Annotated in this window: 105 protein-coding genes (1 of these 105 running past the window's edge); 57 read left to right on the top strand and 48 right to left on the bottom strand. The window is 39.5% G+C overall.

The genetic code is table 11. The annotated features are described in order from the left end of the window. The 3 genes in view from CQA58_RS04195 to CQA58_RS04185 are tightly spaced (at most 9 nt apart) and all read left to right on the top strand, a layout consistent with a single transcriptional unit that may run on beyond the window. Nucleotides 1-265: the 3' portion of an FxsA family protein gene (locus CQA58_RS04195; RefSeq protein WP_115569476.1), read on the top strand. Its footprint begins 182 nt before the window's first position; the window shows 265 of its 447 coding nt (coding positions 183-447); the start codon falls outside the window, past its left edge; the stop codon is at nucleotides 263-265. Then, nucleotides 240-1,169, top strand: a complete 930-nt coding sequence (gene hemC, locus CQA58_RS04190; protein ID WP_115569475.1) for a hydroxymethylbilane synthase — start codon at nucleotides 240-242, stop codon at nucleotides 1,167-1,169. The genes CQA58_RS04195 and hemC overlap by 26 nt, the downstream gene beginning before the upstream one ends. A gap of 9 nt (nucleotides 1,170-1,178) precedes the next feature. Further along, nucleotides 1,179-1,469 carry a thiamine-binding protein gene (locus tag CQA58_RS04185; RefSeq protein ID WP_115569474.1) on the top strand — a complete coding sequence of 97 codons (291 nt, stop codon included), beginning with the start codon at nucleotides 1,179-1,181 and terminating at the stop codon, nucleotides 1,467-1,469. A gap of 10 nt (nucleotides 1,470-1,479) precedes the next feature. On the opposite strand, the gene CQA58_RS04180 is transcribed toward CQA58_RS04185, so the two are convergent. From CQA58_RS04180 to secA, 3 genes are all read right to left on the bottom strand, one after another. Beyond that, nucleotides 1,480-8,400: an autotransporter outer membrane beta-barrel domain-containing protein gene (locus tag CQA58_RS04180; RefSeq protein WP_115569473.1), complete on the bottom strand. Its 6,921-nt coding sequence runs from the start codon at nucleotides 8,398-8,400 to the stop codon at nucleotides 1,480-1,482. A gap of 149 nt (nucleotides 8,401-8,549) precedes the next feature. Beyond that, nucleotides 8,550-9,761: an ABC transporter permease gene (locus CQA58_RS04175; protein WP_115569472.1), complete on the bottom strand. Its 1,212-nt coding sequence runs from the start codon at nucleotides 9,759-9,761 to the stop codon at nucleotides 8,550-8,552. Next, on the bottom strand, nucleotides 9,758-12,292 hold the full coding sequence (gene secA, locus CQA58_RS04170; protein ID WP_115569471.1) for a preprotein translocase subunit SecA: 2,535 nt from the start codon (nucleotides 12,290-12,292) through the stop codon (nucleotides 9,758-9,760). The genes CQA58_RS04175 and secA overlap by 4 nt, the downstream gene beginning before the upstream one ends. Nucleotides 12,293-12,384: 92 nt before the next feature. On the opposite strand from secA, the gene lolA reads away from it, so the two are divergent. The 12 genes from lolA (at nucleotide 12,385) to hcp (ending at nucleotide 22,827) form a co-directional block, all read left to right on the top strand. Continuing rightward, on the top strand, nucleotides 12,385-12,891 hold the full coding sequence (lolA, locus tag CQA58_RS04165; RefSeq protein ID WP_115569470.1) for a LolA-like outer membrane lipoprotein chaperone: 507 nt from the start codon (nucleotides 12,385-12,387) through the stop codon (nucleotides 12,889-12,891). Between the two features lie 61 nt (nucleotides 12,892-12,952). Beyond that, nucleotides 12,953-14,470: a Na+/H+ antiporter NhaC family protein gene (locus tag CQA58_RS04160; protein WP_115569469.1), complete on the top strand. Its 1,518-nt coding sequence runs from the start codon at nucleotides 12,953-12,955 to the stop codon at nucleotides 14,468-14,470. Between the two features lies 1 nt (nucleotide 14,471). Next, nucleotides 14,472-14,756 carry a DUF1294 domain-containing protein gene (locus CQA58_RS04155; protein WP_170126737.1) on the top strand — a complete coding sequence of 95 codons (285 nt, stop codon included), beginning with the start codon at nucleotides 14,472-14,474 and terminating at the stop codon, nucleotides 14,754-14,756. Continuing rightward, the gene (locus CQA58_RS04150) at nucleotides 14,757-16,013 is read left to right on the top strand and encodes a ComEC/Rec2 family competence protein (protein WP_115569467.1); all 1,257 of its coding nucleotides are present in this window, start codon (nucleotides 14,757-14,759) and stop codon (nucleotides 16,011-16,013) included. It abuts the gene before it with no gap. Nucleotides 16,014-16,059: 46 nt separating this feature from the next. Next, complete coding sequence (gene mqnP / locus CQA58_RS04145; protein WP_115569466.1) at nucleotides 16,060-16,926, top strand: menaquinone biosynthesis prenyltransferase MqnP; 867 nt, start codon at nucleotides 16,060-16,062, stop codon at nucleotides 16,924-16,926. Between the two features lie 3 nt (nucleotides 16,927-16,929). Further along, nucleotides 16,930-17,475, top strand: coding sequence for a hypothetical protein (locus CQA58_RS04140; RefSeq protein WP_115569465.1), 546 nt, complete (start codon nucleotides 16,930-16,932; stop codon nucleotides 17,473-17,475). Beyond that, complete coding sequence (locus CQA58_RS04135; protein WP_115569464.1) at nucleotides 17,476-18,012, top strand: hypothetical protein; 537 nt, start codon at nucleotides 17,476-17,478, stop codon at nucleotides 18,010-18,012. Beyond that, the gene (locus CQA58_RS04130) at nucleotides 18,013-18,804 is read left to right on the top strand and encodes a phosphatidylserine decarboxylase (protein ID WP_115569463.1); all 792 of its coding nucleotides are present in this window, start codon (nucleotides 18,013-18,015) and stop codon (nucleotides 18,802-18,804) included. 9 nt (nucleotides 18,805-18,813) lie between these two features. Beyond that, nucleotides 18,814-19,830: a quinolinate synthase NadA gene (gene nadA / locus CQA58_RS04125; RefSeq protein ID WP_115569462.1), complete on the top strand. Its 1,017-nt coding sequence runs from the start codon at nucleotides 18,814-18,816 to the stop codon at nucleotides 19,828-19,830. Continuing rightward, nucleotides 19,827-20,645 carry a carboxylating nicotinate-nucleotide diphosphorylase gene (nadC, locus tag CQA58_RS04120; protein ID WP_115569461.1) on the top strand — a complete coding sequence of 273 codons (819 nt, stop codon included), beginning with the start codon at nucleotides 19,827-19,829 and terminating at the stop codon, nucleotides 20,643-20,645. The genes nadA and nadC overlap by 4 nt, the downstream gene beginning before the upstream one ends. Nucleotides 20,646-20,649: 4 nt before the next feature. Next, nucleotides 20,650-21,240 carry a Crp/Fnr family transcriptional regulator gene (locus CQA58_RS04115; RefSeq protein ID WP_115569460.1) on the top strand — a complete coding sequence of 197 codons (591 nt, stop codon included), beginning with the start codon at nucleotides 20,650-20,652 and terminating at the stop codon, nucleotides 21,238-21,240. Between the two features lie 63 nt (nucleotides 21,241-21,303). After that, nucleotides 21,304-22,827 carry a hydroxylamine reductase gene (gene hcp / locus CQA58_RS04110; protein ID WP_115569459.1) on the top strand — a complete coding sequence of 508 codons (1,524 nt, stop codon included), beginning with the start codon at nucleotides 21,304-21,306 and terminating at the stop codon, nucleotides 22,825-22,827. 30 nt (nucleotides 22,828-22,857) lie between these two features. On the opposite strand, the gene CQA58_RS04105 is transcribed toward hcp, so the two are convergent. Beyond that, nucleotides 22,858-23,757 (bottom strand): glycosyltransferase family 2 protein, encoded by a 900-nt coding sequence (locus tag CQA58_RS04105; RefSeq protein WP_115569458.1) that lies wholly within the window; start codon nucleotides 23,755-23,757, stop codon nucleotides 22,858-22,860. A 137-nt stretch (nucleotides 23,758-23,894) separates the two neighbouring features. Between CQA58_RS04105 and CQA58_RS04100 the strand changes: the two genes are divergently transcribed. Continuing rightward, nucleotides 23,895-25,184 (top strand): MFS transporter, encoded by a 1,290-nt coding sequence (locus CQA58_RS04100; protein ID WP_115569457.1) that lies wholly within the window; start codon nucleotides 23,895-23,897, stop codon nucleotides 25,182-25,184. A 12-nt stretch (nucleotides 25,185-25,196) separates the two neighbouring features. Here CQA58_RS04100 and CQA58_RS04095 read toward each other — a convergent pair whose 3' ends face one another. The 5 genes from CQA58_RS04095 to CQA58_RS04070 all read right to left on the bottom strand — a co-directional run bounded on the left by CQA58_RS04095 (nucleotide 25,197) and on the right by CQA58_RS04070 (nucleotide 36,618). Continuing rightward, the gene (locus tag CQA58_RS04095; protein WP_115569456.1) at nucleotides 25,197-26,267 is read right to left on the bottom strand and encodes a tyrosine-type recombinase/integrase; all 1,071 of its coding nucleotides are present in this window, start codon (nucleotides 26,265-26,267) and stop codon (nucleotides 25,197-25,199) included. Between the two features lie 524 nt (nucleotides 26,268-26,791). Then, nucleotides 26,792-27,019 carry a MoaD/ThiS family protein gene (locus tag CQA58_RS04085; protein ID WP_115569454.1) on the bottom strand — a complete coding sequence of 76 codons (228 nt, stop codon included), beginning with the start codon at nucleotides 27,017-27,019 and terminating at the stop codon, nucleotides 26,792-26,794. Nucleotides 27,020-27,029: 10 nt separating this feature from the next. Beyond that, complete coding sequence (locus tag CQA58_RS04080) at nucleotides 27,030-28,265, bottom strand: molybdopterin molybdotransferase MoeA (RefSeq protein ID WP_115569453.1); 1,236 nt, start codon at nucleotides 28,263-28,265, stop codon at nucleotides 27,030-27,032. A 9-nt stretch (nucleotides 28,266-28,274) separates the two neighbouring features. Further along, complete coding sequence (gene ribA / locus CQA58_RS04075) at nucleotides 28,275-28,865, bottom strand: GTP cyclohydrolase II (protein ID WP_115569452.1); 591 nt, start codon at nucleotides 28,863-28,865, stop codon at nucleotides 28,275-28,277. Nucleotides 28,866-29,310: 445 nt separating this feature from the next. Then, a complete protein-coding gene (locus CQA58_RS04070; RefSeq protein WP_115569451.1) occupies nucleotides 29,311-36,618 on the bottom strand; it encodes an autotransporter outer membrane beta-barrel domain-containing protein in 7,308 nt (2,435 codons plus the stop codon). Nucleotides 36,619-36,876: 258 nt separating this feature from the next. Between CQA58_RS04070 and CQA58_RS04065 the strand changes: the two genes are divergently transcribed. Continuing rightward, nucleotides 36,877-37,389, top strand: coding sequence for a YhcH/YjgK/YiaL family protein (locus CQA58_RS04065; RefSeq protein WP_115569450.1), 513 nt, complete (start codon nucleotides 36,877-36,879; stop codon nucleotides 37,387-37,389). On the opposite strand, the gene CQA58_RS04060 is transcribed toward CQA58_RS04065, so the two are convergent. Then, nucleotides 37,373-38,821 (bottom strand): L-aspartate oxidase, encoded by a 1,449-nt coding sequence (locus tag CQA58_RS04060; protein WP_115569449.1) that lies wholly within the window; start codon nucleotides 38,819-38,821, stop codon nucleotides 37,373-37,375. The genes CQA58_RS04065 and CQA58_RS04060 overlap by 17 nt on opposite strands. After that, nucleotides 38,818-38,961: a hypothetical protein gene (locus tag CQA58_RS08215; RefSeq protein WP_170126736.1), complete on the bottom strand. Its 144-nt coding sequence runs from the start codon at nucleotides 38,959-38,961 to the stop codon at nucleotides 38,818-38,820. Before CQA58_RS08215 ends, CQA58_RS04060 begins: the two co-directional genes overlap by 4 nt. Here CQA58_RS08215 and CQA58_RS04055 point away from each other — a divergent pair. The 3 genes from CQA58_RS04055 to CQA58_RS04045 all read left to right on the top strand — a co-directional run bounded on the left by CQA58_RS04055 (nucleotide 38,947) and on the right by CQA58_RS04045 (nucleotide 41,853). Beyond that, nucleotides 38,947-39,441, top strand: coding sequence for a hypothetical protein (locus CQA58_RS04055; protein WP_115569448.1), 495 nt, complete (start codon nucleotides 38,947-38,949; stop codon nucleotides 39,439-39,441). The genes CQA58_RS08215 and CQA58_RS04055 overlap by 15 nt on opposite strands. Beyond that, nucleotides 39,434-41,089 carry an excinuclease ABC subunit UvrC gene (gene uvrC / locus CQA58_RS04050; protein ID WP_115569447.1) on the top strand — a complete coding sequence of 552 codons (1,656 nt, stop codon included), beginning with the start codon at nucleotides 39,434-39,436 and terminating at the stop codon, nucleotides 41,087-41,089. Before CQA58_RS04055 ends, uvrC begins: the two co-directional genes overlap by 8 nt. An 83-nt stretch (nucleotides 41,090-41,172) precedes the next feature. Then, nucleotides 41,173-41,853 carry a hypothetical protein gene (locus tag CQA58_RS04045; RefSeq protein ID WP_115569446.1) on the top strand — a complete coding sequence of 227 codons (681 nt, stop codon included), beginning with the start codon at nucleotides 41,173-41,175 and terminating at the stop codon, nucleotides 41,851-41,853. A gap of 36 nt (nucleotides 41,854-41,889) precedes the next feature. On the opposite strand, the gene CQA58_RS04040 is transcribed toward CQA58_RS04045, so the two are convergent. The 6 genes from CQA58_RS04040 to CQA58_RS04015 form a co-directional block, all read right to left on the bottom strand. Continuing rightward, on the bottom strand, nucleotides 41,890-43,050 hold the full coding sequence (locus CQA58_RS04040; RefSeq protein ID WP_115569445.1) for a DNA cytosine methyltransferase: 1,161 nt from the start codon (nucleotides 43,048-43,050) through the stop codon (nucleotides 41,890-41,892). 248 nt (nucleotides 43,051-43,298) lie between these two features. Beyond that, a complete protein-coding gene (locus CQA58_RS04035; RefSeq protein ID WP_115569444.1) occupies nucleotides 43,299-44,063 on the bottom strand; it encodes a TerB family tellurite resistance protein in 765 nt (254 codons plus the stop codon). After that, on the bottom strand, nucleotides 44,056-44,331 hold the full coding sequence (locus CQA58_RS04030) for a hypothetical protein (protein ID WP_115569443.1): 276 nt from the start codon (nucleotides 44,329-44,331) through the stop codon (nucleotides 44,056-44,058). The genes CQA58_RS04035 and CQA58_RS04030 overlap by 8 nt, the downstream gene beginning before the upstream one ends. Then, nucleotides 44,328-44,789 carry a hypothetical protein gene (locus CQA58_RS04025; protein WP_115569442.1) on the bottom strand — a complete coding sequence of 154 codons (462 nt, stop codon included), beginning with the start codon at nucleotides 44,787-44,789 and terminating at the stop codon, nucleotides 44,328-44,330. The genes CQA58_RS04030 and CQA58_RS04025 overlap by 4 nt, the downstream gene beginning before the upstream one ends. Beyond that, nucleotides 44,786-46,528 (bottom strand): M3 family oligoendopeptidase, encoded by a 1,743-nt coding sequence (locus CQA58_RS04020; protein ID WP_115569441.1) that lies wholly within the window; start codon nucleotides 46,526-46,528, stop codon nucleotides 44,786-44,788. Before CQA58_RS04020 ends, CQA58_RS04025 begins: the two co-directional genes overlap by 4 nt. Nucleotides 46,529-46,633: 105 nt before the next feature. Next, the gene (locus tag CQA58_RS04015; RefSeq protein ID WP_115569440.1) at nucleotides 46,634-48,340 is read right to left on the bottom strand and encodes a cation:proton antiporter; all 1,707 of its coding nucleotides are present in this window, start codon (nucleotides 48,338-48,340) and stop codon (nucleotides 46,634-46,636) included. Between the two features lie 100 nt (nucleotides 48,341-48,440). On the opposite strand from CQA58_RS04015, the gene CQA58_RS04010 reads away from it, so the two are divergent. The 10 genes from CQA58_RS04010 to CQA58_RS03965 all read left to right on the top strand — a co-directional run bounded on the left by CQA58_RS04010 (nucleotide 48,441) and on the right by CQA58_RS03965 (nucleotide 60,909). Continuing rightward, entirely contained in the window at nucleotides 48,441-49,955 is a 1,515-nt protein-coding gene (locus tag CQA58_RS04010; RefSeq protein WP_115569439.1) for a sensor histidine kinase, read from the top strand. A gap of 1 nt (nucleotide 49,956) precedes the next feature. Further along, nucleotides 49,957-50,619 carry a response regulator gene (locus tag CQA58_RS04005; protein WP_115569438.1) on the top strand — a complete coding sequence of 221 codons (663 nt, stop codon included), beginning with the start codon at nucleotides 49,957-49,959 and terminating at the stop codon, nucleotides 50,617-50,619. A gap of 104 nt (nucleotides 50,620-50,723) precedes the next feature. Continuing rightward, nucleotides 50,724-52,052, top strand: coding sequence for a transcription termination factor Rho (rho, locus tag CQA58_RS04000; RefSeq protein ID WP_115569437.1), 1,329 nt, complete (start codon nucleotides 50,724-50,726; stop codon nucleotides 52,050-52,052). After that, nucleotides 52,053-52,799: a glutamate racemase gene (murI, locus tag CQA58_RS03995; RefSeq protein ID WP_115569436.1), complete on the top strand. Its 747-nt coding sequence runs from the start codon at nucleotides 52,053-52,055 to the stop codon at nucleotides 52,797-52,799. It abuts the gene before it with no gap. A gap of 144 nt (nucleotides 52,800-52,943) precedes the next feature. Further along, complete coding sequence (locus CQA58_RS03990; protein WP_115569435.1) at nucleotides 52,944-54,974, top strand: AAA family ATPase; 2,031 nt, start codon at nucleotides 52,944-52,946, stop codon at nucleotides 54,972-54,974. Continuing rightward, the gene (locus tag CQA58_RS03985) at nucleotides 54,974-56,338 is read left to right on the top strand and encodes an McrC family protein (protein WP_115569434.1); all 1,365 of its coding nucleotides are present in this window, start codon (nucleotides 54,974-54,976) and stop codon (nucleotides 56,336-56,338) included. The genes CQA58_RS03990 and CQA58_RS03985 overlap by 1 nt, the downstream gene beginning before the upstream one ends. 136 nt (nucleotides 56,339-56,474) lie before the next feature. Further along, a complete protein-coding gene (locus CQA58_RS03980; RefSeq protein ID WP_115569433.1) occupies nucleotides 56,475-58,007 on the top strand; it encodes an AbgT family transporter in 1,533 nt (510 codons plus the stop codon). Between the two features lie 2 nt (nucleotides 58,008-58,009). After that, the gene (gene pepT / locus CQA58_RS03975) at nucleotides 58,010-59,239 is read left to right on the top strand and encodes a peptidase T (RefSeq protein ID WP_115569432.1); all 1,230 of its coding nucleotides are present in this window, start codon (nucleotides 58,010-58,012) and stop codon (nucleotides 59,237-59,239) included. A gap of 188 nt (nucleotides 59,240-59,427) precedes the next feature. Next, the gene (locus tag CQA58_RS03970; protein ID WP_115569431.1) at nucleotides 59,428-60,000 is read left to right on the top strand and encodes a hypothetical protein; all 573 of its coding nucleotides are present in this window, start codon (nucleotides 59,428-59,430) and stop codon (nucleotides 59,998-60,000) included. A gap of 33 nt (nucleotides 60,001-60,033) precedes the next feature. Beyond that, entirely contained in the window at nucleotides 60,034-60,909 is an 876-nt protein-coding gene (locus tag CQA58_RS03965; protein ID WP_115569430.1) for a BspA family leucine-rich repeat surface protein, read from the top strand. A 46-nt stretch (nucleotides 60,910-60,955) separates the two neighbouring features. On the opposite strand, the gene CQA58_RS03960 is transcribed toward CQA58_RS03965, so the two are convergent. The 7 genes from CQA58_RS03960 to CQA58_RS03935 all read right to left on the bottom strand — a co-directional run bounded on the left by CQA58_RS03960 (nucleotide 60,956) and on the right by CQA58_RS03935 (nucleotide 65,946). Next, a complete protein-coding gene (locus tag CQA58_RS03960) occupies nucleotides 60,956-61,324 on the bottom strand; it encodes a hypothetical protein (RefSeq protein WP_115569429.1) in 369 nt (122 codons plus the stop codon). Between the two features lie 94 nt (nucleotides 61,325-61,418). Then, nucleotides 61,419-62,714: a hypothetical protein gene (locus CQA58_RS08435; protein ID WP_342767781.1), complete on the bottom strand. Its 1,296-nt coding sequence runs from the start codon at nucleotides 62,712-62,714 to the stop codon at nucleotides 61,419-61,421. After that, nucleotides 62,687-63,898 carry a hypothetical protein gene (locus CQA58_RS08430; RefSeq protein ID WP_342767780.1) on the bottom strand — a complete coding sequence of 404 codons (1,212 nt, stop codon included), beginning with the start codon at nucleotides 63,896-63,898 and terminating at the stop codon, nucleotides 62,687-62,689. The genes CQA58_RS08435 and CQA58_RS08430 overlap by 28 nt, the downstream gene beginning before the upstream one ends. Before the next feature lie 119 nt (nucleotides 63,899-64,017). Beyond that, complete coding sequence (gene moaC / locus CQA58_RS03950; RefSeq protein ID WP_115569428.1) at nucleotides 64,018-64,491, bottom strand: cyclic pyranopterin monophosphate synthase MoaC; 474 nt, start codon at nucleotides 64,489-64,491, stop codon at nucleotides 64,018-64,020. Nucleotides 64,492-64,501: 10 nt separating this feature from the next. Continuing rightward, the gene (mog, locus tag CQA58_RS03945) at nucleotides 64,502-65,029 is read right to left on the bottom strand and encodes a molybdopterin adenylyltransferase (RefSeq protein WP_115569427.1); all 528 of its coding nucleotides are present in this window, start codon (nucleotides 65,027-65,029) and stop codon (nucleotides 64,502-64,504) included. Continuing rightward, complete coding sequence (gene mobB / locus CQA58_RS03940; RefSeq protein ID WP_115569426.1) at nucleotides 65,023-65,508, bottom strand: molybdopterin-guanine dinucleotide biosynthesis protein B; 486 nt, start codon at nucleotides 65,506-65,508, stop codon at nucleotides 65,023-65,025. The genes mog and mobB overlap by 7 nt, the downstream gene beginning before the upstream one ends. Continuing rightward, complete coding sequence (locus CQA58_RS03935; RefSeq protein WP_115569425.1) at nucleotides 65,509-65,946, bottom strand: molybdopterin synthase catalytic subunit; 438 nt, start codon at nucleotides 65,944-65,946, stop codon at nucleotides 65,509-65,511. Nucleotides 65,947-66,030: 84 nt separating this feature from the next. On the opposite strand from CQA58_RS03935, the gene CQA58_RS03930 reads away from it, so the two are divergent. The 6 genes from CQA58_RS03930 (at nucleotide 66,031) to CQA58_RS03905 (ending at nucleotide 70,949) form a co-directional block, all read left to right on the top strand. Beyond that, entirely contained in the window at nucleotides 66,031-66,564 is a 534-nt protein-coding gene (locus CQA58_RS03930; protein WP_115569424.1) for a hypothetical protein, read from the top strand. Between the two features lie 146 nt (nucleotides 66,565-66,710). Next, entirely contained in the window at nucleotides 66,711-67,157 is a 447-nt protein-coding gene (rplI, locus tag CQA58_RS03925) for a 50S ribosomal protein L9 (protein WP_115569423.1), read from the top strand. A gap of 3 nt (nucleotides 67,158-67,160) precedes the next feature. Further along, complete coding sequence (gene hslV / locus CQA58_RS03920) at nucleotides 67,161-67,706, top strand: ATP-dependent protease subunit HslV (protein ID WP_115569422.1); 546 nt, start codon at nucleotides 67,161-67,163, stop codon at nucleotides 67,704-67,706. Continuing rightward, nucleotides 67,703-69,031, top strand: a complete 1,329-nt coding sequence (hslU, locus tag CQA58_RS03915) for an ATP-dependent protease ATPase subunit HslU (RefSeq protein ID WP_115569421.1) — start codon at nucleotides 67,703-67,705, stop codon at nucleotides 69,029-69,031. The genes hslV and hslU overlap by 4 nt, the downstream gene beginning before the upstream one ends. Beyond that, a complete protein-coding gene (era, locus tag CQA58_RS03910; RefSeq protein WP_115569420.1) occupies nucleotides 69,031-69,927 on the top strand; it encodes a GTPase Era in 897 nt (298 codons plus the stop codon). Before hslU ends, era begins: the two co-directional genes overlap by 1 nt. A 44-nt stretch (nucleotides 69,928-69,971) precedes the next feature. Further along, entirely contained in the window at nucleotides 69,972-70,949 is a 978-nt protein-coding gene (locus tag CQA58_RS03905) for a L,D-transpeptidase family protein (RefSeq protein WP_115569485.1), read from the top strand. Nucleotides 70,950-71,020: 71 nt separating this feature from the next. Here CQA58_RS03905 and CQA58_RS03900 read toward each other — a convergent pair whose 3' ends face one another. Then, the gene (locus CQA58_RS03900) at nucleotides 71,021-71,752 is read right to left on the bottom strand and encodes an ester cyclase (RefSeq protein ID WP_115569419.1); all 732 of its coding nucleotides are present in this window, start codon (nucleotides 71,750-71,752) and stop codon (nucleotides 71,021-71,023) included. Between the two features lie 160 nt (nucleotides 71,753-71,912). Between CQA58_RS03900 and rrpB the strand changes: the two genes are divergently transcribed. Then, nucleotides 71,913-72,251, top strand: a complete 339-nt coding sequence (gene rrpB, locus CQA58_RS03895; RefSeq protein WP_115569418.1) for a MarR family transcription factor RrpB — start codon at nucleotides 71,913-71,915, stop codon at nucleotides 72,249-72,251. A gap of 36 nt (nucleotides 72,252-72,287) precedes the next feature. Here rrpB and CQA58_RS03890 read toward each other — a convergent pair whose 3' ends face one another. The 4 genes from CQA58_RS03890 to CQA58_RS03875 form a co-directional block, all read right to left on the bottom strand. After that, entirely contained in the window at nucleotides 72,288-72,869 is a 582-nt protein-coding gene (locus CQA58_RS03890; protein ID WP_115569417.1) for a hypothetical protein, read from the bottom strand. Between the two features lie 8 nt (nucleotides 72,870-72,877). Further along, nucleotides 72,878-73,501: a hypothetical protein gene (locus CQA58_RS03885; RefSeq protein WP_115569416.1), complete on the bottom strand. Its 624-nt coding sequence runs from the start codon at nucleotides 73,499-73,501 to the stop codon at nucleotides 72,878-72,880. Nucleotides 73,502-73,581: 80 nt separating this feature from the next. Further along, the gene (locus CQA58_RS03880) at nucleotides 73,582-74,127 is read right to left on the bottom strand and encodes a YeeE/YedE thiosulfate transporter family protein (protein ID WP_115569415.1); all 546 of its coding nucleotides are present in this window, start codon (nucleotides 74,125-74,127) and stop codon (nucleotides 73,582-73,584) included. Then, nucleotides 74,124-74,612, bottom strand: a complete 489-nt coding sequence (locus CQA58_RS03875) for a YeeE/YedE thiosulfate transporter family protein (protein WP_115569414.1) — start codon at nucleotides 74,610-74,612, stop codon at nucleotides 74,124-74,126. The genes CQA58_RS03880 and CQA58_RS03875 overlap by 4 nt, the downstream gene beginning before the upstream one ends. A 110-nt stretch (nucleotides 74,613-74,722) precedes the next feature. Between CQA58_RS03875 and CQA58_RS03870 the strand changes: the two genes are divergently transcribed. After that, on the top strand, nucleotides 74,723-75,286 hold the full coding sequence (locus tag CQA58_RS03870) for a manganese efflux pump MntP (RefSeq protein ID WP_115569413.1): 564 nt from the start codon (nucleotides 74,723-74,725) through the stop codon (nucleotides 75,284-75,286). 10 nt (nucleotides 75,287-75,296) lie between these two features. After that, nucleotides 75,297-76,523, top strand: a complete 1,227-nt coding sequence (locus tag CQA58_RS03865; RefSeq protein WP_115569412.1) for a DNA recombination protein RmuC — start codon at nucleotides 75,297-75,299, stop codon at nucleotides 76,521-76,523. Here the strand turns inward: CQA58_RS03865 and CQA58_RS03860 are convergent. Further along, complete coding sequence (locus tag CQA58_RS03860; RefSeq protein WP_115569411.1) at nucleotides 76,520-77,074, bottom strand: YagU family protein; 555 nt, start codon at nucleotides 77,072-77,074, stop codon at nucleotides 76,520-76,522. The genes CQA58_RS03865 and CQA58_RS03860 overlap by 4 nt on opposite strands. A gap of 236 nt (nucleotides 77,075-77,310) precedes the next feature. Between CQA58_RS03860 and purL the strand changes: the two genes are divergently transcribed. Next, nucleotides 77,311-79,521 (top strand): phosphoribosylformylglycinamidine synthase subunit PurL, encoded by a 2,211-nt coding sequence (gene purL / locus CQA58_RS03855; protein ID WP_115569410.1) that lies wholly within the window; start codon nucleotides 77,311-77,313, stop codon nucleotides 79,519-79,521. A 101-nt stretch (nucleotides 79,522-79,622) separates the two neighbouring features. Here the strand turns inward: purL and CQA58_RS03850 are convergent, their stop codons facing one another. Then, nucleotides 79,623-80,363 (bottom strand): DUF3800 domain-containing protein, encoded by a 741-nt coding sequence (locus tag CQA58_RS03850; protein WP_115569409.1) that lies wholly within the window; start codon nucleotides 80,361-80,363, stop codon nucleotides 79,623-79,625. 367 nt (nucleotides 80,364-80,730) lie between these two features. Between CQA58_RS03850 and CQA58_RS03845 the strand changes: the two genes are divergently transcribed. Both CQA58_RS03845 and CQA58_RS03840 read left to right on the top strand, forming a co-directional pair. Continuing rightward, nucleotides 80,731-81,693 (top strand): hypothetical protein, encoded by a 963-nt coding sequence (locus CQA58_RS03845; RefSeq protein ID WP_115569408.1) that lies wholly within the window; start codon nucleotides 80,731-80,733, stop codon nucleotides 81,691-81,693. 159 nt (nucleotides 81,694-81,852) lie between these two features. Further along, nucleotides 81,853-83,178, top strand: a complete 1,326-nt coding sequence (locus CQA58_RS03840) for a hypothetical protein (protein ID WP_115569407.1) — start codon at nucleotides 81,853-81,855, stop codon at nucleotides 83,176-83,178. A 38-nt stretch (nucleotides 83,179-83,216) separates the two neighbouring features. Here the strand turns inward: CQA58_RS03840 and CQA58_RS03835 are convergent, their stop codons facing one another. Together CQA58_RS03835 and CQA58_RS03830 are read right to left on the bottom strand one after the other, a co-directional pair. Continuing rightward, nucleotides 83,217-83,975, bottom strand: a complete 759-nt coding sequence (locus tag CQA58_RS03835; RefSeq protein ID WP_170126735.1) for an ADP-ribosyltransferase — start codon at nucleotides 83,973-83,975, stop codon at nucleotides 83,217-83,219. Nucleotides 83,976-84,102: 127 nt separating this feature from the next. Further along, nucleotides 84,103-84,735, bottom strand: coding sequence for a superoxide dismutase (locus tag CQA58_RS03830; protein WP_115569405.1), 633 nt, complete (start codon nucleotides 84,733-84,735; stop codon nucleotides 84,103-84,105). Nucleotides 84,736-84,856: 121 nt separating this feature from the next. On the opposite strand from CQA58_RS03830, the gene truD reads away from it, so the two are divergent. Together truD and folE are read left to right on the top strand one after the other, a co-directional pair. After that, the gene (gene truD, locus CQA58_RS03825; RefSeq protein ID WP_115569404.1) at nucleotides 84,857-85,972 is read left to right on the top strand and encodes a tRNA pseudouridine(13) synthase TruD; all 1,116 of its coding nucleotides are present in this window, start codon (nucleotides 84,857-84,859) and stop codon (nucleotides 85,970-85,972) included. Further along, nucleotides 85,965-86,513 (top strand): GTP cyclohydrolase I FolE, encoded by a 549-nt coding sequence (gene folE / locus CQA58_RS03820; RefSeq protein WP_115569403.1) that lies wholly within the window; start codon nucleotides 85,965-85,967, stop codon nucleotides 86,511-86,513. Before truD ends, folE begins: the two co-directional genes overlap by 8 nt. Here folE and CQA58_RS03815 read toward each other — a convergent pair. The 5 genes from CQA58_RS03815 to CQA58_RS03795 all read right to left on the bottom strand — a co-directional run bounded on the left by CQA58_RS03815 (nucleotide 86,510) and on the right by CQA58_RS03795 (nucleotide 91,294). After that, complete coding sequence (locus CQA58_RS03815; protein WP_115569402.1) at nucleotides 86,510-87,679, bottom strand: NADH:flavin oxidoreductase; 1,170 nt, start codon at nucleotides 87,677-87,679, stop codon at nucleotides 86,510-86,512. The two genes, folE and CQA58_RS03815, sit on opposite strands and share 4 nt — an antisense overlap. A 94-nt stretch (nucleotides 87,680-87,773) precedes the next feature. Then, nucleotides 87,774-89,231 carry a Na+/H+ antiporter NhaA gene (nhaA, locus tag CQA58_RS03810; RefSeq protein WP_115569401.1) on the bottom strand — a complete coding sequence of 486 codons (1,458 nt, stop codon included), beginning with the start codon at nucleotides 89,229-89,231 and terminating at the stop codon, nucleotides 87,774-87,776. 77 nt (nucleotides 89,232-89,308) lie between these two features. Continuing rightward, nucleotides 89,309-90,142 (bottom strand): bifunctional riboflavin kinase/FAD synthetase, encoded by an 834-nt coding sequence (locus CQA58_RS03805; protein WP_115569400.1) that lies wholly within the window; start codon nucleotides 90,140-90,142, stop codon nucleotides 89,309-89,311. Next, a complete protein-coding gene (gene tlyA, locus CQA58_RS03800) occupies nucleotides 90,102-90,818 on the bottom strand; it encodes a 23S rRNA (cytidine-2'-O)-methyltransferase TlyA (protein ID WP_115569399.1) in 717 nt (238 codons plus the stop codon). Before tlyA ends, CQA58_RS03805 begins: the two co-directional genes overlap by 41 nt. Continuing rightward, on the bottom strand, nucleotides 90,815-91,294 hold the full coding sequence (locus CQA58_RS03795; protein WP_115569398.1) for a hypothetical protein: 480 nt from the start codon (nucleotides 91,292-91,294) through the stop codon (nucleotides 90,815-90,817). Before CQA58_RS03795 ends, tlyA begins: the two co-directional genes overlap by 4 nt. Before the next feature lie 104 nt (nucleotides 91,295-91,398). Between CQA58_RS03795 and CQA58_RS03790 the strand changes: the two genes are divergently transcribed. Then, entirely contained in the window at nucleotides 91,399-92,274 is an 876-nt protein-coding gene (locus CQA58_RS03790) for an aspartate carbamoyltransferase catalytic subunit (RefSeq protein WP_211305708.1), read from the top strand. 16 nt (nucleotides 92,275-92,290) lie between these two features. After that, entirely contained in the window at nucleotides 92,291-93,184 is an 894-nt protein-coding gene (locus tag CQA58_RS03785) for a hypothetical protein (protein ID WP_115569396.1), read from the top strand. Here CQA58_RS03785 and CQA58_RS03780 read toward each other — a convergent pair. The 3 genes from CQA58_RS03780 to CQA58_RS03770 are packed head-to-tail and all read right to left on the bottom strand — an operon-like array spanning nucleotide 93,181 to nucleotide 96,106. After that, complete coding sequence (locus CQA58_RS03780) at nucleotides 93,181-93,633, bottom strand: hypothetical protein (RefSeq protein WP_115569395.1); 453 nt, start codon at nucleotides 93,631-93,633, stop codon at nucleotides 93,181-93,183. The genes CQA58_RS03785 and CQA58_RS03780 overlap by 4 nt on opposite strands. A gap of 9 nt (nucleotides 93,634-93,642) precedes the next feature. Continuing rightward, nucleotides 93,643-94,791 (bottom strand): conjugal transfer protein TraF, encoded by a 1,149-nt coding sequence (gene traF, locus CQA58_RS03775; protein ID WP_115569394.1) that lies wholly within the window; start codon nucleotides 94,789-94,791, stop codon nucleotides 93,643-93,645. Further along, a complete protein-coding gene (locus CQA58_RS03770; RefSeq protein WP_245942762.1) occupies nucleotides 94,784-96,106 on the bottom strand; it encodes an aminotransferase class V-fold PLP-dependent enzyme in 1,323 nt (440 codons plus the stop codon). Before CQA58_RS03770 ends, traF begins: the two co-directional genes overlap by 8 nt. A gap of 82 nt (nucleotides 96,107-96,188) precedes the next feature. On the opposite strand from CQA58_RS03770, the gene CQA58_RS03765 reads away from it, so the two are divergent. From CQA58_RS03765 to CQA58_RS03755, 3 genes are read left to right on the top strand one after another with little or no spacing between them, the layout of a single operon-like run. After that, nucleotides 96,189-96,566, top strand: a complete 378-nt coding sequence (locus tag CQA58_RS03765) for a hypothetical protein (protein WP_115569393.1) — start codon at nucleotides 96,189-96,191, stop codon at nucleotides 96,564-96,566. Further along, entirely contained in the window at nucleotides 96,559-97,416 is an 858-nt protein-coding gene (locus CQA58_RS03760) for a DNA adenine methylase (RefSeq protein WP_211305707.1), read from the top strand. Before CQA58_RS03765 ends, CQA58_RS03760 begins: the two co-directional genes overlap by 8 nt. A gap of 55 nt (nucleotides 97,417-97,471) precedes the next feature. Beyond that, nucleotides 97,472-98,713: a type II restriction enzyme gene (locus tag CQA58_RS03755; RefSeq protein ID WP_115569391.1), complete on the top strand. Its 1,242-nt coding sequence runs from the start codon at nucleotides 97,472-97,474 to the stop codon at nucleotides 98,711-98,713. Here the strand turns inward: CQA58_RS03755 and CQA58_RS03750 are convergent. Next, entirely contained in the window at nucleotides 98,710-98,982 is a 273-nt protein-coding gene (locus CQA58_RS03750) for a hypothetical protein (protein WP_115569390.1), read from the bottom strand. The two genes, CQA58_RS03755 and CQA58_RS03750, sit on opposite strands and share 4 nt — an antisense overlap. Further along, a complete protein-coding gene (gene mnmG, locus CQA58_RS03745; RefSeq protein ID WP_115569389.1) occupies nucleotides 98,969-100,876 on the bottom strand; it encodes a tRNA uridine-5-carboxymethylaminomethyl(34) synthesis enzyme MnmG in 1,908 nt (635 codons plus the stop codon). The genes CQA58_RS03750 and mnmG overlap by 14 nt, the downstream gene beginning before the upstream one ends. A 121-nt stretch (nucleotides 100,877-100,997) precedes the next feature. Between mnmG and CQA58_RS03740 the strand changes: the two genes are divergently transcribed. Both CQA58_RS03740 and dxr read left to right on the top strand, forming a co-directional pair. Next, nucleotides 100,998-101,777: a phosphatidate cytidylyltransferase gene (locus CQA58_RS03740; RefSeq protein WP_115569388.1), complete on the top strand. Its 780-nt coding sequence runs from the start codon at nucleotides 100,998-101,000 to the stop codon at nucleotides 101,775-101,777. After that, nucleotides 101,774-102,874 carry a 1-deoxy-D-xylulose-5-phosphate reductoisomerase gene (gene dxr / locus CQA58_RS03735; RefSeq protein WP_115569387.1) on the top strand — a complete coding sequence of 367 codons (1,101 nt, stop codon included), beginning with the start codon at nucleotides 101,774-101,776 and terminating at the stop codon, nucleotides 102,872-102,874. Before CQA58_RS03740 ends, dxr begins: the two co-directional genes overlap by 4 nt. Here the strand turns inward: dxr and dnaJ are convergent. Both dnaJ and CQA58_RS03725 read right to left on the bottom strand, forming a co-directional pair. After that, entirely contained in the window at nucleotides 102,863-103,972 is a 1,110-nt protein-coding gene (gene dnaJ, locus CQA58_RS03730) for a molecular chaperone DnaJ (RefSeq protein ID WP_115569386.1), read from the bottom strand. The two genes, dxr and dnaJ, sit on opposite strands and share 12 nt — an antisense overlap. 76 nt (nucleotides 103,973-104,048) lie before the next feature. Next, nucleotides 104,049-104,669, bottom strand: a complete 621-nt coding sequence (locus CQA58_RS03725; protein WP_170126734.1) for a toxin-antitoxin system YwqK family antitoxin — start codon at nucleotides 104,667-104,669, stop codon at nucleotides 104,049-104,051. Between the two features lie 106 nt (nucleotides 104,670-104,775). Here CQA58_RS03725 and recR point away from each other — a divergent pair, with 106 nt between their 5' ends. The 4 genes from recR to CQA58_RS03705 all read left to right on the top strand — a co-directional run bounded on the left by recR (nucleotide 104,776) and on the right by CQA58_RS03705 (nucleotide 107,238). After that, complete coding sequence (gene recR, locus CQA58_RS03720) at nucleotides 104,776-105,351, top strand: recombination mediator RecR (protein ID WP_115569384.1); 576 nt, start codon at nucleotides 104,776-104,778, stop codon at nucleotides 105,349-105,351. Nucleotides 105,352-105,433: 82 nt separating this feature from the next. Further along, nucleotides 105,434-105,724 carry a c-type cytochrome gene (locus CQA58_RS03715; protein ID WP_115569383.1) on the top strand — a complete coding sequence of 97 codons (291 nt, stop codon included), beginning with the start codon at nucleotides 105,434-105,436 and terminating at the stop codon, nucleotides 105,722-105,724. A gap of 42 nt (nucleotides 105,725-105,766) precedes the next feature. Further along, the gene (locus tag CQA58_RS03710; protein WP_115569382.1) at nucleotides 105,767-106,786 is read left to right on the top strand and encodes an alanine racemase; all 1,020 of its coding nucleotides are present in this window, start codon (nucleotides 105,767-105,769) and stop codon (nucleotides 106,784-106,786) included. Between the two features lie 2 nt (nucleotides 106,787-106,788). Beyond that, entirely contained in the window at nucleotides 106,789-107,238 is a 450-nt protein-coding gene (locus CQA58_RS03705) for a YqaA family protein (RefSeq protein ID WP_115569381.1), read from the top strand. 4 nt (nucleotides 107,239-107,242) lie between these two features. Here CQA58_RS03705 and CQA58_RS03700 read toward each other — a convergent pair whose 3' ends face one another. Then, nucleotides 107,243-107,965: an NYN domain-containing protein gene (locus tag CQA58_RS03700; RefSeq protein WP_115569380.1), complete on the bottom strand. Its 723-nt coding sequence runs from the start codon at nucleotides 107,963-107,965 to the stop codon at nucleotides 107,243-107,245. Then, a complete protein-coding gene (hisS, locus tag CQA58_RS03695) occupies nucleotides 107,955-109,271 on the bottom strand; it encodes a histidine--tRNA ligase (RefSeq protein WP_115569379.1) in 1,317 nt (438 codons plus the stop codon). Before hisS ends, CQA58_RS03700 begins: the two co-directional genes overlap by 11 nt. A 93-nt stretch (nucleotides 109,272-109,364) precedes the next feature. On the opposite strand from hisS, the gene waaF reads away from it, so the two are divergent. Both waaF and CQA58_RS03685 read left to right on the top strand, forming a co-directional pair. Further along, on the top strand, nucleotides 109,365-110,363 hold the full coding sequence (gene waaF / locus CQA58_RS03690; protein WP_115569378.1) for a lipopolysaccharide heptosyltransferase II: 999 nt from the start codon (nucleotides 109,365-109,367) through the stop codon (nucleotides 110,361-110,363). 81 nt (nucleotides 110,364-110,444) lie between these two features. Next, nucleotides 110,445-111,218, top strand: a complete 774-nt coding sequence (locus CQA58_RS03685; protein WP_115569377.1) for a ferritin-like domain-containing protein — start codon at nucleotides 110,445-110,447, stop codon at nucleotides 111,216-111,218. A gap of 67 nt (nucleotides 111,219-111,285) precedes the next feature. Here CQA58_RS03685 and CQA58_RS03680 read toward each other — a convergent pair whose 3' ends face one another. Beyond that, on the bottom strand, nucleotides 111,286-115,176 hold the full coding sequence (locus tag CQA58_RS03680) for an autotransporter outer membrane beta-barrel domain-containing protein (RefSeq protein ID WP_115569376.1): 3,891 nt from the start codon (nucleotides 115,174-115,176) through the stop codon (nucleotides 111,286-111,288). Nucleotides 115,177-115,343 lie beyond the last annotated feature (167 nt).

Here is a 115,343-nt window from a genome sequence, read left to right as displayed (position 1 = left end):
AAATGCTAGGAATCCCAAAGAAATCATCGCTTCAAATCTAAGCAGAGTTTTTGGAGCTTTGCTTTTGATCGTGCCAGGGTTATTGAGTGATAGTGTGGGGGTATTGCTTACTTTGGGATTGCTTGATGGCGTGTTTGTGGGGATTATGGATAGGTTTTTTCCTAGAAGTGAGGGGAGAGAAGAGCGATATGGTGAAGTGATTGATGTAGAAGTTATAGAAGAGAATGAGAGGATAGAAAATGAGAAAAGTGATTATCGGAAGTAGAGGAAGTATGCTTGCATTGTGGCAGGCAAACTATATTGCTAAGAGGTTGCAAGAAGAATGCAATCTCTCAAGCGAGATTAAAATCATCAAAACCAAAGGAGATAAAATCCTAGATGTGCCTTTGGCAAAAATCGGAGGAAAAGGGTTATTTACCAAAGAGCTTGAAGAAATGCTTCTAGGTGGAGAGATTGATTTGGCAGTGCATTCTCTCAAAGATGTGCCTGTGGAATTCCCTCAAGGACTAAAGCTCATCGCAATCACCCAAAGAGAAGATGTAAGGGATTGTTTCCTCTCTCATCACTATGAAAGCTTGCAATCCCTGCCTGTGGGGGCGAAAGTGGGGACAACTTCTCTAAGAAGAACAATGCAAATTAAGCTTAAAAGGGCAGATTTGGATACTCAAAGTTTGAGAGGAAATGTGCAAACACGCCTAGAGCGACTAAAAAATGGCGATTTTGATGCGATTATCCTAGCTCAAGCAGGGGTTAATCGACTTGGGATTGAGGGGGTTAAATATATGAGAGCTTTGAGTGTGGAAGAGATGATTCCAGCGATGGGGCAGGGGGCTTTGGGACTAGAGTGTAGAGAGGATAGTGAGTTTGCTCCACTCTTTGCTAGGCTCAATGATGAGAATACAGGGCTGTTTTGTGAGAGTGAGAGAGAGTTTATCCGATGTCTTGAGGGGGGGTGTCAAGTGCCTATCGGAATCCACGCAAGTTTGCAAGATGATAAGCTCAAACTCCAAGCAAGACTAGGAATGCCTGATGGAAGCAAAGTGCTAGAAGATAGTATTTTGGGAGATAGAAACAATCATTTGGCTCTAGCACAAGAATTTGCTAAGAGATTTATTGATAGAGGAGCAAAGGAGATTTTGCAAGAAGCTTCAAGAGTGGCGTTTGCTTAGGGAGAGAATATGGCAGTATTGCTTGAATTGAGTGTTTTTAGTATCTGTGGAGAGGTGAGCAAGAGGGGAGAGGTGGCAAGGATTTTGAGAGCATTTGAAGATAGGGAGATTGAAGCTCATCTTAACCCTATGGGGACAAGTGTGGAATGTGAGGATATGCCAAAGGCTTTGGAGGTGTTACAAATCGCTTATGATTGTATGGATTCTCAAAGATTTTATATCATTGCCAAATTTGACTGCTATCCACAGAGGAAAAATATGCTTGAGGGGAGAGTAGAGAGAGTTTTGGAGGAGGTGTAATCCTCCTTGCCTACTCTTGAGAGGTAGAATCCTCTCTAGCTTCTGCTTCTTTTTGCTCTTGCTTTTTTTCTTTTATCTCATTACTCTCTTGCTCTTCTTTTTCTTTATTGTCCCCCTCTTTGCTCTCTTCCCCCTCTTTATCTTCTTCTCCTTCAATCTTTAGTGGTGCTTTGTAATCAGCTTTTTCAAGGATTGGGCTATATCCATCACTCTCTCCAAAGCTATATCTCACTCCCACATTGACTTGATAATCGGTATTGATTTTCCCTGCAAAGCTTTTCTCAAAGTCAAAGTAGATTCTAGTATTGTCTTTGATAGACATATTAGTCCCTACATTGACTACTACTCTTCCATCAGAGCTGAGGTTGGAGTATTTGTTGGTTTGAGTTTCTCTCTGAGTGCTCATCTTAATCTCTCCCCCACTCACATAATCATACTCATAGAATGCTCCTACATAAAGTGAGGCATTGAAAGTATCTTTTTGAGTGAATTTCTTAAAGTCATAGCCAAATGCACTTCCTATCCTAGTTCTCAAAGTCAATACACTCTCAGCCATAGAATCAAGATAGGCAGTAGAATTAGCCAAAGTTTGTTTGAAATCACTTTGATTAAAGTATCCAAATGTGGCTTCTACTTGAGGAGTGATACTCCACTCTTTACTCTCTCCTAACTTAAAGACATAACCCACTTCATCACTAAGAGTGAGGGCAAAGTTAGAAGTATCATTGCTTGTAATTGAGCCACTATTAAAGTTGCTAATCTCAAAGCTACTCATCAAATAACTAAATTTAGCAATACTATCATTATACCAACCCCTATCACTCACATAAGAGTTATACAAAGCCACTTCTACTGCATTGCTATAAATATTATCAATCCCTCTTTGCTCTCCATTACTATCAAAGGCTTTATTATCTGAAGTAGAAGTAGAGAGTGCATAAGAGAGAGCTACTCCTAGATAGTTATTTGCTCCCTCAAACCCAAAGGCATAGTCATATCCTGCTTGAATAGTAGTGTAATTGCTCTTACTTCCTAGTCCAAACTCATTACTTAAAGCCCCATTAAATACTCTAGCCCATACTCCTTGGCTATGATTATTCTCACGCAATTCTCCCATTCTTTTATTCAAAGAGTTAAGATTTGCCATATACAAATCATAATTGAGAGTAAAGGCTGTGGCTGTGATTTCTTGCTCGGCTTCTATAACCTCTGTAGCTTTGGCTTTGCCTACAAAGTAGCTTGTATATCCACTCCCTGAGGTATTGCCATTCTCATCTGTGCTTTCTGTAACATAATCAATCTTTGCGACATCAAATCCTAGCACTTGAGTGGATTGAGTATTGAAATTGACTTTGGAGCTATCAGACACTGAGGCAATAAGGATATTATTATCTGCTCCTTTGGTATAGCTGATTGCATCAAGATTGAGAGTGTCTTGATTTTCAAAGACAACCCCTAGAGTATGAGTGCTAACTTCATTATTGCTAGAGGAGTGGATGATAACCTTATCAGCATAGACTTGACTTCCTGCTTTTTCTTTGCTCTCATTACTCTTTGCATAGACGACAAAGCTCAATCCACTTCCACTAATACCACTAGCAGAATCTTTTGAGCCGATAGTGAGGGTTTTAAACTCTGTGCTAGAGCGTGAAGTGTGGTAGAAGGAGATGCCATTGTTTGCTTGATGAGTGATATTTGTGATTTGGGCATCATCTTTGAGGATAAGTCTTTGGTTGGAGGAAGAGAAGACAAGGTTTGTTTCTGCTCCTTTGGAAGTGGTGATTTTCCCCTCAATGTAAGCACTCATTTCTCTCCAAGCATCGCGACTTTTGGGAGAGTTGAGCGTAAGTGTGGTTGTACCTGCTGTTGTGGTTATATTGCTAATGAGAGTGGTGTTGTTGGCATTGAAATTGATTGCTGTCCCAATGGTGCTAAGATCTCCACCAAAATTGAGCTTAGCTCCATCGCTATCAAGATCAAAAGTAAGATGATTGGTGTTTGCTGAGCTTGTAGTGATGATAAAAATGCCTGAATTTTTGAGGTGGATATGATTGTTTTTGTCTGAAGAAGTGGAGAATGTGGCACTGCTAAGATTAAGAATGCCATCTGAAGTGTTGAGATTGATATGGTTTTGCCCTGAGCTTGATGTGATAGAGCCAGAGAGAGTGAGATTTTTGCTTTCTACATTGATTGTATTGCTTCCTTGTGTGGCACTCATGCTCTTACTTGGACTAATTGTCAGAGTGCTAACATTTGCTCCAAGATTGATGATATTGTTTCCACCATTTGCAACTATATTTTGCAGATTTACCGATGTGCTTTCTCCACCAAAAGTTGCAGTAGCAACCCCTCCACTTGTAGAGAGATTTGCCACTAGATTTCCACTGCCCTCAAATGTGATTTTACTCTGTCCTCCCGTGGTGTAGAGGGTTTTGATAGCACTGCTAGAATCTTGTAAAATCAAATCTTTGCCACCAGAGATATTAAAAATATTTCCACCATTATCTGTGGCATTTCCTGAGAGTGTGAGATCTGTGAGGAAAGTGATATTTTTGTCGATAGTAAAGGTATTGGCAGAAGTGGTGTTTGCAATGATTTGACTACTAGCTCCCATAGAGAGGGTTGAGCTATCATAGAGGAAGCTAAAGGTGTTATTTCCACCATCTGCTGTGATATTTCCATTGATAGTAGCTTGTCCTATCGTTATTCCCTTTTCGTTTGAACCAAAAACAAAAGTCAGATTGCCTTGAGTGTTTAGGATATTTGCTTCAAGTATTTGCCCTGTATTGGCAAATGTGATTGTATTCTCTCCACCATTGTATGTGAGAGTTTGTATAGCACTTGATTTATCAGTAAATGTGAATTTTGTCCCACTTGATCCTATGAAAATAGAGTTATTTCCATTTCCTTCTCCTCTGAAGCTAAATCCCCCTTCTGATCGCAAGATAAGATTTCTGGTGCTATCATAGAATCTAATGCGATTTTCTCCATTTGCACCTGCATAAAAATCAGTGTCTAAATCAATCGTATAATCTCCTGTTTCCATTGTTTTGAAATCAAGCTCTAGCAATCCATTGGTAGTATTGAGATTTCCACTGAAGCTTCCTGTTTTTTGGAAACTTAGTGTGGTTTCTCCACCTTGGGTGTAAATCGTTTTTTTGGAATTATTTGAATTAAGAATGAGAGATTTAGTATTATCAATAATAAAGCTATTCCCTTTATCTACGCTCTCATCACTTGCCCCAGTGGCATAAATATCGGTAGTGATTGTGATGTCTTGGCTTATCTCCATTCTATTGTAGCCTTGTTGGGCATCAAGGATTGCATCAAATCCAAAACTTCCACTTTGGGTAAAAGAAATTAGATTTTTCCCTGATTTTGATGAAAAATTAGCAATAAGTTTTCCACTAAAGCTCCCACTATTTCCCTGAAAGGCTAAGGTTGTAGCTCCATTACCATTGGTTGTGATAGAGGTTTTTTCTCCATTATTAGAGAGTGTTAGGCTAGATCCACCTGCGATATTGAAAAATGTCCCATAAGCTTGTTGTGGGATTGTGCCTGCATTATTACTTCCTATCCCATCGATAGAGAGATTATTGCTCAGTGTGATATTTTTATCGATAGTAAAGGTGTTGGTAGAAGTGGAATCTGTGCTTAAGGTGGAGTTAAAATCAAAAGTTCCATCTTTGGCAAAGGTAATGGTATTGCTCCCACCATTTGCAAGGAGATTTCCACTAAAACTCCCTAAAGTTTCTTTAAAGTCAATACTTGCACTCCCTCCAGTTGTCTTGAGTGCGTAGTTTTCTGAGGGGATATTATAGAGTGTTGCACTTGCATTCCAAATCTCAATATTTGTTTTCCCATCTGATGTACTTACTCCACCTGAGATGCTTCCATCATTGTGGAAGTTGATATTTGTATTTGCTCCATTTGTTGTTGTAGATACAATGGCTTTCAATTTTGATTGATCCCCATTAAAATTGATTGAGGTAGTACCCCCAGAAGTGATAACTGAAGCTAAAACTTCTGTGGAGGTTAAAAGTGCAAGGGTTTTTCCTGAGCCAATATTGATGATATTTCCACCATTGTCTGTGGCATTTCCTGAGAGTGTGAGATCTGTGAGGAAAGTGATATTTTTGTCGATAGTAAAGGTATTGGTAGAAGTGGAGTTTGCAATGATTTGACTACCAGCTCCCATAGAGAGGGTTGAGCTATCATAGAGGAAGCTAAAGGTGTTATTTCCACCATCTGCTGTGATATTTCCATTGATAGTAGCTTTGCCCACAATAGCATTTGAGCTATTATCAACTCCTCCAAGAGTGATTGTAGAAGTCCCACTTCGAGAGAGGATATTTCCATTAAAGGTTTGGTTTGCTCCTACAAAATGCACTTCACTTACTCCATTACTATTGAGGGTTTGGGTTTGACTATCAGAGACATTTTGCAAAGTTAGACTAACCCCATCTCCTAAAAGCTCAACCCTATTTTTCCCACCTTGAGAGCTTGAGAATTGCAAACCATTATTGCTTTTGAGGATTGTTCCATTTGTATTGATACTAATGACATTTGTCCCATAATTTGTAGCTTCAAAACTTGCATCTAGGATTGCATGGGGAGATACCCCTTTGTTACTATTTTTGAAGTAGAGTGTGTTTGTTCCACTCTGAGTTTGGATATTCCCACTCAAGCTCCCATAGTTGTCAAATTCAATGTTGGTTTTTCCACCACCTTTTAAGATAAGAGAGGTTTTTTCTCCCCCATTGGTGAAGTTGAGACTCCCTCCATCTCCAATGGTAAAATTAGCAGAACCATTGTTATTCTCCTCAGCATGCAAAGAAGCTGATTGGGAAAAAGTAAGACTTCCTCCACTGCCGATGATAAAGCTATTGCTTGCATTGCATTCTGAAAGAGCTGAAAATACTGTGGAGATTATAACTGAGTTATTTCCAATAAGAAAATTGTTGTTGCTATAAGAAGCCAAGAAAATAGTATTGTAGTTGCCATCAAGTATATCTCCACCACTTATATCAAAAGTTCCATTTTGAGAGAAGACAATATCATTATCTGCACCACGCGCAATAATACTTCCAGAGAAACCTCCACTTGTTCCCTCAAAACGCAATATGTTTTTTCCTCCACCTGTTGAGACAATGTATTGTCCAGATGGTAAATTGGTCTGATAGGATGTTGTATCATCATTGATAATAGTTAATTTGGCTCCATTTTCAATATTGATAATATTTCCACCACTGCTATTATTTGTTCTCAATTCTTTTCTAATAATTGAAACATTCTTTTGAACTTGCATTGTATTTGTCGAAGTGTCTTTTGCCCAAAGAAGCTCTCCAAGATAAAAATCTCCACTTTGCTCAAAGATGATTTCATTGTTTCCACCATCAGCAACCACTTTTCCTTCAAACCTTCCCTGACTTCCTGTAAAAATAATTTTACTTGTCCCACCGATAGTTTGAATTGTCCCATCAATATAAAGTGGAGTATACTCATATGTATAAATACGAATTGCTTCATCATCATTGATATAAAAAATATTTTCTCCATTATTATCGCCACCAAGCTGAATTTCGTCTTCGCCATTTGAACCTAGCGTTTTTCTTGCAATCCAAGTATTATCTGAAGAGTAGAAAATGTTTTTGGAATTACCGTATGCCAACCATTGATTGCCATAAATGGATGTGTTGGAAATAATATTATTGCCACCATTGGCAATGATATTTCCCTCAATGCGAGTGTCATTGCCATTACTATCAAAATCACCAAATAGAGTGATTCCCCCAGAAGTTTGGATATTCCCCTCAAAAGAAATGCTATCAATTTTTGTTATTCCACTTTGTGTGGTGATTGCCTGTTCTTCTCCTTGTGAATTTTGTAATGAAAACGATTGGTTATTATCTCCCACAAGAATATTTCCACCCCCACTCTCATAAGTTGCATTTCCATTCAATACCAATCCATTTTCACTTGTGATTGTGAGAGGAGATGTGTTTGAGAAGTTGATTTGGTTGATCCCTGAGGAGTTGGCTGTAAAAGTAGAGCTAAGAGTGAGTGAGGTTGTGTTTGAGGAGAGTTCAAGAAGATTTTTTCCATTATCTGCTAGTATATTTCCCTGCAAGGTTGTTCCTGAAGCAAGAATATTGATGGTGGTAATCCCTCCACCTGTGGTGTTGATATCCCCGATAAACTGTGTGGTTGAGCTATTAAGATTGATTTGAGTGTCTGTGCTTATAGCATTAGTAAATGTTCCTCGGTAGGTGATATCTTCAAAATTAAAAATATTTTTGCTATCACTGCCACTAATAGTGATATCACCTATGTTTTCTATGGTTGTCCCATCATAAGCTTTTGAAAAAGTTATCGTGTTTGTGCTAGAAGAGTTGATTGTGAAATCGCTATTGGTGCTTCCTGTAAAAAGCACTTCCAATGTATCATTGCGATTATATCCATTAAGTATATTAAAAGTGGTCTTGTTTCCATTGTATGAATCGTATGGAGAAAGAGAGCTGATATAGCCATATCCAAAGATAAGAGAGATTTGTTTGGATGAAGTTATATCGCTTCTTGCAAAATCTATTGAAAACTCACTAATCCATACTCCTGCTCCACTTGTAAAATTTACGGAATTAGCTCCTCCCAATGCTAGAGTCCCACTTCCATTCCCTGTTTTTTGTAGAGTGAGTTGATTGGCTGTTGGACGATTGGCAAATGAAAGTGTGAATGAATCAAGAAGTTCTTCCGATCCATTCTGTGGAGCATAAAAATATCGATCTATGTAAGTACTGGCATCAGAAAATTGACTAAAATGGAAATTTTCTATCTGAGTTGTCCATATCTCAATATCCACCTCACTCCCCACACTCAAACTCATCGCCAATCCTACAGCTACAATAGGAGTGAAAATCTTTTTCTTTCTCATTATTTTTCCTTATTCAAAATTTTTATGTGATTTTTCAATTTTCTTGCGACAGGTTGTGTCATTTTGAAAAACAACTATTGAAAGAATTATACCTACCCCCCCCCCCTACTTGTCAAGAGTAAATGGAGAGAAAATGAGAAAAAGTTTGATTATTCGTTTCTAAGCACTTCTAGGAGATTGATTTGACTAGCTTTTCTAGCAGGGTAGTAGGCTGAGAGAAGCACGATGAGGATTGAGCCTAAGATAATGAGGCTTAGATCAAGCAATGAGAGATCTAGAGGGAGTTTGGTTGTCCCATATACATCAGCAGGGAGAGAGATGATAGGGAAGTGATCTAGGAAACTCATCACTCCAAAGCTAAGTAATAGTCCAATTCCTACCCCTCCTAGTCCGATAAAGCACCCAATAGAGAAAAATGCTCTTTGAATCTCCCTCTTGCTTGCTCCCATACTCAAAAGCAGGGCAATCTCTTTCCTACGATTCATTATCACCATAAGAAGGGAGCTGATGATATTGAGTGAAGCCATCAAGATGATAAGCAAAAGCACGATAAACAATGCTCTTTTTTCTAGCTCCATTGCTGAGAAGAGGTTGCCATTTTGATGCCACCACCCCTCCACAAAAAACCTATCTTTGAATCTCTTTTCAAGAAAGCTAGAAATAGCTTTGTAGTCCTCCATAGGATTGGGAGTGTTGATGTGGATTCCATCATAGTGTTTTTCATCGATATTGCGAAGTTTGGCGATAGAGGAGAGGGTGGTATAGCTATACCCTCTATCATATCCACGAATGCCTGAGTGGAAAAACCCTGCCACATCAAAGCGTTTCATCGTGGGAGTGAAGCTAATGGCATTGGGAGAGAATTCTGTGAAAAAGAATGTCAACTTCTCTCCCTCAAGCACCCCATAGGACTTGGCAAAGTCCTCTCCCATAATTACTCCAAACTCTTGAACGCCCTTTTTCCCCTCCAAAGCTTTGGCAAGGATAGGGTTATTGTGAGCCTCAAGCTCAAAATCCACACCAAAAATCGCCACAGGATAAATCCCAAAGCGAGTCTTGATAATAGCGTGGGATTGTAAGTATGGGCTGAAAGAGAGGGTGGGGAAATTGATTTGGAGTTCATAGAGCAAGTCTTTGGGGATAGCATTTTTGCCATAGGCTTTGACATTGAGAGGGGAGTTCATCACAAAGATTTTTTCTTTGAATTCTTTGTTGATTCCATTCATTATCGCCATTGCCACACATAGCACCATTACTCCGATACTAATCCCTAGAAATGCCAAAAGAGTGGTGATGAAGATGAAGGGTTGGGTTTTGTCAAATTTTAGATATTTGGGGAGGAGAAAGGAAGTGAGTTTCATTTCCCCTCTTTTGCAAGAAGTCCTTTTTTGGGACCACTTTTTCCGTGGCATTGTTTGAATTTCTTCCCACTTCCACAAGGGCAAAGCTCATTTCTAGCTGTTTTGTTACCAAATGGGGTAGAGGAGGGGAGTGGGGCGTTTTGCTCTTCAAGGTTTTGCAAGGCTCTTTGGTTGGCTTCTTCTTGTTGGGGTTGGATTTTGAGGAGATGAAGCATTTTGATAGCTTCAGCTTTGAGAGTATCACGCAACTCTAAGAAAAGGTTATAGCTCTCTTTTTTGTATTCTACAAGTGGATCTTTTTGGTTGTATCCTCTAAGCCCAATTCCTGTTTTGAGATTATCCATCATATAGAGGTGCTCTCTCCAAGTGTTATCTAGGATTTGCAAGTAGATGATTCTCTCAATCTCGTGGCGTTGTTTCTCCCCTACAATTGCCATTTTCTCCTCATAATCACTCTCAAGATCTTTTAAAAGCTTCTCCCTCAAGCTCTCCACATCTAAGCCCTCTAAATCCTTTAGCTCTATCCCAAAGCCCTCTTGGAATTGGGCTGTGAGTTTTTGTGCGTCTTCTTTGCTGACTTGATGAAAGATTCCTAGGTTTTGAATCATCTGATCAATAAGCATTTCTCTATCTTCTAGGATTTTGGAAGTGATATCAAAGTTTTCATCTAAGAGCTGATTTCTTAGCTTATAGACTGCCTTTCTTTGCTCATTTGCCACATCATCGTATTCTAGGAGGTGTTTTCTTGACTCAAAATGCAATCCTTCTACTTTCTTTTGAGCGTTTTCTACTGAGCGAGTTACAAGCCCTGATTGGATATGCTCTCCATCTTTTAGCCCTAGTTTCTCCATAATGCCTTTGATTCTATCGCTTCCAAAGATACGCAAGAGATTGTCTTCTAGGCTTAGATAAAACTGCGATGCCCCTGGATCACCTTGTCGCCCACTTCTACCTCTAAGCTGATTGTCAATCCTTCGGCTTTCATGTCGCTCTGTTCCGATGATATAAAGCCCTCCAAGCTCTTTAATCTCATCATCAAGCTTGATATCCACCCCTCGCCCTGCCATATTTGTAGCAATGGTTACTGCTCCTTTCTTTCCTGCGTCTTTGATGATTTCAGCTTCTTTTGCGTGTTGTTTGGCATTGAGAACGGTGTGGGGGATTCGCTCTTTTTTGAGGAGTTCGTGGAGCAATTCACTTTTTTCAATACTTGCTGTCCCTACAAGCACAGGCTGTCCTTTGGCGTGAAGTTCTTTGATTTTCTCAATCACTGCCTCAAACTTCTCTCTCTCGCTTTTGTAAATCAAATCATCAAAATCTTTTCTCTTTATAGGGATATTTGTGGGGATTGAGACAACATCAAGGTTGTAAATCTGCAAAAACTCTCCTGCTTCAGTTTGAGCTGTCCCTGTCATCCCTGCTAGTTTTTCATAGAGTCGGAAGTAGTTTTGGAAAGTGATATCTGCTAGGGTTTGGCTCTCTTCTTTGATTTCTACTCCCTCTTTGGCTTCAATGGCTTGATGAAGTCCCTCACTAAATCTTCTCCCCTCACTTAGTCTTCCTGTGAATTCATCGACGATGATTACTTCGCCATCTTGGAGGACATAATCTTTGTCTTTGAGGAAGAGGTAATTGGCTTTGAGGGCTTGATCTAGGTGGTGAGCTAGTCCTGCGTGTTCGATATTGTAGAGGTTATCCACACCAAAAAGCTCTTCGGCTTTGAGGATTCCCTCCTCAGTGAGTAAAATCGTGCGATTTTTTTCATCGACATTGAAGTGCTTTTCGTTTTCCAAAGCATTTGCCACAGAGTTGGCAAGTTGGTAATTCTCTAGCTTTCTATTAGCAGGACCTGAGATGATAAGAGGAGTTCTAGCCTCATCGATAAGGATAGAATCCACTTCATCTACGATTGCAAAATAGTGATCTTTTTGCACTTTTTGCTCTAGGGAGTATTTCATATTATCTCTTAGGTAGTCAAAACCAAATTCATTGTTTGTCCCATACACAATATTACAACCATACACTCTCAATCGCTCTTCTTCAGGGGTACTAGAGAGGATTGCTCCCACAGAATAGCCCAAAAACTCATAAAGCTCTCTAAGCTCTTCACTATCACGCTTGGCTAGGTAGTCATTGACGGTTACGACATGAACGCTTTTGCCTACCATTGCGTTGAGTGCGACTGCAAGGGTGGCTACAAGAGTTTTCCCTTCCCCTGTTTTCATCTCTGCAATCTTGCCATCGTGCAAAACCATTCCACCGATAAGCTGAACATCGTGGTGGCGTTTGCCATAGATTCTTCTACTTGCCTCTCGTGTGATAGCAAAACTATCAAAAAGCACATCATCTAGTCCTAACTCTTGGGTAAGCACCTTGTTTTTGAGGGCATTGAAAGCCTCTTTTAGCTCCTCATCACTCAAAGCTTGATAATGAGATTCCAAAGCATTGATTTTTTTCACTTTGCTTTCATATTTATGGAGCATTCTTGAATTTCTTGTCCCAAAAATAGAGCCAAAAATTGATTGAAACATATCGATTTTCCACCTTTTGTTATTCTTTGTCATAGATTTTAACATATACACTATAAAATACGACTTCAATTAAACTTCAAAGGGTAGCATAAATGAAAAAGATTTGCTCTTTTTTCTTGATTTTTTCATCTCTTTTTGGGCTTGAGATTAACTCTATTAGAGCCGATTTCACTCAAAGTATCCAATCTCAACCCATCGCTTATGAGGGAAGATTTGTAGCCACTTCACCCAATCTTGCCAAGTGGGAATACACCACACCCCTCAAAAAAGTGGTATATATCAATGCCAATAAGGTTATCGCCTATGAGCCTATGCTCTCTCAAGTGATTATCAAAAGAATCGAAGCTCATCTTGACTTCATTGCAATTTTGCAAAAAGCCAAACAAGATTTAAAAGATCCAAACTTGTATCACTCCAAAATTGACAATATCACCTATACAATCCAGCTCCAAAACAATCTCCCTGAAAGAATCTTCTATGAAGATAGTTTGGGAGAGGGGGTAGTCATCACTCTAAAAAATGTGGTTTTAAACCAAAAAATCCCAAAAGAAGAGTTTGTTTTTGAGATTCCAAGTGGAATTGATGTGATTGAAGAATAAAAAGTTTGCTAGTATTTAAGGGTTTGCTTTTTAGCTATCTTAAAACAAAGGAACTCTTAATATGAATTCATCTTTGAGTTTGCTTGTGCCAATTGTCGTGATTGCACTTGTGTTATTGACTAAGCGTGTTGTTTTGTCCTTGTTTGTAGGGATTGTGCTAGGAGGCGTGATTTTACACTATCAAGAACCTCTAGGAATCCTCTCTTATGTGTATGAGAAAATCTCATCAGTATTTTATGAATACAGCTCTGAGAGTGGGGTGAGCTTGGTGTGGGATAGTATCTATGTGTTTTTATTTACGCTCTTTTTGGGAATCCTCTCTCAAGTGGTGTTGGTTTCAGGAGGTGTGGGGGCGTTTGTAGAGTGGGCAAGAGATAAAGTCAAAGATACAAGAAGTTCAGAGTTTAGTGCGTTTTTTGCAGGGATTGTGATTTTTATCGATGATTATTTCAATGCCCTCACAGTCGGACAGATTGCCAAACCACTTAATGCAATGCACAAATCAAGCAAAGAGCGATTGGCTTATATCATCGATAGCACTTCAGCCCCTATCTGTGTGCTAGTGCCAATCTCTAGCTGGGGGGCTTATATCATCGGAGTTTTGCAAAAAAGTGCCCCTGAGCAAAGTGGCAGTCCATTGCTTTTTTTGCTTAGTAGTGTGGGGAGCAACTTCTATGCGTGGTTTGCACTTTTGGGAGTGTTTTTGGCGATTTTGTGGCAAGTCAATCTCCCTGCAATGAGAAAAAATATCAATGTCTCTAGTCAAAAAGAAGATCATAGAGATGAATACCCACCTAGCAAAATCTCTCTTTTGCTTTTGCCTATCCTCTCTCTTGTGGTATCAATCACTTTTATGATTTTCTACACAGGGTATAAAAACTCAGGCTCTATGGAATTATTGAGTATGCTAGGAGATTGTGATACGCCTTTTGCTCTCTTTTGTGGGGGGTTGATTGCTCTGCTTTTGGCATTTTTGCTCTCTATGCCCTATCTTAAGACCTCAGAGATTCCAAATATCTTTCTTAAAGGAATCAACGCAATGCTTCCTGCTGTGGTGATTTTGATTTTGGCGTGGGCGATAGGACCTGTTATCAAAGAAGATTTGCAAACAGGTGTGTATCTAGGCAATCTTGTCAAAACCTCTCTTCCCTCTAGTGCTTTGGTGCTTTTACCCTTGCTTTTATTCCTCATCTCAGCCTTTATCTCTTTTAGCACGGGGACAAGCTGGGGGTGCTTTGCGATTATGATCCCTATCGCCATAGAATTGGCTGTGCAAAGTGGTGGGAGCGTAATTTTTGCAATCTCAGCTGTGCTTTCAGGAGCAGTGTATGGAGATCATACCTCTCCAATGTCTGATACAACGATTCTTAGCTCTATTGGAGCAGGGTGTTCGCTTCAGAGCCATTTTATCACTCAACTTCCTTATGCCTCTATTTCTGCATTTTGTGCTTTTATCTCATTCCTTGCTCTTTCTTTGAGTGGGAATGCCTTGTTTTCTATGCTTTTGGGTGGAGGGGCATTGATTGCTATCTTTGCTTATCTTAAAAGCAAGTATGGAGGGGAATTGCAAGGAGTGTAAGATGAGAGAGATATTGCAAACTCATCTTGCATTTTTTATCCTTTTGGGGGTGTGGGGGTTTTGCAGTTTGATTACACTCTTTCTCTTTTGGCTTGATAAGGCAAGAAGTATCAAAGATAAGCCAAGAGTGAGTGAAAAAACTCTTTTGCTTTGGAGTGTGGTGGGGAGTTTGGGGGCATTGTGGGGGATATACAAACTCAGACACAAAAGCAAACATTTCTACTTCCCTCTAGTTGCCATACAATCTTGTGTGCTTAATGCCTTAGTTTTGTGGGTGTGCTTTTAGGTGAGGAAGGGAGAGTTTTTAGAGGGCAAAAAAGAATGGGGGATATTTTTTGCTCTTGCTCTCCTAGTCTTTGTCTTAGGGGTGGGGTGGAAGTATTATCAATTTTCTCAAATTCCTCACACTCCCTTTGAGTTTAAAGCCAAAGTCTTGGCACAATATGAAAAAAACTCCAAAACTATTTTCAAACTCAAAGCTCAAAATGGGCAGATTTTCTACACTTCAAGCAAAGAGGATTTAAAAGATCTTTCCAATAAAGAAGTATCACTCTATGGCAAAGTATATGATTGTGATTTTCTCCAATCACTCAAAAGCTGTTATTTCATCACTTACTCCCTCTCTCTTCTTCCCTCAAGTCCCTTTCACTCTCCTTTTTATTTTGTTCAATCTCAGCACTCAAACCCTCTGATTTCCAAGCTCTTTGAAAGTCTGTTTTTTGCCTCTTTTTTGCCAAAGGAGTGGAGGGAGATTGCAAGTGCATTGCACATCTCTCATCTCATTGCAATTAGTGGGTTGCATTTGGGGATTTTGGCGTGGGCGTTATATATGCTTTTGGGCAAACCTTATGAGTTTTTGCAAAAACGCTACTTTACCTATCGCAATCGACTTTTTGATATGGGGGTCGTCAGTGGGATTGTGTTGTTTGCTTATATGCTTTTTATTGGCACACCTCCTGCATTTTTGAGGGCATATGTGATGAGTGTAGTGGCCTTGGGGTTTGTCTATTGTCATCTAAGGCTTCTTAGCTTTTCTTTTTTGCTTGTCTGCTCCCTTGCTATTGTGGCACTCTTCCCCTCACTCCTTTTGAGTATTGGGTTTTGGTTCTCAATCTCTGGAGTGTTTTATATCTTTTTATTTTTTCACTATTTTCACTTTGATTCTTGCAAACTCCAATGGCTCAAAATCGCAATTTTGCTCAATATTGCACTTTTTTTGCAAATGCTTCCTTTGGTGCATTATGTCTTTGGGGCTTTTTCCCTTTTCTCAATCCTCTCAATCCCGCTAAGCGTGATTTTTCCTTTGTGGTTTGTTGTGATGATTGTCTTGCATTGTTTGGGATTGGGAGGAGTGGGGGATAGGGTGTTGGAGTGGGCTTTGGGATTGGAGCTAGAGGTGGCAGAGATTTACACGCCTACAATTTTGCTCCTCTTTCATTTGTGTATTTCGCTTTTGGCTATGCGTTTTAGGAGTGCGTATGACTTGAGTTTGGGGGTGGGGTTTGCATTTTGGTTATTTTTGATGACAAAAATACTGATATAGAGAGTAAAATCACAGATTTAAAAATTTTAAAAACTTGGAGAGGTGATTGATAAAAAGACTCAAAGATTTTAGTGAGCTAGTCGCTTTTGAGCATACGATTTTTTCTGCTCCTTTTATGCTGATTGCACTTTTGTGTGCCTCAATGCAAAAGAATCATTCTCTATGGTTTGGAACTTCTTTGCTTCTTTTGTGTGCTTTGGCATTGATTTTTGCTAGAAATTTTGCAATGAGTGTCAATCGCTATGTAGATAGAGATATTGATAGCAAAAATATTCGCACAAAAAATCGTCCAAGTGTCGATGGGAGAGTTTCTCCTAAGATGATGAGGATTCTTATCTTGGGTAATGCTTTGGGGTTTGTAGTGGTGAGTTATTTTATCAACACTTTAGCTTTCTCTCTCTCAATCCCATTTTTGCTGATTTTGGGGTTTTACTCTTATATGAAGCGATTTTCTTATCTAGCTCATATCGTTTTGGGCTTAAGTCTAGGACTTGCACCTATTGCAGGGAGTATCGCAGTGCTAGGGGAGATTCCTCTGTGGTGTGTGGCACTCTCCTTGGGGGTACTATTTTGGGTGGCAGGGTTTGATTTGCTGTATTCCTTGCAAGATATGGAGTTTGACAAAAAAGAGGGATTGCACTCTATCCCTAGTATTTTTGGAGCGAAAAAAACGCTTCTTATCTCAAGAATCTTTCATCTCCTCACGCTTATCTTTTGGGGGATTTTCCTTGCTTTGTTTGGGTGTGGAGAGATTGCTTATGTGGGGCTTGGGCTTTGTGCAATGATTTTGGGATATGAGCAATACCTTGTCAGCAAAGATTTTGCCCACATTCCTAAGGCGTTTTTTGTGAGTAATGGGTATTTGGGATTTGTGTTTTTGGTAATGATGATTTTAGATTTGGTAATGGAGTAGAGTATGGATTTTTTGAATTTATGCAAAGAGATAGGACTAGAAACAAGGATTGCACGATGTGTGCTTGATGTGGAAGCTCAAGAGGTGCAAGAGATTGAGGGAAAATATCTCCAAGAATACATTAGGCTCAATCAAATTGAGGAGAGTGGGATTGAGAAATGGCTTAAACTCTCCAAAGGAAGGGATTATGAGGGAGATGAAGTAATGCTAGAGCTTCTTGTAGAGGTGTATAAGAAGCTAGAGAGATTGGAGCAAAAACTTTCCATTCAGCAATCCCCACTCCTTCCACTTCACAAACAAATCCAAACCCATAGCATTGGGCATGGGGTATTGTGCTTTGAAGAAGAGCTAGAGGTGGGGAAAACCTATTATGCAAGATTTGATTTGCCCGTATTTCCAAGTAAAATCATTCCTTTGTTTTTCACTATGCTAACCCCTCATATTGCTAAAATTGTTAAAATTGGCACAATGCACAATCAAAGCTATGATAGCTATGTGGTAGAGTGCGAGAGAATGGAGATCAGAAGCAGAAGAGAAGGAGAGTTTTAGATGATGCCTTGGATTGAGCAAAATTTAAATCTAGTTTTGAGTGGATTTATCGGTCTTGCTTCATTTTTGATTTTGCTTTTTACTTATCTTAAAGATTTGGAAGCGACAAGAAGACTAGATAAGTTTGAAAACGCGATTGATAATCTTTATGAAGAAATGTATAAGATTCAGCAATATATCAAAAAGGTTGAGGGAGAGCAAGAGGAGAGGGCGATAGAGATTCAAAACCAAGTAGAGAGCCAAACCAAAGATATTCTTACACACTCATTGAGCAAGACTTTTGAGCATTTAGAGAGTATTGAGCAAAAAGTCAATGATGAGATACGCCTAGCCACTGACAACCTCAGTAGTCTTGATGGCAAGATTAAAGAGCTAGAATTTTTCTCAAGCTCAGCGACAAGTATCGATGAGAAAAAAATCTCAGCACTCTTAGAAGAGGGCAAGAGTCCTGAAGTAATCGCCAAAGAGCTTGGAATCACAAGAGGAGAAATCGAACTCTTTTTGCAACTCTCAAATATCGCCTACAAAGGAAAATAAATGCTAGATAGTAATACTCTCTCAAGATATTTTGGCAAATTTGCTTCTCATCAATTCCCCAAATGGTTTCAAAAGATTGTCAATCAAAGCTATGTGAGGATTTTTGATATTGATTTGAGCGAGTTTGATTCTATTGAGAGTTATCCAACACTCAATGCTCTTTTTACACGAGAGCTTAAAACTCCTAGAAGTTTTGACTCTAACCCTCAAATCATCATCTCCCCTTGTGATTCTTTGATAATGGAGCAGGGTAGAGTGCAAGATAATACGGCATTGCAGATTAAGGGAATGGATTATTGTGTGAGAGAATTGCTTGGAGAGGGGGTGGAAGGGGAGTATTTTTATACAAATTTCTATCTCTCCCCCAAAGACTACCATCGCTTTCACGCTCCAAGTGATATGCATATTGAAGAGATTCGCTACTTTGCAGGAGAGCTTTTGCCTGTCAATCGCCCCTCTTTGCAAAAAAATCAAAACCTCTTTATCCGCAATGAGCGAGTCGTGCTAGTGGCTAGAGATAGTCTAGGGCATAAAATGTTTTATGTAGCGATTGGGGCGTTGAATGTGGGGCAAATGGTGGTGCATTGTGAGAGCAGAATCCACACCAATGCCAAAGCCAATATCAACACTGCCTACACTTACCCCACACCCATTTTCATCGCCAAAGGAGAAGAAGTGGGATTGTTTAAAATGGGTTCTACAATCTTGACTTTTCAAAAAGATTACTCTCCATTTACCAAAGAGGGGGATAAGGTAAGGTTTGGAGAGAGTGTGGGGGAATTTATCAGCTAGGAGGAGAAAATGAGCGTAGAGAAAGCAAAACGCATTAGAGAGTTGCTAGATAGAAATGACGCCTTGCTTGTGGCACATTATTATCAAAGAGATGAAATCGTAGAAGTGGCAGATTTGGTGGGGGATAGTTTGGAGCTTGCAAGAAATGCAAGTGGCAATCCTAGAAGCTTGGTGGTGTTTTGTGGAGTGGGATTTATGGGGCAGAGTGTCAAAATCCTCTCCCCTCAAAAGCGTGTGATTATGCCACGCCTTGCGTGTTGTTCTATGGCTAGAATGATTGATAGCTCTTATTATGATGAGAGTATCAAGCTTATGGAGAGCTATGGGATAAAAAAAGAAGATATTTTCCCAATCACTTATATCAATTCCAATGCCGAAGTCAAAGCCAAAGTAGGGGAGATGGGTGGAGTGGTTTGCACGAGTGCTAATGCAAGTAAAATCTTTGAATATGCCAAAAGCCACAACAAAAAAATCTTCTTCCTCCCTGATCGCTGTCTAGGGCTAAACCTTGCCCAAAGGCACTCTATCCCCTCAGCTGTGCTAGGAGTGAGTAGCAAAGAAGAGGTTTTGAGAGCTGAGATTATTTGCTATGATGGATTTTGCTCGGTTCATCAGCTCTTTAGCGTAGAGGATATTGAGTTTTATAGAGCTAAATTCCCTGATATTCTCATCGCCACGCACCCTGAATGCCCCCCTGAAGTGGTGGCAAAGTCAGACTTTGTAGGCTCAACAAGTCAAATCATCAATTTTGTCAATTCCCTAGAGCCTACCCAAAGAGTGGCAGTGGGAACGGAGTTTAATCTAGTCAATCGCCTAAGAAAGCCTGTGAATGGGGTGAATTACACCTTTGTCCTCTCTTCAACCAAGCCTGAATGCCCCACAATGAATGAAACCACACTTGATGATATTATCAATGTTTTAGAGGCTTATGAGAGAGGAGAGCCATATAATGAAATCAATCTTGATAGCAATATCTCTGCACTTGCTAAGAGGGCATTAGATAAGATGATGGAGCTTTCCAAGTGATACACTCTTTTGTCAAAGAGGTTTTGAGTGAAGATATAGGGAGGGGAGATCTCTTTGAGAGAGTGGCAGAAGATAGAGAGGTGAGTGCAAAGTTTTTAGCCAAAGAGAGTGGAATCTTCTCAGGAGAGAGCTATCTTAGAGCATTGTGCGAAATCACTCATCTAAGTTTGGAGCTATACAAAAAAGACTCTGAGGGCTTTGAGAGAGGGGAGATTCTAGGAAAAATTAGCGGTAGTTATCTGCAAGTGCTAAAAATTGAGCGAACAGCCCTAAATATGCTTCAGCATAGCAGTGGGATTGCCACTCACACTAGCAAATACGCAAAAAAACTTCAAAACACCTCTCTCAAACTCCTAGACACTCGCAAAACTCGCCCATTGTTAAGAGCGTTTGAAAAATACTCTGTGCAAAATGGTGGAGGGCAGAATCATCGCTTTGGCTTAGATGACGCTTTGATGCTTAAAGATACGCATTTGGCCCATATCTACGATCTCAAAGCCTTCATCTCTCAAGCTAGAAGCAAATTGCCTTTCACTTGTAGAATAGAAGTGGAGTGTGAGAGTGTAGAGGCGTGTGAAAGGGCGTTTGAGAGTGGGGCAGATATTGTAATGTGTGATAATATGTCCCCCTTACTTATCTCTGAGGTTGTAAAGATTCGTAATGCCAAATATCCTCATATCTTGCTTGAAGCAAGTGGAAATATCACACTAGATAACCTCACACAATACGCCCAAAGTGGAGTAGATGCAATCTCTAGTGGAAGTCTAATCCACCAAGCCACTTGGATAGATATCAGCCTAAAAATGGAGGGGTAAAAAGTTGAGAGAAATACTCAATCACTTTTTATTCTCTGATATTGAGGACAAAAACCTTATCCTCTCTTCTAGCAAGATTTTGCACTTCAAAAAGGGTGAGAGTATTTTTGAGATTGAAGATATTCCAAAATACCTCTATATTTTGCTAAGTGGGGTGGTGTATGTGTGTGAGAATACGCTGGAGGGCAAACGCAATATCATCGCTGTATTTGAGGAGAGGGGAGAGTGTTTTGGAGAGGTGGTGCTGTTTTTGGACGCTCCCTATCCCTACTATACGCTTATGGCACAAGAAGGGGAGCTTCTAGCTATCCCCAAAGACTTTGTCCTCTCTCATATGTCAAAAGCGATGAATAAAGTCCTAGCCAAAAAGGCTTTCAATCTCTCCAATAAGATTCAACTCCTTAGCAAAGCTTCTTTGAGAGAAAAAATCCTTCACTACCTCAGCTCCCACCCCCAAACCCCACTCAAACGCTATGAACTTGCCGACTTTTTGGGAGTCTCACGCCCTGCACTCTCCAAAGAAATCTTGGCAATGATAAAAGAGGGGGTGATTATAGAGGAAAATAAAACAAAAACTCTCAAAATCGTAATCTAAATTACCGACATTTTTTTGCTTTTTCTCTAGTATTCCCTTGCAATTTCAAAATCGGAGGAAAATATGGAAAAAATGTTTTGTTATCAATGCCAAGAAACACTAAAAAATGAGGCTTGTACCAATAATGGCGTATGTGGGAAGACTTACCAAGTCGCAAACTTGCAAGACGCACTCATTAAGGCTAGTCAGTTAGCTTCATTTAAGGCTGATAAAGAGATGAAGCTTCAAATCATTCACAATCTCTTTATGACTATCACTAATGCAAATTTTTCAGCCACAGATATAAGCAATGCAATCACAAAAACCTATCAAGACAAAAGCATTGATGAGCTTTTGAGCCTAGAGATGATTGAGAATTTTGACGCTGATAAGCATTCACTCCAAGAGCTAGTCATCTATGGACTAAAAGGAATGAGTGCATATCTTTATCACGCATTGCAACTTGGATTTGAAAATGAAGAATTGTTTGATTTTGTGAGCGATACTTTGGGATATCTCACTCAAGAGCATAGCTTAGAAGAGTATATTGCTTTGGTGGATAAGACAGGGGCAATGGGCGTGAAAGCAATGGAATTGCTAGATCGAGCAAATACAAGCAAATATGGAAATCCTGAAATCACAGAGGTAAATATCGGAGTAGGGGATAAGCCAGGGATTCTCATCTCAGGACACGATTTGCACGATATGGAAATGCTCCTAGAGCAGAGCAAAGATAGTGGTGTGGAGATTTACACTCACTCAGAAATGCTTCCTGCACACTACTATCCAGCCTTTAAGAAATACAAGCATTTTAGAGGTAACTATGGAGGAGCTTGGTGGCAACAACAAAGCGAGTTTGAGAGCTTCAATGGTGTGATTTTGATGACGACAAACTGCCTAATGCCTGTGCGTGAGAGTTATAAAGATAGGATTTATACCACAGGAGTTGTGGGCTATGATGGACTAAAGCACATTGAAGAAGTCAATGGCAAAAAAGACTTTACCCCACTCATCGAGCAAGCCAAAAAATGCCAACCTCCCAAAGCCATTGATAATGGAAGTATTATCGGAGGATTTGCACACGCCCAAGTGAGTGCATTGCAAGATAAAGTCATTGATGCAGTCAAGGCAGGGAAAATCAAGAAATTTATCGTGCTTGGTGGGTGTGATGGAAGACATACAAGCCGAGAATACTACACTGAGTTTGCCAAAGCCTTGCCAAAAGATAGCGTAATCCTCACAGCAGGTTGTGCAAAATATCGCTATATCAAGCTCAATCTTGGAGATATCGATGGAATCCCACGAGTGCTTGATGCAGGGCAGTGCAATGATTCTTACTCTCTAGTTGTCATCGCTCTCAAACTCAAAGAAGCCTTTGGACTAGCTGATGTCAATGAGTTGCCTATCGTCTATAACATTGCGTGGTATGAGCAAAAGGCAATCATCGTGCTTCTAGCACTCTTGCACTTGGGAGTGAAAAACATTCATATCGGACCAACTCTCCCTGCATTCCTCACTCCAAATATCACACAATACTTAGTGGAGAAATTTAACCTCGGCACAATCTCCAGTGTCAAAGAAGACTTAGAGCTGTTCAAAATCTCTTAATATTTCTCTCTTAAAGGGTAGAGTAGGGAGCTACTCCCCTTTGAGAAGGCGTAAAATCCTTTTTTCATCTAGCATATCAGGAGCGATTCTTTTAAGAAATCTTGTAGGGATTACTTCTTTGTAATCAGATAGGGGGATATGATTGTATTTTGAGGCAAGAGATTTGCGACTTGCTTTGAGAAGTGGAAAATGCCAAGTGTTTAGAGGTGCGTTAATCTCACAATACTCACAGGGGATTTGAAGTAATTCCCAATAATACACCCCTTTTTCATCACTCTCTTGAATAGCGTTGTCAAAAGACAATCCATTATTGCAAATCAACCAATGATCCTTTGGATCTAGGATTGGAGAGTTTTTATCTAGGTAAATCTCATAATCAAAGCAATGGAGATTCATTCTGAAATAAAATACAATATCTGTCGGTTTTGTGGCAAGTGCAAAACTCTCTTTGAGTTTTTGAGCGTCATAGATTTGATCACAATCAATCTTGACTAGCCATTCTCCTTGAGGGATAAAGCTCAAAGCAAAATTATAATAATCAGCCAAAGTTTTTTTGCTCTCAAACTCTTCTTGAGTACACCGACATTGTGCCACAGAGTGGGGGAATTCCACACACTTAAATCCTTGATACTTGGAGCAAAACTCTTTGATAATCTCCTCACTCCCATCTGTGCATTCATTATAAACAATGATTCCTCTTGAAATTGCTCCTATGATAGACTCAAGGCTTTGCCTCAGGGTTTCTGCCTCATTGCAGACTCGAATAAATGCCCAAGGATTAAGAGGGCTTTGAGGGTGATAAGCATTGGTATAAATTCCCCTTTTCCATAGTCTTTTTGCTTTTTTGTGTAAGCTTAGGATATAATAATCTAAACCAAGATGCAAATCAGAATAAAAAGGATTAACAATCAGTTCTCTTTTTTGTTCCATTTATTTTTTACTTTTATTCATTTTTTTGGAGAGTGTACTTGTTTTCTCTAAATAAATGGTTTTGAAAAAAGATTAATTATAAAAGATATGCATCTTTTTTTAAGAAAAAGTATATATACATACTTGGAGAGAATGTTATGCACACTTCACGCAAAACACTAGACAGACAAGAGTTTAAAACTTTGGGACTTTCTTCTCTTGGTGGGGCATTGGAGTTTTATGATTTTATTATTTTTGTTTTCTTCACCCAATACATTTCTATGCACTTTTTCCCTCAAGAGCTAAGCACTTTTTGGAGAGATCTCAACACCTATGGCACATTTGCAGCAGGGTATTTGGCTAGGCCGATTGGGGGGATTGTAATGGGGCATTTTGGCGATAAACTAGGACGTAAAAATATGTTTATGCTCAGTATTTTGCTAATGGTTGTGCCTACTTTTTCTCTCTCTTTGATTCCTACTTTTGAGACTATTGGCTATCTTGCACCTCTTTTCTTACTCCTTGTGAGGGTGTTTCAAGGGATTGCTATTGGGGGAGAGTTGCCAGGGGCATGGGTGTTTGTGCGAGAGCATTCCCCACAAAAGCATAAAGCCCTTTATCTAGGGGTTTTGACAGCTTCTGTGGTGGGGGGAATCTTGCTTGGTAATCTAGTGGCTTTGATTTTAAATCTTAGTTTGAGTGCAGAGGAGATGAAAGAGTGGGGGTGGAGGATTCCATTTTTTATCGGTGGAGTGTTTGGAATCATCTCAATCTATCTAAGAAAGTTTTTGAGCGAAACGCCTGTGTTTCAGCAGATGAAGCAAGATAGGGCTTTGGAGAAGTTCCCACTCAAAGAGGTGCTAAAGACTTCAAAGCAAGGCGTTATCCTCTCGATGTTTAGCACTTGGGTTTTGGCAGGGTGTATTGTAGTATTGGTGCTATTTATGCCAAACTTTATGCAAAAGGTTTTGAGCTTTTCAGACATTCAAAAAAGCCTAGTGCAAATGGGTGGAATCCTCTCCCTTGTCTTTGGTTGTGTGTTGGCAGGGGCGTGTGCTGATAGGTTTGGTATCTCAAGAAGCTATAAGGTTTTTGCTGTGGTTTTAGGCTCTCTCTCTTTGGTATTTTTCTACAATCTTTATGGAGCAAGGAGTGAGGTGGGGGCAATCATCACTTATATTTTGAGCTGTTTTGGTGTGGCAATTATGATTTTTACCCCTGTTGTGATGTGTGAGGTGTTTGAGGCGAGATTTAGGTTTTCAGGGATTAGCTTTGCTTACAATATCGGCTATGCGATTGTGGGGGGATTCACCCCTCAACTAGCACTCACTTTGCATACACTCTCTTTGAGTGGAAAATATCCTTATGCCCTCTATGGCTATATCTTGCTTCTTTGCTTTGTGGCTTATGGCGTGGCGTGTGTGTATAAAAAGATGTGGGAGAAGTAGGGGAGAGAAGCCCTACATATTATCCATAAGACTTGCAGCCTCCATTAGGCGATTTTTGTCAAAGTGAGTATAAATCCGACTTGTATTGAGATCAGCGTGTCCTAAAGCCTCTTGCACAAGAACCAAATCTTGGCTTTTTTGATAGAGTAGGGTAGCAAAGCTGTGGCGAAGCATATGAGCCCCCATTTTTTCTTTGAAAATCCCTCCATAGCTTAGGATTTGATCAACTACCTTATAGATATAGGCTTGGGTGAGGGCAGAGCCTTTTTGATTGCAAATCAAAAGCTCACTTTTGATACCTAATTCACGGCGTTTGATAAGCCATTCATCAAGCAGGGATTGAATATGTTTGCGTTTTATCATTGCCACTCGCATTTTATCGCCCTTACCTCGGATTTGGAGTAAATACGCCTCACCTTCAGGGAAAATGTCTTTGAGTCTGAGGTTGAGTGCCTCACTCACACGCACCCCTGTATAAATGATGAGCTTGATTGCAAGGCGATTTCTAGCACTGATTCTTTCTGACTGCTCAAAATCATCAATACACTTAAGAAACTTCGCAATTTCTACCTCATTCATATATGCAGGGAGCTTTTGCCCACTCTTTCCTCTAATCCCACCGATATTTTTTAGCTCGATATTAAACACATAGCTCTGCCCTGCACTATCTTCATTTTGCTTATCCACATAGCCAAAAAACCCAATAATAGCAATGCGATAGTTTTTTTTACTTGCTGGGCTTAACCCACTGCCCTCAATCATCAAGAAATCGCTCAAACACTCCTCATCAATCCCTCTCATACTCTCTAGCCCCAACCCACTAAGATAGGTGTAGAGCTTGATGAGTGGGTTAGAGTAGGTAGCGATTCCGATAAGCCCTGCATTTCTAGCTTCTTTTGTGATATTTTCTAGCTCTTGTATGCTTTTTATCCCTTGCTGAAGTTTGCCTACCATTATAGAGAGGCGTTGCTTGTCTTGGACATTTTTGTTGGAAAGTGTGGTGAGTTTGTATCGGATATATCGTGTGATCCAAAAGAGTAGGGTGTCATTGAAGTTTGAATGATAATCAAGTGCATATCTCATTGTTGCTCCATTTGGTTGATAAAAACCTAGTTTAGTTATGAAAACAAGATTATATCTCCAAAAATCGCTTTAAAACGCTTTTTTGAGTTTTGAATGTATCTTTGCATTGCAAAATCGATTTTAGAGGCTTTTTTTGAAGAGGCTTTTTTTGAAAAGGAGAAATTTTGGAAGATTTGGGATTTGGATTTTTGGGGTTTTAAAAACTCATCGGACTTTGAGAAAGACTCAAAAAACGCCAAAAGCCCAAGGTATGGTGATATATGATTATTTTAGTTATGAAAACCATAATTTTCAAACCAAATTAAAATCACTTTTCTCACCCCTCGCCCCAAAATCCAAAGCCCTAAATCCAAAAATCGCTTTAAAACGCTTTTTTGAGTTTTGAATGTATCTTTGCATTACAAAATTGATTTTAGAGGCTTTTTTGGGGGATTGTATTTTTATTGTATTTTTCTAGAAAATAAATAGAAGCAAAAAAGACTTTGGGAAGTCTTATAAAAGAGGTTAGGGCAAAGCCCCAAATCTCATCCACCACATACAGGGGGGAGGAGAACGAGTTTATCCCCATCTTTTAGAGGGGTGCTTAAATCCTCTACTATCTCATCGTTGAGTGCCACCGCACTGAGTTTGAGCCACTCTCTCAAAGCTTCAATCTTTTGCAACTCTGCTCTAAGCTCCTCAAGGTTTGCCACCTCAAAATCCTTTGCTTCTAGTCCGATTGGTCCTAAAAACTCTACTTTTACCTTTGCCATTTTTTACTCCTTATAGTTTGATGAGCGAATCTAGAAGTAAGATTTCTACCATTTCGCCCTCTTGCAAGTCTGCTCCATTCTCCTCTAAAATCATCAATGCACTCTTAGAGCAAAAGTTATTAACCACAGAGCTTTGCAATGTCTTTTTGTCCCAAAATCCTACCTCATAAATCCCATTTTCTATCCTCAAATTGCAGATTCTAAACTCCATTCTGCTATCTGCCCTCTTGATACTTTGAGTAAGTTTGGCTTTGAGTGGGGTGAGGGTGGGAGTCGTGCCAAGAAGTCTAGCGATGATTATCCTCACAAAAAGCATAAAAGTTACAGCACAAGAGTTTGGGAAACCCGGTAAGGAGAAAACAAACTGCTCCCCTCCCCTCACTCCAAACCCCACAGGTTTGCCTGGTTTCATTCTCACACCCTTAAAGCTCATTTCACAAACCTCTCTTATAACCTCTTGGGTGTAGTCAAAATCCCCCTTGCTCGCCCCTCCTGTGGTGATAAGAACATCACAATCCCTCAAAGCTTCCCTTACCTCTCTCTCAATTTGCCCTTTATCATCTAGTAGCAATGGATAGATTCTCCCCTCTGCCCCCATAGAGCTACAAAGGGCTTGAAGCAAGTGGTTATTTACGCTTCTAATGGTGTTTTCTCTAGGTTTCTCTCCCACCTCAATAATCTCATCTCCACCACTTAAGATTGCTACTTTAGGTTTGAGATATACGCACACAAACACACAATTTAGCTCAGCTAAAAGTCCGATTTCAAATGGGGTGATTTGACTTCCTTTTTTGAGCAAAACCTCGTCCTTTGTGTAGTTTTCCCCCACTGCTCTAATCCATTTGCCCCTCTGAATCTTTGCCCCCTCAAGTGCATAGATTTTACTCCCTTCTACTCTCACCTCTTCTACTAGCACCAAAGTATCGCAATTTATAGGGATTTTTGCCCCTGTGAATGTCTTGATACACGCCCCTTTGTGGCAAATCTGCTCTTCACTCTCCCCTGCTTTGTTGATAGAGAGGATTTCTAGCCCATCAGAGTAAAGAGAAGCAATATCCTCAGAGCTAAGTGCATAGCCATCCATTGCTGAAGTGGGGTGGTTTGGCATATTTTCCTCTGCGACTATATCTTGAGCTAGGATACGCCCTAGTGCTTGAGAGAATGGGATTTTCTCATAACTTTTTGCACTCACATTGATTGAGTGCAAGATTTCTATACTTTCTTGATAGCTAATGTTTGTCTTCATATTCTCTCCTTAGAGTAAATGTCCCATTTTTTCTTTCTTGACTTGCAAATAATGCTCATTGTGGCAATTTGGCTCGATGATGATTGGAGAGCGTTGCACTTTGACAAATCTTGAGAGCAAGTCAATCTTTTTGGGATTGTTTGTGAGAAGCTTGATTTCTGTGAGGTTGAAATGCTTAAACATTTCTCCCACGATATCATAATTCCTTGCATCTTTTGGGAATCCTAGTTCTTCATTAGCCTCCACCGTGTCTAGTCCCCTATCTTGCAGGGCATAGGCGTTGATTTTGTTGAAAAGTCCTATCCCCCTACCCTCTTGGCGAAGATAAAGAAGCATCCCCCCCTCCTTTGCTATAAGCTTGAGAGCAAGGTGTAGCTCCCCTCCACAATCGCACTTCAAAGAGCTAAGCACATCTCCTGTAAGGCATTCAGAATGCAATCGCACTAGAGGGATTTGAGGCAGAGACTCTGAGCTGATAACCAAATGCTCTAGCTCACACGCCCTACCCTCAATATTTGTAGTATATTCTCTGAAAGCTGTGAGTTTAAAATCCCCAAAAGAAGTGGGAAGTTTGGCAGTATTTGAGATTTCAAATTTCATTTATATCCTTAGAAATGATTATAAAAAGGCGTTATACCATTTTTTGGAAAAAAAATCGTTGCTTTGCTAATGTGTTGAGGAAAAAGAAGGGAGTTTAGAGAAAAATATTGAAAAAGAATAGTCTTCTATGAAATCCCAAAGCCCTATGGCGTCTTTGCTAGAGTGAGCCAAGCCCACTCTAAATAATGAGAAAAACTGACAAAGAAAAAACAGAGCCTTTTTAAGATAAAAAATCTCAACAAAGCAGTAGGCTCTGTGATACCTCTACTTTGAGAACCCTCTTTAATCTCTCATAGAGGTATCAGCAAACCTACTACTATCTATGATAAGCCCTTTTGATAAGGGTTTGATTTCCACTCCCCTTTTTTCTTTTTTCTCACCCCTCTTTCTCTCTTTTTATTTTCCACCCCCTTTTTATCCCACTCCCTTTCTCTATCCTCATATCCTAGAAACTATATCTTGCTCCAAGATTAAACTGCATAAAGGTTCTTTGCTTATCTCCAAAGCTCTTTTCTACATCGATATACATTCTAGCCCCCTTAGTTAGCTCAATATTGCTTCCTACATTTAGCACTGCTCTTCCATTGCTCTCAATACTATCTAGGCTTTTGATTGTTCCACCGATTTGTCCCTCAACACTTGCATTCCCACCATTGATATAATCATACTCATAGAATGCTCCCACATAAAGACTTGCAAATCCTTTATCAGTAGTGAATTTCTTCCCTAGACTTGCTCCAGCTCTAGTCCTTAGAGTAAGGATAGTGTCTTGAGTAGCTCTCATTGTAGTATCATAGATAGTGCCTGTCGCATCATACATTGCACGATTGAAATCACTTTGATTGAAGTATCCAAAGGCGACTTCTACTTGAGGATCAATATACCAGCTTCCTTTCTCACTCTCACCAAATTTATAGCGATACCCAAACTCATCACTTAGCACCATTGCAAAGTTGCTAGTATCTGTGAAAAGATCTGTTTTGTTACTCAAAGAGAATTTACTCATAATGTAATCAAACTTAAAGATTGTGTCATTATACCAACCACTATCACTCACATAGGAGTTATAAAGCCCTACTTCAATCATATGAGAATCTACTTCACTCAAAGCAATTGAACCACTTGAGCCAAGAATGTTATCCATACTTAGAGTATTTCCTTGAGTGCTAGAAGTTCCATAAGCCACTGCAATTCCCATAAAGTTTCTTGCACTCTCTCCTATGCTAAGTGAGTAGTCATATCCTGCTTGAGCTGTGAGGTAATCAGTCTTACTGCCAGAGCCAAAGTCATTACTCATATTTCCCCCAAAGACTCTAGCCCACACTCCATTACTATGCTCACTCTCTCGCAATTCCCCCATTCTTTTATTTAGAGAGTTAAAGTTGGCAAGGAAAAGATCATAATTGACCGTGAGGGCTGAACTTGCCACTTCTTGGTATTGGATAGGAGCTCCTTCATCTACACCTTTGCCTAGATAGTATTTGACTACACCATTGCCATCACTCTCTTCAATAAGAGTTGTTTTCATAAGAGAGCCACCGACTAAAACCTCTCCACCTTGAAGTTTATTCATATTATCTGTTGAGCCATCAGTGGAGTTGTATCCAGTATCATTCACTGTGGCGACAAGAGTATGATTGCCATTGATAATGCTATAATAACTTCCTGTGGCTGTGATGGTTGCACTTGATTTCGTGTTTGAATCCATTTTTGCTACATTATTGAAGACAATATTATCAGCTTGTCCCCCACCCACATAGATGATAAACTCAGCATTTCCTTTATAGCTTTCACCACTACCACTCTTTCCGATAGTGAGAGTATTTCTTGTGATTGCTCTTGTTGGACGCTCTACTTCCATATTGGCAATATTGATAACTGCATTATTGGCTGTTAGAGAGCTAAGTGAGCTAGTTGCTCCTAGATAGAGCTTGGAATTATTCTCTAATTCCATATTGATACTTCCACCACTGCTATTATCGATACCACCTTTTGCATTGAGTGTTACACCACTTTTGACTTGAAGAGAGAGCGATTTTCCACTTGCTACTGAAGTGCTATTGATTGCATTGTTGATGGTGCTGTTGCCACTAGAGAAAATAACTGCGTTGCTTGTGCCATTTGTGGCACTAATGCTTTGGATTACTCCACCATTGAGAGTGAGGGTGGTTGAGTAGGTAGCACTTCCACTAAGCTCTATATCCAAAACCCCATTGATTGCATTGGCAAGTGTGAGAGCTACATTATTGCTAGAAGAATCAAGAGCTAAAGTATTTCCACCCTTTGCATTGGCATTGAGAGTGGAGAGTGTGGTTGTAGTGTTTTTGAATGTTGCCTTTGCATTTGCATTTCCCATTAGGTTGAGGGTATTTGCTTGGATATCGTTGGAAGTGGTTGTAAATGAGGATATTCCACTCACACTAAGCACTGAACTGCCACTCAACCCCTGTGTGAAAGTCATATCAGTTGAGCCAAGTGCGATACTCAATCCTTGGGTTGGATTCACACTAACAGCACTGCTGATAGTGGCTGAGGTGAGTGAAGTGAGATCAAGGGTGTTGTTTGTGGAGTTTGCCTCTAGGCTTACTCCTGCTAGAGTGATTGTCTTGTTTGAAGTATCACTATCTGCTATGACAAGCTTTGTAGCTTGATTTGTCCCACCAAAGTTTGCTGTGAGATTATTGCCTTTGAGTTGAGCAATCGTGGTGGTGGAAGCATTGCTAGAGTTGAGGGAGAGAGTCCCTGCACTTGTAGAATCTACTGAGTTAAGAGCATTGCTAGAGCCTTGAAGTGTGAGTTTGGCTGTGCCACCACTGAAGACTACATTATTAGCTCCATCATTGCTTTGAGTGATATTGCCCTTGATTGTTCCTGTTTTATTGTTTGCAATATTGATTGTGGTAGTTGCACCACTTCCATTTGTATCAATTATGCTATCAAATACTCCATTGCTTCCCTCAAAGCTAATGTTTGCATTCCCAGAGTTGGAGAGTCCATTATCTAGCTCTAGTGTTGTAGAAGTGCCATTGAGGTTGATTGTCAGTCCCTTGCCTGAAGCGATATTGACTTCATCAAGGATAGTTGTCGTTCTTGCTTGGAGATTGAGGATATTTTTATCCATATCTGAAGTTGCTTCTGTGAGATTGAGGGCTTTTAGAGTGCTATTAGCAGAAGTGTTGTTGAGTGTGAGGGTAGCTGAGTTTGTAGCACCTTTCATTGATACAATCAGATTGCCCCCATTGACAAGCTTATCGATACTTGTGGCATTGGCATTGGTAGAGGTGTCAATGATAAGAGTATCTTTGTTTGTAGCTTCTCCACTTACTGCTGTGAGGGTGGAGATTCGATTAGTTGCTCCTTGTAGGGTGAGGGTGGAGTTGTCTGCAAGATAAGTGAAGTTGTTTGTTCCATTTGGTTTGGTGATATCACCTGAGACTAGAGAGTTGCCTGTGAATCCAATATGATTATTTCCACCACTAGCTGTGATAGCTCCTGCAGTAAGATTCTCTACATTGATATAGTTTGCTCCACCACTATTGGCTGTGATAGTTCCTAGAGTGAAAGTCCCACTAGCTGTGTAAGCACTAGACATAAAGGTAGAGGCAAAATTTCCTTTTATTGTCGTATCCGAGAATAAATTAGTATTGTATCCCCCATCTTGAGTGATGATATTTTTTCCAATAATGTTGTTTCCTCGAGATGAAGAGATTGTAGTGATATTGGCACTACTTGTTCCTTGATTAAAACTTAAAGCATTGAATGTTCTTGGGGTTTCATTGTTAGAACCCCAATCTCCATCTACGCTAAGCTCTGAGATATAAAGCGTATTTGTATCTGCTCCAAGCAAAAGCGTATTGTTTCCATAAGAATACCAACCATACCCATCATTGGTTAAATTTGTGATTTTTATAGAAATTTCACTACCTTTTGCTCCAAGAGTGGCTGAATTTCCTGTGAGGACAAAGAGATTGTTAGCTCCAGAAGCAGTTTTTTTATTGTCAATAAGGATATTTCCTGTAATTGAGTTATTACCTGAATTAAAAACGATTTTATTACTCCCCAGAAGAGATGTGATATTACCACCAATGGAATTGTTTGAGCTTCCTTCAAGAGTGATATAGTTGTTTGTTGAACTCTTGGCTAATATGTTTCCACTAATAGTGTTTGTAGTTCCTTTGAGGGTAATTGTGTTGTTTCCACCACTAGCAGATATAGAGGTTAGAGAGCTTGTGCCATTGGAATAAATATAATTGCTTCCACCACTAGCTGTGATAGCTCCTGCAGTAAGATTCTCTACATTGATATAGTTTCTTTCACTATTGGCTGTGATAGTTCCTAGAGTGAAAGTCCCACTAGCTGTGTAAGCACTAGACATAAAGGTAGAGGCAAAATTTCCTTTTATTGTCGTACCCGAGAATAAATTAGTATTATATCCCCCATCTTGAGTGATGATATTTTTTCCAATAATATTGCTTCCCATAGATGAAGAGATTGTAGTGATATTGGCACTATTTGTTCCTTGATTGAAACTTAAAGCATTGAAGGTTTTTGTCTGAGGATTAGTGCTTCCAAAATCCCCATCTATGCTTAGCTCTGAGATATAAAGCGTATTTGTACTTGCTCCAAGCAAAAGCGTATTGTTCCCATAAGATCTCCAACCATATCCATCACCAGCAGAGTTTGTGATTTTTATAGAAATTTTGCTATCTTCTGTTCCAAGAGTGGCTGAATTTCCTGTGAGGACAAAGAGATTGTTAGCTTCAGCCCCACTTTTTTGATTATTTTGAACGAGAATATCTCCCGTGATTGAATTGTTTCCTGAAATATTAACAAGATTGTTTCCTTTACCATTGGCTGTAATACTTCCTAAAGTGTAAGTCCCATTAGCTGTGTAATCACTAGATACAAAGACAGAAGCAAAATTGTCTTTTAATTGTGCATTACTTGTGTTTGAGAATAAATTGGCATTATATCCCCCATCTTGAGTGATGATATTTTTTCCAATAAAATTGTTCCCCGTAGATGAAGAGATTATAGCGATATTGGCACTATTTGTTCCTTGATTGAAACTTAAAGCATTAAAAGTTTTTTTATGAGGATTAGTGCTTCCCCAATCCCCATCTACACTAAGTTCTGAAATATGAAGTGTATTTATATCTGCTCCAAGCAAAAGCGTGTTATTCCCATAAGATTGGTATCCTGCACCATTGTATGAAGAGTTTGTGATTTTTACAGAAATCTTTCTATTTTCTGCTCCAAGAGTGGCTGAATCTCCTGTGAGAGCAAGAAGATTGCTACTCTTGCCACCAGTTTGCTTATTGTTGATGAGAATATTGCCATAGATTGTCGTTGTCCCACTGACATTGATATAGTTGTTTGCAGATCCATTAGCAACGATAGCATTTGCAACATCTCCACTGCTATTCCCAAATGTAAAAGTCCCACTAGCTGTATAATCACTAGATACAAAGTTGTCTGAAAAATTGTCTTTTAGTCCTATACCATAACGAGAAATGCTACCAGCGTGGATAGAGAAGTTTTTTATATCAAAAAGATTGCTACTATAGTAGAGATTGCCGTATTTTGTGCCACTATTATCAGAAGCACTTGCAATGTTTTTTCCAATAATGTTATTTCCTTTATCGGTGTTGATTGAAGCAATTTGCTTCTCTCCATTGTCATTTTCATCATTGTTGAAACTCAATGCATTAAAATTAAGCTTTGTTGTAGTCATATTTCTTGCATTAGTGCCAAGTTCTGAAAGATAGATATTGTTGGTAGTTGCACCAAAGATAACGGTATTGAGAGAACTCACATCATAACCAGCAGTCCCACTATTGTCTGCTTTGAGAGTTACAGATTGGGTAGATGAACCTAGTGAAGCTGAAGTCCCACCAAAGGCAATCTGATTGTATTTCCCTGTCTCAGCATAACCAGAATCGCTAGAACCAGATTGGATATTTCCTATGATTGAGTTCTCCCCTGCAGTGAAAGTAATTTGAGTATTTCCTCGAGTAGATGTGATATTGCCATTGATTGTAATACTTCCTTGAGTTAGGGTGATAGAGTTTGTTCCTCTTGAGGTTGCTATATTACCATTGATTGTGTTTTGCCCATTATTAAAAGTAATGGAAGTGTTTCTATTGGTTTGGGTGTTGATATTGCCATTGATAGTAGTGGTATCGCCATTGAAGTAGAGATTATTATTTCCTGAATTTGACAAAATGTTTCCATTGATTATGGTGGTGTTTTTGAAGAGAATCATTGAGCTTCCACCATTTGCTGTAATGACATTGCTTGGGGTAGTCCCTTCAGCAGGAGCAGTTCCGATGTTGATGACATCTTCAAAGACTAGATGGCTTGTACCTGTTGTGGCTGAAATGCTTGAGATAGTGTTGCTTCCATCTTTGAAAGTCCCACTATCAAACCATACATCATTTTTGCCACTTAAGCCATTTGTGGGAGTGAAAGTTAATGTATGGTTGTTTGTGGTGGCAATCTTGCCTACAAATCCTTTGCTATCATCCCAAAATGCTGAAAGCCCTCCACTATTTATCGTGATATTTCCATCGACATAGTAGGTGGAGAGTGAAGAAGAATCTGCATTGGGATTTGTGAAGGGATTCACTCCTGTGATACTATCATCACTAGCATTGAGAGCAAAGATGACACTTCCACCATCGGAAGTGATATTTCCTTTGAGAAAAGCATTTTCTGCTGTATTGTCGTTTGCTGTGGTGATAGTGGGATCTACGATGAATTTCACTGCACCACCAGTGAGTGTGAGTGTGCCATCTCCTTGATTGGTTGTATCACTATTATTAAAATACACCTTTTTAGCACCATTGAAGGCTAGAGTCCCTCCTGTAATAGTGAGTTGATTGACTTGTGAGGTTTGAGTTGTAGCTTCTCCTCCGTCTTCTGGGGTGGTTGTAGTGGTTACTTCCACTTGTTTGCTTGTATTGAAATTGAAAATTTTGTTATCATTTTCTACATCTTCTGCAAAACCAAAAGCCAAAGTCCCTCCACTTAGGGTTGTTGTCCCAAGCATATCATTGATGTTTTTGTTTCCATTAGCTAGAAGCGTTGTTGTCCCACCACTGATTGTCAATCCACCTGCAAAAATGTTTTGAGATGTGGGATTGAAAGTATTGTTTCCATTGCTAATGGTTGTCGCTCCACCAATTGTCCCATTTTCAAAGGTGATAGTGTTTGTGCCGTTTTGACTGATTGTAAGTGTCCCTGTAATCCCTGCACTACCTGTAAAATACATTTCTGTTGAAGCTGAACCATCAAGCGTTACATTTCCTTGAATTCCTTGCCCTCCAAACTTACCAATATTTGTATTTCCACTCCCACCTCCTGTTTTAAAATCCCCTACTAGGGCATATCCACTCGTAACTCCTGAGAGATCAAGTGTTGTGATTTTTCCTGTGGGACTAGATACTTTTGAGGGGCGAAGTTCGATTGAGGTTGCAGTGATTGTCGTTGTGCTTGTGAGGGTAAAGTTTGTAACTTCACTACTTGCTTTAATGTCGTATGTGTCCCCATTTGCTCCTGAATTTTCAGCAGAGCCATTAAAGACAAGAATGATTCTTTTGCCTACAAGACTTGTGCCATCTGAAGTCTGAGGAGTGAAAGAGCCATTGCTATCATTTGTCCATTGGATTCCAAAAACGCTAGATTCTACAGCTTCTCCATCAAGACTGAAAGTAGGTTCTGTCGCTACTGCTACACTTACTCCAAGAGCCAAAGCAAGGGAACTTGCGATGAGGGGTTTGAAGCTAGATTTTTGTATAGAGGGGTTTTGCTCTAATCTCTTATCTGCCCCCCCCCCCTAGAGCAATTTTGGGTAACATTTTCATCTTGGTTTCCTTTTAGGTTGAAATAAAAGCCCAAATTCTATCTAAAAACTAACAAATTTTAAACCAAAAAACAATCAATAGCAAATAAAAGTCAAAAATTCTCTTTTTTTGCTACAATTTTTCAATCTTACGACAAGGAGGAAACAATGGCAATTTTTGGAAAGATTGAGGATTTAAAACCTCTTTTTAGCAAAACCCAAGAGCTAGAGAGTTTGCTAGTGGGGGTTGAAAGCGTGTTTAGTGGAGAGCGACTCTCCAAGCTCCAAGCCCTCAATGTGGGGGAGAACTACAAGGTGGAGCTAAATTATGGAATGTTTTATATCGCTCACTGCTATGCTCTCAAGAGTGAGGAGGAGGGGTTTTTTGAATCTCATCAAGAATATATCGACTTTCAAGTGGTGGTAGAGGGGTTTGAGAACTATTTGATAGGAGATAGAAGCAAGTTTGCACCACTTCAGAGCTATGATGAGAGCAAAGATTTGGAAGTGCATACCCCCACCCAAGAGCTTAGTCGTATTCGCTTAGAGGGTAGAGAAATGGCTGTGCTATTTCCTTATGATATCCACGGCGTGGGGATAGGCTATGGAGAGGAAGTGGGCAAGATTGTGAGAAAAGTGATTTTCAAAGTCCCCAATCGCTATATCAAGCATCGTCTGTGATGAAATGAGCCCCCAAGCTCTCTTTGCGTCTGAGGGCTTGGTGGATAATCTCTTTGGCTACAAGCAGTCTTAGTCTTAGCATTCTGCCGATTTTGCACTCAAGCATCGCTTCCACTCCACCTAGAGCAGAGTTTAGGCTCTGAGGAGTTCTGATAATCCCGACTTTATCCCACATTATTTTTCTTAGAGTGTTTTTGAGCGTGATATCGCCCTCTTCTTGCAAACTCTCTTTGAGGATTGGGAAAATCTGCTTAGAGTCAAAGTCATAAGAGCTTCCTAGTATATCTCTAGCTACCCTTTTGCCAAAGATAAGCCCTTCAAGAAGTGAGTTTGAAGCTAGGCGATTGGCTCCGTGTATTCCGTTGTTGGCACATTCTCCTATGGCATAGAGGTTTTCTATGCCCAAAACCTTGCTTCTCTCATCAACGGCGATTCCCCCCATTGAGTAGTGAAATGCAGGGGAGATAGGGATTTTTTGCTCTGGGATTTGAAGCTTGTAGGAAGTGAGGGAGTGATAGATATTGGGGAATCGTGCTTCAAACCCCTCTTTGCTAAAGCTTGAGAGATCCAAAAACGCCTCTTGATTGTGTCTTTTGCAATAGTCAAATATCCCTCTTGAGACTATATCTCTAGGTGCAAGTTCTCCTCTCTCATCATAATCAAAGAGAAATCTTCTTCCTTCCCTATCCACAATCTTGCCTCCCTCTCCTCTCACAGCCTCACTGATGAGGGGTTTGCGTGCTGTTGGGGCTGAAGTATATACCGTGGGGTGGAATTGGAGCATTTCCATATCTTTGAGTTTGCAGTGGTGCTCTAGTATCATTCCGTGCAAGTCGCTACTGATAGTGTAGGCGTTGGTGTGATAGCGATAGAGTCCCCCTACTCCCCCACTTGCCAAAACTACGCATTTGGCATACACTTGAGTGATTTCGCCCCTATTGAGTAGGCTAACCCCATAGCAACGCCCATTTTCTATAAGCAAATCAATGACTTGGGCTTGTTTGCATAGAGGGTGCTTGAGTTGGGTGATGAGATGAGTGTGGAGGAATCGCCCTGTCCCATCGCCATCAAAGTGGATAATCCTTGCTTTTTTATGCCCCCCTTCTTTGGCATATAGCACCTCTCCTCTCTCATCTCTATCTACCCTTAGCCCAATCTCTTCTAGCTCTTTGATGAGATTGACACTCTCTTGGCATAGAGTTTCCACACTTGCAGTGGTGTTGAATCCCACTCCTGCATTGAGTGTATCTGCGATATGCTCGGCGATGTCTTCTCTATCTTTGGCGACACTGATTCCCCCTTGTGCATAAAAGGTATTGCACTCCCACGGCTCATCTTTGCAAACTAGAAGCACTTTTAGGCTTTTGGGCAAATGCATGGCACAATAAAGCCCTGCTACCCCTGCTCCTACGATAATGATGTCGTATTTCATTTTTTCTCTACCTCTTGAGATTTATTCTCTTTTTGGGTGCTTTCTTTGGGGGTATCATCTTTCCAAAATGGCATACTCTTATATCCACACCCTGCAATCAACAAAGCATATGCTAAAATAACACAATGAAAAGTTCGCATAGTATTATCTCCAAACTAAAGTCTAAACCTGAATTTAAAAGGCTTCAAGAAATTGATGATATAGGTAAAATCATCAATGCTTTGCCATTAGAAATGCGTAAGTATATATCTTTTGGCACTCAAAAGAAGCAAAAACTTTGCTTTGCACTCAATAATCCCCTGCTCTGCTCTGAATACAATCGCTACAAATCAAGCCTTATCCTTGCAATCTGTCAAGAGTTTAGAGAGCATTTCACGCAACTTCAAGATGTCAAAGAAGTGTGGTTTTATTATCCTCAAGCTTTGGAGAGCAACAAAAATGGAGCGTATTTCAATGCCCCCAAACACTTTGCTTCTGTGTGTGAGGTGCAAGAGGAGTATTATCTGCAACGCTATGAGGAGCATTCCAAAGGAGAGTTTCTCAATCACGCCACAGATCCCAAGCTTCACAAACTCTTTGAGAAGATTCGCCAAAATATTTTAAAGAATCTCAATGCCTAGTCCTTTGGTGCAAACACTCAAAACTCTTCCTAAAAAAAGTGGGATATATCAATACTATGATGAAAAGGGCGTATTGCTCTATGTGGGAAAGGCAAAAAACCTCCATAATCGTGTGAGAAGCTACTTTAGGGTAACTGACGCCACCCCAAGCTCCAATCTCAGCCCAAGAATCCACAATATGATTCTCAAAGTCGCCTCTATCCAAACTATCATCGTAGATAGCGAAATGGACGCATTGATTTTAGAAAACTCTCTTATCAAACAGCTTAAACCTAGATACAACATTTTGCTTAGAGATGATAAGACTTACCCTTATATCTATATTGACACTGCCTCGCCCTTTCCTCGCCCCAAAATCACAAGAATCAAACGCAAATCTTGTATCTATTTTGGACCATTTTGCACTGGGAGTAAGGAACTGCTAGAAAGTCTGTATGAAGTCGTGCCATTGGTGCAAAAAGAGGGGTGTCTGAGAGAGAAAAAAGCGTGTCTTTTCTATCAGATTAACCGATGTCTAGCCCCCTGTGAGGGCAAAATCACACAAGAGGAGTATCAAAAGCTCCTCACTCAAGCCATAAACTATCTCAAGGACAAAAAATCCCTAATCACAAAACTTGAAGAGAAAATGCTAAGGGTGGCTGAGCAAGAGAGGTTTGAAGAGGCAATCACACTAAGGGAGAGGATCAAAAAAATCTCATCTCTCTCTATGCATTCACAAATCGATTCTCATACCCAAGATGCAAATTGGGATATATTTGCCCTAGAGCATAATGCCAAATACGCCGTGCTAATGAAGCTCTATATGAGAGAGGGCAAAATCATCTCAAGCGATTATGAAAAAATCATCTTACACCAAAAAAGCCTAGAGTTTGAAGAAAGAATCTCGCTCTATCGCCAAGCTTTAGTCAATCACTATGGCAAGGATTTGCCCCTCCCTCCTAGTGCAATCATCTTGCCAAGCGAGATAGAGGGAGAGCTAGAAGAGTGTCAAGAGTGGCTGACAATCAAGCTAGTTTTCCCCAAAAAGGGAGAGAAAAAGGCACTAGTAGAACTAGCAAGTAAGAATGCTAAGGAGATTTTAAAGATTGAGGATAGTGAGTATGAGATAAAGCAGGGACTTAAAGAGCTTTTCTCTCTGCATACCTTGCCTCATAGAATCGAGGTGTTTGACACAAGTCATCATGCTGGGGAGAATAATGTGGGGGCAATGGTGGTGTATGAGGAGGGGAAATTTATCAAGGATTCTTATCGAATGTATCATTTGGAGGGGAGCGATGAGTATTCGCAAATGAGGGAAATGCTAGTGCGTCGAGCCAAAGACTTTGAGAAAACTTCTCCTCCTGATTTGTGGCTACTTGATGGGGGCAAGGCTCAAATCCATATCGCTCAAGAGGTGCTAGAGAGCGTGGGGGTGGAGCTAGAAGTGATAGCCATAGCCAAAGAGAAGCTAGATCATAAAGCCCACAGAGCCAAAGGCAAGGCAAGAGATATTTTGAGGGCGTATGTGGAGGGGGAATACAAAGAAATGCGACTGCTCCCAAGCGATACAAGACTGCAATATTTTCAAAAACTGCGTGATGAGGCTCATCGCTTTGCAATCAAATTCCATAGGGAGAAGAAACTTAAGGGGTTTATACCTAGGGGGTAGGAGAGAAAGATTTGCCCTAGATAAAAGAGACTATTTCTCAGAAGTTTTTAGTGCTACAATTTAAAAAACCCCAAGGAATAGTGATGGTAAAAATCTCAAATGATGAGCTAAAAGAGTTTGATAAGGACATTGTGGCAATCCTCTCAGCAGAGAGGCTAGAGGGATATGAGGGGGATTTGGATAAGCATTTTGAAAATCTCAAACTTGCCCAAAGGATTGTCAAAAGGCTTTCAATCCTTGAGATTTATTTACGCAATAAGCTAGACTATTGCCTCAAATGCCTTGTGGGAGAGGAGTGGATAAAGAGTGAGATTGCCCTAAGTATCATCAAAGAGAGAGGAAATATCTCAATCCTACAATCTCATCAAATCCTCTCCTCTCTAATGCTAGGCGAACTTATCAGACTAATTGATATTTACAAAGTCAAGCACTATATGTTTGACTTGAAGAATATGGACTTCAGGGAATATCATTGGAAAAATAGGAATTTTTTCTATATCGGCAAGAAGAAAAGTCATCTTTCTAATGTTGAGAAAGTCAATATTGCACTTAATCTTATGCGAACGATTCGTAATCGTGCATTTCATTGGGAGAATCTGCTTAAAACTAGGACAATCAAAGGGGTGGTTTTCCCTAGAATTACCCATAGCGAAAAGAACTCAACACTAGGAATAATGCCTGATAAAATCTTGGTGTTTTTAGATGATTTGATAAGCACGATTGATAATGAAGTGATAAGGGAATATCAAAAAAAGGAGAAATAAAAGGTGGGCGCAAGTCCGCCCTCTAACGCAAAGAAATTATAGCATTAAAGATTTGTTAATTTTTGCAATTTTATGAGATTTGCCATTTTTGTCAAGAAGGTTTTTTGCTCCTCCCCTCTCAAAGCACTCCTTCTCATCTGCCCTCTTCTCTACTTCCTCCAAATGCTTTATAATACTCTGCCCAATCACCTTGCCTAGTTTGGGGGGGACAGCGTTTCCGATATGTCTAGAGATTGTCGCCATAGGGATAGGCAGGTGTTTATTTTCAATAAAATCATAGCTTGGAGGGAAGGTCTGAAGCAAACTTGCTTCTCGCAAACTGATAGCTCTGTGTTGCTCTGGGTGTCCAAATCTCCCATTCCCAAGACTTGTGCAAAGCGTCGTCATCGTTGGAGAGGGTTCATCCCATCTCATCCTCCCATACACTGCATCAAATCGTTTGCCACTCTCCTTTTTGTGGCAGTCTAGTATCAAATCCTCACTCCAGTCTTTCCACCCTCCACCATTGGGAGGAGTGGATCGGATACGCTTTTGGTTGATGGGGGTGAGTTTTCTTGCAATGTGTAGGCTGTCATCTTTATCTTGCTCTCCATCTCTTAGTCTAGGGAGAGAGCCTATGGTATCTCTGAGGGTAACATATCTATCTTTAGTGTGGGTAGGAGCTATAAGCTTGATTTCTCCTAGCCTTGAAGCTACAAGCACCAAGCGTTTTCTGCCCTGAGGGATTCCATATTTTGGACAAAAAACAATCTCGTAATGGACAAGATATTTGAGTTTGCAGAGTGTCTTGACAAAGCTATGAAATATGGGGTATTTGGCAAGATTTGGGACATTTTCCATACTCACTATTTCAGGCAAAATCCCTACAATCAACCTCTTAAACTCATCAAGCAAAGTCCATTTTTCATCGTTTTTGTTTCTATTTTTTTGAGTGTATGAAGAGAAAGTTTGACAAGGGGCACACCCCACAAGGACACGATACTTTGCCCCCTCAAAGAAGGGAGTGATGTCTTGTTTTTGGAGAGAGCGAATGCTTTTGTGTAAAAACACACCTCCTACATTTTTCTCATAAGCAAACTTGCAAGTCTTATCTATATCAACCCCCATAGATATGGGGAGATTAGCACTCTTTAATCCATAGCTCAAACCCCCTACACCACAAAATAAATCTACAACTCTAACTTGACTTAAATCCATAAAAACTCCATAAAGTGGGGGATACACAAATGCCAAGATGTGTGAAAAAATATTTGAGTCAAGAAGTCTATATCCAAAAAGACAATAAATCTTTAATCATTTTTATCTCAAAAATTTTGCAATTCATAAGTTCGGAGCTATGTGTGAGGCTCTAAGGAATGGCAAGGTTTTTGTTTTTGCCCTAAATCTAATCTCTATTTCAAGCTCTAATCTTGCCTTGCTTGGTGGAGTGGGTGTGGGCTTATGCCCTACCCTTTGAGAATCTCATAGGCTTTTTGGATTTTTCTAAGGTTTTGAAGTGCGTCAGGGGTGAGGGGTTTGTTGAGATTTTTGTCATCTAGGATATTTTGCTTCTCTTGAGTGATAAGCTCTTGGTAGCGAGAATAGAGGTCATCATAGCTTCCAAAAATCTCTTTTGCTTCTTCTTGTGTGAGTTGCACTTCATAGCTTGTGGCAAAATTATCATAGAGATTGTTGAAATCTGTATTATCTATCCCTAGCAATGCTCCTATATCAATGATCGCCTCTTTTGTTAGCTCGTTGAGTTCGCCATCAGCATATCCTAGTGCAAAACAAAATTCCACAACTTTTAGCTTCTTTTTATACTCGCCTTTGGTTAGCTCTACAAAGCCTTTGGCAAGGGAGCTTATATTTTTGTTGCCTGAAGTGAAGATAGCAAGGAGTATGTCATAAACCTCACTCTCACTCCCTAGATTTTTCATCTCTTTTGCCATATCAGAGAGAAGAGAAGAAGCCATTTCTTTCTCTAGCTCACAAATCTCTCCATCAGCGTTTGCCACATAGCCCAAAATCCCTGCTAGTAGTCCATATTCACTCTGCTCTACCTTATCTTGAAGTCTTGGCTCTTGGGGGAGTGCATAGGCTTGGCTCTGCTCTTGTTTGAAACGTTTGAGATTCTCTTCATTGCCTAGATACTCTCTTAGAGTATTCCACAAAAAATACATTACAACTCCTGCAATAAGCAAGATAATCAAAGTCAAAGTGCTATCCATCTTTTCTCCTTCTTAAATCTTTATAAACCACCTTTTTTTCTTGTGCCAATTCTTGATTGACTTCTTGGCGTTGTCTGCGTTTCTCTCTCATCTTCTCCAAATACTGCTCTTGCACCACTGAGCGTTTGGGCTTAATGGGCTTGACATATAGAGAGAATAAAATGAGGAAAAAGAATACCACACACACAGGCTCACTGCCCTCTCCTGCGATGACATACCAAGCCCCTGAGACAAGGAGAGCAAAGAGAATTTTCATAATCCCCTTCATTCTTCTGCCTTGTCTTTGTAGAAGATATGGGGGTTGTTGGAGAGGATTGCTATCATTGAATCCTCTAGCTCTTGGTTTTGTGCCACCTCAAAGGGATTGCAATAAATCATCACTGATTGGGCATCGTTTTCATCTTGGAGGACAATTTGCATCACGCTTGAGTATGGGATTTCCAAAATTGTGCCTAAATCATCGCCATTTTTCATCACAAGCCCTGCTTCAAACTCAAAGTGATTTTCCCCTAGCTCAAGGGATTGGAAGCTATAACCTGAGAGGATAAAGACTGCCACTTTCCCTAGTCGCTCCCTCATCTCTGCACTCAAAGAGGGGGTAAATTTGATAAAAGTCGTATCACACACGATTGAGAAATGCAAATCCTCTTCAATGAGTGTGGCTATCATCTCTTTGGCGTGTCGCTGAAGTGTGGTGTGAAGTTTGAGAGAGTTAGAATCTATCATTTCCCCTCCTTTGATAGGATTGCCAAAAACTCATCAAGCAAGATTTTTACCTGCTTCATTCCAATCTCCCAAAACTCTTCATCTTCGATATCAAAGCCAAACTTTGCAATCAAATCTTTAGGAGAGGCACTGCCCCCACTTGAGAGAAACTCTAAATACTTGGCGACAAACTCACTCTCATTGCCCTGCTCTTTGGAATGCTTGTAGAGTCCAAAGAGTGCAAGGACAAGGAGCTGTCCATAACTATAAGCATAGCAATAAAATGGGGAGTGGATAAAGTGAGGGATATAGCTCCACCATTGGTTGTAATTGCTTGTTAGCTCAATGCTTTTGCCAAACATTTTTTGGTTTTCCTCTCGCCAAATTTTGTTGAAATCCTCACTTTTTAGCTCATCAGGAGTAGAGTGGATTGCACGCTCAAAGTTTGTCATCACAATTTGCCTAAAGAGAGTGGAGAAAATATCTTCAATCTTCCCTGCATATAGGGAGAGAAGCTCATTTTTTGGCACTTGAGATTTGAGAGTGTCAAAAAGTAGCATTTCTGCAAAGACTGAAGCCGTCTCAGCAGTGGTGAGAGGGGTATCCATATTGAGATAGCCTTGAGATTTGCTAAGCTCTTGGTGAATCATATGTCCAAATTCGTGAGCGATAGTGAAAACATCACGCCTTCCCCCTGTGAAGTTGAGAAGGACATAGGGATGAGCTGAAGGCACACAGCCATGAGAGAAAGCCCCTCCTCTCTTCCTATCTTTGGGGTGAGAATCTACCCACCCTTCTTTGAGGGCTTTTTGGGTAATTTCCATAAAAGTAGGAGAGAAGTTTGCAAAGCTCTCTTTGACTAGCTCTAGGGCTTGGGGATAGGAGATTTTGATACTTGCTTCTTTGCTGATAGGAGCGTATCTATCATAATCTTTGAGTTTTTTAAGTCCTAAGATTTGTTTCTTTGCCTCATAGTATCGCTCTACAAGTGGATAGTTTTTCTCCACGACTTTGATAAGAGAATCTACGCTTTTTTGAGTGGTTTGGTTATCAATATGACGGAAAGATTCGGGTTTTTGGTATTTTCTAAGTTTGGTGTTGATTGCCAAATCTTTTCGCACCATATTGAGGATAAAGGTGAGGAAGTGATCGGATTGGTGGAGCTTTTTGCTAAAGACTTTTTGAGCCTTTTTCCTCTCTTTGCGATTAAATGAGTAAAGATAGGCTAGGACTTCTTCTTCTCCGATTTTTTTCTCTTCTTTGCTGAATTTGAATTTCATTTGAGAGAAGTGTTCATCAAAAAAGCGACTAAATGCCCCTACTCCCACAGGAGAAACCTCTAGTAGGACTTGCTCTTGCTCTAGGGTGAGTTGGTGGGCTTTGGTGGCAATGAGATGAGAGAGATAGTAGGCATATTTGGGGTATTCTTGCTTATATTTCTCTTGAAGCTCTTCACTCAAAGAGCAAAACTCTAGCTCAAAAAAGAGCAAATGGCTTTGAATCTCATTGCATTTGATTTCATAGTTGGCATAAATATCTCCCCTTGAGCTATCTTGGGCAAATAGCAAAAAGGTATAAGTCCCAATCAAGCCAATCCCTTCCAAAATCTCCTCATACTTGGGTAAGATTCCTTGAGGGCAGGTGGAGAGTTTGCCCCTGTATTGGGCTTCAAACTTCTCTGCCTCACTTTTGAGGGCTTGGACTTTCTCCTCTAGTGCTTCTTGAGAGGCAAATAAATCTCCTAATTTCCAGCAATCCATAATTCTCCTTGGGGTATAAAATCCAAAAGTGGGATTTTACAAAAGATTTCAAAGACTATAAGCAATAAATAATCCACCCCTACTCTCTTTGGCAAGAGAGGGGGACTATTCTTCTCTTGGAGCGAGGGCTGCGTGGGCTAAAATCTTGGCGATTTCTTTTTTCTCATTGATGACAAAGTGGAGTTTCATATCTCCTAGCTCAATTTCTTGCTCTTGGGTGGTTACTTTGGCGATGATATTGCAATTTGGGGCCTTATCCAAAATCACTTCACAAATATTTTTGATATGACTTGTGTTATCCACAGCAATAATCACTGCTCTTGATTCTTCAAGGTTGAGTTGTTCGATGATACTTTTTTGCCCCACATTTCCAAACATTACATTATCCCCCCTAGCAAGTCCCCTCTCCACTCTTGAGAGATTGTAATCAATAGCGATATATTGCACGCTATGCTCTTTGAGCCAATTGACTGTTTCTTGTCCAAAAGTTCCATAACCACACACTACGATGTGATTTCTCATCATTGGCATATTGCCACTTTGAGCGATATCACAATACTCTGGCACGATTTCCCCTGCTTTCTCTTTGGGGAGGAAGAGAAGAGTGAGTTTGCGTAAATTTTTGAGGATAAAGGGTGTGGCAATCATAGAGAGGATTACCATAAGGGTGAGGATTTGATCCATATCAGCCACTGAAAAACTACTATCCAAAATCCCTGCATCAATCAGTCCTTGCAAAACTTTGCTTCCCTCATTGGTTTTGAGAAGTCCATTTTGCTGAGACATTAGAAAGATTGCAAAAGAAAATTCTCCGATTTGTGAGAGTGCAAGGGCAGTTTTGAGAGAAACCTTTGCCCCTTTGCCAAGAAGCTTGAGGGTGGAGAATATCACACCCACCTTGAGAATCATCACAACACACAAAAAAAGTCCGATGATAAAAAAGTGCTGAAGCAAAAATTCAAGATTGACTTGCATTCCCACGGTTACAAAAAATAAGCCCAAAAAAATGTCCCTAAAGTGGGTAAGATCTGCCTCGACTTGGTGCTTGTATTTGGAGCTTGAGATGACCATACCTGCTACAAATGCCCCCAAAGAGTGAGAAAACTCAAAGTATTCACTAAGCAAGGCTGAACCTAGCACGATAAAAAGCACCGTTCCCATAAAAATCTCATCCATATGCGTATCTGCTGCGAATTTGAGAATCTTACTTGCCACAAATTTACCTGGGACAAAGAGGATAAAAAGCACCACAATGGCTGAAATAATCGTCTTGGTTACAAGTGGAACTAGCTCGGCTTCTTTATTGCTTAGCATTGCCACCATAAGCAAGATTGGAATGACTGCAATATCTTGCATTATGAGGATTCCAAGAGCGTTTTTGCCATAGCTTGTGCCTACGACTTTACTCTCCTCAAAGCTCTTTAGCACAATAGCAGTAGAAGAGAGAGAAAACGCACTAGCAATGACGATAGAGGTAGCGATGTCAAACTTGAAAAAGTAGTGATTGATAAGAAAAAACACACTTGAGGTAAGAATCATCTGCAAACTTCCAAAGATTAAAACCTCTTGCTTCATCGCTTTTATGCGTGTGAAACTAAATTCTAACCCTATCATAAACATCAAAAAAACTATGCCAAACTCTGCAATCTTATTGAGGTCTTCAGAAGCTGAAATCGCCCTCAAATCAAACGCATAAACGATGATTACTCCTGTAACGATATAGCCGATGATGACAGGAATATCAATGCGTTTGAAAAAGATATTAATCACAACTGCGATTCCCAAAGCAAAAACACAAATAGCAAAACCCAAAATTAACCCTCCTAAATATAAAAATGTGGAAAAAATCGTTTAATGAGTGAAAAATCCTATAAAATTTTACTAAGAAACTTGGAGATTTAAGGAAAAAGTGATGCAAAATTTACAAAAAATCAAAGAAAAAATCCTTGGCACTTCTTTGAAAAGAAAGACAAAGATTTTAATCCTCAACACCCTTATCGGACTTATTCTCATCGCAGGGACGACGATTGTATCGCTTGTGGGCTTGAAATATGATTATGATTCAACATTTCTCAACCAAGAGCAAAAGCTCAAGCAACTCATTGTCATTCAAAATATCTACTCTGATTTGCTTACAGAGTTTATCTCTCAAGATTTAATCTCTGATCAAGTGGAGCATTTGCAAGAGGCTTGGAATGAGTTTAGTCAAATTCAAGAGAAAGAAAACTATGCAACAAGATTTAAGGATTTTTATATCAAGCTGTTTTCTGACTATCAAAAGCAACTTGATGAGCTTTCACAATCTGAAGAGCAAATCACTCAAATCATCAATACAGAGATACCTAGTCAGATTACAGATTTTTGCCTATTTAAAGATACAGCCCTCAACCTCAATATCTTGCTTCATCGAGCCATAGAGCTAAGGATAGAAATCCTCAATGTCAAAAAGAATGCGACAAATTCTCTTTTTCTCACTTCTTTAATCATCGTGGGGGTTTTGGTGGCAATCATCATTAGCACTACCCTCTTTTTCTCTCAAATCATTATCGCCTCTATTAGGGATTTGCACCACTCACTTGAGTCTGTGATTTACAAAAAAACCAAAGAGTTAAGAGAGCTAAATGAGGATTTACAGCAAACCATTCAGCAAAAAATCAAAGAATCACGCCAAAAAGATCAAATAATGTATCAACAAGCACGACTTGCCTCAATCGGAGAGATGATTCAAAATATTGCTCATCAATGGCGACAACCCCTCAACTCTCTAATGCTCCTTATTCAGAGCTTTCAGAGCAAATCTGAAAATGGCAAACTCACTCACGAGTTTATCTGCACTCAAACCAAAGACGCTCTAAGGATTGCCAAAAATATGTCTGATACGATTGAGAATTTTAGAAACTTCTTCCAACCTCACACAATCAAGCAAGAGTTTTGTATCCAAGATAGTATCGAGGATTCACTGCATATCCTCAGCTCCAATCTCAAAAACAACAATATAGAAGCCCACAACCTCTCTCATAAGCATACGATGTTTTTTGGCTATGAAAACGCATTTACTCAAGTGATTTTAAATCTAGTCAATAATGCAAAAGATGCGATTATTTCTGAAAATGTAGGCAATGGAATCATAGAAATCGAAATCGAAGAGAGTGAAAAGGAAATAAAAATTATAACTCAAGACAATGCAGGAGGAATCAAGCTCAAAGAAATTGAAAAAATTTTCGAGCCATATTTTACCACCAAACATAAGTCAGTAGGGACTGGAATCGGACTCTATATGGTCAAACAAATTGTAGAAAATCAAATGGAAGGTAAAATATTTGTCAAGAATGGCTCTTGGATAAGTAAAATAACAAAGCAAAATTATTTTGGTGCAATCTTTGAAATCATTCTTTCAAAGAACAACACCACAACACAAGGAGAGTAAAATGTCTTACGAAAAACTAAAAAACCTCACCCTACTTTATGTAGAAGATGATGAGGATACGCTTAAAGCAAGTGCGATGATTTTAGAGGACTATGTCAAGAAACTTATCGTCGCTCGTAATGGTAAAGAAGCACTAGAGCTTTTGGCACACAATCACGTAGATTTGATTCTTACAGACATTTTGATGCCCAAAATGAATGGAATTGAGATGATTAAGAAAATCCGAGAGGGCAGAAGCAATCCGCAAATCCCTATTGTCATCACCACAGCTCACACAGAAACCCAATACTTGCTAGATGCAATTCATCTAAGAGTAGATGGCTATATCCTCAAGCCAATTGTGATCCAAAGCCTACTAGAAACTCTTGTGAAAGTGGTATTACCGACAATCCAAGCAAGAACAATCAGCAACCAAAACTTGCTCATCAATGCCATTTCTACATTTGTAGGGGGTAAAAAGATTGAAATCATTCGCTATTTGCTAAAAAATATCGATGAGGAATATATCTTTAGAGGTTCATATGAGAGCATTATGGAAGCACTTGATGTCAGTAAGCCCACGGTGGTAAAGACATTTGCTCAACTTATGGATACAGGGCTAATCACAAAGATAAAAAACAAAATTTATCGACTTCACCCTGATATTATTAGCTCTAAAGACTAAAAACCCTTGACTCAAAACGGCATTTCTAGTTAAAATGCCGTTTTATCCCAAATTCTTATTTAGGACTCCCACTTTTTAGCTATCACACTTGATTAAGGAATTTTATGGCAACAAAAGAAAAAGAAACCAAAGAGACAAAAGAGACAAAAACCTCTAGGACACATACTCCCGTAGAGGGATATAAGATCGAAGAGTTGCGTGCAAAGAGCGTCGCAGAGCTTACCAAAATCGCCAAAAGCATAGGGATTGAAAACCCTCAAGAGTATCGCAGACAAGATTTGATATTTGAGATTCTCAAAAATCAAGTCAATCAAGGCGGATATATCCTCTTTACAGGGATTTTGGAGATGAGTCATGAGGGCTATGGGTTTTTGAGAGGGATTGATGGCAATTTCACAGATAGCCAAAATGATACTTATGTATCCCAAAGCCAAATCAGAAGATTTGCACTCAGGACTGGAGATATCGTTACAGGGCAAGTGCGTCCTCCAAAAGATCAAGAGAGATATTATGCACTTCTAAAGATTGAAGCTATCAACTACCTCTCACTTGAAGAGATTAAAAATCGCCCCCTCTTTGACAACCTCACTCCCCTCTTCCCCCTAGAGCAACTCAAACTTGAATACAACCCACTAAAAGTTACAGGAAGAATGCTTGATCTCTTTAGCCCTATCGGAAAAGGACAGAGAGCCCTCATCGTCGCTCCTCCTCGCACAGGTAAAACAGAGCTTATGAAAGAATTGGCTCACGGAATCTCAAGCAATCACCCTGAAGTAGAGCTAATGGTTTTGCTTGTTGATGAGCGACCTGAAGAGGTTACAGATATGGAGAGAAGTATCAAAGGGCAAGTGTTTAGCTCTACATTTGATTTGCCCTCAAGCAACCATATCCGCGTAGCTGAGCTTGTGATAGAGAGAGCTAAGAGAATGGTAGAGATGGGGCAAGATGTGGTGATTTTGCTTGATTCTATCACACGACTTGCTAGAGCTTATAATGGTGCGACTCCCTCAAGTGGAAAAGTGCTAAGTGGTGGGGTCGATGCCAATGCGTTGCATAAGCCCAAGAGATTTTTTGGTGCGGCTAGAAATATCGAGCAAGGGGGAAGTCTGACAATTATCGCAACAGCCCTTATCGAAACAGGCTCAAGAATGGATGAAGTGATTTTTGAAGAATTCAAAGGGACAGGAAATAGCGAAATCGTCCTAGCTCGATCAATTGCTGATAGAAGAATCTACCCTGCCTTTGATATCCTCAAATCAGGGACAAGAAAAGACGACTTGCTCCTAGGCAAAGAGAAGCTTACAAAGGTTTGGATGCTTAGAAATGTGATGCAACAAATGGATGATGTAGAAGCCCTAAGCTTCATCTACTCCAAAATGCAAAAAACCAAAGATAATGAAGAGTTTCTTAATCTAATGAATGAAAAAGACTAGATGAGAGTTGGGATTTTTGATAGTGGGATTGGGGGTGTAAGTGTGCTAAAGAGCCTACTAGAGGCTAGGCTCTTTGAAGAGATTATCTACTATGGCGATACAGCAAGAGTGCCTTATGGGACTAAAGATAGAGAAACAATCATCGCCTACTCCTTGGAAGCTTTGGAGTTTTTTGCCCCTCATAAAATCGATTTGCTTATCATTGCGTGCAATACCGTGAGTGCATATGCACTTGATATCCTCAAAGCTCAAGCCCCCTACCCTGTGGTGGGTGTGATAGAGGCAGGGGTTTTGGCACTGCAAAACAAAGTGCAAGACAAAAACGCCTCAATCCTAATCCTAGCCACTCAAGCTACTACAAAATCCCAAGTTTATCCTAAGGCTTTGCACTCTTTGGGGTATAAACACATTGATTCTATTGCAACCACTCTCTTTGTCCCATTGGTGGAAGAGGGAATCTATGAGGGGGAAATCTTGCAGTCTTGCTTCAAGCACTACTTCCACGCTATCTCCACCCCTCCTAGAGCAATTATCCTAGGTTGCACACATTATCCATTTATCGCTAAGGCAATTAGAGAGTATTTTGGAGGGGAGAGTTTGCTTATCCACTCAGGAGAAGCCATAGTCGAGCAACTCAAAAAGAGCTTTGAGCTTCCCACACTCTCTACTCCCTCAAAGCTTAGCTTCTACTCCTCACAAAATAACTCCACCCTCTCCCACCAAGCCCAAACCCTCCTCTCCCTCTAAAAAATCACAAAATTTTAAAATAGGACAAAACCTGTCCTCTGAAGTAAGATATGCTTTTGTGTGTCCTAACCCTATTGTGTTAAGACTTGACATAGGAGAAAAAAGGGATATAATTTAAGAATTTTTTATCAAGGAGTCTTAGTGATGTTAGAAAATAAAAATCACCCTGAAAACGCAAAGGTGGAAAATCAAAATATTTCCAAAAAATCTAAAAATCAGAGATTTTGGTTATACAAAGCAGGAGAAAATGGGGATAAATGGGAGGAGATGTATTCAAAAGGTTTAATGGGGCTTGGTTGGAGAAAATTGGAAAATTTACAAAAATACTCAAACAAAGAAGAAATAGATGAAGCCCTCAAATCTCTATATCCAAGCGATTCTACAAGGCAAACAAATAACAGAAAATCAAATTGGGATTTTTGTAATGAAGTTCAAATCGGAGATATTATCATCGTTGGAAATGGTAGAAATAAATTTATGGGATATGGGGAGGTTGAGGGGGAATATTTCTATAATCCAAATCTTGATGATGATTTTGCCTCTTTTAGAAAGGTCAAGTGGTTTGCAAAAGGAGAATGGATATGCGAAGATAGCGGAAATTGGGCAATAAAAGCTTTAACGGATGTAACAGAAGATTATGCCCTACTTTATCCTATACTTATTCAAATGGGCTTCTGTTATCAGCCCTTAAATCAAATTCTTTATGGTTCTCCAGCAACAGGAAAAACTTACAATACGATTGATAGAGCCTTGGAAATTTTGGTAAGACACGATAAAGATTTGAGGCTTCCTAGCAAAAACAACAGAGAGGCTAGAAAACAACTTTTTGAAGAGTACAAAGCAAAGGAGAGAATCGAGTTTGTAACCTTTCATCAAAGCTATGGATATGAGGAGTTTGTAGAGGGAATCAAGCCAATAACAGACAAGAATGGTGATATTTCTTACGAGGTTACGAATGGGATTTTCAAGGAATTATGTCGTAAAGCTCAAGAACCAATTTTGACAAATCAGAAACTTGTCAAGGAACTTGAAGAGGCATATAATAATTTTGTAAGCCAACTTTATGTCTATCCAACCTCTCTACTTTCACCAAAATATATAGATGAACGCCCAACAAAAAGTAGTTTAGAAGGGCTTATAGGAAATGGCGAAAAAATCGGAACTTCTAAATCAGGAACAGATAAAGCAAAGTTCTATTACCTGACAGATTCAAGTGGAACAATAAGAGTTTTGGCAGATACAGAAAAACCTAGCCCTATACCATTATCTTGCAATGAGTTTATTTACTCCTATTGTCGAGGCTTGAAAGGAACAAGGTTTTCCTACTATTCTGTTTTTGATGAAATTTTGAATGACTTTAGACTTAAAAGAGAAGATATTCAAAAAGAACTTGCAGGACAAATTCAAAATACACAACCTTATATCCTCATCATTGATGAAATCAATCGTGGGAATATCAGCAAGATTTTTGGAGAACTCATCACTCTCATTGAGCCTAGCAAAAGGATAGGAGCAAGTGAGGAGCTAAAAGTCAAGCTCCCTTATAGTGGGACAAGTGATGAGCCACTCTTTGGAGTGCCTAGCAACCTCTATATCATCGGCACGATGAATACAGCAGATAGAAGTATCACAAGCCTTGATACAGCACTAAGAAGGAGATTTGAGTTTGTAGAGATGATGCCAAAACCAAGTGAGCTAGAGGGATTAGAGGTGCAAGGCACAGACATAGAGCTTGGCAAAATGCTAGAGCAAATCAACAAAAGAATCGAGTTTCTCTACGATAGAGAAAAAACAATCGGACACGCATTTTTCTTGAGTGAGTGCAAAGAGGGAGAAAGCTCTATCACGCTAGAGCAACTCAAAGGCATTTTCCAAAACAAAATCATTCCTTTGCTTCAAGAGTATTTCTACAATGATTACGCACTTATTCAAGCCGTGCTAAATAGCAATAGAATGATTGAAAAGAAAGAAGAAAAAACAGGAAAATTATTTGCTATCGATAGCTTGGTAAATGAGCTTGATTTGGAAAACAAGCCCATTTATAAGGTTGCTGATTTAGAGAGTGATATTTGGAATGATAAGGAAACCTATATTGCACTTTATGAAAACAAGATTGCAAGAAAAATAAACAATTTAAACAAACAAGATGAAACTGATACAGAGAGCAAGGCTTGATGAAAATCTTCCAAGTCATCGAATATCAAGCTTTTACAAGTAAAAAATGCGACAAGAGGTTTTTTGACTCCCTTGTGGCATTCTCACAGATTGAGGGCAATGAGCGTTTTATCAAGCACCACAAAAAAGCAGGGATAGATTATCTCAAAGCCCAAAACTATGTAGGCGTGATACAGACAAAATATGGCACTCTTGAGATATTACCTAAGTGCTTTGGAGAGGATTTTTCATCTCCAAACACTCCACAACCCCAAGAAGAGCAAAAAGACAAACAAACCTGCAAGGAAGCCCTGCAATCTTTTTATGCTGATTTTGAATCCCAAAATTTCAAGGCAGATTTTTTCCCTCACAATGATGCGACAATATCGGCAAGAAACTTTCTCATCTTTTGCCTCAAAACCCTCAAAAACACGCCATTCAAAAGAAGTCAGCTCTCCTCACTCCACGCCCAAAACACCCCACTTCTTGAAGTGTTTATGCAAATGTTTTGCTATGAGCTTTTTGAACTAGTCAAAAAAGGCATACGCCACGACTACACTCAAAGAGAAGAGAATCGAGCTTATCTCAAAGGAAAGTTGCTTTTCAAAGAGCAGATTCGCCACAACTTGGTGCATAAAGAGAGATTTTTTACACGCAGTGATGAGTTTGTGGGCGACAACCCTAGCAATCGCCTCATCAAATCCACTCTTACCCTGCTCAAATCCCTCTCCCCCTCTCACACCACGCTTTCCCTCATCAATCGCTCTCTTGAAATCTTTGAGGAGATTCCACAAAGTCGCAATATCCCCAAAGATTTTCTTTCTTGCACGACTTCAAGGCACTTTAGTTACTATGAAACGATTTTGGCGTGGTGCAAGGTGTTTTTGGAGGGGCAGAGTTTTAGTGCTTATAGTGGAGAGAGCAAGGCGTATGCTTTGCTTTTCCCAATGGAGAGGCTTTTTGAATCCTATGTGGCTTATATGCTAAGAAGCAATCAAAAGAGCAAAATCCACGCCCAAAAATCGGATAAATACCTTCTCTATGACAAAAACCACAAAGGATATTTTCAGCTCAAAGTAGATTTGCATATCCAAAAAGAAGATAAAGTCATCATCGCTGACACCAAATGGAAAGCCCTCAAAAATACTGAAGATATCTCTCAAAGCGATCTCTATCAACTCTTTGCTTACGCTCATTATCATCAAGCCCAAGAAGTATGGCTTATCTATCCCAAACTCCACCACAAAGACAATCAAGCACTAGAGATTTCTCAAGAGTGCAAAGCCTACAAACACCATATCACGCTAAGAAGCGATAAGCTATCTCAAGCCATAGGCTATAAAATCCCTCTAAAAATCCTTTTTGCCCCTCTTAGATTTTTCTAGGAGTTAAGTTTGGGGGCTTATTTTTTGCCTTTTGTCTGTATTTTGCATAAAAAACCTTAAAAAAAGATAATTTAAAGTCGCATTTGCTCCAAAAAAAGATATGATAAACCCTTATTCCACCCACAAAGGAGAAATAATGAAAATAGCTAGTTTCCTCAAAAGCGTTGAAAGGATAGGGAATAAACTCCCTGATATTACTACACTCTTTTTGTATGCTTTGATTTTGATTATGCTTCTATCTTTTTCCCTCTCTTATGTGGATTTTCACTACTATTTAGTCGGTGCTGATGGCTCACAGGGAGAGAAAATCGCGATAAAGAATTATCTTGCTTTATCAAACTTCCTAGAGCTTGTAGTCGCTTCTACCAAAAACTTTATCAACTTCCCTCCCCTAGCCGTTACACTTGTAGTAGCACTAGGAATCGGCGTGGCTGAAAGCAGTGGGTTTTTGAGAGTGTTGCTTAGCAAACTTGCTTCTCTTACCCCCAAAGCCTTTGTCGTGCCTATGGTATTGCTCCTCTCTGTGGCTAGTCATATTGTCGGAGATGGGGCTTATGTGTTTTTGATGCCCATTGCAGCAGTGCTTTTCCTCTCAGCAGGGCGACACCCCGTAGCAGGGATTGCCACAGCGTTTGCAGGACTTGCAGGAGGGTTTTCAGCAAGTTTCACCCCCTCAATCATCGATCCTATTATGCAAGAATTTACAGAAAAAGCCTCGCATATCTTGGATAAGAGCGTAGAAGTCAATGTCTTGTGTAACTACTTTGTTTCTCTTGGTGGGATTGTAGGGGTTGTGCTATCTTGCTGGTATGTGTGTGAGAAAATCGTCGAGCCATTCTTGCAAAAGAATCTCCCTATCGATTCTAGCTTTGATGATGAGAGTTTTATGAGTGTGTCAGCTCAAGAGAACAAGGCCTTTTGGTATGCAATGCTTAGTGTGATAGCCCTAAGCGTGGTGCTTGTAGTCTTGGCATATCCTAGTGATTCTCTCTTGCGTGGAAAGAGTGGGATACTTACTTCAAGAGATGCAGTGATGATGAAAGCCCTAGTGCCTTTGATGTTCCTCTACTTTGCCCTCCCTGGGTTTATCTATGGCAAACTCATAGGAGCTTTCCCTACTTTCAAAGAAGTGTTTTCAGCGATGACTGATTCACTCAAGCCTTTGGTGGGGTTTATTACTTTTTGTTTTGTGTGTGGGCAATTCCTCTATGTCTTCAATCACTCCAATATCTCCAAACTCATTGCTCTAAGTGGTGCAGATCTTCTCAAATCTATGGGAATGCCTAGTGGGATTACGATTTTGGGATTGATTATCCTCACAGCTATTCTCAATCTTTTCATCACTTCAGCTACTTCTAAATGGGCAGTTTTAGCACCGATTTTTGTGCCAATGCTAATGCTTCTTGGAATCTCCCCTGAACTCACTCAAGCCGCCTTTAGGGTGAGTGATAGTGCAATCAATGTCGTTACGCCACTCTTTGCATTTTATCCCCTCATCATTAGCTATTGTCAAAGATATTGCTCTCAAACGGGCGTGGGGACACTAAGCTCGATAATGCTCCCCTTTAGTATCGCATTGCTTTTAGCTCTGACAGTCACGCTCTATCTTTTCTGGTGGCTTGGGATACCACTAGGGTTTGAGAGTAGCTATACCTACATAAGGGGTTAGAAATGTCTTATGCCAAACTTCAGATAGAAAACTTTTTTCGCTATCTCTCTATCCCCTCTCAAAGCGATTCTAACTCCTCTACTCTCCCTAGCACTCAAGGGCAATACGCCCTAGCCCAAGTGCTAAGAGAAGAGCTAGAAGCTCTAGGGCTAGAAGATATCAAACTCCAAGATAACGCAATCCTCACAGCCAAGCTAAAGGGAAATACTCAAGGCAAAAGCATAGGATTCTGTGCTCATTTAGATACCGTTGATGTGGGACTAAGCCCTCAAATTCACCCTCAAATCCTTAAGTTTGAGGGGGAAGCCTTAGTCTTGAATGCTGAAAAAAATATCATTTTTGATCCTCAAAAACGCCCTGAGATTATGAAATACAAAGGAGAAGAAATCATCTTCACTGATGGCACAAGTGTGCTAGGGGCTGATGATAAGTCAGCTATTGCTACGATTATGACACTTCTAGCCTATCTCAAGAGTGAAAACCCTCCTCACACTGATATCTATGTGTGCTTTTTACCTGATGAAGAGGTGGGGCTTAGAGGGGCAAAGGCTTTGGAGCTTGAAGATTTTCCTGCAGATTTGTGCTTTACTATTGATTGTTGTGAAGAGGGGGAGCTAGTGTATGAAACTTTTAATGCAGGGAGTGCAGTGGTTCAGATAGAGGGCGTTACAGCCCACCCTATGAGTGCTAAGGGTGTGCTAGTCAATCCCACTTTGGTGGCTATTGATATCGCTAATTGCTTTGATAGGCTCAAAACTCCTGAAAATACAGAGGGGTATGAGGGGTATATCTGGGTGCAAGAGCTTCAAAGCAATCAAGCACAAGCCAAGCTCACTCTCAATATTCGAGATCACAACAAAAGCAAGTATGAGAGCAAAAAGGCTTATATCAAGCAAGTGGTGGAGCTAGTGCAAGTCAAACACCCAAGAGCCAAAATCACGCTAGAGATTGCTGATATTTATAGCAATATTGCTGATTCTATGAATGAAGACAACCAAGAAGCACTGAGTGTGCTAAAAGAGGCGTTTGGTAAGTGCAATATCACTCCCAAAATCTTCCCTATGCGTGGAGGGACTGATGGCAGTGCGTTTTCTAGCAAAGGAGTTTTCACTCCCAACTTCTTCACAGGGGCTCACAACTTCCACTCAATCTATGAATTCCTCCCATTCAAGGCGTTCTATAAGAGCTTTGAAGTGGCTAGGGGGATTGTGGAGATTGTGGGGAGAAAGTAACCTATCCCTACTTTCTATCCCCTCCCCACTCTTAAAAAACTTCTTTTTCCCTAAAAACTTTCAAAAAGATTTGAAAAAAGTAGATGATTTTGCTAAATTTTCATATCACATCTCAAAAATAAAAATAGGACATTCTTTGTCCTCATGATAAAGATACAATTTTTCATATTTCAACACAAGGAGCAAAAATGTTTCAGACATTACAGAATCGACTACAACTCACCCACGCAAAGGCAATGGGATACCACAATGAAAGTAGGTTTGATGAGGCACTCAAGGCTTTTAAATCCAAAAATAGCCTTATAGAATGGTTTGATAGTCAGTTTTATGATTTGGTGCATTTCCCTCAGAGCTTTTATCTCAAGGCTTCAGAAGTACTAGGAGTAGATGAGAGCAAAATCCAAGAAGATATGGAGAAAGCCACTCAGCACATCAAAGACAGAGCAAACTATGGCAAAGATATATCTATCAAAACTCAAATCACGCTTGATGAACTCAAAAATCAAGGGACAAATGTCTTTGGGCTGATGTGTGCCAAGAAGCAAAAAACTCTTCTCCTTCAAGACATTGAGTGCTTTGTGTTAAAGCCCCACGATGAAGTCATCAAAGGCTATGGAGAGATTATCAAAAAGCATTTTCAAGAGAATGCAGGAGCTATCCCCTCTTTGGGAGAGATATTGGGCTATTCTGTGATGATTTGGGGCAAAGAATATCACTTCTCCCCTCAAGGAGAAGTGATGGAAGTTGTGGAGAGGGGATAATCTCCCTCTACCTCGTATCTCAAAGGAGAAAAAATGAAAAAACTCTATCAACCAAAGAAAAAATACCACCTCAAAAAACTATGCTACAACCCAAGCATTCATCTAAGCGAGATTGACACTTCGCTCATCACTGATATGTCAGGACTTTTTGAAGGATTTGATGGAAATGATGAGGCAACAAGTAGAGATTTTGAAGGGATTGAAACTTGGGATGTATCAAATGTGAAAAATATGGCAAATATGTTTTCTCAAAGCAATTTCAATCATCCAATTCAATCTTGGAATACAGGCAAAGTAAAAAATATGGCAGGAATGTTTTCTTGCACCCCATTTAATCAACCCATAGATTCTTGGAATGTAGGCAATGTAGAAAATATGTGTTATCTTTTTGCTTACTCGAACTTCAATCAACCCCTGCACTCTTGGGATGTTAGTAAGGTTAAGTTTATGGATGCGATGTTTTCCAACACTCCCTTTAATCAAAATATCAATCATTGGAATATTGGTGAGGTGTTAGATTTATCTTTTATGTTTGAAGACTCGGATTTTAATCAATGTCTAGACTTATGGAATACAAGCAATGTTCGTGATATGTATGCTATGTTTAGAAATTCTCCCTTCAATCAACCCCTGCATTCTTGGGATGTTAGCAATGTGGAAAATATGGATGAGATGTTTGCTTTTAGTAAGTTTAATCACCCTCTTAACTTATGGAAACTCACAGCGATGAGAGAAAAACCCAAAGATATATTTTTGGATTCTGATTTTCAAGGGAGTTTAGATTTTTTATCTACAATCACACTCCACCAAGAGAAAATCTATACTCTTAAAAAAGAGTGGAAAAATAAGCTTAATACTTTTATGTGGAAAAATAGAAAAAAATTCATAGTAAAAAATCTAAAACATTAAAATATTTTTTCTAAAAAATCTCAATTGTATCTCAAAAAAATATTGACTAAGAGTTTGCAATCTTTCTCTCCAATTTCTCTAGAGAGATTCTAAAATCTCTTTGCAATCTACGAAAATATTTATCCCATTTTGAAGGAGGATTGAGTTTTTTATTTTTATCAATTCCCCAAAATCTCTCTTTTATCTTTTGCATTGTAGCCACCCTTCTATCACCACCACAAAACTTATAATATCGCAAAATTTTCTCCATTTTTTCTGCCACACTTTTAGCTTCTTGACTTCTATCCAATGCTTTTGTTTCTAACAAAAAGCTTCTAATCTCTCTATCAAATTCCCTATCCTTTTGATTTATCAATCCATATATCCAACAATCATTTTGAAATTCTTTTCTTTTGTTGTTCTTCTCAAAATTCATCACAATCCTTTCACTAAAAATATTAAGATTTTTATCAATTTAGATATACAAAAATCAAGTCAGAATGAGGAGAAAATTATATTCTCCTGTATTTTCATTCCTTTAAAAATCCATACTCATAGATTTTTGGCTCTAGTTTTTTGGCAAGCTCTCCAAGAGTTTCGCCAAGCACTGCCATAAGCTCTTTATATCGAGTATCTTTAGCCTGTTTGATGTCATTCATATCCCCACTTCTGTTGTCTCTACCCTGAAAAAACTCTTTGATATCATAAAGTGAAGCATTGACATTATAGGATTTGGTATTTGATGCTTGAACATGATAATGGATAAAAATCTCTCTACCTGCATTAAATACTGCCTTGGCTTGCAAGCTAAATTCTAGTTTGCTACTTTTATTTTTATACAATGAATTGTTCATATTGTAAAACTCTACCTTGCCATTTATAAAACGAGTCATAAAATCGCTCTCAAATGCACTCTTTGCTCCAACTTCATGTTCTGTAAAAGGAATAAAATAATTTATACCATTTTGACTAGAAATTTTGTTTTGCCCATGAAAGAGTGCAAATGCAAAGCAATCACTTTGAAACTCCCTGTCCTCTTCCCATAGAGGGTTTGGAGCATAGAATTGATCCCTATCATTTATCCAAGTTGCCTTTATTGCATGACGAACAGAAAAATAAACAAAAGATACAATCAGATTATTTTTGCTTAGTCTAAATTTTGTAACACCTTTTGCATTTCCAACTCCCTTAAGATAATTCCAAAAATTTATATTTACATATTTGCTATTTTGAAAGTCTGTCCCTTTGCAACACATTGCAGATATCTCATACAAAGTATTATATTCTGCATATTTCTTAATCCACTGATTTATTGTTTCGGTATCATATGATGGATAGAAAAACTTGCTTCCAATCCGAGTCCCTTGTTTGTTAAAAACATCAAGATTAATATCTTGTATCTTTTTTTTGCTATGAGTATTCCAAATTAGAAAACCAATAGGAAAACCCTCTTTAACATTATCAAAAGTTTCAGAAGGTGTAATAAAACCACCCAAAAAATCACCTTTAAAAATCTTTCTAAAAGCAACAAAATTAGATGCATTGATGTATTTTAATGTAGAAAATGTTGCCAAAACACACCCTCCAATCTCTTTGATTATTCGAACAAAAAACTGAACATATAGTTCTCGAATAGACTTGCCCATATCCTTCATCCAAACCTCAGAGATTCGTGTTGTATTACTGACATTTGTTTTATTTTTATTGTCCGATTTTTTTGTTGCTGTGGTTGCACTTGCCGATTCGGCATAAGGTGGGTTGATGTAAATTACAAGTTTTTGGCGTTTTTTCTCATCTTTTATAATCTCTTGGAGAGTTTTTGGCAATTTAGAAACAGCAATGCCCCCCCCCCCGTAGGTTTATCAAAAAACTCATCATTGAGAAAATCAAACTGAAAGATGTGATTCTCAAAGAGATTTGCTCCATTTTTGATCCTCTCTTTGATGACATCAACATCGGCTTGATCAAGGGTGGAGCAAAAGATATTTCTACGGTTGCTAAGTCCTGAGAGGAGATTGCCTGTCCCACCTGCACAATCCCATATATAATACTCCTCTTGCCAATCCTCTCCCAAAGCTTTGGCTAGGTATTCTTGAGATTTTTGCACCCAAATTTTGGGAGTGAAAAACGCCCCCTTGCGTTCTCTGACATCTTGAGCCACTAGCCGATCTCTTCTCTCAAGAATATAATCCCAAAATTCTTTTCTTGGTGGGCGTTTATAGACACTCCAAAAAAGGTTGTATTTTTCTTGATTATCATCAAAACTAGTTTCCTTGTAGAACTCATCATTACCAATCATATGTCTAACCCTATAATGATCCCCTTGTAAAACAATTCTGAGCCGTTCAGTAATTGTAGTGTTTTCACTTGAGAGCAAATCAGCAAGATAAAAATCTGCATCAATCACATTATATTTCTTTTTCATCTCTTCCCAATCTGCTCGCAATGTGGGTTTTACTACCTCTACCCATTTGAAATACACGCTTACAAAGTTGTTTTTGTCTATCTCATATTTGCTTATCTCATCTGTGGTGAGGTTTGAGGTGATAAAGCTAGTTAGCTCTTTGCTTTGACTCTCATAGAAGAAGACAATCATCTCTTGCTCTATGGTGGGCTTAAGTTGAGTGAGAAGGGAGAGGAATTGAGGGGTTTTGTGATTGCTTGGGGTTACGCTCCAGTCAATGTCATTTTGATAAAACACCTCTTGGATACTTGAGTAAGGGAGAAATGCAAACTTCTCTGCATCAAAAGCCCCTAAGAATTTGGGCGTTTGTTGGGTGTTGTATCGGTATTTTCCGATTGTGAGAATGAGCTGGATAAAAGACTCATACAGACAAGAATCTTTGCCATTTTTGGCTTCAGCCCAAAGGAGATTGATTTCTCCTAAAATTCCTAGATTTTGAGTGATACAGAAGTCGATTTTGTCGCCAAAGTAGTTGAATTTTTTGAAATATAAGTCTTTGATTTTGCTTTTGAGCTTTTCCTCTGTGAGTGTGAGAAGATTTTGCATTGACTTTCCTTTGTGTGAAGTTATCTTGGGATTGTATCAATACGCATTTACAAAAGTCAAGCAAAAGTTTAGATAAAAATAACGATTTGCTAAAAAGTTTTTTCTAACCCAAAGAGGGCTTATCCCCTCTTATACTCCCCACTCTTTCCCCCACTCTTGAAATCTAGTGCGATATCTGAGATTTTCATCCCCTTATCAATCGCCTTTAGCATATCATAGATTGTAAGAAGTCCGATAGATACGCTTGTGAGGGCTTCCATTTCTATCCCTGTCTTGCCATCACATTTGAGCGTAGCAGAGAGTGTGATAGCATATTTGCTCTCATCATAACTTGCCTCAACATCCACAGAGTTTATAGCGATAGGGTGGCACATTGGGATAAGCTCACTTGTCTTTTTTGCCCCCATAATACTTGCAATAATTGCCGTTTGAATTACCGGCCCCTTTTTGGCTGTCTGATTGACTAGAGCTTCATAAGCCTCTTTGCTCATCGTGATTGTTCCACTTGCTTTTGCCACTCTTTGAGTGATTTGCTTCTCTCCTACATCCACCATTGTGGGGTGGTTATTTGCATTGAGGTGTGTGAGTTTCATTCTCTCTCCTTTACTTGGCTTTGGGGCGGAAGACTTGGATATGCTCTTCATTGCCCTCGATATACGCCCCACCGATTAAGTCGATACAATAAGGTATCGCAGGAAATACGGCTTCTAAGCACTCCCTGATACTTTTAGGCTTACCAGGGAGATTGACAATAAGGCTTTTTCCCCTAGTCCCTGCTGTTTGGCGTGAGAGGATTGCTGTGGGGACATATTTTAGACTCACTGCCCTCATCTGCTCTCCAAACCCTGCTAGGATTTTCTCACATACTTCTTCTGTGGCTTCAGGGGTAACATCTCTAGGAGCAGGACCTGTGCCACCTGTGGTAACGATGAGATCACAACCCTCTTCATCACTCATCTTTTTCATCATCGCCACAATACTTTCATAATCATCAGGGATAACCTCATAGTGATATTCCCATTCATTGGCGATGAAATCACTTAGCACTTCTATGATTGCTTTGCCAGAAATATCCTCATACACCCCACTACTCGCTCTATCACTTGCGACAATAATTCCTACTTTTACCATTTTTTATCCTCAATATTAGTTTGTATCCATTGCAAAATCTCAGGGATATTATCCAAATCTAGCACATTCTCTCCCTCTTTTGCAATATTTTTGAGTGCATAAGCCCTCACCTCCTCTTCATATCCACTCTCTATGCTCCCTCTTGCCACTAAGATTCTCTCAAATCCTAACTCTCTCAGTCCTTCAATGAAGACATAATCCCAATCTTTGAGAAATGGAGCGATGATTTCTTGAGGGGTGGGAAGAGAGTTTTGAAGCATTAAAGTAGCCTTTTTGGGAGAATATACGCACACATCTGCCCCACTCTCAAAGAAGCGATAGCTATCTTTGCCCTCTGTGTCAAACCTAGCCTTGTCTTTGGGGTCGTGCTTGAGGATAAATACCCTCTTGCCCTCTTTCCTCAAAGCAAGGGAGAGTTTTTCTATCAAAGTGGTTTTGCCACTATTACTCACCCCACAAAAGCACACCACCCTTGCCATTTAGCCCAAAATCCCTGAATGCTTGAGATGATAGCTTCGCTCTTTGGCATAAACCCTCTCTCCATTGACAAGATCATATTTCCATATAGGAGCGTTGTGTTTGAAGTCTTCGACAAACTCCGCATAAAGCTCTAGAGCATTTTTGCGATTGGAAGAGAGAATAGCACTCATATATGAGCTCTCCCCATTTGGCACATCTCCTCTTGAGTGAGCCATACATACGATAAGATTTTTCTCCTCTGCCCTCTTTTGCCATTTGGCAAACCATTGTCTTAAAAGTGGCTCATAAATATCAAAGCTTAGGCCCTCTATTCCATTCTCATCTCGCACCACCCCCGTAAAAACACAACACGCACCAAAATTCTTCTCTCTTGCCACCCTCTCCCACTTCGCATAAACTTCGCTTGTAGGCACTACTCCATTAAAAAGCTCTAACATTCCTCTCCTTTTGGGTTGAAAAATCATAAATTTGGATTATATAATTTTAGAGTTCAAAAAATCTCTTAAAACAAGGAGTTAAAAATGAAAAAATCTCTATGCTGTGTCGCTATCGCTTCTTTCATCTTAGGAGGATGTGCAAGTAAAGACATTATCTTCACCCAAACCCCACTCTGTCAAGCCCCAATCGCAACAATCTCATTGCAAAATATCACCCAAAAAGATAGTCAAACCACTATCGGCAAAGAAGAATACAAAACTATCCTTACTCAAATCTTGCAAGGCACAAACTGCCTCACAATCACGCCAAATAGCCAAGATGATACCTATGCTCTAAGTGCCACCTATGAAGTCAATCTTAATTCTGAAGAGAAGAAAGAAACGCTAAGTTCTCAAAGCACTCACACTCTCAATGCTAAAGTCAAGCTAATTATCACAAGCCAAAATGAGATTCGCCAAGAGGTGGGAGAATCTACTATCCAAGCCCAAGAGAAAAGAGTGCTAGGGATAGGAGAGAGTGAGGAGATTTCAAGAGAAGATGAAATCAATGCTTTGAGAAATTCAACCCTCATTGCAATCAAAAACTTTATCAAATCCCTCAATCAACCTCAAAACTAAAGGAGATTCCCCCCTCCTTTGCCCCAAAATCTCCCCAATCTCTCACAAAAACTCTGTTTTAAGGTGTGTTTTTCTTTTTGTCATCTTCTTGCTTAAATCTTTTTGATAAAATAAAAGTTTTTAATACAATCTTTTAAGGATAGAGAATGAAAGTTTTATTGATTGAAGATGTGCCTTCCCTTGGGAAAAAGGGCGAAGTTGTAGAAGTCAAAGACGGATATGGACAAAATTTTTTGATAGCCAAAGGCAAAGCAAAACTAGCGACAAATGAAGTCCTCAATCGCTACAAAGCCGAGCAAAGAAACAAGCAAGAGCAATTAGCACTAGAGCAAGCTCAAAGAGAAGCTCTAGCAAAGAGCCTTAAAGAAATCAAACTGACAATCAGCAAAAAAAGTGGAGAAAATGGCTCACTTTTTGGTGCGATTACCAAAGATGAAATCGCTCACGCCCTAGAGCAATCTCACAAGATTGAAATCGATAAAAAACACATTGGGCTTGAAGCTCAAATCAAACATATTGGAGAATACACCATTTCAGCAAATCTAGGCAATGGAATCCACGCTTCATTTTTGCTTGAAGTCAAAGGAGAGTAAGGCGTGTTTGAGGCAACAACCATACTAGGATATTGTGGAGAGTTTGAGGGCAAACGCTATGCAATCATTGGAGGAGATGGGCAGGTAACTTTTGGAAATTGTGTGCTTAAGGGCAATGCCACTAAGATTCGCACCCTCTATAATGGCAAGATTTTGAGTGGATTTGCAGGAAGCACAGCTGATGCGTTTCAACTCTTTGATATGTTTGAGAGGATTTTAGAAGCCAAAAAGGGGGATTTACTCAAAAGCATTATTGACTTTAGCAAAGAGTGGAGAAAAGATCGCTATCTAAGAAAACTAGAGGCGATGATGATTGTGCTTGATAAAGAGCATATTTATATCCTGAGTGGGACAGGCGATGTGGTAGAGCCTGAAGATGGCAAAATCGCAGCTATTGGCAGTGGGGGGAATTATGCTCTAAGCTCGGCTAGGGCATTGGATAGATTTGCCACTCTCCACCCCAAAGAGCTAGTCAAACAATCCTTGCAAATCGCAGGGGAACTCTGTATCTACACAAACACAAATATCAAAATCTTGGAGCTAGAATGAAAGAGCAAAACCTCACCCCTCCTCAAATCGTAGAATATCTTGATGAGTATATCATCGGACAAAAAGAAGCCAAAAAAATCATCGCCATTGCATTGCGAAATCGCTATCGCAGGTTTTTGCTCCCCAAAGAAACTCAAGAAGAAATCACACCCAAAAATATCCTAATGATAGGCTCTACAGGAGTTGGAAAAACTGAAATTGCAAGAAGAATGGCAAAAATGCTAAAACTACCTTTTATCAAAGTAGAGGCAAGTAAATACACTGAAGTGGGGTTTGTGGGGCGTGATGTAGAATCAATGATTCGAGATCTTGTGGCAGTTTCATACAATCTAGTTCAGCAAGAATTTCAAGAGAGCAATCAAGAAAAAATCCAAGACTATATCAATGAGAAAATCACAAAAAAACTCCTCCCTCCTCTCCCTAGTGGGGCAAGTGAGGAGAAAAAGAGAGATTATGATATTAGCTTTTTAGCGATGAAGCAAAGAGTGGAGAGAGGAGAAGTCGATCATCTAAAAGTAGAGATAGAGATAATGAAAAAAAGTGATTTCTCCGATCTTGGACTTCCCCCTGAAATGCTAAAAGCTCAAGAATCAATCGTCAAAATCATCTCTCCTAACCAAAGTGTCAAAAAAGAGCTAAGCGTAAAAGAAGCCAAAGAAATGCTAAAAAGCGAGGCATTGGATCAAACCCTAGATCAAGAAAGCCTCAAAGCCCAAGCTCTCAAGAGGGCTGAGGAAGGGGGGATTATCTTTATTGATGAGATTGATAAGATTGCAGTAGGAAGCAAAGATAGCTCAAGGAGTGATCCAAGCAAAGAGGGGGTTCAGAGAGATTTGCTCCCAATCGTGGAGGGGTGCAGTGTACATACCAAATACGGACAGATTAAAACCGATCATATCCTCTTCATTTCAGCTGGAGCATTTCATCTAAGTAAGCCGAGCGATTTAATCCCTGAGCTTCAAGGGAGATTCCCTCTTAGAGTGGAGCTTGACAGCCTTACAGAAGAGGCAATGGTGCAGATTCTTACTAAAACCAAAAACTCAATCCTCAAGCAATATCAAGCCTTGCTAGAGGTAGAGGGAGTGAAGCTAGAGTTTAGCCCTGAGGCAATCAAAGAGTTAGCCCACCTCTCAATCAATGCCAATCAAAAGACTGAAGATATCGGAGCTAGGCGATTGCATACCACGATTGAGAAAGTGCTAGAAGAAATTAGCTTCAATGCTCATGAGCATAAAGGAGAGACAATCACTATCACTCAAGAGCTTGTCAGAGAGAAGTTGGCTCATTTGGTAGAAAATGTAGATTTGGCAAGGTATATCCTCTAATGAGCAAAGCAGGATTTGTAGCAGTTTTGGGGCGTCCTAATGCAGGGAAATCTACACTTTTAAATTTCCTATGCGGACAAAATCTTGCTTTGGTTTCCCACAAAGCCAATGCCACGCGAAAGCGAATGAATTTCATCATCAACCACACCAACTCTCAAGGAGAGATTTGTCAAATCATTTTTGTAGATACCCCTGGAATTCACAAGCAAGAAAAACTTCTCAATCAATTTATGCTCCAAGAAGCACTTAAAGCTATGGGAGATTGTGATCTCAATGTATTTTTAGCTCCAGTGTATGATGAGCTAAAATTTTATGAAGAGTTTTTGGAGCTTTCAAGTGGCAAACCCCATATCTTGCTTCTTACCCAATGCGACAAAGTTAGCAAAGAGGCAGTATTGGAGAAAATGAGTGAGTATCAGAGATTTGAAGATAGATTCCTAGCTCTTATCCCCACAGAGTGCAAACCTACCTTTAACCCTACTCCACTCTTAGAGACGATTTCTTCTCATCTCCCCACCTCTCCCCTTCTCTATGATGAAGAGATTCTTACCACAAGCAATATGCGTGAGATTTACAAAGAGATTATTAGAGAGAGTTTGTTTGAGAATTTAAGCGACGAGATTCCTTATGAGAGTGATGTGGTGATTGAGAAATTTATCGAATCCCCTACCCTCAATAAGGTCTATGCCAAAATCATTGTAGAGAAAGAAAGTCAAAAAGCGATGATTATCGGTAAAGGAGCAAATACGATAAAACGCATAGGCAAAAATGCACGACTTAAGCTAGAATCCCTTGAAGAAAAAAAGATTTTCCTTCAACTCAATGTATTTGCCCAAAGAAATTGGAGCAAAACTAGAGAGGGACTCAAAAAAATTGGATACGATTTTGATTTTTAAATGTATGGAGAGTTAGCGTGAAAAAATTAGCCCTTATTTCATCTATGCTTTGTTTAATTCAAGCAAATGATTTTTCAGAAAAAGCCCTTGATAGCATTGTTTCAAGCTATCGGCAAGCAGGGTGGCAACAAGTGGAGCAAAAGATTCAAAATGTTTTGGCAGACAAGCGTTATTGGCTGATTGCCTTGCAAAACCAAGATATCCGATATGGCTACTATGAAAACACAAGCTTTCTTTTCATCTCAGACAAAAGTAAGCCCTCACTCTCTCTCTATAAAGTCCAAAATGGACAGCTCACCCTCCAAGCCAATGTCGATGCACTAGTGGGTTCAGGTAAGGGCAACAAAAACATCAGTGGGGATTTAACCACTCCTATTGGAGTATATGATCTCCTCAACAAACTCACAAAACTTGATCAATATTATGGACCTATGGCATTTGTTACCTCTTATCCCAATGCTTATGACAAATCGCTCAAAAAGACAGGCTATGGGATTTGGATACACGGAATGCCCCTCAATGGCAATCGAGATGAGCTAAACACAAAAGGGTGTATCGCTATTGAAAACGATGAGATTACCAAGTTTGATAAAATTATCAAATACAACAATACACTTCTTATCACTTATGAGGGGAACTATATCCCACCGACAAAAGATGAAATGGCTTCAGTGCTCTCAGGGCTTTTTCAATGGAAAGATGCGTGGCAGAAAGGAGATTTCAATCAATATATCTCTTTTTATGACACAAATTTTAAAAAACCCAATGGAATGGGATATAAAGGCTTCAAACAATATAAGCAAAAAATCTTTGCAAAAAAAGAAGTCAAGCAAATCAATCTCTTCAAGGTCGATGTCGCTCCCTACCCCAATGAAGAGGGGAAAAAACTTTTTAGAATCACCTTTGATCAAGACTATACAGCCTTTAATGGAGAGAAACTCACATATCGCTCTAGTGGGAGAAAAGAGCTTTATGTCCTACTCAAACCTAATGGAAAAATCTCTATTTTGCTAGAAGAGTAAGATAAAAATACTTTATTTGAAATTTTAGAGAGAAAATCTTTGGAGGAGAAAACTCCCCCTGCAAAGATTGATTAAAATGTAGTTTGATTACCAAGTGGAGCGATGACATCCCAATGCTCAACTATTTTATCCCCCTCGACTCGATACAAGTCATAAAAAGCAACGCTAGGTGCAACACCCTCATTATCAACCATTCCAAACACTCCCTCGCTGATTGAGAGGACAAAATCCCCACTTCCCAATAGCAAAATGATTTTGTCAAAACGAAGCTTAAATTCGTTCTTATCTCTAGAATTATCCACAGTTACACGCAAGGCATCGATTCCATCTGGAGCACCTGAATTGTGTTGAATATATTTGTCTTTATTAAGGTATTTCTCCATATTTGATGTATTTTGATTTTTCAATACCTCTTCCAAAAACGCTCCTACAATTTCTTTGTTTTTCTCAACATCACTTTGAAGGGAAACTTGCATAACGCCATCTAGCTGTGTTCTTCCACTTGGATTTGGAGGTGTTTTATCAGATACATTACTCCAATGATTAAGAATTTTTGAATCCTTGATTTTAAAGACATCAAATGCAACCTTATCGACATTGCCTTGCTTAAACTCACTATGAATAATAAGATAGTCTTTGTCCTCAAATGCACGATAGACTTGCATATCACTTCGCTTATTTGCTCCATAGCTCAAATCATCTAAGCACATCTTAATCTTTTCTTCAAGCTTCAAGTTTGTCTCAGTCGCCATCAGTCCTACACTCACTCCAGCAGTCAGTAACATTTTTTTAAGTATTTCCATACTTTTCTCCTTTGAAATTTTTTTCTGTCAAAAATGACAATGCAATTATATTTCTAAATACACTCAAAAAACAAGTAGGAATTTTTTTATGATATAATATACATTTTTATACTATTGCGTATTTATCGTGATTTAAAGAGATTAAAAAAAAAGGAAATTTATGAAAAATATATACATTTCTCCCTGTCCTATTGAGACCACACTCAATATTATTGGCAACAAATGGAAGTTTTTAATTATTAGAGAATTACTTGATGGCAAGAAACGATTTGGGGAGCTCAAAAGAAATATTGCACGAACCAAAAATCAAGAGATTTCACAAAATGTCTTGACAACAAATCTTAGAGAACTTGAAACAGCAAAAATCATCCAAAGAAAGATTTATGCACAAGTCCCACCAAAGGTTGAGTATTCTTTATCAGAGTTAGGGGAGAGTCTAAAGATTGTCTTAGATGGGTTGAGGGAATGGGGAGATTTTTATAAGAATTTTTGCGAGTAAGTGGGTTTGATTGAAGCTCACACACCGCCTTTCTCTTTAGAAAACATATTTATAAGCCAAAATAACCGCATCGCTTCTTTGATAATGGCGATAATAGGTAAAAGTTGTTGAGCCATAGGGTTCGTTTCCAATTTGATAGTATTGCTCCTCTTGAAATCCTCCTAGCAACATTCGATAATATAGCTCAAAGCGATGATGAGAGCCTAGCATTGTGCTCATTCCCGCCCTCACATGTCCTCCAAAGTCTGAGCTTTCTCCTATAAGAGTTGTACTCATCTCTATCCCCAAGAAAAGCCCAAAAGCTGAAGTTTCATTTTTGTAGAGTGTCCCCATAAAATCAATTCCAAGATTTAAATCTCCATATCCTACCCTCACATCACCTCCAGCACCCACAAACCAGCGAAAAAGCATAGAATCTCTAGCAAAATAATGCTCTGTCCCAAGATTTGCTCCGATATACACTCCATAAACGCTCCCCCTTCTTCCTTGATTGCTCTTATTGAGGCTATCTTGATTTTCCACATATTGACTATAACTCCCACCTGATTCAATCCCTATAAAAAACTTTGCCTCAAGCAAACTAGCCAACACAAATAGAGCAAAAATCAATTTTTTCATTTTTCTTCCTACCAGAAAAGTTTTTTAAATCCCACACTTAAGGCAAAGCGATGAGAGATAAAGGAGCTAATGGGAGCTTTGAGTAAAATATCAATTTGATAGCCTTTGTCAATCACAGCACTAAATCCCCCACGCAAACCAAAGGTGGGAGAGACTCCAAACGCTACAAGATCACTCCCCTTGCTAATCCCCTGAAACAAAAGCCCCAAATCTACTCCTAACTGAATAGCAGGGAGAAAATCACTTTTGTTTGAAGGGAGAAAGATCAATCCTGCAAGAGTGCTTCCAAATTGAAAGTTCTGCCCTCTAAGATTGTCGCCATTTTTGACTTCAGAGAGAATCGTGTTGTCTTTGCCTTTGTAAAAACCATAAGCATAAGAGAAATTTATCCCCCAAACAAATCCATTGCGATATTCTTTCCCCCAACTTACCCCTAGATTTGCCTCGATTCCATTGCCTATCCTATCGACATCAAGCCCCTTTCTCCAAGAAAAACTCCAATCATAAACCATACTATAAGAAGCTCCACCCTCAACACCAAAATAAAACCAATCTTCAGAGGGCAAAACCCACTCTTGAGCTTTGAGTGTGCTAAATAGGGCAAAAATATATGCCAAAACTTTTAAACGCATCTCTTCTCCAAAAAGATAACTTTCTCTTTTAAAATTCTAGCACAAAATCTTTCCCCTCAAAAAAATATAAAATTTCTCCCCTACTCCTCCCTAAATGGTAAAAAATAAGCCACTCCCATCATCGCTACCCCAAACACAGACAAGCCCCCAAAGCCAAAGGGCAAAAGGGAAGGATTCTCCTCTCTTAGGGCAAACAAAGTCATCTCTCCTATATTCCACACACCAAACACCCCCACTCTCTCCCAAAACTCATAACTCAAGCTAAACGCCAAAGCTCCAAGCAATCCTCCAAATACGACAAAAAGAGCTTTGAATACATTATTTGTCCCACTTGAAGCTATGCAAGTTCCCGGACACATTCCTGCAATCCCAAACCCCAATCCAAAAATCATTCCCCCAATCACAACCCCCAAATGCAAGGGTTTTATCTCTAAGTGTGAGAGTTCAAAGATTCCCAAAAAATAAGCAATACTTACCAAAAAACTTCCAAAACCTATACCAAAGACAATAATTTTCATCAAAACAATATTTTTAAGCCCTAGCATTGCTTTGATATTTTCACTTCTAGTCGCTCCTACAAGATACAATGCCCCACCAAAGAGCATTCCCAAAAATATAGCAATCATTTTCTACCTCCAATCATCACCCAAGCAATCCCCACAGCAAACACACTTATGGCAAACACAAAACCACTCAAACTACTCTGCATTATCCCACTCATCATATGCCCACTTGTGCAACCTCCTGCCATTCTTGCTCCATACAAGAGCAAAAAACCTCCCACAAAAGCAAACACGCAATCCCTCAAAGAAAAGGCAAGATTAAGCCCTCTATTTTTGCCAAAGAGCAAAAAAGCCACAAACGCACCCAAAGGCACACCCAAGAAAAATAGCAAATCATAATTGAGTGGATTTTGCACTTTCTTGGCAAGTTTCCCCTCATCTTTTTGCATATAAGCATTGCTAGAGAGAAAATTACTATCAACTTTCTCATACGCCATTGCACTTAGCACACTAAATTGAGTGGAAATCCCTATGGGTTTAACCCACCAAATTGCCAAGAAAAAAATACTTCCTAGCATTACTCCTAGCAATAACCAGCGTTTTTTCATTCACTTCCTCCTAAATTTTTGGCTTAATCTTAGAAAAACTCTCCCCTCTCTTGTGTAACTTAGTTACATAACTTGCTAAAATTTCAAAAAATCCCTTTTTAGGAGCAGTAATGCAAATCTTTGATACTTTGATTTTGGCTTGTATTTTGGCACTTGATGCGTTTTTGGTCGCTTTTTCTTGTGGATTGGTAAGCAAAAGCTGGAAAATAAGCGATGGTTTAAAAATCTCGTTTATCACAGGGTTTTTCCAATTTTTAATGCCCATAATTGGGTATTTGCTTTTTAAGAGCGCAAGTTTTGTTTTTGAGAAATACGCTCAGAGCTTGGATCATTGGATTGTGTTTATCATCTTTGCATTGCTAGGTGGCAAAATCATCAAAGACGCTCTTTTGGACGAGGAAGAAAAGGATTTTTCTCTCTCTTTTGGAGCGTTATTGCTCATAGGGGTGGCGACAAGCATTGATGCACTTGCAGGAGGGGTGATGATTTATACCCAAAAGCTTGAGATTTGGGAGAGTGCATTACTTATTGGAGTGGTAACTTTTGCTTTGGTGATTTTGGGGTTTTATCTCTCAAAAATCCTTAGCTCACTTCCAAATAAAGTATTGGGAATCCTTGGTGGGGGAATGCTTGTGCTTCTTGGAAGTAAGATTTTAATCCAACACATTTTTTAAAGGAGCAAATATGCAAACTCTCTTATGGGCTACAAGCCTTGCTCTCTGCCTCTCCCTTCTTATATTTCTTCTCTTAAAAAACAAAAAGCAAAAATCCCTTATAGAAGAGCTTGAGAAAAAAATCCTAGAGCTAAACAATCTCAACACTTCCCTAGAGCTAGAGCTAAGACACAGCACCCAAAATCTCCAAGAGCTCAAAGCCACCCTGCTCTCCCAAAGAAATGAACTCAAAGAAGAATACACCCAAAACCTTGAAAAACTAGAGAAAAAATACACCCTCAACCTCTCCACACTCAAAGAAGAGCTAACCCAAAACTTTGCCTTGCAAAACCAAGCCCTCCTAGCCCAAAACCAAACCCAGCTCAATGAAGATTCTAAAAAACTCTTAAATGAGATTTTCTCCCCACTCAAAGAGCAGATTCAAACCTACAACAAACGCCTGATAGAAAATGAAGCAAGTGTAAAAACTAGCATTGAAAATATGTTTAAATACTCCAATGCTATGAGCTCCAATGCCGAAAAACTCGCTCAAATCCTCAAAGGAGACAAGAAGATTAGAGGAAATTTTGGAGAAATTCAGCTCAAAAGCGTATTGGAAAATAGTGGGCTAGTCTATGGGGAGCAATACAAACTCCAAGAAAGCCTTAGTCTTGAAGGCTTACGCTATGTGCCTGATGCGATTATCTATCTTGAGAGGGACAAAAGCATAATTATTGATGCCAAATTCTCTCTTCCTAGTGATTTTAGCTTTGAAGAAAGCAGTGCTGAAGTGGGAGAGGAGATTGCCAAAAACCTATGCTCTAGGATTGATGAGCTAAGCAAAAAGCCCTATGACAAGCTCTCTTCCTATGACTTTGTTTTGCTTTTTATCCCTTATCAAAACATCCTTGATCTTGCTCTTGAAGCTAGGCCATCACTCTATCAATATGCCTATGACAAAAAGGTGTATCTCACTACTCCTCACACGCTTTTTATGGCTCTAAAAACCATACAAATCACTTGGATCAATATCGACAAAAGTGAAAATGCCGCCAAATCTTTAGGAGAGATAGAAAAGTTTTATGAGAAGTTTTTGGGAATAGTAGAAGATTGCAACAAGTTAGCCAAACTCAAAGATTCTTTATGCGATATTCATCAAGACTTAGCTAAAAAACTTACAGAGGGAAGAGGAAATTTGGAAGGTAGATTCCAAAAACTTGGAATCTACTCCAAAAAAGAAATAAGTATAAAATCTTAATACCTACTATTGAGTGGGAACTCAGGATCAGGCTCGTGTGTTACACGATTTCTGATATCGCGTCTGACAATCTCCATTCCCCATAGCCATACAATGTGTCCAAAAATCTCAGAGAGATGCTCATCAAATGGAATCTCTGCAAGTGGTGGCACATGGCAAAGCAAAGGCATTACAATTACATGGGCGAATAGATAGACAAAAAATCCAAATACAGCACCTTGCCACATTTTGATTCTTGGCCAATACTCTGCAATCACACAATACATTACACCAAAAACCACAGAGAAAAGAGTATGCACGATGAAAATTGACAAAGGCATCTCCATTCCTGAAAACATATAAAACCAATCTGTTGGCAATCCTAATTGCTCCAAAAAGATTTTAGGAGGTGTAACCCTCTCTCCTGCATCAACTGGGAAAAATACAAAGGGGTTTCTTGGAGGAAAAGGAACTTCCCATCCCCATTTCACAATAGCACCAAAAACACCTGCTAAAACTCCAATCGCATAAGCTAACCCAATGCGACGCCTACTTGGATCTGTAAAACGCATCCGTTTCTCCTTAGTAAAAAAATCTTTGTGTTACGAGTATTTAAAACATTTTTTTAAGTAGTAAGCACTCGTAGGGGGTGATTTTACCTTTTTGATTGGATTTTTGATAAGGAATTTACAAAAAATAGAATTAAAACCCACAAAATGTTTCAGAAAGTAACTTTTTGTGCTTTTGATTTTTCTATACCTTTTGTTTGCTAGAATATCCCCTACAACTCTATATTTAAGGATACACTATGGACTTCAAAATCTCTGATATTCCCTCAGCACTCAAAGCCCACAAGCTTGATGAAAACGATTATGCAAACATTCTCCTAATCTTAGGCAGAGAGCCAAACCTCCTAGAGCTTGGTATATTTTCAGCGATGTGGAGTGAGCATTGTAGTTATAAATCAAGCAAACTCTATCTAAGTGGCTTCCCCACTTCTGCCCCTTGGGTAGTGCAAGGGCCGGGAGAGAATGCAGGGATTATTGATATTACCGGAGGATATTGTGCAGTCTTCAAAGTCGAATCACACAACCACCCAAGCTTCATAGAGCCTTATGCTGGAGCTTCCACAGGGGTGGGTGGGATAATGCGTGATGTTTTCACTATGGGAGCTAGAGTGGTGGCTTCTTTAAACTCTCTAAGATTTGGGGAAATCCAAAGAGGTGATGAGATAGGCAAAAAACACCGACACCTCCTCAAAGGCGTCGTAGAGGGAATCGGTGGATATGGGAATTGTATGGGAGTGCCAACCATTGGAGGAGAAGTGAGCTTTGAACCAAGTTACAATGGAAATATCCTTGTCAATGCCTTTGCTCTAGGGATTGTCAAAAAAGATGAGATTTTCTATGGCAAAGCAGATGGGGTGGGTAATCCTGTCATCTATGTAGGGAGCAAGACAGGGAGAGATGGACTAGGAGGGGCCGTGATGAGTAGCGATAGCTTCAGTCAAGAAAACTCCTCTTTGCGACCCACGGTGCAAATCGGCGATCCTTTCATAGAAAAGCTTTTGATGGAAGCGTGTTTGGAACTATTTAAATCTGATTTGATTGTGGGGATTCAAGATATGGGGGCAGCAGGGCTTACAAGCTCTAGCTTTGAGATGGCAGGGAGAAGTGGAAGTGGTATGAGGCTTTATCTTGATAAAGTGCCAATGCGTGAGGAGGGAATGAATCCTTATGAGCTAATGCTAAGCGAATCTCAAGAGCGAATGCTAATTTGTGCCAAAAAGGGATGTGAGGAGAAAATCTATGAAATTTTTGCAAAATATGAACTTGATGTCGCCATAGTCGGAGAGGTTACAGATAGTGGGGTAATGGAGCTATTTTGGGAAGGAGAGCTATGTGGAAGTATCCCTATTGAGCCTTTGAGTGAAAAGTCCCCTATCCTCTCTCGCCCTATCCAAAAACCCTCATACCTTCAAAGTATCCAAAGCTTTGAGGGAAGTGGCAAAGATGGAAATGAAATCTTGCAAACCCTCCTCTCTCATCCTGAAATCGCCGATAAAGCTTGGATTTATGAGCAATATGATAACAAAGTGGGGACAAATACTTTGCTAGGGTGTGGAGAGCTTGATGGAAGCCTTTTGCGTGTGAGAGAGAATGGCGTAGCTTTGGCAATGGCAAGTGAGTGCAATCCAAGATATTGCTATCTTGACCCCAAAGAAGGCTCAAAAATCGCTGTGGCAAGTGCAGGGAGAAAATGTGTCTCAAGAGGAGCAATGCCTTTGGCAATCAGCGATTGTCTAAACTTTGGCAATCCTCAAAATCCTGAAGTAATGTGGCAATTCAAAGAAAGCACAGAGGGAATCAAAGAAGCGTGTAAAATCTTGCAAACCCCTGTGGTGAGTGGAAATGTCTCGCTTTATAATCAAACTGATAATGTGGATATCTATCCTACCCCCACGATTGTGAGTGTGGGTGTAGCAAATGATGCTTATGACACACTTAGCTCAAGGTTTTCTATGGGAGAGAAGCTGTATTTAGTGGGAGAGATAGGAGAGGATTTTGGTGGCTCACTCCTTGCCAAACTCACTCACCCCACTCCTTGTGGGACTCTTCCAAAGATTGATTTGGAGTATGAGAGAAAGGTGTGGGAGTTTATCCTCAAAGCCCACAGCTCTCACCTGCTAGGCAGTGCCAAAAGTGTGGGGCGTGGAGGAGTGGCTATCGCATTAGTCAAAATGGCTATGCTCTCCTCTCTCTCACTCAATGCCAAAATCCCCCTTCCTAGCTCAAAATATGCAGAGGATTTGCTATTTGCTGAAACTCAAAGCCTCTTTATCGTCAGCTCCAAAGAAGAAGAAGCCCTGCATTCCCTTGCTCAAAGCTTCTCTATCCCCCTGCATTGCATTGCAACCCCTCAAAGTCAAGAGGAAGATATACAAATCAACTCTTTAAAAATCGGTTTTGATAGAGCAAAAGAGCTATATTTTGGGAGTTTTGAGAAGCTTTTGGGATAGATTTGAAAATAAATGAAAAACCAAGTAATATAACAAACATAGATTTGGGGTGTTGATCGCACACTCTTTTGAGTGATAACAGACAAGACAATGACCCCATTCTATTTCTCATAAACACTAAAATAAAACTTCTCTCCAAAAATCGCAAAATTATCCCTTAGCGTTCCTGAAAAATTTGAATGCTCCTTGCTTAAAATATCTGTCTTCTCCTCAAGTTTTTCTTCTATAAAACTAACTAATTGCATTTTGGGTGCTCTATTGAGTCGCTTTGATGTTTGTTGTGGATTTCTATATCGATAAACAATAGCACCTACAAAAAGATCAACAAGCTGAATAAAAATGGAAGTATTAGACTCAAGCATACAGGCGTTAAAAACTTGCTTTAATTTTCTCATCTCATTTTCAAAAACTAATCCCTCTTTGGGTTTGTTGAGATAATCTGCAATGATAGAAATCTTATGGTGATTTTTGCAATGCTGATTGATATGTGCCTTTGCAAGTTGTAGTTGTGTATCCCAAATTGTCCCCCTACTCCTCACCTTGTCTTTTTGAATCACAAAGGCTGAAAAATAAAAATTCTCATAAGACAGGCATACTTCAATAACTTCTTTGTAAAGAGGCAAAAATTTATTTGTAGAGAGTGAGCTAAATTTAAGCTCATCAATCATAAAATCCTGCTTGGATTGAGAGGTGATAATCCCCTTATGCTTTGCTTTGATTGCCATAATTTTTTGAAGTAATTCACTTGTATCATACAATCTCAACAAACCAAGAGCAAAATAAGGCTGTTTTGTATCATTGCTTAGCACCCCTGTTTCATCCATAAAACCAAAAAAATTCATATTTTGCCTTTTTTCTAGACATTTTACATATTTTTCCTCATCTCTAAGAATGTTTTGCTATGAGAGGGCAAGGGAGTTGTATTTTGGAGGGTTTAGGGAAGTGATTTTGGAGAAAAATCTTGCCTAAAGTATGATATAATCTAAGTTTTTGATTTTAGACTTTTAAGGAAATAATACTTATGAACAAAACACTTCTAGCCCTATTGGGGGGGGGGGTATAGCCCTTTCTTCCCTACTTGCCCAAGAGCTTAATCCTCTTCAAGATACCCAAAATCTCACAGAAACTTCACTTCAACAACCACCCAAAAAAACTCTAATTGACAAAATCAAAGAAAAAGAGCTAGAACTTCAAGTCCCTAGAGAAACCGTGCCGGTAGAAGCCATCAACTATCCTATCAAAACCCCTATCCCCAAAACCACTGAATACCTCCCTATGCTCCAAACCCTGCTCCATATTGAAGCAGGAAGTTTGCCCAATCCTATCGGAGTCTCTATCATTGGGAGCTATACAGAGGAGAATTATCGTATCAAAAAATTCAATGGAACTCTAAGTGCAAATCTAGGGCAAAATCTATGTGCTAATTTAGATAATAAAATGATTCCTAGCGAACTTAAAGGAATATTGCAGGGTGTTTGTCTTCTCTCATTTGGTAACTCAATCATAAATTCAATGGCTGGAGCAGGAGAGACAAAAGAATGGCAACTCTCTGAGGGAACTGTCAATACAAAAACAGGAGCAGTAGGAGTCAAACTTGACACTTGGATATTTCCCTTTATGCAACTTTTTGCAGCAGGAACATATCTTAATATGCAACAAAGCACCAATGTTGGAATAGCAACAATTCCTCTTAAAAAACCACTTGGAAATAAAAGCACGATGAGCTTTGATGTTGATGTGCTAGAAAACAATCTTGATGGATGGGCTGTAATGGGTGGGACAAACCTTGCCATCGGATACAAAGGCTTTTTCCTCTCTTGTATGATTGCAGGAGGATATGTCAAACTTGATGATTTAGCAAACGATATTAAAGGCTTTGTCAAAAAACCTTTTATGTATATTGCTCCTAGGGTGGGATACTCTCTTGGGGGAGTAATGACAGCACACTTTGGGGTGCAAAGAGTGGAGCTCTTTGGCTCAACCTCAGGCAATGACCTAAGTCAGATCACAGGTGGGCTTGTTGATGGATTTTCAGTAGAAATCGAAAAATTCCCTGTCAATTTCCTCATCGGCACAAACTTCAATCCTATGAGGGATTTGGGAATCTCATTTGAATATGTCTTCAGCCCTGATGTCAAGGGACTAAACGCAGAGATTGCTTATCGATTTTAAAGGAGAAAATATGTAAAAAGTTAGTTTTTTAGTTTCTATTTTTGTATTGTTTTTAAATTATTGCAAAATCTCACTTAGGATTCTTATGCACTAAAATTTACTTATCATCCTACTAACCTGCTATAATGCCAAGTTTTTGACAAAAACCTAGGAGATTGGATGAAAAAGTCGCTTTTACCCTTACTTTTTTTTGGCTCTTTTGCTTTGGCTCAAAGCAATCTAGTATCTTCTCAAACTCTTGCTGATGCCACACTAGAGAGCAATGGCAAGAAAAAAACTTTGATTGAAAAAATCAAAGAAAAAGAATTAGAACTTCAAGTCCCTAGGGAAACCGTGCCGGTCCCCACAAGTAATTATCCCATCAAGACCTCTATCCCCAAAACCGCCTACTATCTCCCTATGCTTCAAACACTGCTTCATATTGAGCCAGGGACACTCCCTAATCCGATTGGATTTTCTGTCATTGGAAGTTATACCGTTGAAACTTATAGAGTAAAGAAATTTAAAGGACAAATGGGAGCAAATTTAGGAAGCTCAGTAAGCAGTGGGGTTAATGATGCTCTTACAAAAATTCAAAGTGCAACATCATCAGTCCCCACAATTCAAACTTTCTTAAATGATGGAAGTCTATTTGGCTATCAAACAAAAATTCTAGGACAAACCGTTACAACGGCAGGGTTGATTACTGCTGGCAATGGGTGTAAGACAGAAAGTGGACTATGTACTGCGACAGACAATCGTGAAGCCTTCTTTTCTGATTTGGCAACAACACTCAACAATGCTTTTGGAACAGGAGAGAAAGAATGGGAGCTTTCTGATGGCACAATTCGAGCTGTAACAGGAGCTGTAGGTGGCAAGTTTGATATTTATCTTTTTCCCTTTATGAATCTTTTTGTAACAGCGGCATATATCAGAATGGAGCAAGAAACCAATGTTGGAACAGCAACAATTCCTCTAGATAATCCCCTTGTTCTCTCAGAACTTCTTGATGGGCGACTTAGCAGTCTTGTTAGCAATACGACAATCAGTTCTGTGAGTTTTAATGTCGGATCAATCAAAAATATTCTTAATGGCTATGTCGTTATGGGTGGGACAAATCTTGCTATCGGTTACAAAGGATTTTTTGCCTCCTGTATGCTTTCTGGTGGATATGTCCAGCTTGATGATTGGCAAAATAATGTTAAAGGCTTTGTTCAAAAACCTCTGATGTATATTGCTCCAAGAGTGGGCTATACCTATGAGGGAATCTTTACAATGCATGTGGGAGTACAAAGAATTGAGCTTTTTGGTTCTACAAAAGGCAAGGATTTGAGTGCCTCTACAGGTGGATTGGTGCAGGGATATTCTGTCGAACTTGATAAATTTCCTGTAAATTTTCTAGCTGGAGCTCAATTTATGCCAATGAGAGATTTTGGAATATCTATTGAATATGTTGGAAGTCCTGATACAAGTGGGGTTAATGCAGAGATTGCTTATCGATTCTGATTCCTCTTGGGGGGAGGTTTCTCCCCTCTTCAAATATCTTACTTCTTGTCATCTTTGACATACCACCAAGGACCTTTCATTTTGGCATAGAGTGTCAATCTACTTCCATCTTCACTCAAACTATACCCTTCAAAAAATAGCGTCCTATTTCTTGGAAAAAGAATTTCGCATTCTTTGATAAAAAAAGTATATCCATCTCTTGCGATAAATAATCCTGTTGTATAGACTGGTATTTTGATTTTTAGCTCAATGGGACGCCCACCAAAAACAGCATCTTTTACCATTGTCGTTGACATAAATCCTGGATCAATATATCTTCGCTTTTTAATATCTTTGAGTAAGTCTTTTATTTTTTTATTAAATTTTATTTTCTTGTGTTTGATTCCCAACGAATCGGATTCTTCATATTCCTCATATGTCCCCCCTAATGCCCCCCAACCATACATACTTGCCAGTACATCAAGATTTACATACCGAAAAAGATATAATTTCTCAAAGAGTGGAAATTTACCCACAGCCTTATCAAGTCTTTTGATCAGCTCCTGTTCCTCTTGAGGAAGATTTTCAAACTTTTCTCCCCCTCTTAATTTTTCATTAAAAGTCCATGAGGTTTTGGAGTATTTTAAAATCACCTCTTTCTCATCATCACTAAAGATAGAACCCCTAAGCCAACTATTCCCCCACTCCAATGCTTCTTTTTCAGTCAAAAACTCACGATACCCCTCATCTACATAGTCATCACCACCACAATACAAAACATTTGTAAGCAATAAAAATACAAGCAGAATCGCCCTCATCATCTCCTCCTTTTATATACAAAAATAACAAGTCAAGTATATATCTGTAAAGTTTTATTTTTCTAAATTTAAAAAAATTTGAGAGGAAAGATAGAAGAAGCAAAAAGGGGATTTCTCCCCTAGTGGATTAAGAATGCAAACTTGAGATGTACTCTCTAGTTGCTCCCATTCCTTTGGCTTTTGCCATTGAGAACATTTTGGAAGCAAAATCCCAGTTGATAAACTCCCAAAACTTTCCTAGATAGCTTGGACGAGCGTTTTTGTAGTCAATGTAGTATGCGTGTTCCCATACATCTATGGTTACTAGTGGGATTTTGCCCTCAGTCATTGGCACTTGGGCATTACTTGTTTGAGTGATTTCTAGCTTTTGACTTTTTTCATCAAGCACAAGCCAACACCACCCAGAACCAAAAAGCGTTGTCGCTTTGGAGATTAGCTCTTCTTGGAATTTCTCTACACTTCCAAAACTCTCCACAATCGCACTCTTAAGCTCCTCACTCATTACGCTTCTCTTAGGAGCGATACTATCCCAATAAAAATCGTGATTGAAAACTTGAGCTGAATTGTTAAATACACCACCTGAAGATTTCAAGATAATATCTAGCAAGTGCATATTCTCAAACTCATTGTCTTTGATGAGATTGTTGAGATTATTGACATAGGTTTGATGATGTTTGCCATAGTGGTATTCAAAAGTCTTATCGCTAATAAGCTCTGAGAGTGCCTCTTTTTCAAAAGGTAATTTTCTTAGTTGAAACATTTTTATTCCTTTATTTTTGATTTTCCTTGTGATAGGAAGTGGGTATTATAAACTACAAAAAAATAATAACTTCTCACTCTGATATAATTTGCTTTGAATTTGCCAAATTGAGGATATTGCAATGCTTAGACTTTCCCCCTACTCTCACTCACCTATCCATTTTCACTTCACTCAAACTCCTAGAGATTTTGTGGTGCAAGAAGTGCCACTTTATGAGCCAAGTGGCGAGGGGGAACACCTCTATATAGTGGTGAGGAAAAAATCTCTCTCCACCCCTGAACTCATAAAAATCCTAAGCTCTACTTTGGGGGTAAGTAGCAAAGAGATTGGCTATGCAGGATTGAAAGACAAAAACGCCCTTACCACTCAAGCCCTCACTCTCCCCAAACGATTTGAACACGCACTTAGTCAATCCCAAAGCACTTTGGAGCAAAAAAATATCAAAATCCTCTCCACCACTCCTCACGCCAATAAACTTAGAGTCGGCCACCTCAAGGGCAATAAGTTTTTTATCCGAATAAAAAAAGTGCAAAAGAGCGATTTGGAGAAAATCAAAAGCGTATTGCAAAAAATTTCAGATTTTGGTATGCCCAATTACTTTGGATTCCAAAGGTTTGGCAAGTTTGGGGATAACTATCTTGAGGGCAAGGCAATTATTGAGGGGAAGAAGAAAATACGAGATAAAAAACTCTCCACCTTTCTTATCTCAAGCTATCAAAGTCATCTCTTCAACCTTTGGCTCTCTCAAAGAGTGCAAACAAGCCTTTTGATCCAAGAATTCTCTCCCAAAGAGTTAGCCAAAGCCCTAGAGTTGCAATCTCTTCCCCCTATCCAATCCACCCATTCCCTACTCTCTCAACCCCACCCTTTCAAGCTCCTTGAGGGAGAGCTGATGCACCACTACCCTTATGGCAAACTCTTTGCATTAAGCGATATAAAAGAAGAAGCTCAAAGATTTTTTGCCAAAGACATTGTCCCCTGTGGTGTGCTAAGTGGCAAAAAAACCACGCTCCCTCTCCTTGATGCCCTCTCCTATCAAGAGGAGTTTTTGGATCACTCTATCAAAGAGATTGGCTCGCATCGTTTTGCTTGGGTATTCCCCCAAGAGCTAGACTATCGCTATATTGAGGAAAAAGCTCAACTAGAGCTAAATTTTTTCCTCCCCAAAGGCTCTTATGCCACGATTTTGCTAGAAACTCTAGCCAATAGAGAAATTCAAGGAGGAGATGATGTATAGAGATTTTTTTGAGAAACTTTGCAAAAGCGTGGGGGAAAACCCTCATCGAGAGGGACTAAAAAACACCCCCCAACGCCTAGAGCAGTCTTTGGGAGAGCTTTTGAGTGGGTATCACAAAGAGGCAAAAGAGGTGTTTCATACAACCTTTTGTGAGATTCCCTACAATGAGATGATAGTGATAAAAAATGTCGAATTTTACTCAATGTGTGAGCATCATCTACTGCCTTTTTTTGGCTCAATTACTATCGGCTATATCCCACAAGAGAAAATCGCGGGGATTAGCGACTTTGCCAAACTCATTGAAATGTATGCAAGGCGACTTCAAACTCAAGAGAATCTTACCTTTGAAATCATTGAAACCCTAATGCGTGAGCTATCCCCCAAAGGAGCGATGCTAGTGTGTGAGGCGACTCATTTATGTATGGCAATGCGTGGGGTGGAGAAAAAATCTTCCACCCTGCTAACAAGTGCAGTCAGAGGGATATTCAAAGAAAGCTCTAAAACAAGGGCTGAGTTTTTGGAGCATATCAAAAAGTGCTAAATCTTGGGGACTTTCCCATAATGGCACTTCAAAGGTCCATATAAAGAGCCTATAAGACAGAAATTGCACTGAATGCATTTAGATTCTTTGCTTCTTCCCTCTTGAAGTTTTTTCACAAAACTTGGCTCAATGATAAGAGGGCGAGAGAGGGAGAGAAAATCAGCGTCTTTGTCTTGTATGATTTTTTGCATATCTTCTAGCTTTGTGATTCCACCCACAGCAATGATAGGGATTTGAAGTGCAGATTTGATTGCTTTGGTGCTAGGGAGATTGTAGTTTTGAGTGGGTTTGGGCTGAGGGATGAAAAATTTCACAGCCTTTGCTACAAGGGGTTTGAGAAACTTTGGAATCTTAGCAAATTTTGGATCAAGTGCAAGAAGCATTTCAGAGGGGACATTTCCACGAATACTTGCCATTCCTGCCTTAATCATACCATTTGAAACCTCTATGGCATCAACCCCATATTCCTCTAGCTTTTTGGCAATCTCTACCCCCTCTTGGATATCAATCCCACCCTTAAGCGTTTCAAACCCATTGATTTTGGCAAGGATTAGGAAATCTCCTACAAGCTCTCTAGCCTCACTGATAATCTCTAGGGCAATTCGTGTGCGATTTTGTATGCTTCCTCCCCATTGATCCACCCTCTTATTCGTCCTTGGAGAGAAAAATTCAGAGAGCAAAAATCCGTGAGCACAATGAAGCTCCACCCCATCAAATCCTGCCTTTTTGGCTCTCAAAATCGCTTGAGAAAAATCATTGATAACCTCTCTTATCTCCTCCTCACTCATCTCTCTTGCTTTATAGTCTGAGACTTGGGAGGGGGCAATAGCATTTTCTCTCTCGCTTTGCCCTCCTGTATGGACAAGTTGAGCGATGATTGGAGTGCCAAAAGAGTGGATATGTTCAGTAAGCTTGGCAAGAGAGGGGACATTGTCTTCATCAAGGACAAGAATGCCCTTTTCCAAAAGTGGCTTAGCATTTTGGCTGATAGCGATATTCCCTGTGATGATTCCTCCCACCTCTCCTTTGGCTAGGGCTTCGTATTTTTTGAACAATTCAGGAGTAGGTCTCCCTCTCTCATCTCCCATATTCTCTGCTGTGGCAGCTCTTAAGATATGATTTTTGAAAGTAATACTTGCAATTTTGCTAGGCGAAAAGAGTTCCATAGTTTTTCCTTTAGAAATAGACTTAAAAAGATATTATATCCCCCCCCCCCCTAGTATTTGTCAAGTGCTAGGAGTAAAAAAATATATTTTATAACTATTCTTTTGTATTTTGTTTAGATTTTGTGCTGAAAAATAATGCTGTGATTCCCAAAATTGTAGCAATAAGTGAGCTAAATAGCACCGAGAGTTTAGCTAAATCTACTAGGCGTGTATCCTCATAAGCCAAAGTCGCTACAAACATCGACATCGTAAAGCCAATCCCTGCTAAAAACCCAATTGAGAGGATATGCTTATAGCTTAAGCCTTTGGGCTTGATAGAGATATTAAGTCTTTCACTTAGGTAGGTAAAAAGCAAGATTCCAATCGGTTTCCCTACAACCAATCCAAACACAATTCCCCACATCATCGGCTCATAAAAGAGATTTAACCCCTCAGTAATCCTAACCCCACCATTGGCAAAAGCAAAGAGTGGCACGATAAAATACGCACAAATGGGCTGAAGTGCAAACTCTAAGCCCAAAAGTGGGTTTTTGGCATAATAAGAGTATTTGCCAATGCTATCTAGGATATGCACATAATGGCTAATTTTGTGGATATCTAACTCTTGAGTTTGATTTGAACCAAAGAATTTGCAAATCGCTCTCTTGCTTGAATCCCAAAACCCCTCTCCTCTCTCAGGGATTTTCATCTTAGAAATCTCTTCAAAATCTAGCTTACCCCATTCTTTGAGCATTTTTTCAAAATATACTTTATTGATCTTTGTCTTCCCTGGGATACAAAAGGCAAGTAAGACTGCTGCGATTGTGGGGTGAATACCACTTTTGAGCGTGGAATACCACAAAAATGCCCCCAAAACTAGATAGAGAAAGATATATTTAGTATCTCTAAAATTAAGATAGATTAACCCTACTATACTTGCCCCTGCAAGGGAGAGCCAAACAAGATCAATGCACTCTGTATAAAAAATGGTGATAATCACCACAGCCCCCAAATCATCTGTTACTGCAAGGGTTACAAGAAAGATTTTTAGCACTGAGGGGATTCGTTTGCCAAGTAAAAAAATCACCCCTAAAGCAAATGCTGTATCTGTGCTCATTGCGATTCCAAACCCACCACTCCCCTCTAATCCACGATTGAAAAACAGATATATTGCAATAGGCACGACAATCCCGCCCAATGCCCCAAACATAGAAAAACTCATTTTCCTAAAGCCCATCAAATCCCCATACAATACCTCTCGCTTCATCTCCAATCCCACCATTAAGAAGAAAAAAGACATTAAAAAATCATTAATCAAATGTATCAATGTAACTTCTTGATGAAAATTATTGAATGAAAGTGTGATTTTGCTTTCCCACAAAGAAAAATAATGATTTGCAGTGCTAGGAAGATTGGCAAGTATCATTGCCACAATCACACAAACAAAGAGTAAAATTCCACTAAAAGACTCGTGTCCTATGAAGCGATATAGCCCATTTTGTAGCCTTTCTTTGAGATAAAAGCTATTTTTTGCCCTCCAATCGTGCAAGACAGGTTTCAAAAATTTTTCCATAATAAACCTTGATTTTTTCTTGTGATTTTTGTATGGATAAAATTCTAAATGATAAAGATAATCAAATCCTAAATGAGTTAAGAATCTAGGATTTTTTGAGCTTGGAGTATGTCTTGATTGATTTGCTCTCTTAATTCAAACAATGAAGCAAATTTTTGATTTTCTCTAATCTTTTGATAAAAGTAGATTTTGAGATTTTTAGGGGATTGGGAGAGGTGGGTGTCTAGGAGATGTGATTCTATTGCAAATTCCCCATCGGTGCTGAAGCGATGTCCTAAAAAACTCACGCTTTTATACCTCACCCCCTCAATCTCACTTATTGTCGCATACACTCCACTTTGAGGCAAAATATAGCCTTTACTGACAAGATTGAGGGTAGGGACTAGCTCTTTAGCTCCTATCCCCTGCCCTTTTATCACTTCTCCACTGATTGCATAAGCTCTGCCTAGCATTGCATTTGCTCTCTCTATCTTGCCATTTTTAAGATATTCAATAATGTTTTGAGTGTGGATAGCCTCCCCCTCCAAGCTCACTTCAGGCACGATAATCACTTCAAAAAACTTCTTTAAATCTCTAGGAGTATAAGAGCGATTTTTGCCAAACAAAAAATCATACCCCACCACAATGCTTTTGAGGTGGGGCAAAAAGTGCAAAAGAAAGTCTGCAAACTCCTTATCCCCCATATCTTTAATCTTCTCAAGCTCCAAAAAATACACAGGCAAAGAGATAAGCTCTTGAGGGTTTGGCGTGAGGGCAAATCGCTCTTTTTCCCTCAAAATCAACAAAACCAAAGAATCCTCTTTGGGCATTGAGGCAAAAATGCTTTGATGAGCCAAATGCACCCCATCAAACTTGCCAATACAGATTGAGCTAATGGTGTTGTTTTTGGATATGGATAAAAAACTCTTCATTTCCACTCTTTCCTTTTAAGATACTTTTCTCCCATTTGCATACCACAAAGCCCATATTTGCCAATAGCTCTAGGAAGTCTTGGAGTGCTTTTTGCACCTCTTGTGTATCCATAATCACCCCCTTTTTATTGCGTTTGGCACTCCTGCCTACTTCAAATTGAGGTTTGAAAAGTAAGATAACATCTCCTCTAGCTAACTCATAGATTTTAGAGACAATCAATCTTAAAGAGATAAAACTCACATCACAAACGATAAGCTCAAATCCCTCGCTCTCAAACTCTCTAATATCTGTATTTTCAAAAAAAGTAATTTTAGGGTGATTTCTGAGTTTGGGGTGGAGTTGATTATCCCCCACATCTACACACACAATCTCCCCTACTCCAAAGGAGAGCAAAACCTCACTAAACCCCCCTGTGCTTGAGCCAATATCTAGCACTCTTTTATCTCTAAGCTCCAAAGAAAGAGAGGGGAGAAATCCCTCTAGCTTATCCCCTGCTCTTGAAACCCACTGAGAGCTTTCTTTGATAACTTGGATACTATCATTCTCTTGCACTTCATAAGAGCTTTTGGTACATACTTTTTCATTGACAAGCACATTGCCTGATTTGATAAGCTCTTGGGCTTTTTGGCGACTTTGAGCCAAAGCGTTTTGAGATAGATAAAGATCAAGCCTCATAAGATATTTTCTACCTTAAATCCATAGTTGAATTTTAAAATTTCAGAATAACCCTTGACTTTCAACACTAAGCTTAAAATCGCATATTCGGTGCGAGGCACAGAGTCAAAACGTAAAAGATAGCCTTGATTCCAATGAGTGTGCTGAAAAAACTCTTTGTCATTGTGAGGAATGGTGGTAATTTCTATGGGCTTCTCATCTAAAAGAGTGAATTGCAAATCGCTCATTTTGAGTTTTTCATTCTCAAATGCTACTTCGATGAAAAAATACTCCCCTTCAGGATATTTCACAGAATCAAGCTGACTAACATAGGTGCAAAATACGACAAGCTGGGTTTTGCCTTTGTCTATAAGCTCGACTTTTCGAGTGAGTTGCATTCTCCTCTCTTCATAAAAATCTTTTGAAAAACGCTCACTGCTAAGATTACTACACGCACAAAACACAATAGCTATCACACAATATAAAATTCTCAACATTTCTTTTGCTTTCTTTTTGTCTAGGATTTTGTCATTTTTGTAATTTTAACACACCCCCAAACCCTTAAGTTTGTTAAAATCATAAACTAAAAATGGAGGTTTTTATGAGGCATTTAATCCATGTGAATGATTTGAGCGATAATGAAGTAGGGCAAATCCTTAAAAATGCGTTTGCATACAAGAGGGGAGAAACCCCAAAAACCCTCAAAGACAAAAAGGTGATTACAACTTTCTTTGAAAACTCTACAAGGACGCTCAGTAGCTTTGAAATGGCAGTGAAAAATCTAGGAGGAGAGGTTATCAGACTTGATGTCTCAAGAAGCTCAACTTCAAAAGGAGAAACGCTTAGAGATACAGCAGCCAATCTCAATGCAATGCGACCTGATGCAATCGTGATACGTCATAGCACGGCAGGGGCAGGATATTTCCTCATCCCCAAAGTTTCTTGCCCTATCATCAATGGTGGAGATGGGGCTCACTCTCACCCTACTCAAGCCTTGCTAGATCTAATGACACTTTTGGAGAGCTTTCAAAGCCTAGAGGGCAAAAGGATTGCAATCGTGGGAGATATAAAAAACTCAAGGGTAGCCAATAGCAATATTGCACTTTTGCCTAGATTTGGGGCAGAGCTTTTGCTAGTCGCTCCTCCCCACTTCCTTCCTCAAACCTCACTCCCCACCACCTCAAACCTTCAAGATGCCATAGAGCAATGCGATGCGATCATTTCTCTAAGGACTCAAACCGAACGCCACGATTTGCAGACTTATGGGAGTTTGCAAGATTATGCAGATGATTTCTGTCTGACGATGGAGAGAATCGGGGATAAAAAGCTAGTGATTATGCACCCAGGACCTGTGCATCGCAATATTGATATCTCTGACTTTGTGCTTGATGATCCACGAAGCAAAGTGCTAGAGCAAGTGCAAAATGGGGTATTTATGCGAATGGCTGTAATGGATTTTTTCATCAATCATCAATAAATCCTTTGGGGGTTGTATGGATTGGGAATATATATATGCAAGAATTAAGAGGTATTTTCTAAGAATTGCTTATGCCCTATGTGATAAAACCTATGGTGCTCACCAAATCCTTACAAAAGCCCAACAAAAAGAGCTTGACAAAAGAGCTATGCTTTGCTCTATCTATATCAAAGCAAGGGCATTGATGCAAAGTGGAGAAATGCAATATCTCCAATATGATGGCAAAATCATCACTTCAAGCTCATCGCTTCCTCAAAAATATGATTCAAATAAGAGCTTTAAAATCCACGAAAAGTATTTGGATTTGTTTGTAGGCAAAGAAAGGGAGCTTGTCAAAAATGAGCTGATTTATATAGGAAAGCAAAAAGAAGTTAGCACCATAAAAAGAAGCAATGGCAAGGATTTAAAGGTTCAAATCTCACAACACGCTAGAGAAAGATTTGTGAGCAGAACCCTATTGATTGAGGAGAGATTGCCTAATTTCAACTTCCCCTCCCATATCCGCCCCCAAATCCCAATACTTCAAACTTGGGTGAGAAAAAAAGCAAAGAAGATAGATATAGAAGATAAGATTGAGAGGGATAGAATCCTCCCAAAAATTGCTTCAGAACACGCAAAACATCTTGATGGATTGATTTTAGAATGCCTCAAGCACTCAACTTATAGCAATGAAAAATCTAGGCATTACAAATACAGGGATAAAAAGGGCAATACAAACTACTATCGCTTCTATCCTTACACCTTTGTCTTCAACTCGGCAAATAATTGTGCGATGACAACTGAGATTTATGCGATTGCTGAAGAATCGCACAATCGCAATGATTTAGTCGCAGAGATAAATGCTAAGACTTACAATCTTTTTGATAGCTATATTGAGAGGGTTGTGAGGGAGGAGCAGGAAAAGTGTTAAAAAGAGTTTTTTAAAAACCTTTTTGTCATAGGGCAAAAAACTTCCAAGAACAAGTCCATTTTTTCTCTCTCAATCTCATAGGCTTGATAATCTACTACCACCCTATCACCTCCCTCTCCTGACAAAGCACTCTGAAATACAAAGCTCATATCATCTGAAAACTCAAATACCATATCTACTGATTTATTGACTTGATTTTTTGTCTTTTTGATAGGCATTTTGAAATCTAGCAAGGGATAAATCATCGGAGCATATTGTGAATATGTATAAGATTTTGGTGCTTGGGTTTGCTTCAAAAATTCCTTGCTAGGAGCTTTGTTGTAGTAAAGGGGTGGGCGACAATAGACTTGGAGTGTGGGAGCTTTGTCTATCGTGGCTTTGAAGATTTGAGATAAATCATCATTTGCTAGAAGTATAGAGAAAGCAAAAAGCAAAAACGACTTTTTCATACTCCCTCCCTAGAAAGTAAAAGTGCTCCCAATTTTTAGTCCAAAGTTTGTAGGCAAGGCTAGAGAGCTACCATTTTTCTTGGCAAAGTTCGTCCCCATTTCTCCCACCACATCAATAATCCCAAAGGCATTCAATCCTGCACTGATTTTCAAGCCCTCAACTCCTAGCATATCCATAGAAAGCCCCAATCTAAAATCCACCCAAGAGTAATCCCCCATAATCCCTAGCCCAAAATACTGACTTTTGGGGGCAATAGCATTATAAGAATCATAAGAGAGCAAATCGATATCCATTGTTACCACATAGTTTTGCAAAAACTCATAAGACACCCCCAAACGCAACTGAGGATCAAGGGTAATGCGTTTGCCATTGATGAGAAATGAAGGGAGATTGACATTTTTAGCACTCAAGCCCAAATGCACATCATAGATTGAATACAAAAATCCCAAATCAAGTCCGAAGTTTTGAGAGGGTGTCATATGCATAAAATCAGGGATTTCTATCTTTAGCTCTGCCCTTGCATTCCCTGTATAGCTACTCCCATTAAACACTGCCCTCATATACTTCATCGCTGCACCAAAGTTGAAATCCCCAAAATCTGTCTCTAGTCTATACGCATATCCCACAGGCACTTCTAAGAGTGCGATTCCAAAGCTAGAGGCTTGATACTGAGTCCCCCCTGCACTTGAGAAGCTTATATTTGTCAAAGAACTTGCAAAAGCTCCGATAGCAAAAGCACTCATTTGATGTTCTATCACTTCACTTACTAGTCGCCCATACTCATCTTCTACTGCCCTAATCTCTTGTCGGACAAATCCTCCGATTTGAGCCACCACCCCTAGTTGAGTTTCTACACTCACTTTAGAATCCCCCAAATTTGACAAAATGCTCTCCACCTCACTCACTTTCGCTCCATAGCCAAGCTCTAAAAGCTCATTGAGATTGCTTTGGGAGAGATAGAACCCCCCACTGAAAGAAAACTTACTTCTAGGATCACTTGAGAGAAGTGCAGGATTGTAGTATAGCCCCCACGCTGAATTTCTAAGTGCTACCCCTGAACCCCCCAAAGAAGTGGAGACATTTCCCATAGGGGCAAACCCCAAAGCATTGAGAACTCCACTTAGAGTAAGAGTGAGGGCAAAAGTTTTTCTAACCACGGAGCTTTTTTATCGCTTTTTTCAAAGATGAGATAAAGTATTCAATATCCTCTAGGCTGTGAGTATAGTGGATACTTGCTCTTATCCAATTTGGCTTCATTCCTAGCTCACTTGCACTATCTTCTAAGCCAAAGAGATCATATCCATAAGGACCTGCACAAGAACACCCTGAGCGAGTTTGAATCCCATATTTTTCACTCAACTCTAGTGCCAAATCAAATGGCGAAACTCCTCCGATATTGAAAGAAATCACTCCCAAACGCTCGGCTTCTAGGTTGCCATAGAGAGTAAGGGCAGGGATAGATTTCATCTCATAAATCATCGCTTGAGTAAGGACTTTTTCTCTTCTATGGATAAGATCAAGCCCTATTTCATTGCGAAGTTGATAGGCAAGGGCTGAAGTGAGAAGCTGAACTATACCTGGTGTCCCTGCCTCTTGGCGATAGTCGATATTTTCTAGATATTCGTGATTTGTGCGATTGGCATTTTTGATTGTGCCACCTCCTCCAAAAGTGGGGGGCAAAGAAGTGTCAATCATTTTGCTTTTGATTCCCAAAACTCCACAGCTTCCCACCCCTCCAAGAAGTTTATGAGGAGAGAGGAAGCATACATCAAAGAGTGAGCTATCAACATTCATATATGGGGAGCTTGAAGCCATATCAAAGGCCACAATCGCACCCTTTTCTCTCAAAAGTCTTGAAACCTCCTCATAAGGAGTGATAATCCCTGTAACATTGGAAGCGATATTAAATGAGCCAATGATTTCTCCATTCACTTCGCTTAAACTTTGCTTGAAAACTTCCATATCTAGCAGTCCTTGAGAGTTGAGTGGGATTCTAGTGAGATGACACAATCCCTCTCGATAGCTAATCTCATTGGAGTGATGCTCATAAGCTCCCACAAAGACATAAGGGGCATTGCTTGGAGTTTGCACCCCTAGCCTTTGCCTACTTTTGGGTGGGATATAAATCCCCATAAGCTCTTGAAAAAGCTTGATTGCACCTGTTGAGCCACTTCCGACATTGAGCAAAGAAAACTCCTCGCTCAATCCCAAAGATTTTCTAATCACCTCTTTGGATTGTTTATAGAGTTGAGTGGTGAGAGAGGCGTGAGTAGAAGTGTCAGAGTGCGTATTGGCATAGCAAGGCAAAAAACTTGAAATTCGCTTTAGAATTGGGCTAAAAGCAAGTCCTGAGGCTGTAAAATCAAAATATCTTGCTCCCTTTTTGAGTATCATTCCCTTTCTGCATTGCTCAATCTTGTCTTCATTCTCATCTAAAATTGGAGAGAAAAAATTTTGTGCTATCTTTTTCACTTCGTCCCCTTATCTTTGGAATATTTTATGAGATAAATTCTACTACAATGTCATCTTAAGAATCTCAAAATCAAGGAAAATAATGTCTAAATTTTATGCAATCCCCATAGCACTTCTGCTCTCAAGCCAACTTTTTGCCACACAAGAAGAAGATTTGCAAGAAAAATCTCTTTTGCAATCTGCCAAAGAGCTTTATGACAAAAATATTAAAGAAGCCAAAGAGTTTTATGAAAAAAACGAAAAAGAAGCCAAAGAACTCTATGAAAAATATCTCAAAGAAGATATAGAAAAAAGCCTAGAGAAAGGCAAAGAGCTGTATGATACCTATCTTGAAGATAAAGTTAATGAAGGCATACAAAAAGGCAAAGAGTTTTATGACAAACACCTTGGAGAAGAGGTGGAAAAAGGGGTGCAAAAGGGAAAAAAGATTTATGAGGAAAAAACAAAAAATAATGAATAGCACCCAACTTTCCACAACTTCAAATAAGCCAAAAATTTGCAAACCCATTCTTAAATGGGCTGGAGGAAAACGCCAATTACTTAATGAGCTTATCACACTAATGCCAAAACAATATAACCGATATTTTGAGCCTTTTGTGGGTGGAGGAGCATTGTTTTTTGCAATTCAGCCTAAACATGCTTTTATCAATGATTATAATCAAGAGCTGATCAATCTTTATGAAGTGGTTCGTGATCAATGTCAAGAATTGATTGATGGCCTTAAAGAACACAAAAATGAAGAGGAATACTATTATAAAATCCGCTCTTTAGATCGTGACAAGAAAAAATGGGATTCGCTTTCTCCGCTTCAAAGGGCAAGTCGCTTGATTTATCTCAACAAAACAGGTTACAATGGGCTATATCGTGTTAATTCCAAAGGAGAAAATAATGTTCCTTTTGGGAGATATAAAAAACCAAAATTTATTGATATTGATAATCTTTGGGCTTGTAGCCAACTTCTTAAAGACACAAGGATTTCTTGTGGAGATTTTTCAAAAATCAGACCCAAGATTCAAAAAGGAGACTTCATTTACTTTGATCCTCCCTATGTACCACTCAATAAAACCTCAAGTTTTACTTCTTATGTCAATCAGGATTTTGATAAAAATATGCAGTGCAAACTTAAAAAGCTTTGTGATGACATTGACAAAAATGGGGCTTTTTTTATGCTTTCAAACTCCTATACAGATTTTGTTTTAGATTTATACCAACATTACAATATCCATATTGTCAAGGCAACAAGAAGCATCAATTCCAACGCAAGTCAAAGAGGAAAGATAGCCGAAGTAGTTGTTACAAATTACACATGAACAAAAAACACAAATAATGAATAGTAGAAAATTTTATTTTGGAGACATACAAAATATGATAAAAGACACAAATACAAGAGGGCAAAAAATTTCCAATAATGAGGCTTGGGATCATATCTTCCAAGATCTACATATTCTTGATCATCTTACAAAAAATCCATATTTTGATATCAGTGCTGATGAAATCAAAAAACGAGATGGAAAAGAAGCACGATTGATGACAAAAATCGATCATCGAGAGCATTTGCCTAAAATTATGGCAGAAAACAACCTCTCGATTCTTGCAATCAAAAATGGATTATATCGAATTGCAAAAACCAATCCTTTCATTGATATTGATCCAGAACCTCAATCTGAACCCATTGAGATTGGCATTCCTAATGAAATCCTCTCTATTGATCCACTCAATATCAAAAGCGAATCTGAAGCACTAGACATTGCTTATCTTTCTAAAATGCTTCAACAAACATTCAAAGAGCAGACTTCTCTCACCGTGCGTGGAAGATTGAGAGGAGAATTAGACTTTTCTCTTAATAATATTCCTTATCAAGTTGATGGTGTGCAAATCGAAGTAGATGGGGGATATGAGGGGAAAGATGCACTTCACTTAATAGAAGCCAAGATTGGATATAGGAACAATATAAGCATTAGACAATTGCTTTACCCTACACTATTTTGGAAAAAACAAAAAATTGCAAAAGTTAAAGATATAAAAAGCTATATTTTTTACTATCAAGATAATCTTTTTAGATTCATCCCTTTTGATGAGAATCTGCTTTGTGCTATGCACCACGAAGAGTTTGTTTTCAAATTCAATGAAAAAAGCACATTTAAACTCAAAGAACTTTCTCCCCCCAAACAAAGTCTAATCAATCCTCACGCTCCATTTCCTCAAGCCGATGACTTTGAGAGAATTCATTCTATGTTTATCTCACTTTCATTAAATCAGGGGATTACAAAAAATGAAGCTATGAATGATTTTGATCTTGTAGAGCGACAATATGACTATTATCTTAATGTTTTGCTTTGGATGAATCTATATAAATTGGACAACAATCATCATATCGTAATCACATCAAAAGGAGAGGAATTACTCAATCTCGGTTTTAAAAAGAGACTTGAGGAATTTGCAAAAATTATTTTTTCAGATTCAATCTGTTATCAGATTCTTCAAGAAAAAAACTATGACACACAAGATTTTGCAAAAAACTATAATTTGCAAAGCACAAACACAATTCAAAGAAGAGTGCAAACTATTCAGAGTTGGATAAAATATTTTAATAAAGTTTTTGATTAACCCCTCTCAATCTTTACCCAAATCTGATTGCTTCGAGGGAATTCAATCTTTTGGAGAGTTTTTAGAATCTTTTTTAGCTCAGCCTCACTTCTAACCTCAAAACTTCTATGCTCAAAGCCATTTTCAAGCACCACATATCCTCCGCCCTCACTTCTCCCCACAGAGATTTCCCTATCTTTTTTGGCTGTTTTAAATGTGATTCTCTCCCCCAAAGAGAGGGTTTGGAGATGATGAAGGCAAGTGTGGATGAGCTCCTTATTTTTTATCATTCTTGCTTCTTAGGTGGATATAGAGGTGCAAAATATCGATACTTGCAGGGGTGATTCCACTAATTTGCGAGGCTTGGAAGAGGTTTTTTGGGCGAATCTTGCTAAGCTTCTCTACCACCTCAAGACTAAGCCCACTAATCCCCTCATACACAAAATCACTAGGGATTGTAACGCTAAGTATCTCATCCATTTTGCTTACCATTTCTTTTTGTTTAGCAATGTAGTGGAAGTATTTTGACTCGATTCGGATTTGCTCTAATGCCCTATCGCTCATTTTCTCAAATATAGGGGCAAAGGCTCTGAGCTTAAAGTCATCAAAGCTATCACGCCCCACCACAAGGGTAGCACTGCACTTATCGCCTATCCCCTCCTCTCCCAAACTAGCCAAAAACTCCAAAGTCTGCTTTGAGGGAGTGAGGGGGTTTTGAGCTAGATACTCCATTCCCTCCTCTATATCTCTCTCATCTTTTTGAAGTTTGGCATAATCCTCTTCACTCATTAGCCCCAAAGCATAAGAGTATTTACCAAGCCTAAAGAGTGCATTATCTTCTCTTAGAAGCAGTCGATACTCTGCCCTTGAGGTAAAAACCCTATAAGGCTCTTTTGTCCCCTTAGTTACCAAGTCATCAATCAACACTCCGATATACCCCTCATCTCTTCTAAGCACTAGCTCACGCATCTCTCCAAACTTCTCTCTTAAATGCTCCAAAGAAAGAGTAGCATTAATCCCTGCCACAATCCCCTGAGCTGCTGCTTCTTCATAACCTGTAGTTCCATTGATTTGCCCTGCTAGATAGAGGTTTTTGGCTTTTTTGCTCTCAAGTGTGTGGTAAAGCTCTGTGGGTTGGACATAGTCATATTCTATGGCATAGCCATAGCGTGTGATTCTTGCATTCTCTAGTCCCTCAATGCTATGAATCATCTCTTCTTGCACATCAAAAGGAAGTGATGAGGTTAGCCCATTGATATAGTATTCACTCTCATCTGCTGTTTGAGGCTCTAAAAATAGCTGATGTCTTTCTTTGTCTGCAAAGCGATTGACTTTATCTTCAATGCTAGGGCAATATCTTGGACCCACGCCTTGAATCTGTCCGCTAAACATTGGGGCACGATGAAAGTTTGAGCGGATAATCTCGTGAGTCTTTTCATTGGTATAAGTTACATAGCAGGGGTATTGCTTGGGATTAAAGCCTATCTTGTCGGTTTTATAGCTAAAGCAAGGGGCAGGAGTGTCGCCATTATGGACTTCAAGATTGCTAAAATCAATGCTTCTCCCATCTATCCTAGCACAAGTCCCTGTCTTTAATCTCCCAACTTCTAGTCCAAGTTTGAGAAGTGAGCTTGTAAGATTTTTGCTTGAGCTCTCCCCCACTCGCCCATTCTCACTCATCACCTCTCCGATATGGATAAGCCCCCTAAGAAAAGTTCCTGTGGTGAGAATCACCTTTTTGGCTCTATAAACTTTGCCAATGTTTGTCTTCACTCCCACCACCCTTTGCTCTTCCCCCTCGCCCTCTATGAGTAGCTCCTCTGCCATTTCTTGAGAGACGCTAAGATTGGGAGTGTCAAGCACTAAATTTCTTGCATAGATTCTATAAGCGTCCATATCAATCTGAGTCCTTGTCCCCCTCACAGCAGGACCTTTGGAGGCATTAAGTGTGCGATATTGAATCCCACACTTATCAGTAATCTGCCCCATTACTCCCCCCAAAGCATCGACCTCTTTTGTCAAATGCCCCTTTCCTAGCCCACCAATAGCAGGATTGCAACTTGCAAGTCCGATATTTTCTACCAAGATAGTTAGCAGGTGCGTTTTTGCCCCCATTTTCGCACTTACCACACTTGCCTCAATCCCTGCGTGTCCTCCACCTACAACCAATACATCATATTCCATTTTTTATCCTATGTTTTTGACTTTTATAAAGATATTTGAAAAATTATATCAAAAGCCTTTTTAGTGCATTGTGTTTTTGTCTATAATTAGCTCCTTTAAGATTAAAACTTTGGAGAAAACTATGAGCAAATTGAGTGAAAAGATTTTTGGAGAAAAAAAACGCTTTTTGACAGCAATCCCTATGATTGCCCTCTTGCTTCTTGCAATCGCTTTCAACTCCCCTCTTTTGATTTGGGCATTGCTTGGGGTGTGCTTTTTTGTGGGATTCTTAGAATCGCTCAAACTCTACAAGCTTGAACCCTCAATCTTACTGATTAGCAGTGGGATTGCGTGTTGGGTTTTGGCATATTTCAACTCCTCTCCTCTGACTTCAGGGGTTTTTGTCGCTATGTTTTTGGCAGGATTTTTATCCTATAAGCAATCTATCCACCCCAAAAGCATTCTTCCCTTCCTCTACCCCACTCTTCCCTTCCTCTCTCTCTATGCCCTCTACATAGACAAAGGGATTTCAAGCGTAACTTGGCTTATCATCACAGTAGCTGCCACAGATATTGGGGCGTATTTTGGAGGAAGAGTATTTGGACGCACCCCTTTCTCTCCCACCTCTCCCAAAAAAACACTTGAGGGAGTAGGTGTGGGAGTGAGTGCAGGGATTGTAGCAGGGACGATTGCAGGGATTGGACCTGCAAATGGATTCCTTTTCTCACTCCTTACTACTTCTATTGTGGCGATTGTTTCTGTGTTTGGAGATTTGTTTGAGAGCTATCTCAAAAGAGAGGCAGGTGTGAAAGATAGTGGCAAAATCTTGCCAGGGCACGGAGGGATTTTGGATCGATTTGATGGGATTCTTTTTGGTGCTGTGGGAATGTATTTCTTGCTCTGCTTTGTGTGGAAACAATGAGTCTTGCTCTACTTGGAAGCACAGGCTCAATCGGTGTAAGCACACTCAAAGTTGCCAAAGCTTTTAATCTCCCCATAGAACTCCTTGTCGCAGGGAAAAATATCAATCTCTTAAACTCTCAAATCAAAGAGTTTTCTCCCTCTTATGTTGTCATCGCTGATAGAGAGGATTTAGACAAAGTGCAAGGAAGAGGGGCAAAAGTCTTTTGTGGAAGTGAGGGGATTAAAGAGGCCTTATCACTTTGTGCTTCTCCTCTAGTGCTAAATGCTCTAGTGGGATTTGTGGGCTTAGAGCCCACAATGCACTCCATAGCTTTGGGCAAAAAAGTGGCTTTGGCAAACAAAGAAAGCCTAGTGAGTGCAGGGTGGTTGATTGATACCTCAAAGATTATCCCTGTGGATAGTGAGCATTTTAGCCTATGGTATTTGCTTAGAGGGAGCAAAGCGTTTAGCTCGTTGCTTATCACTGCTAGTGGTGGGGCGTTTCGTGATACACCCTTGCACTCTATCCCCACCCAAACTCCAAGCAATGCCCTCAAACACCCCAACTGGAGTATGGGAGCAAAGATAACAATCGATTCAGCAAGTATGATAAATAAACTCTTTGAGGTGCTTGAAGCCTTTTGGCTCTTTGGGTGCAAAAATATTGAGGCTTTGATTGAGAGAAAATCCCTTATCCACGCACTTGTAGAGTATCAAGATGGGAGTATGAGTGCTCATCTTGCTAGACCTGATATGTGTCTTGCAATCTCTTATGCACTCAATCCAAGTCTAGCTCAAAGCACTTCTTTTCTCCCCAAAATCTCACTTCAAGACCTCTCTTCTCTTGCTCTAGAGCCAATCAGCAAAGAGCGTTATCCTCTATGGGAGCTTAAAGAGGCTTTGCTAGAAACTCCCTCTTTGGGTGTGGTGCTAAATGCTTGTAATGAAGTGGCAGTGGAGGGGTTTTTGGGTGAGAAATATCTTTTTGGTGGAATGACAAAAATCATTTTAGAGAGTATGCATAGATTCTCTTCTCTCCCAGCTCTAAAGAGCCTAGAAGAGATTGTTGAGTTTGACAAAGAAGTGAGGAGCTTTGCTAGAAGTTTAAAGGTCTGAAAGCCACTTCTTGGCTTTCTCAAAGGCTTTTTCTAACGCACTTTTATAGGGCTCACTATGTTTGCCAAAACTCTCATGAAGCTTTTGAACTAGCTCTTTTTGCTCTTTGCTTAGCTTTTGAGGATAGATGATTTTAATCTGTGCGACTAAATCCCCATAGAAATCCCCTCTTAAGCTTTTCACTCCATTGCCCTCGAAAATAAATTGCTGTTTGTCTTTGGAGTTGGGTGGGATAGAAAGCGTAAGCTCTCCTCTAGGAGAAGGGATCTTTACTTCAGCCCCCAAAATAATGCTTGTGAAAAATACAGGCACTTCCACATAGAGATTTTCCCCATCACGGATAAAATGCTCATCATCTTTGACTACAAGCTTGAGATACAAATCCCCTCTTCTGCCGTTTTTGTCCTCATTTCCTTTTTGAGAAACTCGGATTTGATTGCCATTATCCACGCCCTCAGGGATTTTGATCTCTACTTTTTCTTCTTTTGTGGCATAGCCCTTGCCTTGACACTTGGGGCATTTCTCCTCGATGATTTCTCCATTTCCTTGACATCTAGGGCAGGTTTGAGCAAAAGCCATAAAACCTTGACGGATTCCGATTTGCCCTTGTCCTTGACAATCAGGGCAAGTTTTTTTGCTTTTTGCTCCACTCCCTCCACAATCGCTACAAGCGACTTTATAGGTGGTTTTTATCTCTTTTTTGCACCCAAAAATCGCTTCTTTGAACTCTAGCTTTAGCTCCATTGCAAAGTCAAGTGGGAAACTCATCTCCTCTCTTGCTCTCCTGCTTCTCCCCCCTCCACCAAAGAATCCCTCAAATATATCGCCAAAAATATCGCCAAAGCCCCCCATTCCACTGCCTCCGCCCATTCCTTGAAGCCCTGCTTTGCCAAATCGATCATAAGTCGCTCTCTTGCTCTCATCACTCAAAACCTCATAAGCTTCATTGATTTTTTTGAATTGCTCTTCAGCTTGAGGATTGTCAGGGTTGCGATCAGGATGACAAGACATTGCTTTTTTTCTAAATGCTTTTTTAATCTCCTCGCTTGAGGCACTGCGACTCACCTCTAAAATCTCATAATAATCAAATTCTTCCAAAACACTATCCTTAAGCTTATAGTTTAAAAGGCGTTATTCTAGCAAAGAGTTTGCTTTGAAATAAAAAATTTCTAGCTTATTTGCAGATTGAGAGAATTGTAGAGGTATAAAATGAATTATTGAGCTTTTTGAGTTGTTTTTTGCTCATCATCTTTTTTTGATAACAGCGTCCGATTGTGGCAAGGTTGTTTTTGAAGATAAATTCTGCTAGGATTTTGCCCTTCTCATCATACCACTTCCCTCCCCTATCCTTCCTGCCATTGGTATAAAAAACGATAGATTCAGGTTTGCCATTTTCATAATACCCCCTCTCAAAGCCATTGATTTTGCCATTTTTATAAGGGGTTTCTCTCTTTAGCACTCCATTTTTATAAAAAACTTTTTCCACTCCATTAATCTTGCCATTTTTATAAGGTGTGGTTGAACGCACTTTATTGTCTGCATAACCCTTAAGCACCCCATTGATTTTGCCATTTTTATAGGGCGTGGTTTGCTCCAATCTCCCCTCACTATCATAAATCTTTTGCAATCCATTGATTTTGCCATTTTTATATGGGGTGAAAATCTTGCCACCATAGGGGGTTTGACTTATTTTGACACAACCCCTATCATAATCTTTTGCCCCCTTGCATTCACTCAAACCCTCTGCAAGTATCAGCTCCAAACCTAGCAAAACCCCCAATGCAATTTTTTTCATCTCCATTCCTTAAAAGCCCAAAAACTTATTGATAAAAATCGACATTTTAAACCCTAATATCAAATCAAAATGCAATCCTCTCCCACTTAATGCTACAATCACGCTTATGAAAATCAAAAATCTACAATCTTTTTATGCACTTGTTCAATCACTTGAGAAACTCCCCTCTATTGGGAAAAAGTCAGCAGAGAAAATGGCTTATACTCTTTGTGTAGAAAATAAAATTTTGGGCTTAAATATCGCCAAAAGCATACAAGAGGCAACAAGCAAAATCAAAAAATGCTCCAAATGTGGGGGGTTGAGCGAAGAGGAAGAGTGCCAAATCTGTCAAGACGAAGAGAGGGCTAATGGAGAGCTTTGTATCATCGCTCATCCTAGAGATATTGCAATCATTGAAAACACGGGGAGCTTTAGAGGGAAGTATTTTGTCTTAGAATCTTTAGAGAGTGTGGATTTTGAGAGTTTGACTTCAATGATTTTAGATAACAAAATCAAAGAAGTTATCTTTAGCTTCTCTCCCTCTTTGGCAAATGACGCTTTAATGCTCTTTGTTGAGGATAGATTAAGTGCTCTCTCGCTCTCTTTTAGCAAAATCGCACAAGGTATCCCCACAGGCATTGGACTAGATCATATTGATCAGCTTTCTCTCTCTCGTGCCTTTGAGGGTAGAATTAAAATCTAAAATTTATCCAAAAAAACGATAGAATACGAAGTTACCTCTCACACAAGGGTAATTTAAAAACATTTATTCCTAGGAGGAAACTATGAAAAAGATCGTTGCACTCTGTGCTTTGGGATTGGCTTCAATGCTATTTGCTGAAGTTCCAGCAGTTTATAAGAAGTGTGTTACTTGCCACGGAGCAGATGGTAAGAAAGTAGGAGTTGCTCCTAAAGTTATCGCAGGACTTAGCAAACAAGAAGCTCTTGATTTCTTGAATGGTTACAAAAACAAGACAATCAAAACTCCAAAAGCAAACACAATGTATATCCAAGTCAAAAACCTTTCAGATGCGGATATGAACGCTTTGGCAGATTATATCGCTACTCTTAAGTAGTCGCTTTGTGGGGATTCCCCACACACTCTTTTAAGGTAAAAAATGGCAGAATTACTCATCAACTCCCAAAACTTCAAATACAATCTCAATCTCATCACCCAACACCTTGATTGTCAAGACAATCTCGCCCTAGTCCTCAAAGACAATGCCTATGGACACGGACTTAGAGAAATCGCAGGACTTGCAAGGGAGAGTGGGATTGAGAGTGTATTTGTCAAAAACGAAGCTGAAGCCCTGCAAATCAAAAATCACTTCAAACATATTACAGCCTTTTATGGCGAAATCTCTCCTCAAAGCCCTAGCAATATCTATCAATGTATCCAATCACTGCAAACACTTCAAGAAATCTCTCCATTGCGTCCTTTTGAGCTAGAGGTAAATTGTGGAATGAATCGCAATGGAATCCCTATACACTCCCTTAGCAACGCTTTTGAAATCATTGCCAAAAGAGGATTGAAACTCATTGGGGTTTTTACTCATAATGGCTTTGGCGATGAGGGAGGAGAAGGGTTTTTGCTCCAAGAGGGTAATGCAAAAAAAATCAAAGATGAAGTCATCTCTTTATGCACTCACCACAATCTCCCCTTCCCAAGATTTCACTCTCTCAATACTTCAGGAGTGCTTAGAGGCAATGGGGTGAGAGAGATTGTGAGAGTAGGGATTGGGGCTTATGGTTATGCCTGTGATTCTCTCAATCTCCCCTCCCTCAAGCCAATCGCTAGTCTTTGGGCTGATAAAATCTGCTCACATTCCCTCAAAAAGGGAGAGAAAATCGGCTATGGTGGAATCTATGAAATGCCCTATGATGGGATAGTGAGTAGCTATGATTTAGGATATGGCGATGGGCTTTTTAGAATCGATGAGAAAACTCAAGGCAAACTTCTATGCTCTAGTGGAGAGCAAATCTTACCTAGAATGTCAATGGATTGCTTCTCAGCTCTAAGTGATAAGGAAAAAATCTGTGTCTTTAGCGATGCGAGAGAGTGGGCGAAGTTTTTTGATACGATTCCTTATGAAATCCTCACCAAACTCTCTCCATTTATCAAAAGAAAAGTGATTTAGCAATGGAAGAGTATGGGCTACTTGGACTTTTTCTAGCCACATTTGCTTCAAGCACGATTCTTCCCCTACCCTCTGAAGCTGTTGTCGCCACATTTATTGCCCTAAAATACAACCCCTATCTTATCCTCATTGTCGCAAGTATCGGCAATGTGCTAGGAAGCATAACAACCTATGCACTTGGATATTTTGGATTGACAAAAGTATTAGAGAAGTTTTCAAAGATTGATGAGAGAAAAGTGAGATATTTTAGACAAAAGAGCCACAAACACGGCGATTTGCTCTCTTTCTTTTCTTTCCTGCCTGTCTTTGGCGATATTTTCACTCTTGCTTTGGGACTTGCAAAGTTCAATATCTATCGCTGTATTTTCTTCATCGCTTTAGGCAAAACTCTGCGTTATGCACTTATTATCTTTTTTGCTGATAGTGTGATGAAGTATATTCATTGGTTGTAATCCCCTAGCGTCGCAAATAGCGACGATGGGGTTTTTTGGGGCGATATTCTACATACATCACTTTATCCCCCTTGCCCCCATAAGAGATTTCAAACACATCTTCCAAAGCTCTAAATACTTCTCCCCAAGTATCTCTCCCATAAGAAGAAGCGGTTTTGAAATAATGTTCTTTAAGCCACAATCCCACACGCGAAACCATAGACTTGCCCTCATCATCCATTGTGGATTCTACGGCATTTTTGAGGAGATTGATAAGATAGCGATTATTGCTCAAATCCTCTTTGACTTCTTGTTTGCCCACTTCCTCAAAGCTTGTAAAGGCATTTCTCAAATCATCTCTACTCTTCCCCTCTCCAAAGCCAATAGCCTGAATCCCCCTTGTGCGTATCTCTTGAGCTAGTGGAGCAAAATCGCTATCACTTGTAACTAATGCAATACAATTCATACTCCCTCCATAAAGCACATTCATCACATCAATAGCGATTTTTATATCACTAGAATTGCTTTTGCTGACATTTCCCGTGATGATATGGATAGGCTCGATTGAGTATTTTGAGAGGATTTCATCCCACCCTCGCATATTCTCTTTTCTCCAATCCCCATAAGCTTTTTTGATACACACCTCCCCAAAATCAAGGAGCTTTTGCATAATCTCATCAACTCTTTTGTAGCTGATATTCTCACTATCGATAAAAAGAGCGACTTTCTTTTTGTCATTATCTCTCATCTCTGCTCTCCAATACTTCCAATACCTCTTGCAAACTCATTATCTTCTGCTCTCCACTATTCATATCTTTGAGTGAGAGCTTTCCACTCTTTGCCTCTTCCTCTCCGATGATAAGCACATAGGGGTGTCCTTTGTTGTCTGCATAGGCAAAGGGTTTTTTGAGCTTTGTGATTTCAGGATAGACTTCCACTCTCCTGCCCTGCTCTCTTAGGCTTTGAGCCATTTTGTGCAATAGTGGTAAATGACTTTTATCCATTGCCACACACAAAACCTCTGCTTTGCTTTCCCTACTAGAGAGTTTGCCTAGCTCTTCTAATGCACTCAGCAACCTATCTAGCCCAACACTTGCCCCCACTCCACTCATCTCTTCATTGCTAAAGGTTTGGGTAAGGCGATCATATCTCCCCCCTGAACACACACTTCCAATACTAGGCAACTCTCTCAAAGTCGTCTCATAGATAATCCCTGTATAATACCCAAGCCCTCTAGCGATAGAAAAATTGATCTTATACTCATCTATCCCTAGATAGTCCAAAATCTCGCACAACTCTATAAGCTCAACAATAGCACTGCTTAAAGTGGCGTTATAGTCTTTGAGGTGAGCGATTTTAGAGAAAAACTCCTTGCTTCCCCCACTCTGTCTAAGTGAGATTAGCTCCAAAAGTTTTTCCACTTTCTCTCCCCCTAGTCCCAAACTCTCCCCTAGCTCCTTTTTCACTCCCTCAACCCCAATCTTATCTAGCTTATCTACGATTCTTAGTGTCGCATTGACATCATCTATCCCCAAATACTCACAAATCCCATTGAGAACCCCACGATGATTGATTGCAATCTCAAACTCTCCCACCTCAAGCCTTCTCATCACAGCCCTAATCACTTGGATAATCTCGCTATCACTTGAAATGCTTTTTGATCCGATAAAGTCAAAATCGCATTGTGTAAATTCCCTATATCTTCCCTTTTGAGCCCTCTCCCCTCTAAAAACATTGCCAATAGCATAGCGTTTGAATGGCAAGGGTAGTGCGTGTCGGTGCTGGGTGATAAATCTCGCCAAAGGCACGGTAAGATCAAATCTCAATGCCACATCACGCCCTCCGTGATCCTTGAAGGCATATAGCTCTTTTTGAATCTCCTCACTGCCTTGCTTGATTAAAACTTCAGCATACTCTAAATGTGGGGTTTCAATAGGAGCAAAACCAAAACTATCAAACACTTCAGTAATCCTAGAAATCAACTCATTTTTGGCAATAGATTCTCTAGGTAATCTATCTTTGAAGCCACTTAGGGTGCGTGGGGTAATTAGCATAAACAATCTCCGATAAAAAATAATAATTTGAATAATTTTACATAAGCTATAAAGTAAAATTACCCATAAAATTTCACAAATAAAGGCAAAACTTTGAAAATCTTAGTGCGACTCCCCACTTGGCTAGGTGATGGCGTGATGGCAACGCCGATGATTGAAGCCCTCAAAGAAGCCTATCGCGAAGCTTCTTTCACGCTTGTAGGCTCTAGGGTTACCATAGGGTTATTTGAGAGGGAAAATATGCGACTTTTTGTCGATGAGAGCAAAAAAGATTTTAATCGCTTTCTCTCCCTCTACAAGCTTGGCAAAACTATCGGCTCTCACGACATCTCAATCACTTTGCAAAACAACTTCCCCTCAGCGTGGCTTCTATGGGCAAGTGGCTCAAAAATGCGTATCGGATATGCAGGCAATCTCAGAAGTCCCCTACTCACTCACGCACTCCCTAGACAAAAGCACCTCCACCAAGTACTTCAATACATTCATCTCCTCTCTCCTCTCTCACTCCACCCCCAAAACCCACAGCTCCACCTCTACTCCAAGCCCGAGAAACGAGGCAAGAGGGCAAGAGTGGGGGTAAGTGCAGGAGCAAAGTATGGGAGTGCTAAGCGGTGGTGTGAAGAGTATTTCATAGAAGTGATTGCCACGCTTTTGAGGGCAGGATATGAAGTCTTACTTTATGGAGGAAGCGAGGAGCTAGAGGGCAATGGTAAGATAGAAAAAGCCCTAGAGCATATTACACCCACACAAAACTTCCACAACCTCACAGGCAAAACCACTATCTCTCAGCTCATTGATAGTATCGGCTCTCTTGATCTTTTCATCACCAATGATAGTGGGCCTATGCATATCGCCTCAGCCCTCTCAATCCCACTGATTGCTATCTTTGGCCCCACAGATTACAAAGAAACTTCGCCATTTAACTCTAGCAACACTCAAATCATCTTTGATAAACACCTCTCTTGCTCTCCTTGCAAAAAAAGAGAATGCCCCCTCAAGCACCACCAATGTATGAAGCTCATCACTCCTGATGAAGTGCTCAATAGTGCCTTTGAGATTTTGCAAGATTTTCCAAAGGATTTTGATGTATAGCACTTTATTGTATGAAGTGCTAGTTTTTGCTCTTATTGCCCTAGCATTGCTTTATTATCGCTCTAAATTAAAGGATTAGAAATGGAATTTTTCGCTCAACTTGAAGAGGTGATTCACACCTCAGACATTACCCAACGCTTTGCTCTCTTTGAGAATCTTTATAACTCTCTTGATAGCCTAGAGTTCAATCACGCCCACACCATTCGCCCTATCACTACCCCAATTTACGCCCCACTCTGCACTATCGCTCACCCCACCAAAATCTCACGCCCCAAGACTATCAACACTAATAGCTCTATGGGGGCATTCTTGCACTCTATCGCCCACATTGAGTATAGTGCGATTGATTTGGCACTTGATGCCACCTATCGCTTCAGAAATCTTCCTAGAGAGTTTTATCTCAACTGGCTTGAGGTGGCAAAAGAGGAGATAGAGCATTTCTCCACACTTAGAGGATTACTGCAAAGAAGTGGGTATGAGTATGGAGATTTTGTGGTGCATAGCAACCTCTTTGAGGCGATGAAGGCTACGCCAATCTTTGCTGATAGAATGGCATTGGTGCATCGAGGAATGGAAGCAGGTGGGCTAGATGCCAATCCATTTGTCTATCAAAAGGTTTTTTCTAGCACCCACCCTCTAAGAGATGAGATTTTGGGGGCTTTGGAAATCATACTTAGAGATGAGATAACTCATGTGAGTAAGGGGGATAAATGGTGGAGATATAGTGAGGATCCTAGAAGTTTTAAAGACATTCTAGCCCTCTATGACTACACCCTCCCCAAAGTCTTAAATGTAGAAGCAAGGCTAAAATGTGGCTTTAGCCTAGAAGAGCTAGAAGAATTGCAAAGGGGATAACCCTCCTACTCTCTCAAAAATCCATACTCATAGATTTTTTAACAAAGGCTTTTTGTAATGATTAAGCCTATTGGTGAGTAATGAGTTTGGTGTAGATTTCTTTTGCTTTGTTGTAGGTCTCCCTCTCTCCAAAGCTGTATCTTATCCCTGCACTGATTTGATAATCTGTATTGATTTTTCCAAAGAAGCTCTTTTGCACATCTAGACAAACATTTATCCTATCATCAATTCTGACATCTATCCCTGCATTGAGTTTAAACTGGTGGCTTGGAGAGATAAAAGAAGCTTCCTTTACGCTTTTGATATAAGTCCCGCCCTCAATCTGATACAAAGCATTAGCATAAGCATAATCAAATCCATAGCCCAACCCCACCTTAAAATCAAAATGAGCTTTATTGCCCCTAAGCGTGTATCCAATCTCGCTCCCTAGAGTATTTTTCAAAGTCAATATGCCATTAAGACTAGATTGTAGAGTTTGTCCATCATAGCTTTGTCTAAGCTTGGAGGGGGAAAGATAGCCTAGTGCCAAACATACTTGAGGAGTGATAAACCACTCTTTGGCTTTACCTATCTCAATCTTATAGCCAAAACCTTGAGATAGTGTGAGAGTGTAGTTTGAAAGATTTGCACTCACCGAATTATCATTGATTCCATTAAATCTTGTAGAGAGATAGCCAAGCTTGGCAAGAGTATTGGTATAAAATCCGCTATTGTGAAAATAAAGATTATATACCCCAAACTCTGCACTATGGGAGAAAGCCCTATAAGCATAAGTAGCGTCAAAAAGAAAGCTTCCTTCAAATGCTTGAGATTTAGAATCCATCACTCCATAAGAGGCCATAAACCCTGTAAAATCCCTCCCCTCTCTTGTATCAAAAGCATTGTCGTATCCCGCTTGAAGCACAAGATATTTGGACTTAATCCCTGCATAAGCATATGAGTTGCTTTGCTCTCCTCCAAACACCTTGCTCCAAACCCCCTGCATTCTCTTTGCTCCTCCTTTTGGTGGGATAGAGGAGCTAAAATGGATATGAAAAAGAGAATAATTATGTGCCAAAATCTCTCCTGCAAAGTGGATAAAATCAGGGCTAATGATGACATTTTGACTTTTGCCAAGTCGCCATTGATAAGAGTGACCCTCCTCTTGGGTGTTGCCTTCTTTGATAATCCCTGCCACATAACTGACTATCCCTGTCTGGGCTGTTTGGGATTGGATTTGTAAATCCTCCCCTCCACTTTTGGCTGAGAAAATCACAACATTGTCTTCTGAGAAATCATAGCCGATAAGATGGGTGGGGAGAAAGATTTGGGCATCTAGTCCTAACTCTCCCCCTCTAAGGGTTTCAATAGATACTCTATCAGCTTGGTGGGGCTGTTTGCCAGAGACATAAAATCTCATCAAAGGATTATAATTTCCACTTTTGTATATCATAAAAGTTCCTATATCCAACATCTTTGCTTTGGAGCGATTTGTAATATTTGAGAAACTATCCCCTCCTGTTGCCAAGTCAATTACAGAGCTTTTAAGATCTTGAGTCTTTTTGAGTAGATTTGGCTCTTGGAGGGAGGGTGTGTCAATCAACAATGTTTCAAAATAAATTGTCTCTTCATTTTTTGGAGCAAATTTAGTATTATCACCAATAAGGATATTTTGCTCAATTGTCTCATCACTTAAGATATCTCCCACAAAGATTGTATTGCCTTCTAGGGCGTAATTAATCTCAATATGACTCCCCTTTGCTTCTGCTCCCCTTATATGCTCCACCCCTCCAAAAAACTCTCCTGATAGACTTACTCCATAGGTTTCATAATCTTCCTCTTTGTTTTTCATAACATTAAGGACTAGGTTTCTTTGTTTGTCTTGAGATTGCAAGTTGATTTTGATTGCACTGCTTAGAGTGTTCTTATCTTTTCCATTGCCAAAATAAGCAAATGTTTCTCCCCCCTCATAGACAAACCCCAATTCACTCACTTGCACAATATCACTCATTTTCTCATCTTGCAAAATCCATAAATGATTTATCCCTCCAGAGTGTGTGAGAATCTTTTTTATCACGATTTCCATACCATTATAGATCGTCAATTTATTGATGCCTCCTGCGTGTTTGATACCTCTAAAATCTGTATCTCCTGCAATAAGTGATTTGATCTCAACTCCTTTGAAATCCTCAAAGATTGAGGAATATAGGGAGATTTGATTTTTTCCACCATAAGCGACAATACTTCCCAGCACCAAATCTTTAGCACTCAAACCATTAAACATTCCACCCACATCGGTATTTTTGATAAAAAGAGTGTTTTGCGTTGATGGATCATTGCCATATACTCCAATGAGTGTGCTTAACAATTCCTTATCATCTCGCTTTATTTCATCATTAGGAGATACACCCAGAGTGTCATCAATTCTTCTGCGATACCCAGAAATTTCAAGCAATCCATTGACTAGGATTGTATTTTTACCCCCATCAGTAGCAATAATCTCCCCTCCAATAATACCCCTATCTGTATCTGTGGGATTTTCTAAATACATCAAGATTAAATTCCCATCAATATCTATTTCATTCTCCCCCGCAACCCCTCCATCTCTTCCTGCATAGATTCTAGGCGTTGCCAAGAATCGATTAGCAAAATGTCCCGCCCCTCTAGCTGGACTAAAAACTTGGGTTTGATCTAGATTATCTTGAGTGTTTGTGTCTTTGAGTATAATAGTATTTTTCCCACCCCAAGCCATAATCCCAAATACCTCATCATCACTCTCTAGGGTTCTCATCACATATTCTCCTATCTTCACTCCTCCATCAATTATAATCTGATTACCTATCTTATCTTGTGGATAGTCTATTGCATGAGGATTATGAGAGGTAAGAAGTGATCTTTTGATAAAAAGAGCAAGTTCTGTGTCTGAAGTATCATCGCTATCTATGGTGGAGATTATATTTTTACCTGAATTTGCAATCACATCATAGACGCTTATAAGATTGTTTTCAATGCTTTGTGAATTTTTGAAAATGATAAAATTTTCTGTGTGCGAGTTTTTGGGGCTTGTTGTATGAGCAACAATCTGTGTAGCAAATAGGTATTGGGATCTTTGTTTTTCTTTTTCTATAAACTCGATCTTATTGACACCATTGTTTTCTGCAAAAATACCATAATCCCCAAAGGCAATAGGACAAGCTTTGATCCCTCCACTCTCAAGACTTAGCTCAATCCTCCCTCCCCTGCTATATATCCCACCATCAAAAACAACTGGGAAAGAAATCGTGTTGGAGACAGGATCTTTGAAGTTTTGAAAAGTGATAGAAATCTCAGAATGATTGGCATACAAATCCCCGATCATCTTGGCCCCATCTCTGAAAGTAAGCGTAGCTTTTTTACCAGAATGATTAGATATACTACCAATCAAAGCCCATCTTCTATCATCTTGATATTTTGCATCAATGATTTGTGAGGGTTTTCTTTTGAAGGTGTGATTGCCCCTCTCAAAGTGATTTTTCAAAAAATCTACCTCAATAATCTTGCCAGAGCTAAAAGTCAAACTAGCCACACTCTCTTCCAAAAAATCCATATTTTCACCCATACCAATATTCCCTACCAAAGTAGAGTTTTTGAAATCAGCAAAAAGTCTACCCTCACCCTCTTGGGATTTGAATAAAAAAATTGCATTATTGCCCCATAGCTCTTTTAAAGCAAGAGTTGAGTTGAGACTTAAGATTGAAAGAATATTGAGATTTGACTTTGGTGCGTATTGTCCATCAAGATTTTCTAGGCTTTCAAAAAAGCCTTCATCTATTTTGCGATAACTTCTCCAATCTTGTAAATTTTGCCACTCCATTGGTATAGAGCTATATTTGAAACAAGCATGAGACACTCCATTGACACCGCACTCTTCAGAAAAAATAAAACTACCCTCAAAAAAGAAAAATAAAGAATAAACTACAATTCCTTTTGCTTTTTGCATAATAATTCCAAATCCTTTGTTTATAGCTTTTTTATTTTTTAACCCCCATTTCTATTCTCTCCCTTCCCTTCTCTCCAAAGCTATATCTCACACCCACATTGATCTCATACTTGGTATTGATTTTTCCAAAGAAAGAACTTTCAAGATTTGTATAAAACCTTACATCC

This window comes from Helicobacter brantae (genome assembly GCF_003364205.1).
Taxonomy (GTDB): domain Bacteria; phylum Campylobacterota; class Campylobacteria; order Campylobacterales; family Helicobacteraceae; genus Helicobacter_G; species Helicobacter_G brantae.
Note: the sequence above shows the minus strand (reverse complement) of the source record. Positions and strands in the feature narration are given on the sequence as shown.

Coding starts and splice junctions, on each gene's coding strand:
- lolA (WP_115569470.1), top strand. CDS start 12,385: ATGAAAAAGATTTGCTCTTTTTTCTTGATTTTTTCATCTCTTTTTGGG.
- mog (WP_115569427.1), bottom strand. CDS start 65,029: ATGGTAAAAGTAGGAATTATTGTCGCAAGTGATAGAGCGAGTAGTGGG.
- CQA58_RS04180 (WP_115569473.1), bottom strand. CDS start 8,400: ATGAGAAAGAAAAAGATTTTCACTCCTATTGTAGCTGTAGGATTGGCG.
- uvrC (WP_115569447.1), top strand. CDS start 39,434: ATGCCTAGTCCTTTGGTGCAAACACTCAAAACTCTTCCTAAAAAAAGT.
- CQA58_RS03850 (WP_115569409.1), bottom strand. CDS start 80,363: ATGAATTTTTTTGGTTTTATGGATGAAACAGGGGTGCTAAGCAATGAT.
- CQA58_RS03885 (WP_115569416.1), bottom strand. CDS start 73,501: ATGCGTTTAAAAGTTTTGGCATATATTTTTGCCCTATTTAGCACACTC.
- CQA58_RS04100 (WP_115569457.1), top strand. CDS start 23,895: ATGCACACTTCACGCAAAACACTAGACAGACAAGAGTTTAAAACTTTG.
- CQA58_RS03700 (WP_115569380.1), bottom strand. CDS start 107,965: ATGAGAGATAATGACAAAAAGAAAGTCGCTCTTTTTATCGATAGTGAG.
- truD (WP_115569404.1), top strand. CDS start 84,857: ATGCTTAGACTTTCCCCCTACTCTCACTCACCTATCCATTTTCACTTC.
- CQA58_RS03870 (WP_115569413.1), top strand. CDS start 74,723: ATGCAAATCTTTGATACTTTGATTTTGGCTTGTATTTTGGCACTTGAT.
- folE (WP_115569403.1), top strand. CDS start 85,965: ATGTATAGAGATTTTTTTGAGAAACTTTGCAAAAGCGTGGGGGAAAAC.
- dxr (WP_115569387.1), top strand. CDS start 101,774: ATGAGTCTTGCTCTACTTGGAAGCACAGGCTCAATCGGTGTAAGCACA.
- CQA58_RS03740 (WP_115569388.1), top strand. CDS start 100,998: ATGAGCAAATTGAGTGAAAAGATTTTTGGAGAAAAAAAACGCTTTTTG.
- CQA58_RS04025 (WP_115569442.1), bottom strand. CDS start 44,789: ATGATAGATTCTAACTCTCTCAAACTTCACACCACACTTCAGCGACAC.
- CQA58_RS04060 (WP_115569449.1), bottom strand. CDS start 38,821: ATGAAATACGACATCATTATCGTAGGAGCAGGGGTAGCAGGGCTTTAT.
- CQA58_RS04085 (WP_115569454.1), bottom strand. CDS start 27,019: ATGGCAAAGGTAAAAGTAGAGTTTTTAGGACCAATCGGACTAGAAGCA.
- CQA58_RS03830 (WP_115569405.1), bottom strand. CDS start 84,735: ATGTTTCAACTAAGAAAATTACCTTTTGAAAAAGAGGCACTCTCAGAG.
- ribA (WP_115569452.1), bottom strand. CDS start 28,865: ATGAAATTTGAAATCTCAAATACTGCCAAACTTCCCACTTCTTTTGGG.
- CQA58_RS03710 (WP_115569382.1), top strand. CDS start 105,767: ATGGCAGAATTACTCATCAACTCCCAAAACTTCAAATACAATCTCAAT.
- CQA58_RS04045 (WP_115569446.1), top strand. CDS start 41,173: ATGGTAAAAATCTCAAATGATGAGCTAAAAGAGTTTGATAAGGACATT.
- CQA58_RS03985 (WP_115569434.1), top strand. CDS start 54,974: ATGAAAATCTTCCAAGTCATCGAATATCAAGCTTTTACAAGTAAAAAA.
- pepT (WP_115569432.1), top strand. CDS start 58,010: ATGTCTTATGCCAAACTTCAGATAGAAAACTTTTTTCGCTATCTCTCT.
- CQA58_RS03760 (WP_211305707.1), top strand. CDS start 96,559: ATGAATAGCACCCAACTTTCCACAACTTCAAATAAGCCAAAAATTTGC.
- nhaA (WP_115569401.1), bottom strand. CDS start 89,231: ATGGAAAAATTTTTGAAACCTGTCTTGCACGATTGGAGGGCAAAAAAT.
- CQA58_RS04130 (WP_115569463.1), top strand. CDS start 18,013: ATGCTAGATAGTAATACTCTCTCAAGATATTTTGGCAAATTTGCTTCT.
- purL (WP_115569410.1), top strand. CDS start 77,311: ATGGACTTCAAAATCTCTGATATTCCCTCAGCACTCAAAGCCCACAAG.
- hslU (WP_115569421.1), top strand. CDS start 67,703: ATGAAAGAGCAAAACCTCACCCCTCCTCAAATCGTAGAATATCTTGAT.
- secA (WP_115569471.1), bottom strand. CDS start 12,292: ATGTTTCAATCAATTTTTGGCTCTATTTTTGGGACAAGAAATTCAAGA.
- CQA58_RS03860 (WP_115569411.1), bottom strand. CDS start 77,074: ATGCGTTTTACAGATCCAAGTAGGCGTCGCATTGGGTTAGCTTATGCG.
- CQA58_RS03755 (WP_115569391.1), top strand. CDS start 97,472: ATGATAAAAGACACAAATACAAGAGGGCAAAAAATTTCCAATAATGAG.
- CQA58_RS04140 (WP_115569465.1), top strand. CDS start 16,930: ATGGATTTTTTGAATTTATGCAAAGAGATAGGACTAGAAACAAGGATT.
- CQA58_RS03960 (WP_115569429.1), bottom strand. CDS start 61,324: ATGAATTTTGAGAAGAACAACAAAAGAAAAGAATTTCAAAATGATTGT.
- CQA58_RS04175 (WP_115569472.1), bottom strand. CDS start 9,761: ATGAAACTCACTTCCTTTCTCCTCCCCAAATATCTAAAATTTGACAAA.
- mnmG (WP_115569389.1), bottom strand. CDS start 100,876: ATGGAATATGATGTATTGGTTGTAGGTGGAGGACACGCAGGGATTGAG.
- rrpB (WP_115569418.1), top strand. CDS start 71,913: ATGAAAAATATATACATTTCTCCCTGTCCTATTGAGACCACACTCAAT.
- CQA58_RS04030 (WP_115569443.1), bottom strand. CDS start 44,331: ATGAAGGGGATTATGAAAATTCTCTTTGCTCTCCTTGTCTCAGGGGCT.
- CQA58_RS04105 (WP_115569458.1), bottom strand. CDS start 23,757: ATGGAACAAAAAAGAGAACTGATTGTTAATCCTTTTTATTCTGATTTG.
- CQA58_RS03970 (WP_115569431.1), top strand. CDS start 59,428: ATGTTTCAGACATTACAGAATCGACTACAACTCACCCACGCAAAGGCA.
- moaC (WP_115569428.1), bottom strand. CDS start 64,491: ATGAAACTCACACACCTCAATGCAAATAACCACCCCACAATGGTGGAT.
- CQA58_RS03815 (WP_115569402.1), bottom strand. CDS start 87,679: ATGGAACTCTTTTCGCCTAGCAAAATTGCAAGTATTACTTTCAAAAAT.
- CQA58_RS04155 (WP_170126737.1), top strand. CDS start 14,472: ATGAGAGAGATATTGCAAACTCATCTTGCATTTTTTATCCTTTTGGGG.
- CQA58_RS03840 (WP_115569407.1), top strand. CDS start 81,853: ATGAAAAAGTCGCTTTTACCCTTACTTTTTTTTGGCTCTTTTGCTTTG.
- murI (WP_115569436.1), top strand. CDS start 52,053: ATGAGAGTTGGGATTTTTGATAGTGGGATTGGGGGTGTAAGTGTGCTA.
- mobB (WP_115569426.1), bottom strand. CDS start 65,508: ATGGCAAGGGTGGTGTGCTTTTGTGGGGTGAGTAATAGTGGCAAAACC.
- CQA58_RS04005 (WP_115569438.1), top strand. CDS start 49,957: ATGTCTTACGAAAAACTAAAAAACCTCACCCTACTTTATGTAGAAGAT.
- CQA58_RS04035 (WP_115569444.1), bottom strand. CDS start 44,063: ATGGATAGCACTTTGACTTTGATTATCTTGCTTATTGCAGGAGTTGTA.
- CQA58_RS03725 (WP_170126734.1), bottom strand. CDS start 104,669: ATGAAAAAAATTGCATTGGGGGTTTTGCTAGGTTTGGAGCTGATACTT.
- CQA58_RS03835 (WP_170126735.1), bottom strand. CDS start 83,975: ATGAGGGCGATTCTGCTTGTATTTTTATTGCTTACAAATGTTTTGTAT.
- CQA58_RS03715 (WP_115569383.1), top strand. CDS start 105,434: ATGAAAAAGATCGTTGCACTCTGTGCTTTGGGATTGGCTTCAATGCTA.
- CQA58_RS03965 (WP_115569430.1), top strand. CDS start 60,034: ATGAAAAAACTCTATCAACCAAAGAAAAAATACCACCTCAAAAAACTA.
- CQA58_RS03875 (WP_115569414.1), bottom strand. CDS start 74,612: ATGAAAAAACGCTGGTTATTGCTAGGAGTAATGCTAGGAAGTATTTTT.
- CQA58_RS03705 (WP_115569381.1), top strand. CDS start 106,789: ATGGAAGAGTATGGGCTACTTGGACTTTTTCTAGCCACATTTGCTTCA.
- nadA (WP_115569462.1), top strand. CDS start 18,814: ATGAGCGTAGAGAAAGCAAAACGCATTAGAGAGTTGCTAGATAGAAAT.
- CQA58_RS04055 (WP_115569448.1), top strand. CDS start 38,947: ATGAAAAGTTCGCATAGTATTATCTCCAAACTAAAGTCTAAACCTGAA.
- CQA58_RS04080 (WP_115569453.1), bottom strand. CDS start 28,265: ATGAAGACAAACATTAGCTATCAAGAAAGTATAGAAATCTTGCACTCA.
- CQA58_RS03680 (WP_115569376.1), bottom strand. CDS start 115,176: ATGCAAAAAGCAAAAGGAATTGTAGTTTATTCTTTATTTTTCTTTTTT.
- hemC (WP_115569475.1), top strand. CDS start 240: ATGAGAAAAGTGATTATCGGAAGTAGAGGAAGTATGCTTGCATTGTGG.
- CQA58_RS03890 (WP_115569417.1), bottom strand. CDS start 72,869: ATGAAAAAATTGATTTTTGCTCTATTTGTGTTGGCTAGTTTGCTTGAG.
- CQA58_RS03750 (WP_115569390.1), bottom strand. CDS start 98,982: ATGATAAAAAATAAGGAGCTCATCCACACTTGCCTTCATCATCTCCAA.
- recR (WP_115569384.1), top strand. CDS start 104,776: ATGAAAATCAAAAATCTACAATCTTTTTATGCACTTGTTCAATCACTT.
- CQA58_RS04040 (WP_115569445.1), bottom strand. CDS start 43,050: ATGGATTTAAGTCAAGTTAGAGTTGTAGATTTATTTTGTGGTGTAGGG.
- CQA58_RS03765 (WP_115569393.1), top strand. CDS start 96,189: ATGTCTAAATTTTATGCAATCCCCATAGCACTTCTGCTCTCAAGCCAA.
- CQA58_RS03900 (WP_115569419.1), bottom strand. CDS start 71,752: ATGGAAATACTTAAAAAAATGTTACTGACTGCTGGAGTGAGTGTAGGA.
- CQA58_RS03990 (WP_115569435.1), top strand. CDS start 52,944: ATGTTAGAAAATAAAAATCACCCTGAAAACGCAAAGGTGGAAAATCAA.
- CQA58_RS03685 (WP_115569377.1), top strand. CDS start 110,445: ATGGAATTTTTCGCTCAACTTGAAGAGGTGATTCACACCTCAGACATT.
- CQA58_RS04010 (WP_115569439.1), top strand. CDS start 48,441: ATGCAAAATTTACAAAAAATCAAAGAAAAAATCCTTGGCACTTCTTTG.
- rplI (WP_115569423.1), top strand. CDS start 66,711: ATGAAAGTTTTATTGATTGAAGATGTGCCTTCCCTTGGGAAAAAGGGC.
- hcp (WP_115569459.1), top strand. CDS start 21,304: ATGGAAAAAATGTTTTGTTATCAATGCCAAGAAACACTAAAAAATGAG.
- CQA58_RS04135 (WP_115569464.1), top strand. CDS start 17,476: ATGATGCCTTGGATTGAGCAAAATTTAAATCTAGTTTTGAGTGGATTT.
- CQA58_RS03905 (WP_115569485.1), top strand. CDS start 69,972: ATGCTTTGTTTAATTCAAGCAAATGATTTTTCAGAAAAAGCCCTTGAT.
- CQA58_RS03930 (WP_115569424.1), top strand. CDS start 66,031: ATGAAAAAATCTCTATGCTGTGTCGCTATCGCTTCTTTCATCTTAGGA.
- rho (WP_115569437.1), top strand. CDS start 50,724: ATGGCAACAAAAGAAAAAGAAACCAAAGAGACAAAAGAGACAAAAACC.
- CQA58_RS04185 (WP_115569474.1), top strand. CDS start 1,179: ATGGCAGTATTGCTTGAATTGAGTGTTTTTAGTATCTGTGGAGAGGTG.
- CQA58_RS03980 (WP_115569433.1), top strand. CDS start 56,475: ATGAAAATAGCTAGTTTCCTCAAAAGCGTTGAAAGGATAGGGAATAAA.
- CQA58_RS03790 (WP_211305708.1), top strand. CDS start 91,399: ATGAGGCATTTAATCCATGTGAATGATTTGAGCGATAATGAAGTAGGG.
- CQA58_RS03795 (WP_115569398.1), bottom strand. CDS start 91,294: ATGTTGAGAATTTTATATTGTGTGATAGCTATTGTGTTTTGTGCGTGT.
- CQA58_RS03805 (WP_115569400.1), bottom strand. CDS start 90,142: ATGAAGAGTTTTTTATCCATATCCAAAAACAACACCATTAGCTCAATC.
- hisS (WP_115569379.1), bottom strand. CDS start 109,271: ATGCTAATTACCCCACGCACCCTAAGTGGCTTCAAAGATAGATTACCT.
- CQA58_RS03935 (WP_115569425.1), bottom strand. CDS start 65,946: ATGTTAGAGCTTTTTAATGGAGTAGTGCCTACAAGCGAAGTTTATGCG.
- CQA58_RS08215 (WP_170126736.1), bottom strand. CDS start 38,961: ATGCGAACTTTTCATTGTGTTATTTTAGCATATGCTTTGTTGATTGCA.
- CQA58_RS03785 (WP_115569396.1), top strand. CDS start 92,291: ATGGATTGGGAATATATATATGCAAGAATTAAGAGGTATTTTCTAAGA.
- CQA58_RS04065 (WP_115569450.1), top strand. CDS start 36,877: ATGGCAATTTTTGGAAAGATTGAGGATTTAAAACCTCTTTTTAGCAAA.
- CQA58_RS03865 (WP_115569412.1), top strand. CDS start 75,297: ATGCAAACTCTCTTATGGGCTACAAGCCTTGCTCTCTGCCTCTCCCTT.
- CQA58_RS04160 (WP_115569469.1), top strand. CDS start 12,953: ATGAATTCATCTTTGAGTTTGCTTGTGCCAATTGTCGTGATTGCACTT.
- CQA58_RS03780 (WP_115569395.1), bottom strand. CDS start 93,633: ATGAAAAAGTCGTTTTTGCTTTTTGCTTTCTCTATACTTCTAGCAAAT.
- era (WP_115569420.1), top strand. CDS start 69,031: ATGAGCAAAGCAGGATTTGTAGCAGTTTTGGGGCGTCCTAATGCAGGG.
- tlyA (WP_115569399.1), bottom strand. CDS start 90,818: ATGAGGCTTGATCTTTATCTATCTCAAAACGCTTTGGCTCAAAGTCGC.
- CQA58_RS04020 (WP_115569441.1), bottom strand. CDS start 46,528: ATGGATTGCTGGAAATTAGGAGATTTATTTGCCTCTCAAGAAGCACTA.
- CQA58_RS08430 (WP_342767780.1), bottom strand. CDS start 63,898: ATGCAAAATCTTCTCACACTCACAGAGGAAAAGCTCAAAAGCAAAATC.
- CQA58_RS04095 (WP_115569456.1), bottom strand. CDS start 26,267: ATGAGATATGCACTTGATTATCATTCAAACTTCAATGACACCCTACTC.
- CQA58_RS03880 (WP_115569415.1), bottom strand. CDS start 74,127: ATGATTGCTATATTTTTGGGAATGCTCTTTGGTGGGGCATTGTATCTT.